This window comes from Streptomyces sp. NPDC057302, from assembly GCF_042667685.1.
In the GTDB taxonomy this organism is placed as follows: domain Bacteria; phylum Actinomycetota; class Actinomycetes; order Streptomycetales; family Streptomycetaceae; genus Streptomyces.
Genome location: NZ_JBHUZJ010000038.1, coordinates 1 through 85419 on the forward strand (window position 1 = coordinate 1; position 85419 = coordinate 85419).

General features: G+C 71.9%; 65 protein-coding genes. 27 read left to right on the plus strand and 38 right to left on the minus strand.

The genetic code is table 11. The features are described 5' to 3' along the window. Positions 1–31: 31 nt before the first annotated feature. Both ACFUPX_RS24875 and zapE read right to left on the minus strand, forming a co-directional pair. Positions 32–1396 (minus strand): alkaline phosphatase PhoX, encoded by a 1365-nt coding sequence (locus ACFUPX_RS24875; RefSeq protein WP_383326624.1) that lies wholly within the window; start codon positions 1394–1396, stop codon positions 32–34. Positions 1397–1490: 94 nt separating this feature from the next. After that, positions 1491–2582 (minus strand): cell division protein ZapE, encoded by a 1092-nt coding sequence (gene zapE / locus ACFUPX_RS24880; protein WP_383326627.1) that lies wholly within the window; start codon positions 2580–2582, stop codon positions 1491–1493. A 37-nt stretch (positions 2583–2619) separates the two neighbouring features. On the opposite strand from zapE, the gene ACFUPX_RS24885 reads away from it, so the two are divergent. The 4 genes from ACFUPX_RS24885 (at position 2620) to msrB (ending at position 5998) form a co-directional block, all read left to right on the plus strand. After that, on the plus strand, positions 2620–3384 hold the full coding sequence (locus tag ACFUPX_RS24885; protein ID WP_383326630.1) for a pyrimidine reductase family protein: 765 nt from the start codon (positions 2620–2622) through the stop codon (positions 3382–3384). Between the two features lie 145 nt (positions 3385–3529). Further along, positions 3530–4003, plus strand: coding sequence for an indole-3-glycerol phosphate synthase (locus tag ACFUPX_RS24890; protein WP_383326633.1), 474 nt, complete (start codon positions 3530–3532; stop codon positions 4001–4003). Between the two features lie 150 nt (positions 4004–4153). Then, positions 4154–5551 (plus strand): UDP-N-acetylmuramate--L-alanine ligase, encoded by a 1398-nt coding sequence (gene murC, locus ACFUPX_RS24895; RefSeq protein ID WP_383326636.1) that lies wholly within the window; start codon positions 4154–4156, stop codon positions 5549–5551. A gap of 39 nt (positions 5552–5590) precedes the next feature. Continuing rightward, the gene (gene msrB, locus ACFUPX_RS24900) at positions 5591–5998 is read left to right on the plus strand and encodes a peptide-methionine (R)-S-oxide reductase MsrB (RefSeq protein WP_383326639.1); all 408 of its coding nucleotides are present in this window, start codon (positions 5591–5593) and stop codon (positions 5996–5998) included. Between the two features lie 77 nt (positions 5999–6075). On the opposite strand, the gene ACFUPX_RS24905 is transcribed toward msrB, so the two are convergent. The 4 genes from ACFUPX_RS24905 to ACFUPX_RS24920 form a co-directional block, all read right to left on the minus strand. After that, complete coding sequence (locus ACFUPX_RS24905) at positions 6076–7389, minus strand: M28 family metallopeptidase (protein WP_383326797.1); 1314 nt, start codon at positions 7387–7389, stop codon at positions 6076–6078. 268 nt (positions 7390–7657) lie between these two features. Further along, on the minus strand, positions 7658–9142 hold the full coding sequence (locus tag ACFUPX_RS24910) for a hypothetical protein (RefSeq protein WP_383326642.1): 1485 nt from the start codon (positions 9140–9142) through the stop codon (positions 7658–7660). A 124-nt stretch (positions 9143–9266) separates the two neighbouring features. Then, positions 9267–9734, minus strand: a complete 468-nt coding sequence (locus tag ACFUPX_RS24915; protein ID WP_383326645.1) for a hypothetical protein — start codon at positions 9732–9734, stop codon at positions 9267–9269. 115 nt (positions 9735–9849) lie between these two features. Then, complete coding sequence (locus ACFUPX_RS24920; protein ID WP_361054176.1) at positions 9850–10260, minus strand: organic hydroperoxide resistance protein; 411 nt, start codon at positions 10258–10260, stop codon at positions 9850–9852. A 129-nt stretch (positions 10261–10389) separates the two neighbouring features. Between ACFUPX_RS24920 and ACFUPX_RS24925 the strand changes: the two genes are divergently transcribed. Then, complete coding sequence (locus ACFUPX_RS24925) at positions 10390–10881, plus strand: MarR family winged helix-turn-helix transcriptional regulator (protein WP_383326649.1); 492 nt, start codon at positions 10390–10392, stop codon at positions 10879–10881. A 21-nt stretch (positions 10882–10902) separates the two neighbouring features. Here ACFUPX_RS24925 and ACFUPX_RS24930 read toward each other — a convergent pair whose 3' ends face one another. The 6 genes from ACFUPX_RS24930 to ACFUPX_RS24955 form a co-directional block, all read right to left on the minus strand. Beyond that, positions 10903–11901, minus strand: a complete 999-nt coding sequence (locus tag ACFUPX_RS24930; RefSeq protein WP_383326652.1) for an ABC transporter substrate-binding protein — start codon at positions 11899–11901, stop codon at positions 10903–10905. A 16-nt stretch (positions 11902–11917) separates the two neighbouring features. Then, positions 11918–12697: an ABC transporter ATP-binding protein gene (locus ACFUPX_RS24935; protein ID WP_383326655.1), complete on the minus strand. Its 780-nt coding sequence runs from the start codon at positions 12695–12697 to the stop codon at positions 11918–11920. 1 nt (position 12698) lies between these two features. Then, a complete protein-coding gene (locus ACFUPX_RS24940; RefSeq protein WP_383326658.1) occupies positions 12699–13844 on the minus strand; it encodes a FecCD family ABC transporter permease in 1146 nt (381 codons plus the stop codon). 94 nt (positions 13845–13938) lie between these two features. Next, complete coding sequence (locus ACFUPX_RS24945) at positions 13939–15204, minus strand: MFS transporter (protein ID WP_383326661.1); 1266 nt, start codon at positions 15202–15204, stop codon at positions 13939–13941. Next, a complete protein-coding gene (locus ACFUPX_RS24950; protein WP_383326664.1) occupies positions 15201–16028 on the minus strand; it encodes a Rossmann-like domain-containing protein in 828 nt (275 codons plus the stop codon). Before ACFUPX_RS24950 ends, ACFUPX_RS24945 begins: the two co-directional genes overlap by 4 nt. A gap of 61 nt (positions 16029–16089) precedes the next feature. Continuing rightward, the gene (locus ACFUPX_RS24955) at positions 16090–17079 is read right to left on the minus strand and encodes a pyridoxal-phosphate dependent enzyme (protein ID WP_383326667.1); all 990 of its coding nucleotides are present in this window, start codon (positions 17077–17079) and stop codon (positions 16090–16092) included. A 228-nt stretch (positions 17080–17307) separates the two neighbouring features. Here ACFUPX_RS24955 and ACFUPX_RS24960 point away from each other — a divergent pair, with 228 nt between their 5' ends. Then, positions 17308–18228: a kinase gene (locus ACFUPX_RS24960; RefSeq protein ID WP_383326800.1), complete on the plus strand. Its 921-nt coding sequence runs from the start codon at positions 17308–17310 to the stop codon at positions 18226–18228. A gap of 350 nt (positions 18229–18578) precedes the next feature. Here the strand turns inward: ACFUPX_RS24960 and rbsD are convergent, their stop codons facing one another. From rbsD to ACFUPX_RS24995, 7 genes are all read right to left on the minus strand, one after another. Continuing rightward, positions 18579–18968, minus strand: a complete 390-nt coding sequence (gene rbsD / locus ACFUPX_RS24965) for a D-ribose pyranase (RefSeq protein WP_383326670.1) — start codon at positions 18966–18968, stop codon at positions 18579–18581. After that, positions 18965–19921: a ribokinase gene (locus tag ACFUPX_RS24970; protein ID WP_383326673.1), complete on the minus strand. Its 957-nt coding sequence runs from the start codon at positions 19919–19921 to the stop codon at positions 18965–18967. Before ACFUPX_RS24970 ends, rbsD begins: the two co-directional genes overlap by 4 nt. A gap of 73 nt (positions 19922–19994) precedes the next feature. Next, complete coding sequence (locus ACFUPX_RS24975) at positions 19995–21941, minus strand: substrate-binding domain-containing protein (protein ID WP_383326676.1); 1947 nt, start codon at positions 21939–21941, stop codon at positions 19995–19997. Beyond that, entirely contained in the window at positions 21931–23577 is a 1647-nt protein-coding gene (locus tag ACFUPX_RS24980; RefSeq protein ID WP_383326679.1) for a sugar ABC transporter ATP-binding protein, read from the minus strand. Before ACFUPX_RS24980 ends, ACFUPX_RS24975 begins: the two co-directional genes overlap by 11 nt. After that, positions 23574–24590 carry a LacI family DNA-binding transcriptional regulator gene (locus ACFUPX_RS24985; RefSeq protein WP_383326682.1) on the minus strand — a complete coding sequence of 339 codons (1017 nt, stop codon included), beginning with the start codon at positions 24588–24590 and terminating at the stop codon, positions 23574–23576. Before ACFUPX_RS24985 ends, ACFUPX_RS24980 begins: the two co-directional genes overlap by 4 nt. 187 nt (positions 24591–24777) lie before the next feature. After that, the gene (locus ACFUPX_RS24990) at positions 24778–26019 is read right to left on the minus strand and encodes a cytochrome P450 (protein ID WP_383326685.1); all 1242 of its coding nucleotides are present in this window, start codon (positions 26017–26019) and stop codon (positions 24778–24780) included. Positions 26020–26342: 323 nt separating this feature from the next. Further along, positions 26343–27113: an alpha/beta fold hydrolase gene (locus ACFUPX_RS24995; protein WP_383326803.1), complete on the minus strand. Its 771-nt coding sequence runs from the start codon at positions 27111–27113 to the stop codon at positions 26343–26345. A gap of 199 nt (positions 27114–27312) precedes the next feature. Between ACFUPX_RS24995 and ACFUPX_RS25000 the strand changes: the two genes are divergently transcribed. From ACFUPX_RS25000 to ACFUPX_RS25015, 4 genes are all read left to right on the plus strand, one after another. Beyond that, positions 27313–29616, plus strand: coding sequence for a GTPase-associated protein 1-related protein (locus ACFUPX_RS25000; protein ID WP_383326688.1), 2304 nt, complete (start codon positions 27313–27315; stop codon positions 29614–29616). Positions 29617–29726: 110 nt separating this feature from the next. Further along, positions 29727–30386 carry a tellurium resistance protein gene (locus ACFUPX_RS25005; RefSeq protein ID WP_383326806.1) on the plus strand — a complete coding sequence of 220 codons (660 nt, stop codon included), beginning with the start codon at positions 29727–29729 and terminating at the stop codon, positions 30384–30386. Next, positions 30383–31264: a PP2C family serine/threonine-protein phosphatase gene (locus tag ACFUPX_RS25010; protein WP_383326691.1), complete on the plus strand. Its 882-nt coding sequence runs from the start codon at positions 30383–30385 to the stop codon at positions 31262–31264. Before ACFUPX_RS25005 ends, ACFUPX_RS25010 begins: the two co-directional genes overlap by 4 nt. After that, positions 31258–32616 (plus strand): protein kinase, encoded by a 1359-nt coding sequence (locus ACFUPX_RS25015; protein WP_383326694.1) that lies wholly within the window; start codon positions 31258–31260, stop codon positions 32614–32616. Before ACFUPX_RS25010 ends, ACFUPX_RS25015 begins: the two co-directional genes overlap by 7 nt. Here the strand turns inward: ACFUPX_RS25015 and ACFUPX_RS25020 are convergent. The 11 genes from ACFUPX_RS25020 to ACFUPX_RS25070 all read right to left on the minus strand — a co-directional run bounded on the left by ACFUPX_RS25020 (position 32613) and on the right by ACFUPX_RS25070 (position 52116). Next, entirely contained in the window at positions 32613–34751 is a 2139-nt protein-coding gene (locus ACFUPX_RS25020) for a hypothetical protein (RefSeq protein ID WP_383326697.1), read from the minus strand. The genes ACFUPX_RS25015 and ACFUPX_RS25020 overlap by 4 nt on opposite strands. Positions 34752–34754: 3 nt before the next feature. Further along, entirely contained in the window at positions 34755–35240 is a 486-nt protein-coding gene (locus ACFUPX_RS25025) for a hypothetical protein (protein WP_383326700.1), read from the minus strand. Continuing rightward, positions 35237–37039, minus strand: coding sequence for a hypothetical protein (locus ACFUPX_RS25030; RefSeq protein ID WP_383326703.1), 1803 nt, complete (start codon positions 37037–37039; stop codon positions 35237–35239). The genes ACFUPX_RS25025 and ACFUPX_RS25030 overlap by 4 nt, the downstream gene beginning before the upstream one ends. After that, complete coding sequence (locus tag ACFUPX_RS25035; protein ID WP_383326706.1) at positions 37036–38889, minus strand: Hsp70 family protein; 1854 nt, start codon at positions 38887–38889, stop codon at positions 37036–37038. The genes ACFUPX_RS25030 and ACFUPX_RS25035 overlap by 4 nt, the downstream gene beginning before the upstream one ends. Continuing rightward, positions 38886–41027, minus strand: a complete 2142-nt coding sequence (locus ACFUPX_RS25040; RefSeq protein WP_383326709.1) for an Hsp70 family protein — start codon at positions 41025–41027, stop codon at positions 38886–38888. The genes ACFUPX_RS25035 and ACFUPX_RS25040 overlap by 4 nt, the downstream gene beginning before the upstream one ends. Beyond that, positions 41024–41500, minus strand: coding sequence for a nucleotide exchange factor GrpE (locus ACFUPX_RS25045; RefSeq protein WP_383326712.1), 477 nt, complete (start codon positions 41498–41500; stop codon positions 41024–41026). Before ACFUPX_RS25045 ends, ACFUPX_RS25040 begins: the two co-directional genes overlap by 4 nt. Positions 41501–41559: 59 nt before the next feature. After that, positions 41560–41928 (minus strand): hypothetical protein, encoded by a 369-nt coding sequence (locus tag ACFUPX_RS25050; RefSeq protein ID WP_383326714.1) that lies wholly within the window; start codon positions 41926–41928, stop codon positions 41560–41562. Continuing rightward, positions 41925–47849, minus strand: a complete 5925-nt coding sequence (locus tag ACFUPX_RS25055; protein ID WP_383326716.1) for a CHAT domain-containing protein — start codon at positions 47847–47849, stop codon at positions 41925–41927. The genes ACFUPX_RS25050 and ACFUPX_RS25055 overlap by 4 nt, the downstream gene beginning before the upstream one ends. A 9-nt stretch (positions 47850–47858) precedes the next feature. Further along, complete coding sequence (locus ACFUPX_RS25060) at positions 47859–50237, minus strand: tetratricopeptide repeat protein (protein ID WP_383326719.1); 2379 nt, start codon at positions 50235–50237, stop codon at positions 47859–47861. Between the two features lie 27 nt (positions 50238–50264). Beyond that, complete coding sequence (locus tag ACFUPX_RS25065) at positions 50265–50744, minus strand: hypothetical protein (protein ID WP_383326722.1); 480 nt, start codon at positions 50742–50744, stop codon at positions 50265–50267. Positions 50745–50895: 151 nt separating this feature from the next. Next, on the minus strand, positions 50896–52116 hold the full coding sequence (locus ACFUPX_RS25070) for a hypothetical protein (RefSeq protein WP_383326725.1): 1221 nt from the start codon (positions 52114–52116) through the stop codon (positions 50896–50898). Between the two features lie 288 nt (positions 52117–52404). Between ACFUPX_RS25070 and phsA the strand changes: the two genes are divergently transcribed. The 3 genes from phsA to ACFUPX_RS25085 all read left to right on the plus strand — a co-directional run bounded on the left by phsA (position 52405) and on the right by ACFUPX_RS25085 (position 56869). Then, positions 52405–54342, plus strand: a complete 1938-nt coding sequence (gene phsA / locus ACFUPX_RS25075) for an O-aminophenol oxidase PhsA (protein WP_383326727.1) — start codon at positions 52405–52407, stop codon at positions 54340–54342. Between the two features lie 124 nt (positions 54343–54466). Then, complete coding sequence (locus ACFUPX_RS25080; protein ID WP_383326730.1) at positions 54467–55312, plus strand: PDZ domain-containing protein; 846 nt, start codon at positions 54467–54469, stop codon at positions 55310–55312. A gap of 480 nt (positions 55313–55792) precedes the next feature. Continuing rightward, positions 55793–56869, plus strand: a complete 1077-nt coding sequence (locus ACFUPX_RS25085; RefSeq protein WP_383326809.1) for a M24 family metallopeptidase — start codon at positions 55793–55795, stop codon at positions 56867–56869. Between the two features lie 30 nt (positions 56870–56899). Here the strand turns inward: ACFUPX_RS25085 and treZ are convergent, their stop codons facing one another. Next, on the minus strand, positions 56900–58645 hold the full coding sequence (gene treZ / locus ACFUPX_RS25090; protein ID WP_383326812.1) for a malto-oligosyltrehalose trehalohydrolase: 1746 nt from the start codon (positions 58643–58645) through the stop codon (positions 56900–56902). A gap of 177 nt (positions 58646–58822) precedes the next feature. On the opposite strand from treZ, the gene ACFUPX_RS25095 reads away from it, so the two are divergent. Further along, entirely contained in the window at positions 58823–59374 is a 552-nt protein-coding gene (locus ACFUPX_RS25095; RefSeq protein WP_383326733.1) for an FHA domain-containing protein, read from the plus strand. Positions 59375–59423: 49 nt separating this feature from the next. Here the strand turns inward: ACFUPX_RS25095 and ACFUPX_RS25100 are convergent, their stop codons facing one another. Further along, positions 59424–60674, minus strand: coding sequence for a M14 family zinc carboxypeptidase (locus ACFUPX_RS25100; RefSeq protein ID WP_383326736.1), 1251 nt, complete (start codon positions 60672–60674; stop codon positions 59424–59426). Between the two features lie 335 nt (positions 60675–61009). Here ACFUPX_RS25100 and ACFUPX_RS25105 point away from each other — a divergent pair, with 335 nt between their 5' ends. Next, positions 61010–62056 (plus strand): cytochrome P450, encoded by a 1047-nt coding sequence (locus ACFUPX_RS25105; RefSeq protein ID WP_383326739.1) that lies wholly within the window; start codon positions 61010–61012, stop codon positions 62054–62056. Here the strand turns inward: ACFUPX_RS25105 and treY are convergent. Further along, positions 62036–64483 carry a malto-oligosyltrehalose synthase gene (treY, locus tag ACFUPX_RS25110; RefSeq protein WP_383326742.1) on the minus strand — a complete coding sequence of 816 codons (2448 nt, stop codon included), beginning with the start codon at positions 64481–64483 and terminating at the stop codon, positions 62036–62038. The genes ACFUPX_RS25105 and treY overlap by 21 nt on opposite strands. Before the next feature lie 81 nt (positions 64484–64564). On the opposite strand from treY, the gene ACFUPX_RS25115 reads away from it, so the two are divergent. Then, on the plus strand, positions 64565–65878 hold the full coding sequence (locus ACFUPX_RS25115; protein ID WP_383326745.1) for an MFS transporter: 1314 nt from the start codon (positions 64565–64567) through the stop codon (positions 65876–65878). Here ACFUPX_RS25115 and glgX read toward each other — a convergent pair. Then, positions 65853–67961 carry a glycogen debranching protein GlgX gene (gene glgX, locus ACFUPX_RS25120; RefSeq protein ID WP_383326748.1) on the minus strand — a complete coding sequence of 703 codons (2109 nt, stop codon included), beginning with the start codon at positions 67959–67961 and terminating at the stop codon, positions 65853–65855. The two genes, ACFUPX_RS25115 and glgX, sit on opposite strands and share 26 nt — an antisense overlap. A gap of 158 nt (positions 67962–68119) precedes the next feature. Between glgX and ACFUPX_RS25125 the strand changes: the two genes are divergently transcribed. From ACFUPX_RS25125 to ACFUPX_RS25140, 4 genes are all read left to right on the plus strand, one after another. Continuing rightward, positions 68120–68905, plus strand: coding sequence for a Tat pathway signal sequence domain protein (locus tag ACFUPX_RS25125; protein ID WP_383326751.1), 786 nt, complete (start codon positions 68120–68122; stop codon positions 68903–68905). Positions 68906–68970: 65 nt separating this feature from the next. Then, on the plus strand, positions 68971–70287 hold the full coding sequence (locus ACFUPX_RS25130) for a copper amine oxidase (RefSeq protein WP_383326755.1): 1317 nt from the start codon (positions 68971–68973) through the stop codon (positions 70285–70287). Between the two features lie 103 nt (positions 70288–70390). Then, a complete protein-coding gene (locus ACFUPX_RS25135; RefSeq protein ID WP_383326758.1) occupies positions 70391–71632 on the plus strand; it encodes an SAV2148 family HEPN domain-containing protein in 1242 nt (413 codons plus the stop codon). Between the two features lie 113 nt (positions 71633–71745). Beyond that, entirely contained in the window at positions 71746–72480 is a 735-nt protein-coding gene (locus ACFUPX_RS25140) for a 3'-5' exonuclease (protein WP_383326761.1), read from the plus strand. Between the two features lie 15 nt (positions 72481–72495). Here the strand turns inward: ACFUPX_RS25140 and ACFUPX_RS25145 are convergent, their stop codons facing one another. Next, positions 72496–73350, minus strand: a complete 855-nt coding sequence (locus ACFUPX_RS25145; protein ID WP_383326764.1) for a phosphotransferase enzyme family protein — start codon at positions 73348–73350, stop codon at positions 72496–72498. A 180-nt stretch (positions 73351–73530) separates the two neighbouring features. On the opposite strand from ACFUPX_RS25145, the gene ACFUPX_RS25150 reads away from it, so the two are divergent. The 3 genes from ACFUPX_RS25150 to ACFUPX_RS25160 are packed head-to-tail and all read left to right on the plus strand — an operon-like array spanning position 73531 to position 76606. Further along, on the plus strand, positions 73531–74454 hold the full coding sequence (locus ACFUPX_RS25150; protein WP_383326767.1) for a carbohydrate ABC transporter permease: 924 nt from the start codon (positions 73531–73533) through the stop codon (positions 74452–74454). Beyond that, positions 74451–75287, plus strand: a complete 837-nt coding sequence (locus ACFUPX_RS25155; RefSeq protein ID WP_383326770.1) for a carbohydrate ABC transporter permease — start codon at positions 74451–74453, stop codon at positions 75285–75287. Before ACFUPX_RS25150 ends, ACFUPX_RS25155 begins: the two co-directional genes overlap by 4 nt. Then, on the plus strand, positions 75287–76606 hold the full coding sequence (locus ACFUPX_RS25160) for an ABC transporter substrate-binding protein (RefSeq protein ID WP_383326773.1): 1320 nt from the start codon (positions 75287–75289) through the stop codon (positions 76604–76606). Before ACFUPX_RS25155 ends, ACFUPX_RS25160 begins: the two co-directional genes overlap by 1 nt. An 81-nt stretch (positions 76607–76687) precedes the next feature. On the opposite strand, the gene ACFUPX_RS25165 is transcribed toward ACFUPX_RS25160, so the two are convergent. Continuing rightward, entirely contained in the window at positions 76688–77413 is a 726-nt protein-coding gene (locus ACFUPX_RS25165; RefSeq protein ID WP_383326776.1) for a response regulator, read from the minus strand. Further along, positions 77410–78684, minus strand: a complete 1275-nt coding sequence (locus ACFUPX_RS25170) for a sensor histidine kinase (protein ID WP_383326779.1) — start codon at positions 78682–78684, stop codon at positions 77410–77412. Before ACFUPX_RS25170 ends, ACFUPX_RS25165 begins: the two co-directional genes overlap by 4 nt. A 238-nt stretch (positions 78685–78922) precedes the next feature. Between ACFUPX_RS25170 and ACFUPX_RS25175 the strand changes: the two genes are divergently transcribed. Then, positions 78923–81121, plus strand: a complete 2199-nt coding sequence (locus tag ACFUPX_RS25175) for an MMPL family transporter (RefSeq protein WP_383326782.1) — start codon at positions 78923–78925, stop codon at positions 81119–81121. 70 nt (positions 81122–81191) lie between these two features. Here the strand turns inward: ACFUPX_RS25175 and ACFUPX_RS25180 are convergent, their stop codons facing one another. After that, positions 81192–82331 carry a hypothetical protein gene (locus ACFUPX_RS25180; protein WP_383326785.1) on the minus strand — a complete coding sequence of 380 codons (1140 nt, stop codon included), beginning with the start codon at positions 82329–82331 and terminating at the stop codon, positions 81192–81194. A gap of 81 nt (positions 82332–82412) precedes the next feature. Here ACFUPX_RS25180 and ACFUPX_RS25185 point away from each other — a divergent pair, with 81 nt between their 5' ends. The 3 genes from ACFUPX_RS25185 to ACFUPX_RS25195 all read left to right on the plus strand — a co-directional run bounded on the left by ACFUPX_RS25185 (position 82413) and on the right by ACFUPX_RS25195 (position 85372). After that, complete coding sequence (locus ACFUPX_RS25185) at positions 82413–82859, plus strand: MarR family winged helix-turn-helix transcriptional regulator (RefSeq protein ID WP_383326788.1); 447 nt, start codon at positions 82413–82415, stop codon at positions 82857–82859. Positions 82860–82949: 90 nt separating this feature from the next. Then, positions 82950–84170 (plus strand): macrolide-inactivating glycosyltransferase, encoded by a 1221-nt coding sequence (mgt, locus tag ACFUPX_RS25190; protein ID WP_383326791.1) that lies wholly within the window; start codon positions 82950–82952, stop codon positions 84168–84170. Positions 84171–84403: 233 nt separating this feature from the next. Then, positions 84404–85372, plus strand: coding sequence for a CDP-alcohol phosphatidyltransferase family protein (locus ACFUPX_RS25195; RefSeq protein WP_383326794.1), 969 nt, complete (start codon positions 84404–84406; stop codon positions 85370–85372). Positions 85373–85419 lie beyond the last annotated feature (47 nt).

Consider the following 85419-nt stretch of genomic DNA (forward strand, 5'->3'; position numbering starts at 1 on the left):
GCCCCCGAGGAGCCGCCGCGCACCCGTCCCGTCAGGTCCTGTGCCAGGGCCCCGTCACGGCGAACGTCGTGCCGGGGGTGTAGCAGTTGACGTACATCGTGTCGTGGTCCGGCGAGAAGCAGACGCCCGCGAACTCGCCCCACTCGGGCTCCTGGGGCGTGCCGATGTTCTGCCGTCCGCGGGCCATCGCGTAGACCTCGCCGCGCCGCGTCAGGCCGTACACGTGCTGGGCGCCTCCGCCGTCCTCGGCCACCATCAGACCGCCGCTGGGCGCGAGGCAGATGTTGTCGGGGGACTCGCCCGGCAGCTGGATGTCGGTGCTCGGGCCGAAGACGATCACCAGGGTGAGGCGGCGCTCGGACGGGTCGTAGCGCCAGATCTGGCCGAAGTGGTCGGCCGCCGAGCCCTCCGCGCTGTGCGCGAACGACGACACGAAGTAGACGGACTTCCCGCCCCAGTAGCAGCCCTCCAGCTTCTGTGCGTGCGTGATGCCCTTGGGTCCGAAGTCCTGGTCCCTGATGGGCGTCTGGACGGCGAGCGGGTCCGGTACGTCGACCCACTCGATGCCCTCGAAGCACGCTCCCGTCTCCTGGACCGCGGACAGGTCGGGCACGCCCGGCACCCGCATGGCCTGGAGCTTGCCGCCCGCACGGAGCGAACCGCGGCCGCCCTCGGGCTTCTTGGGCAGGAAGCGGTAGAAGAGGCCGAAGGGCTTGAGGAACGCGTCCTCGGTCTCGTAGACGACACCGCGTCTGGGGTCGACGGCGATCGCCTCGTGCTGGAAGCGGCCCATCGCGGTGAGCGGCACGGCTCCGGTGCGGTGCGGGTCGACGGGGTCGACCTCGAAGATGAAGCCGTGGTCCTTGGTGTAGCCGTTCGTGCCGGCCTTGTCCTCGGTCTCCTCGCAGGTGAGCCAGGTGCCCCAAGGGGTTGGCCCGCCCGCGCAGTTGACCGCCGTGCCGGCGATCGCGACGCGCTCGCTCAGGACGTTGTTGTGCCGGTCGAGCGAGAGCGCCGTACAGCCGCCCTTGCCCATCGGGTCGTAGGTGAGGCCCTTGACCGTGGGCACCGGGACTTTGCCGGTGACGCGGTTCTCGTGGTTGCGGACGAGGTTGGTGCCGCCGTGCTTGCCGCGGAACGTGGCCATGCCGTCGAAGTTGCTCGGCACCTTGCCCTCACCGGACGGCAGATCGCTGCCCTCCCGTGAGAGAACCTTGTAGCGGAAACCTTTCGGCAGATCGAGCAGACCGGCGGGGTCGGGCACCAGCGGCCCGTACCCGGCCTTGCCCTGCGCGGCGGCGCTCCCGGCGAAAAGCTCCGAGAGCGCGCCGGTGAAGGCGATTCCCGCACCCACAGCTCCGGTACGGGCTAGCACCTGACGTCGTGTCGTGGACATAAAAGGTCGACCTCCTGCTGGCGGACAGGAACATGACCGGATGTGTGTACCACGCGCCTAGGCGTGCGGGAACCACGCGCGTAGCGGTGAGTCGCTACGGCTTCACGAGGCTCTGCGCGTCGCGTGCGAGTGCCGTGAGGCGTGAGATCGCCCGGAAGTACTTCTTCCGGTAGCCGCCGTTGAGCATGTCCTCGCTGAACAGCTGGTCGAAGGGGACCCCCGAGGCGAGCACGGGGACCTCGCGGTCGTACAGGCGGTCGGCGAGTACGACCAGACGCAGCGCGGTCGACTGATCAGGAACGGGCGTCACCTCGGTGAGGCAGACGGCCCGGACGTCGTCGGTCAGCGCGCCGTACCGGCTGGGGTGGACGCGGGCGAGGTGGTCGAGCAGATGCGGGAAGTCGTCCAGGCTCGCGCCGTCGGTCGCGTACGCGGTCCTGGTGACCTGCTCGTCCGAGTACGGAGCGGGCGCCTCCGGAAGGCCCCGGTGGCGGTAGTCGTCGCCGTCGATGCGCAGCGATTGGAAGTGGGTGGACAGGCCCTGGATCTCGCGCAGGAAGTCGGCGGACGCGAACCGGCCCTCACCGAGCTTGCCCGGCAGCGTGTTCGAGGTCGCGGCGAGTGCGACGCCCTCCTCGACGAGCCGTGCGAGCAGCGAGGACACGAGCACCGTGTCGCCCGGGTCGTCGAGCTCGAACTCGTCGATGCAGAGCAGCCGGTGCCCGCCGAGGGTGCGCACGGTCTGCTGGAAGCCGAGGGCGCCGACCAGGTTCGTGAGCTCGACGAAGGTGCCGAACGCCTTCTGCTCGGGCGCGGCGGGCGTCGCGTGCCAGAGCGACGCGAGGAGGTGGGTCTTGCCCACTCCGTAGCCACCGTCCAGGTAGACGCCGCGGGGTCCGGTGGGCGCCGCGGCCTTCTTCTGGAACCAGCGGCGCTTGCCCGCGCCGGACGCGTGCGCCCCGCCGAGCCCGGCCGCGAAGCCGCTCAGGACCCGCACGGCCTCGGTCTGGCTCGGCTGGTTCGGGTCCGGGATGTACGTATCGAAGCGGACGGAATCGAAGCGCGGCGGCGGCACCATCTCGGCGACCAGACGGTCGGCGGGGACATGGGGCTCGCGGGCGCACAGCGACAGGGGAGCCGCTTCGGCTATGGGGCTCTGCCCGGGGGCGGCGGTGGAGGACGACACGGTCCCTAACTCTAAGCGCCGTGCAAGACTGCTGGACATGCGACGCCTGTTCCCTGTGACCGACCAGACACACGAAACATCAGTACGAGAGTGGGGGCTGGGGGAGCTGGCCGACGCGTACGCCTACCCCCCGGACGAGGCCTCCTGGCTGCGCGCCAACATGGTGTCCACGCTCGACGGGGCGGCCCAGCACGACGGCAGGTCGCATCCCATCTCGAACGCCGCGGACATGCGGATCTTCGGCACCCTGCGCGCGGTAGCCGACGCCGTGGTCGTGGGTGCGGAAACGGTCCGCCAGGAGGGTTACCGTCCGGCACGCGCGCGTGAGGACTTCGCCGGGCGCAGGGAGGCGGCCGGGCAGTCGGTGGCCCCCGCGATCGCCGTGGTGAGCGCGAGCCTCGACCTGGATTTCACCCTTCCGCTTTTCACCTCGCCCCTGGTGCCCACGCTGGTGGTGACCGGGGCCGCGGCCCCGGCCGACCGGGTCGCCGCGGCCGAGAAGGCCGGCGCCGTGGTCGTCGTCGCGGGCGAGGGGACGGCGGTCGAGCCCGAGCGGGTGGCACCCGCCCTGGCCGAGCGCGGCCTGACCCGGCTGCTCACGGAGGGCGGGCCCCGGCTGCTGGGCCAGTTCGTGGCGGCGGGGGCCCTGGACGAGCTCTGTCTGACGGTCTCCCCGATGCTCACCGCGGGGGACGCGCAACGGATCGCCTGGGGGTCCGCGGTGGCGGTGCCGGAACGATTCGCTCTGGCTTCCGTACTGGAGGAGGCCGGGTTTCTCTTCACCCGATACCGTCGAACCTGACAATCAGCGGAATCAACCGTTCCGTTTTGCTTCCGCTGGGCACACTAAAAGTCGCAGACCCCGTGCGGCCACGGGGCAGGATGGTTTCCGCAGGGGCCTGTCGAGACAGACTCTCGGCAGCCCACGGATGAGAAGGGCGCCTGTCGTGTTCACAAGCGTATTGATGATCGAGAAGGCGCTGACCTCCGCCGACGTGGAGTTCGTCACCACCTTGCACGGCGATGAGACGGTCACCTTCCGGGTGCTGCTCCAGCCCCGCGGCGACCAGGCGGACCGCCTGCTGCGGGCCATCGACGACGTGGCTCTGGGGGAGCTCGACGAGGCGGCGAGGGAAGGCGACGTACCCGAGGGGCAGGACGCCACGGCCCCCGCGCAGAAGGCCCTGGAGGTCTCGCTGGCGGCGTTGCACGCGGCGGGCTGCGAGGCCGTGGGCAAGCTGATCGAGGACCACCCGCTCGACGCGCTCAGGCAGCTGGTCGACGAGGCGAACGCGGACGAGGTCATCGTCCTGACCGACCCGCACTACGTGGAGGAGTTCTTCCACCGGGACTGGGCGTCCCGTGCCCGGCACAAGGTGGGCGTGCCCGTCCTGAAGCTGTTCTCGCACACGGAGGACTAGCGTCCCGCTTGGCGTGGTGATCAGCCCCGCGCCCCTTACCGGGCGCGCGTGTGCCCGCCGTCCGCCCGAGGCAATAGTCTGGGCCCTGCTCGGCTGCTTCGGCGCAGCTGCTCATCTGCCGTAACTCTTGGATCTTGGGGAGACACACGTATGGCACCCGGCCTGCCCACCGCCATGGACCGACCGCACTTCATCGGCATCGGCGGCGCCGGAATGTCGGGCATCGCCAAGATCCTGGCCCAGCGCGGCGCCAAGGTCTCGGGCAGCGACGCGCGGGAGTCGGCCACGGCCGAGGCCCTGCGGACCCTGGGCGCCACGGTCCACATCGGCCACGACGCCGCGCACCTCGCGTCCGACGCGACCTGCGTGGTCGTCTCCTCCGCGATCCGCGCCGACAACCCCGAGCTGGCCCGCGCCACGGAGCTGGACATTCCGGTGGTCCACCGCTCGGACGCCCTGGCCTCCCTCATGGAGGGCCTGCGCCCCATCGCGGTGGCCGGCACGCACGGCAAGACCACGACGACGTCGATGCTCGCGGTCACCCTCTCCACCCTCGGCCTCGACCCCTCGTACGCGATCGGCGGCGACCTGGACGCCCCGGGTTCGAACGCGCTGCACGGCGACGGCGGCATCTTCGTGGCCGAGGCGGACGAGAGCGACCGCAGCTTCCACAAGTACGCGCCCGAGGTCGCCATCGTCCTGAACGTGGAGCTCGACCACCACGCCAACTACGCGTCGATGGACGAGATCTACGAGTCCTTCGAGACCTTCGCGGGCAAGATCGTCCCCGGCGGCACGCTGGTGATCGAGGCGGACCAGCCGGGAGCGGTCGAGCTGACGAAGCGCGTCCGCGGCCTCGGCGAGCTGAAGGTGGTGACCTACGGCGAGTCCGAGGACGCCGACCTGCGCATCCACAAGATCACCGCACGCGGCCTGACCAGCGAGGTCACGGTCGTCCTGAACGGCAAGTTCCTGACCTTCACGGTCTCGGTCCCCGGCCGTCACTACGCCCACAACGCGGTGGCGGCCCTGGCCGCGGGCATCGCGCTCGGCATCCCGGCGCACAACCTCGCCTCCGCCCTCGGCTCGTACACCGGCGTCAAGCGCCGCCTCCAGCTCAAGGGCGAGGCGGCGGGCGTCCAGGTCATCGACTCGTACGCGCACCACCCCACGGAGATGACCGCGGACCTGGAGGCGATGCGCTCCTCCGCGGGCGACTCGCGCCTCCTGGTCCTCTTCCAGCCGCACCTCTTCTCCCGCACGCAGGAGCTGGGCAAGGAGATGGGCCAGTCCCTGGCCCTCGCGGACGCCTCCGTGGTTCTGGACATCTACCCCGCCCGCGAGGACCCGATCCCAGGCATCACCAGCGCCCTGATCATCGACGCGGCCGTGGCGGCGGGCGCGGACGTACGGGCCGCGCACGACAAGGCCGAGGCGGTGTCGGCCATCGCGGGAATGACCCGACCCGGTGATCTCGTTCTCACCATGGGAGCGGGCGACGTCACGGACCTCGGCCCGCAGATCCTGGCAGAGCTTTCGAAGAGCTAAGACGAAGAGCTAAGACGAAGAGTTAAGGGGTTCAGTCTCATGTCGTACGACGTCGAGAAGCCGGACGAGCAGTGGCGCGCGGAGCTGAGCCCTTCGGAGTACGCGGTCCTGCGCCAGGCCGGCACGGAGCCCGCGTTCGTGGGCGAGTACACGGACACCAAGACCAAGGGCGTCTACTCCTGCCGCGCGTGCGGCGCGGAGCTGTTCACCTCGCAGGAGAAGTTCGAGTCGCACTGCGGCTGGCCGAGCTTCTTCGACCCCAAGGACACGGACGCGGTCGAACTGCTCCAGGACACCTCGCACGGGATGGCGCGCACAGAGGTGCGCTGCGCCCGCTGCGGCTCGCACCTCGGGCACGTGTTCGAGGGCGAGGGATATGCGACGCCGACGGACCAGCGGTACTGCATCAACTCGATCTCGTTGACGCTGGCGGCCGACGAGGGCTGAGCGGCCACCACCGATCACGACACGAGACATCAGCGCCCGGCGGCGGACAGTCGTCGCCGGGCGCTGACGCGTGTCGGCTAGAAGGTCAGCTTCCAGCTGTTGATGTAGCCCGTGTCCTGCGACGCCACATCCTGCACGCGCAGCTTCCAGGCGCCGTTCGCCGCTTCGCTCGACGCGTTGACCGTGTACGTCGCTATGACGTTGTCCGCCGAGTCGTTGCTGCTGGAGTTCTTCAGGCGGTACGCCGTGCCGTCGGGGGCCAGCAGGTCGACGACCACGTCGCCGCGCCAGGTGTGGCGGATGTCGACGTCGGCCTTGAGGGTCGCCGGGGCGTTGCCCGTGCGGCCGGTCACGTTGATCGTCGAGGTCACGGCCGCGCCGTTGTCCGGGATGGCGACGTCCGCGGTGTTCTCGTACGAGTCACCGGGCGGGGTCGTGGTGCCGGTGCCCAGGGTCCAGATGGCGTGGGCGATGGCGTCGCTGTTGCGGTCCAGGGCCGTGTCGTTGATGTTCGCCGTGGTGTCGCACGACGAGTGGTAGCAGCGGTCGAAGGCCGTGCCCGACGTGCCGCCCCACTTCTGGGCCTGGGCGGCGGACTTCCTGGTCTCCGCACCGGTGAAGAGGCCGCCGACCGGGATGCCCACGTTCTTGAAGCTGGCGTGGTCGGAGCGGCCGTCGCCCTCGGTCTCTATCTCCGTGGGTATGTTCAGGCCCGCGTAGTAGTCCTTGAAGGTCTTCTCGATCGTGGGGTCGTCGTCGTAGACGAAGTAGCCCGGGTTCGGGGAGCCGATCATGTCGAAGTTCAGATAGCCGGAGATCTTCGAACGCTCGGTGGAGGGGAGGTTGTTGACGTAGTACTTCGAGCCGACCATGCCCAGCTCCTCGGCGCCCCACCAGGCGAACCGCAGATGCTTCGTCGGCTGCAGCTGTGCGCGCGAGACGGCGAGCGCGGTCTCCAGGGTGCCGGCCGAGCCCGAGCCGTTGTCGTTGATGCCGGGTCCCGCGGAGACGCTGTCGAGGTGGGCGCCCGTCATCAGGACCTTGTTCGGGTCGCCGCCCGGCCAGTCCGCGACGAGGTTGTAGCCGGTGGCGCCGCTGGAGGTGAACTGCTGCACGGTGGTGGTGAATCCGGCCGCGTCCAGCTTGCCCTTCACGTAGTCGATCGAGGCCTTGTAGCCGGCGCGCCCGTGGGCGCGGTTGCCGCCGTTGGCCGTGGCGATGGACTGGAGCTGGGTGAGGTGCGCCTTGACGTTGGCGAGCGGGATGTCGGGGGCCGCGAGCGTCGGGGAGGGCGCGGGGGCCGCCAGGGCCGCGGGCGCGGTGGCCGCGATCAGGCCGGCGGAGGCGAGGACGGCGACGCCTGCGGTGGCCCGTCTCAGGGCGCGGGGCATGGCGGATCTGGAGATTCTCATGTGGGGCTCCGAATTCCGAACAGCAAGGGGGACGGAACGTACTGACGCCCTGCGACGCGGATGCCGCAGGGCGCTGGAGCTGCGCTGAGCTTGAAGTGAAGTGTGTGGCGCGAAGTGCGTTGCCTGATATTGAGGGTGCGTCGACTCGGCGTCAAGAGAGGAAACCGGTCAGAAGTCGGGGAAGCGGTTTCGGATAGCGGACGCCGACGCCGACGTTGATGCCGACGCGGCCGTGGCCCGTGTGGACTCAGCCGTCCAGTCCTGCCGCCCGTTTGCGCCTTTGCAGCACGTAGTCGCTGAAGAGGTGTCGGCACCGGTCGAACAGCGTGCCCACCTCCGCGTCCCCGGGGCGTACATCCGGCGACGCGTGCCAGCTCTGCGCGTACTGCCCTGCCCAGATGCGCAGCTTCACGTCCGGATCGTCGAGGAGCCCGGCCGCCGCTCGCAGGGCCACGACCCCGCCGTGTGCGGACAGCAGCCGGAACGCCGCCACGCGGGTGTGCCGGGGGCGCTCGGGGCCGGTCCGTTCCAGGAGCCGGTCGACGGGGAGCTGCCGGGCCGAGGGCAGCAAGGCAGCGGCTGTCTCGCGTACGACAGCGGGGGACGGGTCGTCGAGCAGGTGCGCCAGGCGTGCGGCGTCCGCGAGGTCCAGCGTCCGGAGCCCGGCCACCGCCCGCGCCCGCACTCCCGGTGCCGGGTGCGCGAGCAGCGACCACAGCCGCGCGCCGTCCGAGCGGTCTCCGCACTCGGCGAGGCCGATGACGGCGCCGGGTGCGAGGTCGGTGTCTTCCGTCGCGCACCGCTCCCGGTACCAGGCCGTCGGATCGCCGCCGACCTGCCGTACGACGTACCGGGCGCAGGCGCGCACCAGCGCGGACCGGTCGTCGAGGAACGTTTGCGCCTGCTCAGCACGGTCTGCCCGCCGCAGCGCGGTGACACCGGCCGACCGGACCCGCGGGGCGCGTGCGGTCAGGAGCGGTGTCAGTACGGCGTCGAGGGATCCCGCTTCATCCAGGGGCGCCAAAGACGCCGAGGACGGCAAAGCCGCCAAGGACGTGAGCGCTGCCGTGGCGCACAGATCCTGGACCACCGCGTCCTCGTCCCGGGCGGCGGTGCGGGCCAGTTCGGCGGGGCCGATGAGCCGGTGCTCGACCGCCAGCCGGCACGCGAACCGCCGCACGGCGCGGTCGGGTCCGGCGAGGAGTTCGGCGAGGAGCCCGGTGCGCTGCCCGGTGCGCTGTCCGGGAGGTGCGCCGACCAGGACTTCGCCGAGCAGCTCGATGCCGAAGGAGCCCCTGTCGCGACGGCCTACGCGCAGGATCAGCGGCGCCAGGTCGACGGCGCCCTCGGGGTCGGCGTGCAGTGCCGCACGCAGCAGTTCGCGGGCGCGTTCGCGTACGGGTCCGACCCAGTCCGTGCAGCGGATGACGATCAGCGGCAGCAGTTCGGGCCGGCGGGCCGCCCGCGCGATCGCCGCTTCGCGGACACGTCCGTCGCGGTGGCACAGGGCGAGCGTGAGCCGGGCCTCGTCAAGTCCCGCCAGGTCGGCGGGCAGAGGGGCGGCGTGCTCCCACGCGGGCAACTGCTTTGGCAGGTTCCATGCCACCTGCCGTACCCCCGCGTCCAGAGCGAGCCAGCCCTCGGTGTCCGCGACGACCAGAGCGCTCCGCAGGGGCACACCCCTCGCGAGCCGCTCGACGACCGCTTCTCCGTCTCTGAAGACCTCACGCATGTCCGCCCCCGGGATTCCCTTGGTCGTGGAGCGCGATCGTAGGGCGCGGGGCGGGTCCGGGGCGCGCGAAATATGGCTGGTCCGCCGCGGCGCGGCAGCGTCCAGCCTCCGGTCGGACGGGGTTCTAGTCCTCTTCGGACGTCCCGGGCTCGGGACGCAGCAGCGGGTGCTTGACGCCCGGGAACACGCGGGCCCGGATCACCGGCTCGGTGGCCGCACCCACGATGACCGCCTCGGCTATGCCCCACGGGCGGCCGGGCAGGACGACGGTGATGTTGTACGTGGACGCGCAGCCCATGCATTCGTAGCAGTCGACCCACGTTTCGACCTCGGTGCGGCTGCCGGGGTAGCGGGCCACGTGGCGGTGGCGGGCGTGGCAGTGGTCGCACTTCTCGCCGGGCTCGCAGGTGCCGCCGCAGGGGCACGGCACGTCCAGGGTCTCCGCAGGCTGCCAGCGCTGCGTGACGACCGCCTCGCGGGTGGCGCCCATGTCCTTCATGGCCTTCAGATTGCGGGCGGCGACGTTGTACGACTCGCCGGTCGACGTCATCCGGTTCCGGATCACGTCCTTGCGTCCGCGGTTCGTCGTCATTCTGGGCCTCCTGGGGTTCACGCAGCCCACCAGGAGGCCCATGAGATCGGTACCTCTACGGTACCCGCCACCGGCCCAGGCCCTCAATCGAGCGTCCCGGGCCGCCCGCCGGCGACTACTCGATGACGAGCTCGACCTCGATGTTGCCGCGCGTCGCCTTGGAGTACGGGCAGTACGCGTGCGTCGCCTCGACCAGCTGCTGCCCGGTCTCGCCCGCCAGGGAGTCCGGCAGCTCCACGCGCATCACGACCGCGAGGCCGAAGCCCGCGTCGTCCTTGCCGATGGAGACCTCGGCGGTCACCGAGACGTCCTTGGTGTCGACCTTCATCTCACGGGCGACCGCCCCCATCGCACTGGCGAAGCAGGCCGCGTACCCGGCGGCGAAGAGCTGCTCCGGGTTGGTGCCCTGGCCGTTGCCGCCGAGGGCGGGCGGCATGGCGAGCGCGAGGTCGATCTGGCCGTCGGAGCTGACGGCGCGGCCCTCGCGGCCGTTGGCGGTGGCGACGGCGGTGTACAGCGCGTTCATGGGGGTGTCCTCTTCCCTCGGTCGAAGAACGGAACGGGAGGAGCGAAGTTCTTCGCTCGCCCCGCAGTAATGGTTGCACACGATTAAGTTGCGCACAACTTAATCGTGTGTGCCAGGTACTCTGGAGGCATGACGTCATCGCCGACCGCCGCACTCCACGGAGGCGAGATGCCCGACGTGCCCGACGACGCCGAGCTCCTCCGCCTCGACCACCAGGTCTGCTTCTCGCTGCACGCCGCCTCGCGCGCCTTCGGCGGCGTCTACCGCGATGCCCTCAAGGACCTGGGCCTCACCTATCCCCAGTACCTGGTGATGCTGGTGCTCTGGGAGGACGGCCCGCAGCCCGTCAAGGCGATCGGCGAGCGGCTGCGCCTCGACTCCGGCACGCTCTCGCCGCTCCTCAAGCGCCTGGAGACCGCGGGGCTCGTGCGGCGTGAGCGCAGCGCCGCCGACGAGCGCTCCGTGACCGTCCAGCTGACCGATGACGGGGTGGCGCTGCGCGAGCGGGCCCTGCCCGTGCCGCGCCGGATCCTCGCCTCGACCGGGATGACCGTCGAGGAGATCCTCACCCTCCAGGGGCTCCTCGGCCGCCTGACGGGCGCCCTCGACGAGGCTCAGTGAGACGACCGGGACCCGGAGGGGTCACCGCTTCAGTTCCCGTACGTACTTTCCGAACTTCTCCAGGCCGTCGACGTTGCGCGGGCCGCTGATGCCCTCGTTGTAGTCGAGCACGAAGAAGTTGTTCTTCTTCACGGCGGGCAGTTCCCTGGTGTGCGGGGACTTCTTCAGGAAGTCGATCTTCTTCTTGGCGGGCATGTCGCCGTAGTCGAAGATGATGACGACCTCGGGCTCGGCCTTGGCCACGGCCTCCCAGTTCACCTGGGTCCACCGCTCGTCGAGGCCGTCGAAGATGTTTTTGCCGCCGGCGCTCTTGATGATGTCGTTGGGCGGGACCTGGCTGCCCGCCGTGAAGGGCTGGTCCGTGCCGGAGTCGTAGAGGAAGACGGGCACCCGGTCACCCTCGGGGGCCTTGGACTCGACGGCGGCCACCCGCTTCTTGAGGCCGCCCACGACCTCGTCCGCCTTCTTCTCGACGTGGAAGATCCTGCCGAGGCGGTCCAGGTCCGAGTACAGGGCCTTGAACGGCGTTACCTTCTGCGGGTACTTGGGGTAGTTGAAGCAGCTCTCCGTGTGCATGAAGCTCTGGATGCCGAGCTTGTCCAGGATCTGCGGAGTGATGCCGCGCTGGTCGCTGAAGCCGGAGTTCCAGCCCGCGACGACGAAGTCGGACTTGGCCTCCACGACGAGCTCCTTGTTGAGCAGGTCGTCGCTGAGCATCCTCACCTTGGCGTACTCCCTCGCCCAAGGGGACTCGCTCACCGGCGGGTTGGCCGGGGGCATCACGTAGCCCTTGACGTGGTCGGTCAGGCCGAGGCTGAACATCTTGTCCGCGCTGCCGCCCTCGTAGACCACCGCGCGCCGCGGGGTCGTGTACGTGACGGGCTCACCGCAGCGCTTCACGGTGACCTTCTTGGACGTGCCCTCGGCTTGGGGGTCCGCGTCGACCTCCGCGCCGCATCCGGCGAGCAGCAGGGCTCCCGCGAGCGCCGATCCGATGGTGGTGGTGCGTTTTCTGGACATGATGTCGTGGTGCCTTTCAGAGGGGAGCCGAGGGGCTCAGTGCGTAGAGGAGTTGGGGGTCGCCGGTCAGGGGGTGGCTGATCACGCTGGCCTTGACGCCGAACACCTCGTCCACGAGACCGGTGGTGAGGACTTCCTCCGGCGTCCCCGCGGCCACCAACTCGCCCTGGGACAGGACTCCGAGGCGGTCGCACGCCGCCGCCGCGAGGTTGAGGTCGTGCAGGACCACGAGGACGGTGAGGCCCGACCCCTTGAGGAGTGAGAGCAGCTCTATCTGGTGGCGTACGTCGAGGTGGTTGGTCGGTTCGTCGAGGACGAGGATCCGCGGCTCCTGGACCAACGCCCGTGCCAGAAGCACGCGTTGACGTTCACCACCGGAGAGGGTGAGTACGCCGCGGTCGGCGAGGCGGGTCAGGTCGAGACGGGCCATCGTCCGTGCGCACAAGTCCCGTTCGCGCGCCCCGAGTGCCTGGTTTCCGCGCAGATGGGGCGCGCGGCCCAGGGCGACGACCTCCTCCACGGTGAAGTCGAGGTCCACCGCGCCGTCCTGGGCCATCGCGGCCACGAGCTGCGCACCGCGACGCGGCGTCAGACGGGAGAGGTCGTCGTCGCCCACTCTGACCACGCCGGAGCTGGGGCGCAGCGCGCGGTAGACGCATTTGAGGGCGGTGGACTTGCCGCTGCCGTTCGGGCCGACGAGGCCCACGATGTGACCGCTGCCCACGGTGAGGGACAGGTCCCGGACGAGGAGCTTGCCGTCGATCGTCACGGACAGGCCGTCGAGTACGAGATCCATCTCAACGGCCCCCGAACATATAGCCCTTGCGCCGCATCAGCGCGATGAACACCGGCACTCCGACCAGTGCCGTGATGACCCCGAGCGGCAGCTCGCGCGGCGCGACGAGCGTCCGCGACACCAGGTCGACCCAGACCATGAACACCGCTCCGACCAGCGGTGCGACGGCCAGCACCCGCGCATGCGTGGCGCCGACGACCATGCGTACGAGATGGGGCATGACCAGGCCGACGAAGCTGATCGCCCCGCTCACGGCGACCATCACCCCGGTGATGAGGGAGGCGAGGAGCAGGAGGCCCTTGCGGTGCCGGTCGGGGCTGATGCCGAGGCTCGTCGCCGTCTCGTCGCCGAGGGCCAGGACGTCCAGGGCCCGGCTGTAGCGGTGGAGCAATGCGAGACCGAGCAGGACGCAGCCGGCCACGACGGGCAGGGCGCCCCAGCTCGCGGCGCCGAAGCTGCCCATCGTCCAGTACAGGACCATGCTGGTGGCCTCGCTGTCCGGCGCGAAGTAGATGATCACGCTCATCACGGCCTGGAAGCCGAGCGCCATGGCCACGCCCGTCAGGACGAGCCGCAGCGGCGCGAGCCCGCCACCGCGGCTCGCGGAGGCGACGTACACGAGAACGGAAGCGACCAGCGCGCCGATGAACGCTCCCGCCGACACCGCGTAGATGCCGAGTGCCGCGAGGCCGCCGGTGACCGTGACGGCGACCGCCCCGACCGAGGCTCCGGAGGAGACGCCCAGGACGAAGGGATCGGCGAGCGCGTTGCGCACCAGGGCCTGGATGGCGACGCCGACCGCGCTGAGCCCCGCCCCCACAAGTGCCGCAAGCAGCACCCGGGGTGTGCGGATCTGCCAGATGATCTGATACGTCGTCACCTCGTCGGCGTCGATGCTCCCGCCGCTCAGCGCGGCCCACAGCAGCCGGGCGGTGTCGCCCGGCGTGACGACGGCGGAGCCGAGGCCGATGGCCACGACGACGCTGACGAGAAGACCGGCGAACAGCACGGCACAGGCCGCCGCCAGGCCCCCGCGCGAGGCGAGCCGGCTCCGGACGCGGACGCCGTCGGCCGGGGGATCATCCGGCGGAGGTGCGTCGGACACCGGGGCAGGGGCTGCCGTGGGGGAGAGGGCGGGCGGGGGCATGGGGGTGGGCCTTTCGCGTCGGGGCGGAGTCGGGTGGCGCGGGGTCGTTCCGGCGCTGGGTGACGGTGCTGGGTTCCGGTGCGGGGTTGCGGCGCTAGGAGGCGGGCTCCTCCTCCACGGGCCCCGCCCGCAGCACGAACACCGCCGCCACGAGCGCCACGACCACCAGCGCCCCGAAAGCCGCGGCGATCCCCGGGTATCCGGCGAGACCCAGGCCGAGCCCTCCAAGGCCCGCGCCCGCGAAGACCCCGAGGCTCATTCCCGCCGCGTTCACGCTCAGGGCCGCGCCCCGCTGTGTTCCGCAGCGGCGGACGAGCAGGCTGATCACGCAGGCGGCCACGACGGCGTGGCCGGCCGCGTGCAGGGACGTCATCGCGAGGGCGAGCGGCAGCCAGTGGGTGAAGTAGAAGCCCACGACCGAGACGAGCGCGGCGACCAGGCCGATGGCCAGCAACCGCTCGGTGCCGATGCGGGGTTCGGCGGAGTTCGTGACCCGGCCCGTGAGGAGATTGCTCACGAAGAACGACGCGCCGCTGAGCGTCCACACGAACGCGAAGAGCCCGGGGTCGAGCGAGAAACGGTCGTCGTAGTAGGCCGCGAGATAGGAGAGATAGCCCATGAAAACCGCAGTCCGCAGCAGGGCGATGAGCAGCAGCGGCAGCACGCCGGGGATCGCCCCGAGCGCCTTGAACGAGGCCATGTAGCCCAGGCGTTGGGCGTCCTGCCGCACCTCGGCCGGTTTGTTCTTGCCGCGTACGAAGAAGACCGCCGCGAGCAGCAGCGACACGCCGGTCACCGCGAGCAGATCGCCCTGCCAGCCCCAGAACAGCGCGGGCAGTGCGATGACCGGCGCCGCCAGCATCGCCGTCATCGACTGGGTCGCCGTGACGAGCGTCGCCGCGCGCCCCGCGGCCTTCCCGGAACCGAAGCGGTCCGCGGCGGCGGCGGTCAGTGCGGGGTTCAGGACCGACGTACTGGCGCCGACCAGCAGGCAGAAGACGGCCAGCAGGATGAAGTCCCCGCTCGCGCCGAGGGCGGCGGACGCGCCGAGCGCGGCGAGACCACCCGCGGCGGCCCACTCCTTGCGCACCCGGTCGATCAGCGGGGCGAGCGCGGTGCCCACCAACAGGGCGGCGAGACCGCCGAGTCCGCGCAGGCCGCCCAGTGTGGCCACGCTGCTGTCGGCGTCCTCGGCCATCGGGACCAGGTACGTGCTGAAGACGGTGAACGGCAGCAGGCCGACCGCGGACGCGACCAGGACGGGCCACAGCGTTCGGGCCATCCGCAGGTCGCCCGGCAGGGCCTCGTCCGCGTCAGCGGTCCGGGAGGCCGGTTCGGCGCCCTTGGAGTCGACGCTCACGCCGCCTCCTTGTAGCGGTAGAGCGGCGTCTCGTCGGCGCTGAACTGCGAGAACGCGAACGGCTCCGCGGAGAGGCCGGTGACCCCGGCGGGCAGGAACGCGCGCGCCACGGCGCTGCCGCTCTGCGCGTACACCACCAGCGGCACCCCGTGCTCGCGGCAGTGCGCGAGGATCAGGTCGAAGGTGCCGTTGCTCAGCGTCATGCCGGTGGCGACCACGGCGTCGGCTTCCTTCAGGACCTCCGTCATGTCGTCGGTGATCCGGTCGCCCCACTGGGTCGTACGGAGATTGAGATCGCAGGGCAGACAGACACCGCCCCGCTCACGTATCGCCGCGACGAGAGGGTTGACCACGCCGATGAGCGCCACCTTCGCGCCCGGCTCGATGTCGAGCAGCCCCGCGATGGCGGCGTCCCGCGCCCGCGCCCGGACCTCCGGGGTGCCGGTGGGCAGCGTGACGCGCTCGGCTTCCGCGGCGTCCCGGTGCGGGCTCACCTGCGCGAGATAGGCGTCGAGCGCGGCGATGCGGACGGGCGTGGACTCGGCGCGCAGCAGCTTGTCGAGGGTGTGGCCCGACGCGTTCTCGCAGAAGTCCGGGGCCAGTTCACCGGCCTCGAACGAGCAGGCGCCGAAGGCCGTGCCGACCCGCAGCAGCAAGTAGTGGTTGTGGTACGTCACTTGGCTGCCCGCGAGGCGGGTGGTGTTGTACAGCCAGAACGCGCTGGTGACGGAGAGGTCCTCGGGGCCGGGGCCGTAGTCGCCCGCCAGGACGGCGTCGATGAGCTCCGCGACGTTGTGGGGCGTGCGCGGCTCGGGGTGTGACATGTGGAGTTCTCTCAAGGTGGTGGTGGAGGGGGAAAAGGTGGTCGAGGAGGTGGTGGCGCGGTCAGGGAAGGTCGGGCCAGGAAGTGGTCGACCAGGGGTGCCTCAGCTCGTCGAGCGAGGTGATCTCGTGCGGCTGCAAGGTGTCGATGTCCGGCGCGTCCGCGTGGTGCGCATAGGCGCTCTCGACATAGCGGTGACCCGTGTCCGCCGCGATGAAGACGTACGTACGGGAATCGTCGCGACGCCTTTCCCAGAGGGCCGTCAGATAGGCGGCCCCGGTGGAGAGACCGGCGAAGATTCCGCTGGTTCTGAGGAGGGAGACCGCGCCGGACACCGCGCAGCCGAAATTCACCCAGTGCACGCGGTCGTACGCCTTGTGCCGGACATTCTCGAATTCGATCGCGCTGCCGATACCGGCGATGATCATGTCCGGGTCGGCCACGCGCTCCGAACCGAAGGTGACGCTGCCGAAGGGCTGCACGCCGACCAGCGCCACATCGCGTCCCGCGTCCCGCAGATAGCCGGCGATGGCGCCGGTCGACGCCCCCGAGCCGACCCCGCCCACCAGGGCGAGCGGGCCCTCGGGGACTTCGGCGTCGATCGTGTCGGCCACGTCGCGGTAGCCGTAGTAGTGAATTCCGTCGTGGTACTGGCGCATCCAGTGGTACGACGGATTGGCCGCGAGTATCTCGGCGATGCGCCGCACTCTCAGCTCCTGGTCGAGCCGGAGATTCTTTGACGGCCGCACCTGTTCCAGCGTGGCGCCGAGGATGTCCAGCTGCACCCGCAGGGTGTGGTCCACGGTCGTGGAACCCACGATGTGGCATTTCATTCCGTAGCGGTGACAGGCGAGTGCCAGGGCCTGTGCGTAGATTCCGCTGGAACTGTCGATGAGGGTGTCGCCGGGTTTCACGGCGCCTGAATCCAGCAGGTGGCGGACCGCCCCCAGGGCCGAATAGATCTTCATCGTCTCGAACCGGAGGCAGACCAGGTCCGGCTCCAGGGATATGAGATCGGGTCTTTTCACCGCTTCGGCTATGTGGTCGTGCATGTCTGGCCTCTGCCCCCTGTGTTCGGTCGCCGAGCCGAGAGCATCACACTAGATGAAAATGATTGTCAAGACGGATAGAGCTGTGGCAGCCTGTGGTTCGCAGGGGGGCGCAGGGGGTGCAGGAGCGATGAGAGGAGATCCGTGAATCTGTCCCAGGAGGCCGGGCCGCGGCCCCGCACGGCGGGCGCGCGAGCGCCCGGAACCGCGGTGGGGGTCGGCGGAACGGGCGTGGGTGCCGCCTTCGGGACCTTCGGCGAGCTGCTTCAGGGCGTGCTGCCGGAGGAGGACGGGGACTTCCTGGTCACGCTGCCCGTCGCGCGCTGGACGATGGCCACGTTCCGGCAGGAACTCCACCCCGAGGCGGGTGTCGACGCCGGCTCCGGGGATGTGGTGGTCCGGCCCGCACGGAAGACCAAGGCGCTCCAACTGGCCCGTACGATCTGCGAGTTGGCGGAACGTCAGACCGGCGTGCGCTCCGGGGGAACCCTCCACGTCAACAGCGTCATCCCCGAGGGCAAGGGTCTGGCGAGCTCTTCCGCCGATCTGGTCGCGACGGCGCGGGCGGTCGGGCAGGCGCTGCGGGTCGAGATGCCGCCGGCCCGGATCGAGCGGCTGCTCGCGGACATCGAGCCCACGGACGGCGTGCTGTACCCGGCGATCGTCGCCTTTCACCACCGCACGGTGCGGCTGCGCGGCATCCTCGGATCGCTCCCGGTCATGGCCGTGGTGGGGATCGACGAGGGCGGTTCGGTCGACACGGTGGACTTCAACCGCATCCCCAAGCCGTTCACCCTGGCCGACCGCCATGAGTACGCCCGCCTGCTCGACCGGCTGGCGTGCGCCGTGCGCCGCCGCGACCTGGCGGAGGTCGGCAGGGTCGCGACCCGCAGCGCGCGGATGAACCAACTCCTGCGCCACAAATGGTCGTTGGAGCCGATGCGGGAGATCTGCCGGGAGGTCGGCGGCCTGGGCGTCGCCGTCGCGCACAGCGGCACGACGCTGGGGATCCTGCTGGACACCCGCGACCCCTCGTACACGCAGCGCGTCAGTGCGGCGGCGCGGGCGTGCGGGGAGCTCGCGGGTGGGGTGACGGTGTACCGGACGCTGAGTTTTCCCGGCGGGGCCGGAATCGCGCATCGTCCGGTTTGACGGACCGGACCGAGCTGGACCGAGCCGAGCCGAGCCGAGCCGGACCGAGCCGGGCCGAGCCGGACCGAGCCGAGCCGGGCCGAGCTGGACCGGGCCGAGCTGGACCGAGCTGGACCGGGCCGAGCTGGACCGAGCTGGACCGGACCGAGCTGGACCGAGCTGGACCGGACCGAGCCAAGCCCGACCGAGCCGGACCGGAACGAGCCGGACGGGACCGGGCCGGGATCGGACCGTGACCGGATCGGACCGGGACCGGGACCGAACCGGACCGGACGGGCCGAACCGGGACGGGGCCGAACCGGGACGGGACCGAACCGAACCGGACCGGACCGTACGGAACGCGGTTCCGCCTAGAAGAACACCCCGCACCGCAGCAGCACATTCGCGTAAGGAGTGGCCTCGCCGGTGCGTACCACCAGGCGGGCCGTCGCCGTGCGCAACTTGAGTTCCTCGTGCGGGATCAGGGTGAGGGGCGTGACGCGGGCGGCCAGGAGACCGGCCGTCGGCGGGTTCGCCTCCCTGACCTCCGCCGCCGCTGTGCCGCCCTCCGTCACGAGCTCGTCGAGCAGCCCGTCCAGCACCTCCGCGAAGGACGGCACCCCGGCCCGGAAGGCGAGGTCGACGACGCGCGGACCCGGCGGTATGGGCATGCCCGCATCGCAGATCAGGACCGTGTCCCCGTGGCCCAACTCGGCCAGGGCGCCGGAGAGATGGCGGTTGAGGATGCCGGTCTTCTTCATGCGGACAGCACCTCGATCTCGGCGGACGTGGGGTACGACTCCTGCGCGCCCCGCCGGGTGACGGAAGCCGCCCCGACGCGCGCCGCGTACGCGGCAGCCGTCGGCAGTTCGTCGCCCAGGCCCAGGCGCCAGGCCAGGGCCGCCGTGAACGCGTCGCCCGCGCCGGTCGTGTCCACCGCGTCCACCTTCGGGCTCGCCACCGTGACGGGGGAGCCTTCGCCGTCCGCCGTCAGGGCGCCCCGAGCGCCCAGGGTGATCACCACCGAGCGGGGGCCGAGGGCCAGCAGCGCCCGCGCCCAGTCCTCGGGGGAGTCCGCGGGGGCCGCGTCGTCGCCCGGGGTGTCCTCGCCCAGGATGTAGCGCGCCTCGTGCTCGTTCACCACCAACGGGTCGCAGGCGGCCAGGACTTCGGAGGGCACGGGAGCCGGTGGTGACGGGTTCAGTACGAAGCGGGTGGTCGTCGGCAGCGTGCGTACGACCTCCGTGACCGTCTCGACGGGGATCTCCAGCTGGGTCGAGACCACCCGGGACGCGGCGAGCAGGCTGCCCGCCGCGCGGATGTCCTCGGGGGTGAGCCGGGCGTTGGCACCCGGCGAGACCACGATGCTGTTGTCGCCCGACGGGTCGACGGTGATCAGCGCGACACCCGTGGGCGCCCCGCCGACCAGGACGCCGACCGTGTCCGCGCCCGCCGCCCGCTGCGAGTCGAGCAGCAGCCGCCCATGGGCGTCGTCGCCGACCCGCGCGAGCAGGGCGGTACGGGCGCCCAGGCGGGCCGCCGCGACCGACTGGTTGGCGCCCTTGCCACCGGGATGCGTGACGAGGTCGGAGCCGAGGACCGTCTCGCCGGGGGCGGGGCGGCGCTCGACGCCGATCACCAGGTCGGCGTTGGCCGACCCGACGACCAGGAGGTCGTACGTGGCGTCGTCGTGGTCGCGATCGCGGGCGTGCATCTGCTGACTCCAGTGTTCGGCCGGTGGGGTGCGGCGCGGTGGGCGGCGGGGGTGGGGCAGGGACACGGCAGGGTCAGGAGAAGTCGGCCACGTTCTTCTTCGTGACCACCTTCACCGGAACCTTGACCATCGTGGCGACGTCCTTGCCGCGCAGCGCCTTCACCGCGTTCCGCACGGCGATCCTGCCCAGCTCCTTCGGCTGCTGCGCCACCGAGGCGTACAGCGAGCCCGACTCGACGGCCTTGAGTCCGTCGGGAGTTCCGTCGAAGCCGACCACCGAGACGGACTTGCCCGCCTTGCCGCCGAGCGCCTTGGCGGCGCCGAGGGCCATCTCGTCGTTCTCGGCGAAGACGCCGTCGATGCCGGGGTTGGACTGCATCAGGTTCGTCATGACGTCCAGGCCCTTGGTGCGGTCGAAGTCCGCGGGCTGGGAGGCGACGACCTTGATGCCGGGGTATGCCTTGATGCCGTCGGCGAAGCCCTTGCCCCGCTCGCGGCTCGCCGACGTGCCCGCGACGCCCTGCAGCGTGACGATCTTGCCCTTGCCGCCCAGCTTCTCCGCGAGGGTCTTCGCGGCCAGCTTGCCGCCCGCCACGTTGTCGGAGGCGACGAGCGTCGCCGCCTTCGCCTTGTTCACACCGCGGTCGGCGGCGATCACCGGGATGTCCGACGTGTTGGCGCCGCGCACCGCCGGGCCCACCGCGTCCGAGTCGACCGGGTTGACGATGATCGACTTCATGCCTTCGCCGGTGAAGTTCTGCAGCTGGTTGGTCTGCTGCGACGCGTCGTTCTGCGCGTCCGTGACCGTGAGGTCGATGCCCGCCTTCTTGGCCTCCGCCTGCGCGCCCTCCTTCATCTGCACGAAGAAGGGGTTGTTGAGGGTGGAGAGCGACATGCCGACCTTCGTCGTCGTGCCGGAAGAGCCGTTGTTGAAGAAGGAGACGCCGCCGATCACGGCCGCCACCAGCACGGCGGCGATCCCGAACTTCAGGATTTGCGGCCCCTTCTTGCCGCCACCGGCCGCGGCCCCGGACGAGGCTCCGGGCGTCGCCCCCGCCTTCCTGCGCACCGTGTCGAGCAGCACGGCGAGCGCGATGACGACGCCGATGACGACCTGCTGCCAGAAGGCTGACACGGAAAGGAGGTTGAGGCCGTTGCGCAGGACCGCCAGGATCAGCGCGCCGATCAGGGTGCCGGACGCCTTGCCGACACCGCCCGCCAGGCTCGCGCCGCCGATGACGACCGCGGCGATCGCGTCCAGCTCGTAACCCTGCGCTGCCTGCGGCTGCGCGGAGACCAGACGGGACGCGAGGACGATGCCCGCGACGGCGGCGAAGAGGCCGGCGAGGCCGTAGATGACGAGCTTCTGCCGCTTGACGCGCAGCCCGGAGAGGCGGGCCGCCTCTTCGTTGCCGCCGATCGCGTACATGGAGCGGCCGATGTACGTACGGCCCAGGATGAGCGCCGTGATCAGACCCATCGCGACCATCACGATGACCGGGACCGGCAGCCAGCCGCCGATCGTGTCACCGAGGTTGGAGACCGAGTCCGGGAACGGGATCGGGCTGCCCTGCGAGATCACCAGGGAGAGGCCGCGGGCCACCGAGAGCATCGCCAACGTGGCGATGAACGGCGGGAGTTTGCCGTACGAGACGAGCAGTCCGTTGACGAATCCGCACGCTATGCCGGTGCCGACGGCCAGGACGACCGCGAGCCAGACCGGGAGCCCCTGCGAAGTCGCCGACCAGGCGAGGACGGTGGCCGAGAGCGCGGCCACCGAGCCGACGGAAAGGTCGATGCCCGCCGAGACGATGACGAAGGTGACGCCGAACGCGAGGATCGCGGTCACGGCGGCCTGTACGCCCACGTTGAGCAGGTTCTGGGTGGTGAGGAAGTCGCCGGACAGCAGCGACATCGCCACCAGGAGGACGACCAGGGCGCTCAGGGCGCCGTTGTCGAGCAGCACGCGGCGCAGACCGGTGGCGCCACCCGCGTTGCTCTTCAGCGTTTCAGTGGCCACGGGAGGCCTTCCTTTCGGTTGTGTCGTCCGTCTGAACTGCCGTGCTGCTGACGGCGAGTGCCATCACCGCGTCCTGCGTGGCGTCGTCCGCCGCGAGTTCGCCCGCGATGCGGCCCTGCGCCATGACGAGCACGCGGTCGCTCATGCCCAGGACCTCGGGCAGATCGCTGGAGATCATCAGGACCGCGTGCCCGGAGGCCGTCAGTTCGTTGATGAGCTGGTAGATCTCGACCTTCGCGCCCACGTCGATGCCGCGGGTCGGCTCGTCGAGGATCAGCACCTTGGTGTCCGCGAGCAGCCACTTGCCGATGACGACCTTCTGCTGGTTGCCGCCGGACAGCGTGCGCACGTGCTGGCCGAGCCCGGCCATCCGCACGCCGAGCTGCTCGGCGATCCGGGCCGCCGCGACGCGCTGCCCCTTGAGGTCCACGAGCCCGGAGCGCGTCGCCGAACGCAGCGTCACCAGGCCGAGGTTCTCCTGCACGGAGGCGTCAAGCAGGAGCCCCTGGCCCTTGCGGTCCTCCGGTACGAGGCCGATCCCTGCGCCCATCGCGGCGATCACGTCATGCCGGGGCAGCCGTTCACCGCGTACGTCGACGGAGCCCGCGTCGTACGGATCGGCGCCGAAGACGGCGCGCGCCACCTCGGTCCGCCCCGCCCCGACGAGCCCCGCGAGGCCGACGACCTCACCGGCCCGCACCTCGAAGCTGACGTCGTGGAAGACTCCGTCACGGGTGAGGCCCTGCACGGTGAGCAACGCGGCGCCGGTGTCCGGGCGTTCGCGCGGGTACTGCTGCTCGATGCTGCGGCCCACCATCAGCCGTACGAGCTCGTCCTCGGCGGTCGACGCGGGCACCTGGTCGACGCTGCGGCCGTCGCGCAGGACGGTGACGCGGTCGCCGAGTGCGGCGATCTCCTCGAGGTGGTGGGTGATGAAGACGACGCCGACGCCGTCCGCGCGCAACTGCCGCACGATCGCGAAGAGTTTGTCGACCTCCTCGCTGGTCAGGACGGCCGTCGGCTCGTCCATGATCAGGACGCGGGCCTCCAGGCTGAGCGCCTTGGCGATCTCCACCATCTGGAGCCGGGCGATGCCGAGTTCACGCACCTTGGCACGCGGCGACACCTGGACGCCGACCCGCTTCAGGAGCTTCTCGGCGGCCTCCTCCATCGCCTTGCGGTCGATCATCCCGAAGCGGCGCGGCTGGCGGCCCAGGAAGATGTTCTCGGCGACGGTGAGGTCGGGTACGAGATTGAACTCCTGGTAGATGGTGGCGATGCCGAGCCGCTCGGCGTCCTGCGCGCCGTGGATGCGGGTTTCCTTCCCGTCCACGAGGATGCGGCCGCTGTCGGGGCGGTAGGCGCCGGAGAGCATCTTGATGAGCGTGCTCTTGCCCGCGCCGTTCTCGCCGAGCAGGACGTGCACCTCGCCGCGGCGCAGGTCGAAGTCGACCGAGTCGAGGGCGACGACGCCGGGGAAGGTCTTGCGGATGCCTTCGATGCGCAGCAGTTCGGCACCCTGCGGCGTCTCGGCCGCGTCGCGCTCTGTGCCGGGCCCTGTACCGGGCTCTGCGTCGTGCTCTGCGCCGGGCGGCAACTCGTCAGGGCTGCTCACGTGGTGCTCCTCGCTGCTCACGCGGTGCTCCTCTGGTCGGTGGGGGACTCGCCGCAGGAGCGGCGTACGACGAGACGGGCGGGCAGGGTGACGGACTGCGGGCGCCTGCCCTCGATCAGGTCGACCAGGGCCTGCACGGCGGCCCGGCCCAGATCGCCGGTCGGCTGGGCGATGGCGGTGATCGGCGGATCGGTGTGCACGAACCACGGGATGTCGTCGAAGGCGGCGAGCGCGATGTCGTGCGGGACGCGCAGGCCGTGCGCGCGGATCGCGTCGAGCGCGCCGAGCGCCATCAGGTTGTCGGCGGCGAAGACGGCGTGCGGCGGCTCGGCCAGCGCGAGGAAGCGCTCGGTGGCGCGGCGCCCGCTGTCGGCCTGGAAGTCGCCCTGCCCGATGTAGTCGTCGGGCAGCGGCAGCCCGTACGCGCCGAGTGCGTCCCGGAAGGCCGCGACGCGCTCGCTGCCGGTGGTGGTGGCCGCGGGCCCCGCGATGATCGCGAGCCTGCGGTGGCCGATGGCGTGCAGGTGGGCGACCAGGTCACGGACGGCGTCACGGCCGTCGGCGCGGACGACGGGGACGTCCACGCCCGGGATCCAGCGGTCCACGAACACCATGGGGGTGCTGGAGCGCGCGGTGTCGAGCATCAGCGGGGAGCCGCCGTCGGTGGGGGAGACAAGCAGCCCGTCGATGCGGCGGTCCAGGAGCGTGCGGACGTGGTGGTCCTGGAGCTCGGGCCGCTCGTCGGCGTTGCCGATGATCACGCTGTAGCCGAGCGCGCGGGCCGCCTCCTCGACGGAGCGGGCCAGGGCCGTGAAGTACGGGTTCAGTACGTCGCTGATGACCAGGCCGAGCGTGCGGGTCTGGGCGGTGCGCAGGGAGCGTGCCACGGCGTTCGGGCGGTAGCCGAGGCTCTCTATCGCGGCGAGGACGCGGGCGCGGGCCCCCGGGCTGACCGAGGGGTGACTGTTCACGACGCGCGAGACCGTGGCGACGGATACGCCTGCCTCGGCCGCGACGTCCTTGATGCTCGCCATCGCCGGTCCACCTCCTTGTGGAATCGATTACACGGAGGATTGGAATCGATTACACGGGTGGGTGGCAAGACCCTGAGGGGGCAGCGAGACCAGATTGTGATGCGGGGTGCTCAGGTGAGCGGCCGGGGCGGAAGCGCCGCCCCGGCCGCTACCGGATCACTTGAAAGGCACCGAACTGCTCCTCGCCTCAGTCCGGCGGTGGGATCTGGACCGGCACCGACTTCAGACCGTTGATGAAGTTGGAGACCAGGCGCTTGGGCGGGCCGGCGAGTCGGGGCGGTGTGGGGTGTGCGGCGCGGAACTCCTCGTACAGAACCCGCAGTTGCAGCCGTGCGAAGTGGGCGCCCAGGCAGACGTGCGGGCCCTCGCCGAAGGAGACGTGGGGGTTGGGGGAGCGGGACAGGTTCAGGCGGTGGGGGTCGGTGAAGACGCGTTCGTCGTGGTTGGCGGAGGCGTGGAAGACCACCACCTTGTCCCCGGCGCGGACGGGCCGTCCGGCCGGCGCCGTGTCCCGGGTGGCCGTGCGGCGGAAGGTGAGCACGGGCGGGTGGTGGCGCAGGAGCTCGTCCACGGTCGTGGCGATCGGCGCCTCGCCCCGCTGGAAGCGGCGGTACTCGTCCGGGTGCTCGGCGAACGCGAGGAGGCCGCCGGGCGCGGCGCTGCGTACGGTGTCGTTGCCCGCGACGGTGAGCAGGAAGAAGAACATCTCCAGCTCGGGGCCGGTCAGTTCGGGGTCCGTCGCGAGGGTGGTCATGATGTCGTCGGCGGGTTCGCGGCGCTTGTGTGCCGCGAGGTCCTGCGCGTAGGCGAACATGTCGCGCAGCATCGCGGGTGAGCGCGGGTTGACGGGCTTGCCGTCCGGGCCGAGGCTCAACTCACCCGCTTCGTCCGGGTCTTGATAGCCGATCACGCGTTGCGTCCAGTGCAGGAGCAGGCCGCGGTCGCTCTCGGGGGCGCCCAGGAGATCGGCGAGATTGAGCAGCGCGTAGTCGTCGGTGACGGCCGTGACGAGATCGCAGGTGCCGTCGGAGTCGCGGGCCCGGTCCGCCGCCGTCGCGAGGAGGGTGCGGGCCCGCTCGCGGACCAGGTGCTCGAAGCGCTCCACACGCCTGGGCGTGAAGGCCCGGCTGACCAGCCGCCGCAGCCGGCCGTGGTGCGGGGGGTCCTGGTTGAGCATCATGCGGCGGATGAACGGAAGGTCGTCCGGGTCGGGATCGCGGATCTGGGTGGCGCCCAGGTGCGAGGAGTACGTGGTGGAGTCCCGCAGGACACGGACGACGTCCGCGTGGCGCGTGACCGCCCAGAAGCCGGGGCCCGCCGGCCAGTCGAGCACGCGCGGCTCCTCCTGCCAGGCGACGGGGTGCAGGTCCCGGAGCAGGCGATAGCGGTCGTGCGGGACCCCGGCCGCGTACTGCCGCGGGTCGAACACATCGGGGACCGTGGCGGTCTCATCGCCTCCGGGTGCGGTGATCTGCCTGCTCCTTCCGCTCGGCGTCCGATGCGCGGCGCGCGGCTGTCCTCGTGGGGTGTCGCTGTCCTTGTGGCGTGCGGCTGGACTCGTGACGTACGGCTGTCCTTGCGGCGTTCGGTCGGCCTCTTGGCGAGCTGCCGTCTCTGCGACGTGTCCCTGCCTCCTGACCGGCCGCTGCCCTCATGACGCCCCCTTGCTCGTGCGGCGTGCGGGTGGCGGCCTGGTGCGCCGCTGCCCTCGCGAGGCGCCGCTGGTCTCTCGACGTGCCCCTGCCTCTGCCCTTACCCATCCGCCCGCAGGAACTCCTCCACGGCGCTGACGAGTGCGAGCGGCGTCTCGTCCATCGCGTAGTGGCCCGATTCCGGGAGTTCGGTCAGTTCGCCGCGTGCGTACCAGTGCAGCCATGTCCGGCGCATCAGATCCGCCCCGAGTGCCGGATCCAACGCCCCGACCACCGCGAGCGCCGGGACGGTCGAGCCCTCGATGCGGTCGTGGAAGTCCTCGCGTGCCCAGGAGTCCAGCCAGGCGCGGAAGGCCTTGGTGTCGCTGACGGCGAGGGAGCGCGTCACCATGCGGTCCAGCCAGGCCGCCGGCCGTACCCCGCCGGTGGTGAAGTCGATGATCGCGCGGCGGTTCTCCGGCAGGTGGTCGGCTTCGGAGAACAACTGCCATTGGTCGGCAGGGAGGTCAAGGCCGGACGCCGGTACCGGGGAGACGCCGACCAGTCTGCGGACCCGGTGCGGGGCGATCGCGACGACCCGCTGGGCGACGCTCGCACCCATCGAGTGGCCGATCAGGGAGAACCGCTCCCAGCCGAGGTGATCGGCCAGGCGGACCACATCGGCCGCTCCCTCGGAGGTCGTGTACGCGCCCGAGGCGTCCTTCGCCTCCCCGTAGCCGCGCAGGTCGGCCACCGCGTACCGGAACGAGGTGCGGTCGAGATCCGCGAGCACCGGCGCGTACGCCGAGCGGTCGGCCAGCCAGCCGTGCAGGGCGATCACCCGGTGCGGCCCGTCGCCCAGCAGGGCATGGGGAAGCGTGAAGGAGGCCACGTCGACTCCGATCAGCGTCAGCGTCAGGAAGGGCCGCCCGTTGGGGCCCGCGCCCCACCGTGGCCCCAACGCACCCGCACCGCAAGGGCGCGCGGCGTCAACCGGCTGCGGGGCACGGGGGAGTCAGGTGAATCCCCGTGAATAGGGGAAACTTGGCGGACGGCCTGCGACGGGGGCACGCGGTTGGTCAGAATGTGGCATGGCCATCCGTCGCCTCAGCTACCGGCTCGACGAGGAGCCGGACACCGGAGCCGTCCGTCTGATCCCCGCATCGGCGGGCCCGCAGGAGCAGGAGAAGGAACAGACCCCTGAAGCAGGGGAACAGACTCCCGAATCAACGGAATTGGCCGCGCACGTACTGGCCGTCGGACACCGTCAAGGCCTCAGCCGCAGCAGACTCCCGGACGGCGGCGGCCTTCTGTGCAGCACGGACTGCAGCACGGGCCGCGGCACGGACCGCGGCACGGACCCCAGCGCAGACGCCGAGCTTCGCGTCGACGTCTCGTACGCGCAGAGCACCGAAGAACTGCCCCTGCCCTCAACCGATGTGCGGCCCGAAGACCTGACCGCCTTCGCCCGCGAACACGCCCCCCGCGTCGAACCCTTCCTCGCCGATGTGCGTCGTCTGTTCGACGAGCGGGCCGGACGGCAGATCGTCGTCGCCGAGCACGACCCGCGGACCGTGACCCGCTGGATCACGCTCGCCTGTGCCTCGCTGCCCGATACGTACGCCAAGTCCCTGACGTTCACCACCTGGACCGCCGAACCGCGCCGCGCGCCGCAGCAGATCCTCGGCATCGGCCCGGACGCGGACTTCGACCGGTTCGACGGGCCGACGCTCGACCACTTCTACCGCGTGCACGACGGGGTCGGCGGCCAGGGCAGCACGCCGACGCACGACACCTGGGCCGAGGTGACCGCCCGGCAGTGGATCGAGGGGCCACCGCCCCGGCCGGGCCCCGACGACGACCCGTTCGCGCTGACCCGCCCGACCCTCGACGTACGGCAGCTCGCCGCGATGTCCGACGGCGCCCGCCGTGACATCGCCCGCGCCCACGCCGCGTCATTGGCGCAGGAGAGCGCGGGCAGTGCGGTCGTCGACGAGCTGGCGCTCTGCCAGGCGCTCGGCGCCGAGGACCGCACGGCGGCCGAGCCCCTGGCCCTCGCCCTGGTCCGGCACTACGTATCCGTCGCCGAGGACCAGGAGACGCTGCCCGACCTGGCTGCCTGCGAACGGCTCCCGCTGAGCGCCGACGCCTGGCTGCGGCTGCGCGGCGAGTTCGGCGCGCGCGCCGACGACGCGCTGCGGCGCAGGCTGCGCTCGTCCGTCGGCACCTGGACCGAGCCGCTACGGCTCGCGCTCGCCATGGGCGCGGACGCGGGGCCGGGGCTCGAAGAGGCCATGGAGCGGCTCGCGGGGGCGCTGCTCAACCCCGGGCGGCGCGAGTGCGCCCAGGCCGTCGAGGTCCTGGAGGCGATCGGCCACACGGGACTGAACCGGCGGGTCCTGCGGCTGCTCGCCGGGAGGATGACCGACCAGCAGCTCTACAAGCTGCGCGACCTCGCCAACTCGACGCAGGGGGAGTGGCTGCGGCGGCACGTCGAGGCCGGTGAGGCGCCCCCGCCCCTGCGGCTCGTCGAGGCCGCCGCCCGCTGGCAGCGGCAGCCGCACTGCCTGCGCGGCGCCCGGCTCTTCGCCGCGCTCGCCGAACTGCTCCCGGGCGGCCGGGTGGAGGACGCGGCGACGGTGAAGCTGCTGTGGCGTCTGGTGTGGGGCGGCTCCCAGCCCGACAGCGCCGCCGTGGCGGAGCTCGTCCGCGTGTGCCCGACGCGGCTGATCGTCGAGGCGGGCTTCGGCATCCGTCTCGTGGTCCGGCTCAGGTCCCCGCAGCGGGTCGACTCCGAGCTGGTCGACTTCGCCCGGGACCTGCGGGCGGAGGACCAGCTCAACAAGGTGGAGCGGGCCACGATCAAACTCCTCGTCGCGGCCCAGGACTTCGCCGAGGGACGGCTGCCCCTGCGCCCGGCCGTCGAGCGCATCCGCGACCAGAGCGAGCGTGCCCTGCCGCTCAGCGACGCTCTGCGGGAAGGGACCGGCGCCTGGATAGGGCGGGGGTTCGCCGGGGCGCCGCCCGTCGAGCTGTGCCACCGTCCCGCCCTGGACTTCCTGATGAGGACGGGTGAGGACGTCCTGGCGCCCTATCGCGAGATGCTCCTCGACGAGGACGTACGGGAACGCCTGATCCGTGAACTGCCCCGCAGGCCCGCGGAGATCGCCGCCCTCTACCACATCTGGCGCCCCCGGCAGGGGCGGCAGATCACGACGGCCTGGCAGCGGGTCGCCGACGAACTGCTCACCCGCGTCCTCGCCCCCGTGGTGCCGCACCTGGACGACTGGACGCTGGGCGAGATCGCCACGGAGATCGCCCGGCAGCCGCACGGGCGGGGCCCGGGACGGGTCCAGGAATGGAACGCCTGGCGCAGCAGACAGGCGCCCCTGTAAGCCCCTGAGTACACCCACAGACGCGCGAGAGGACCAGCGTGAGGAAGACCAGCGACACCAGTGTGACCGTCGAGGCCGACAGCGCCGCCGACAACTTCCCCGGCGGAAGCATGGCCAACCGGCCCGTCCACTTCATCTGGATGCTCGACTGCTCGGGCTCCATGGGCGTGAACGGCAAGATCGGCGAACTGAACTTCGCCATCCGCGAGGCCATCCCCGAGATGCAGCAGGCCGCCGAGTCCAACCCGGCCGCCTCCCTGCTCGTACGCGCCATCTCCTTTGCCAGCGGCGCCAGTTGGCACGTGAGCGAGCCGACCCCGGTGGACCGCTTCGCCTGGGACGACGTGCACACGTACGGCGGCACCGACATGGGCGCGGCGTTCAAGCTCGCGGCGGGCGCGCTGCAGACCCCGCCGATGCCGCAGCGCGCACTGCCCCCGGTGCTCGCGCTCGCCTCCGACGGGCAGCCCACCGACGACTGGCGCGCGGGCCTGCGCGAGATCGACGCGACGCCGTGGGGCAAGCGTGCCGTGCGGGTCGCGGTGGCCATCGGGGACGACGCGGACAAGAGCATGCTCAAGGAGTTCCTCGGCAACCCCGAGCTCGAACCCCTGCAGGCCAAGAACCCCCGCCAGCTCGCCGCCGCCATCCGCTGGATGTCGACGGCCGTGGTGAAGGACGCGTCGACGCCGAAGGTCGAGGACGCCAGGCCCGCGTCGCCGCTCGGACCGGCGCCGCTGACCAAGGGCGACGAAGACGACATCTGGTGAGCGGGCCATCGACACCGGCGCGGACAGAGGCCGCGACCGGCGGCTGGGCCATCGTCGGCGCCACGGTCAAGGGCGTCGGCAAGAAGTACAGCCAGGACAGCTGCGACACCCTCTCCGTCGCCCAGGGGCGCGCGGCCGTGCTCACGGTGGCCGACGGGCACGGTTCTGCCGCGCACTTCCGCAGCGACCTCGGGTCCCGGTGGGCCGTCGAGGAGTTCACCGCGTGCGCGGAGGGCTTCGCGCGGGAAGTGGTGCGTGTCGGCGCCGACGCCACGGGCTGGACGGGGCTGCGCGCCGAGGCCCGCAGGCTGCCGCAGCAGGTGGCGCACCGCTGGCGTGAGCGCGCGCTGCTGCACGACTGCAACTCCCCGGCGAGCGGCGGGCCCCGGCTGCCGGGCGGCGCGGGTGGCGGCGGGCCCGACCTCGCCGTGTACGGCAGCACCCTCATCGGTGCCGTACTGACCGAACGCATGCTGTTCTGCTGGCAGTTGGGCGACGGTGACATCGTCCTCGTGGACGCGGACGGCGTCCCGCACACACCGCTCTCGACGGGGCCCGACATGGGGGACGAGACGGACTCGCTGTGCGAGCCGGAGCCGTGGCGCAAGATGCGCACGCACTGGCAGCCGTTCACCGCGGGCGCGCCGCCCGCCGTGCTCATCTCCACCGACGGGCTCTCCAAGAGCTTCGCCGACCACCAGGGGTTCCTGGACTTCGCCACCGGCGTCACCGAGCGCGCCGCGGACCAGGGCGTGCCCGCGGTGCAGGCGCAGCTCGCGGACTGGCTCGAGCGCGCCGCCAAGTACTCCGGTGACGACACGACGTTCGTGGGCGCCTTCGCGGCCACGGCGAAAGCTGAGAAAGGAAGCGCATGGTGAACGGCATGCTCGCCGCCGGAAAGACCCTGGTGGCCGAGTCGGGGGAGAAGGTCACGGTGGCCGAGCTCTTCGGCTCCGGCGGCCAGGGCGAGGTCTACCGCGTGACGACGCCGCAGGGCGATCGCGCGCTGAAGTGGTACTACCCGCAGCTGGCCGACGCCCGCCAGCGGCAGATCCTCGAAGGGCTCATCGCACGCGGCTGGAGCGACGACCGCTTCCTCTGGCCGACCGCCATAGTCCTCGACCCGGAGGGCCCCAGGAGCGGCGCGCCCGGCTTCGGCTATCTGATGGACGTACGCCCCTCGCGCTTCCAGGACCTGCCCGCGCTGTTCCGCCGCGACCCCTCGGTGTCCGCCGCGACGATGCGCACGCTGGTCACCGTCGCGCTGCACACCGTCGAGGCGTACCGGTCGCTGCACTCCAGGGGCATCGCCTACCGCGACATCAACTGGGGCAACATCTTCTTCGACCCGCGCACCGGGGACGTCCTGGTGTGCGACAACGACAACGCGGTGGTGGAGGGCGAGTCCGCCGCCGTCGCGGGGACCATGGACTTCATGGCGCCCGAGCTGGTCCGGCGCGACAAGGGGGCCCAGCCGGGCACCCAGACCGACCTGCACTCCCTCGCCGTCCTGCTCTTCCTGCTCCTCATGAACGACCACCCGTTCAACGGCGCGCAGGCCCTGCAGATCCGCTGCATGGACGAGGCCGCCAAACGCCGTCTCTACGGCACCGATCCGGTCTTCGTCTACGACCCCTCCGACACCCGCAACCGCCCTGTGCCCGGCGAGCAGCCGACCGTGGTCGCCACCTGGGGCGCGCTGCCGCCGATCCTGCGCGACCTGTTCGTCCGTACCTTCACGGAGGGGGTACGGACCCCGGTCAAGCGGGTGCGCGAGTCGCAGTGGTGCGACGCCCTGAGCCAGGTCCTGGACGCCATCACCCAGTGCGGCTCGTGCGGCAAGCAGAACCTCACGCAGCCGGACGGAGCGGCCCCCGACTGCTGGAAATGCGGCCGTACGCTGATTCTGCCGCCCCGGCTCGAACTGGTCACCGGTACGGGGACGTCGCGCACCCGGCGCGGCATCAGGCTGGCCCCGAGCGCCCGGGTCTTCGCCCATCACCTGGTCGAGTACCCCGACCGGCACGACTTCCGGGCGGTCGTGGGCGAGGTGACGGCGCATCCCCAGAACCCGGGGAGGTTCGGCCTCACCAACCACACCAAGGACGTGTGGACCGCGCGCAAGGACGACGGGACCGTGCGGGACGTGGAGCCGGGGCGCACGATCGCGCTGCGGGCCGGGCTGCTCCTCGAGTTCGGGGGCGGGGCGGAGGCGGAGGTGCGGGACTAGAAGGCAGGCGGAGGCGCGGGATTCGAGGGAGGCGCAGGCGCGGGACTTGAGGGAGCCGGAGGCTGCTTCGCGCGCCACCGCCGCCACCACGCCCGCCACCAGGGGTCGGCCACCGGGGGGAGTGCCGGCACCGGTGGCGGCGCGGCCGGCAGCAGGGCCTGCGCGGAGGGCGCCGCGATGGCCACCGCGTCCGGCCGGGGCAAGGCGGTCACGGTGAACCGGCACTCCGCCGGGGAGACCTGGAGCTCCACGGCCCGCCCCGAGACATGCTGGCTGCGGGCCACCCGCCGCTCCCCGCCCCGTACGCCGTCCTCCCAGGAGATCAGCGCGAGCACGGCGGGCTCGGGCCAGTCGAACTGCAGCTCGGCGCGGTCGGCGGCCACCCGCCGCACCTCCAGGTCCCGTACCTCCCCCTGGCGTTCGACGACCACGTTCGGCCCCGAGACGGCACGGTCGCCGAGCACGCTCACGGCCGTCATCCGCAGCCGCTCGCGGGGCGGCGGCAGAACGTCGGCGGAGGTCGGCGCGACACCGTCGGGCGGGGCCAGCCTGCCGACATGCTCGGACACGTCGGCGCCGGGCGGGACGGGGTGCGCGAACCACGGCACCAGGTGGCCCTCGCCGCGCGAAGGCGGCCGCCACGCGATGCGTACGCGGCCGTCGTCGAGGCGCCGGACGCTGAGCTCGTCCACCGGCGAGGGCCAGCGGTCGGCGCGGGCCGTGACGGTGCGCCCCGGCGACCAGACGAGGCGGCCGGTGGGGCCGGGGTAGCCGCAGCGGACCTCGTAGACGTACAGGCCGACGGGGAGCGGTGCGTCCAGGAGCTGGTCGTGCTCGCAGAACACCTGTTGTCCCGGGCCGCTTTCGCCGTCGGCCGTCCGCACGACGGCGACCTCCAGGGCCGAGGGGTCGGGCCGCCACCGCACCCGTACGCCGTCGGGTACGGCTTCGACGCGCAGCTCCGAGACGTCCGGAGTGAGCAGCACCTGCGTGGTGACGCGCGGCACCCCGGCGATGTGGCCCCGGCGCAGCGGGAACACGGCGTAGCGCAGGGGGCGTCCGGTGGGGGGATCGGGGTCGACCGCGGTGCGGGCACTGCCGGCCGAGGAGACCTCGACGGCGTGTTCGGGGGCGCCGTCGGGGTACCGGAGCACGCGGTACGACACCGTGTCCTGGCCGCGGCTCGGGGCGTGCCAGGACAGCCGTACGGTCCGGTCGTCGACGGCGGCCGTCACCTGCGCGTCGGCGGAGGCGAAGGGGTCGTCGGCCAGGAGCGCGGCGACGCGCAGGAGGCCCGCTTGCGCGTCCACGTCGTCGTGGGCCTGCCGCAGGGCCCCGAGCCAGGCTGCCGCCGCGCCACGGAGATCACCCCTGTCGGCCAACTGCGCTGCGGTGTCGGTGAGGTGGTGAACGGACTCGGAGCGGGCGTGGAGGGTGCCGAGCACGGCGGCCAGTACGTGGTCCGCGGGGGCCGGTGGGATCAGCCGCGCGAGCCGCTCGGCCTCGCGCAGCCGGGGGCCCGGCCAGATGTCGGCGAGGGTCTCGGCGGCGTGCCGGGCGGTACCGGCCGCGGGGAAGCGGACGGCGGCGACGGCGTCCACGAGCAGGCCGGCCTCGGCGCGGTGGACGCCGAGGGCCACGGCGTGCGCGGCGGAGGGCGGTGCCTGGTCCGCGGCCCCGTCGCTGAGGCGGCAGCACAGTTCCCACAGCACGAGGCGGCGCAGGCCCATCGGGTCTTCGAGCAGGACGGATTCCAGGACGGCCACGACGGCGGCCGCGTCCAGGGCGCGCGGATGGTCCGATGCGAGCCACCGGGCGCGGCAGTCCTGGACGTAGGCCCGGTCGACCCGCTGCCACAGGCCGCCGCGGGCAGGGAACCACAGGCCGTCCAGGACACGGAACCCGTCGTCGGCCGCCGCCTTCGGCAGGTTGCCGAACAGGGCCTGCGTCGACTGCGCGGGCGACTGTGCGGGTGCGGGAGCGCGGAGGGCGTCGGCCGCGTGCCGGAAGCTCAGTTTCCGCAGGGTCTCGCGCAGCGCCTGGTAGCCGCTCATCGCCGGGGTCGCGGGCAGCGCGGGCAGGGGCAGCCCCGCTCCGTCGTCCGGCGGGCGCTCGCCGGGGTGCCAGTCCGTCATGGCTCAGCCGCCCGGCGTCGTGTAGAAGTACACCCGGACCTTCGCGGTCGACGCGGGGTCGCCCAGGTTGTGGAAGTCGTCCGTCGCCGTCTTCTTGGTGAACATGCCCGGACGGCCCTTGCCGAGCAGCGAGTTGACGCGGTGGGCGTACGCCTCGCCGTTCCTGGAACCGCCGAACGTCAGCACGAGCGCTGCCTCCCGGCCCGCCCACTTGCCGGTGTTCTTGTGGATCTGCGTGACCAGTTCACTCTTCCCCGCACCCTCGACCCGGAACTCCTCGGGCCGCAACTCCACCGAGCGGGGGCCCGTCGGGCTGGGTGAGGCGGACGGCGAGGGCTTCGCGCCGTCCTTGGCCGCCTTGGGCCGGTCGGCCAGGGGGTCGGGTCGGTCGGCCATCGACACCAGGGCGAGTACGAGCAGCAGATCGGCGAAGAGCCACCCGGCAAGAACCACCACACTGACCCGCCCCCGGCCCCGCGGTCGGCTCACGCGTCACTCCCGCCGGGCGGCTGGTCGCGCGGCGGTGCGTCGACGGGACCAGCGGGGGAGGGGATGTGCCGCCCCCGGGCGGGCAGCACACGGGTCGCTTCACTGCGGAGGCTGTCGTCGGAGTGCTGGGCGCCATCGGAGCCATCGACAGCTTGCCCGACGGGTGCTTGCCGGGCGTCTACTTGTCCGGCACCGTCTTGCCCGGCACTCGTGTGTCCGGCCGCTACTGGTCCGGGGCCCGCGTGTCCGGCTCCCGCTTGCCCTGCGCCTTCTGGCCTCGTGCCCGCGTGTCCGGCGGCTGCTTGTCCGGCGCCTGCGTGTCCCGTGCTCGCATGTCCGGCGCCTGCTTGCCCCGTCCCCGCCTGCCCGGCACCTGCTTGCCCCGCGCCTGCATATGCGGTGCCGCCCGCCTGCCCGGCGCCCTCTGGTCCCGGACCCGCGCGTCCAGCTCCCGCTGGCCCAGCGCCCGCGTATCCGGCGCCCGCTTGCCCCGCGCTTGCGGGTCCCGGGCCCGTCTGCCCGGCACCTGCTTGCCCCGCGCCCGCATTCCCGTTAGCGGGGTACCCATAGCCGCCCGCAGGACCCCCGTTCGATCCGGCCCCCGCATGACCGTTCCCGCCGACCCCGAACCCGGCCGCCGCCGGTACCGTCCCCGGCAGCTCCGATGCCCCCACCAGCGCCCCGATCCGCGCGTCCAGCCGTGCCGCCGCGTCCTGCCAGTGTGCCGCCGCCGCGTCCCACCGTTCCGTCGCCTCGCGCATTCCCTCCACCGCGTCGCCCGTGCGACCGGTGCTGGCGACCAGTGCCTGTGAGGCCCGGTCGGTGGCCGCTGCCACCGATTCCGACTTGGTGACCAGGGACTGCTGGGCGGCGATCAGGGACTTCAGGGAGGCCTCGACCGTGTCGCCCGCCGCCTTGACGCGGTCGGCGATGCCGCGTGCGGCGTCCGTTCCGGCCACGCTCGCCTTGTCCGCCGCCGTCCGGCCGTCGCGCAGGGTCTGCTCGATGCGGGACGCCGCGACGCCCAGCTTCGGCACCTCGACGGTGAGCGCGTCCGCCGCGGCCTTCAGCGCGTCGATGGACGCGCTCACCGCGGTCGTCGTACCGGTGAGCGCCTTGTGGCTGGTCTCCGCCTTCGACGCGAGCTGCCGCATCTGGGTGGCCGCCTTGGTCAGCTCGGAGGTGAACTGCTGCGGCGAGGCGCTGCGGTGCGGGGCCAGCACCATCTGCGTACGCGTGAGGACGGATGCGAGTGCGGCCAGCAGCCGCTCCCGCTCGCCCTGCTGCTCCGTCTCCTCGCGGTCCGTACGCGCCCGCACCCTCGCGTGCCATACCGAGAGCAGGACGAGCAGCGCGATCAGGATCACCGCCATCAACGCGACGTTCTCGAAGCGGCCGAGGGCCGACAGGTGGCCGCCGAAGCCGGACTGCCACAGCTGGAGGAAGGGCCGCGTCGACTCCTTGGGGTCCTCCTTGCTCAGCTCGCCGTACGCCCGCACCGCCTCCCGCAGGCCGAACCACGTCACCAGGAGCGGGATGAAGACGAGGATCCCGAGCGCCGCTTCGAGGCGGACGTCGTGCCGCCCGGCCTGCCCGACGGGCGGGGTGACCACGCTCTCCGGGCGTACGTAGGCGTCCACGAGGTCCACCTCGGCCCACCGGTCCAGCTGGTGCGGTGGCTTCAAGTCCTGTGCGAGCACGGTGAGTTCGGCGGACCGTGGTGCGAGCGATGGATGGGCTGCCAGACGCCGCAACTCGTCGATGAGTTTCTGCTCGTCCAGCAGTTCTGCGGGCGTCAAACGCTTCCCCCTGCTCTCGGGCCCCGCCGGTTCCTCCCGTCGCGGTTCAACCGCCGCAACAGGGCCTCGGCATCGGCGTGTTCAGGATCCCATGTGAGGCACTTCCCCAGGGCCTCAATCGCCTCATCGCGTCCCCCGAGTCGCTCCACCTCGACCGCGTGCCGGTAGGTGCGCTCGGCCAGGAGCCCGCGCACCCGTTCGCTGGTCGGGTCATGGCCGTACGCGCACCGCAGCCACCGCTCGGCGTCGGGGAAGTGGCCGGGCGCGGTGTCGGCCATCGCCGCCGCGCAGTGCACGTCGATCATCGCGTCGAGCACGTCGGCCCCGGCCGCCTTGGTGGCCGCCCCGAGCCACGCCGTGTGCGAGGCGTGCACGGCATCCTCATAGCGACCGAGCTCCAACAGGCTCTGCGCGCGCGCGAGTTGGCGAAGGGCGATCCGGTCGGCGGGCGGCGGAGTCGCCGCCTCGACAGCATCCGGGGCCGCCATTTCCGCGGGCGTCATCTCCGGGGGCGCCACATCAACCCTCGCCCCCTCCCCGGGCGCCTTCGACGTGAGCGTCTCCAGCAGCGCCCCCGCCTCCGCCACGATCCCCCGCAGCAGCGTCACCGCCTCCTTGGTGCGCCCCTGCCCCGCCAGCACCCGCGCCCGCTCCACGTCCCGGCGCGGCGCCCCGCCCCGCCCCGATTCCCCGCCCCGCCCCGGCTCCCCGCCCCCCACCAGCGTGGCCGTCAGGGCGGGTGCGTCCGAGAGCGTGTCGTCGGCCGGGTCGGCGGGCTGCAGCGGACCCTCCTCCAGCGCGGCGGACCCGGCCGCGCCGCCCGCGAGCCGCACCGCGTGCTTCAGCGCGCCCAGGGCGAGCAGCTCGGGCGGCGCCTGCACCCGATGCCCGCCGAGCTCCGCGACCCCCGAACCGACCTGCTCCATCAGGGTGTTGCCGCCCGTCAGGAGCAGCGTGTCGACGTCCGCGGGCGTCATCCCCGACTGATCGAGGAGCGAGCGCGCGCGATCCACCGTGCGCCGCACGTGCAGGGCGAGGAAGGCGTCCAGATGGGGCCGGGTGATCCGCACCTCAAGGGGCGGCCCCGTCCCCACGTCCAGGGACAGCTCCGCGGCCCCCGCGCTCCCCGGCGTGCTCAGCGCCTCCCGCGCCTCCTGCGCCCCCGCCCGCAGCGCGAGCCACAGCTCCGGGGCCACCCCCGAAACCGATCCGGGCCCCCGGTGCCTGCGCAGCAGCCGTACCGCCGACGAAAGCACCTCACCGTCGAACGCGCGTCCGCCCGAGGTCGCCGCCCCCTCGTGGCCGAGCGCGCGGTAATGTCCCCGCACACCGCGGACCAGGCCGATCTCGAACCCCTCGTACCCCATCCCGTACACGAGGAAAGTGCCGCTCTCCCGCTCCGACGCATGCCCGACGACCGCGGCCATCGCGTCGCTGATGAGCCGCGCGGGCGCGAGCCCCGCCTCGCTCGCCGCGTCCAGCAGCGCGGCCCGCTGGGCCGACCGGTAGGCGGCGGGCACGCTGATCACTGTCTGTGCGACCGTCCCCGACGACTCCGCCTCGACCCGCTCCCGCAGCCGCCGCAGCATCCGCACCACCAGGCGCTCCGCCGGGACGGAAGACCCCAGCGCCAGGACCGGCCGCCCGCTGCCGAGGCGGCTCTTGAGGCCGGGGAAGGAGACGGGCAGCACGCCCGCCGGGGCGGGCTCGCACAGCGGCCAGGGCCAGTCGCCCGCCGCGCCGTCGAGCCGTCGCGCGGCCTCTCCCGGCAGCGCGAACAGCGCCCGCACGCCCGTGCTGCCGAAATCAAGACCGAGGCACACCGAAGGGCGCCCCACCCCCGCGGTCATCCGTCGACCGTGTCTTCCCCGACCTGGAGGATGCCGCCGTAGTCGGGCCGGTCGGGCAGCGACTGCACCCGGCGCTCCGACTGGGCCACCGCCACCAGACTGCGCAGGTTGCGGGCCTGCTGCGACGTCTGCACCCGATTGCCCTGCCGATGGGCCTGCTTGACGTAGTCGACCGCCTCGTTGATCTGCCGCACCGTGTCCGGCGGCGCGCCCTCCGACGCCAGCTCGGCCTGCCGGAACTGGCTCGCCAGACCGCACTGGTGGAACACGTCGTCCAGCAGCAGCTCCGTCAGCCGCTTGTACTCGCCGCTGTCACCCATCGCCGCCGCCCGCTGCGCCTGCTCGATGTCCCGGCGCACCTTCATCGCCTGCACCGGCTCGATGTAGGTGCCGTACCGCTTCAGGAAGTGGTCGGCCTCCCGCTCGGCATAGCCCAACTCCTCGCGCAGCACATGGCTGTCGACCTCCGTGCCCGTCTCCGGCGGCGGGGTCCTTGGCCGTTCGCGGTTCGGGGTCGCCTCCAGGGTCATGTCCGTGCCGCGCACGCTGATGCGTACGGTGATGATGCGGTCGGCGGAGTAGTTGAACGACACGTCCACGTGCCGGTTGACCTCGATCTCCTGCGGCAGGTCGAACTCGACGACGCCCTGCTCGTGGTTCTCGCTCGCCACCCGGCTGTCGCCCTCGTAGACCGGGACGCGGATGCGGCGGCTGTCGGTCGCGTGGAAGGTGCGCCGGCGCGGCTCGGGCAGCGGATAGGGCGAACCGGCCGGGATGATCTCGACGAACACATCGCGCTGGTCGCCCTTGACCGCGGCGATCCCCATGGCCATGGGCGTCGATTCGTAGAGACCCGTGGAGCCGACCGGGCGGGCGTTGACCAGGCTCTCGGCGCAGTCCTCGCAGGTCTGCGCGGCGTCGTCGTTGACCTTCGCGCACCGCGGGTCGGGGCACTCCACGCCGTCCAGGGTCTCGGCGAGCACCCCCGCCCCGAACGCGACGCACTCCATGGGGTTGATGTTCCTGCGGACCTTCTCCTTGCCGAAGTACGCCTCGACCGCCTCGTAGACGGGCCGCGTGAGCGTGCCGCCGCCGACCAGGAGGACGTCGGAGATGTCGGTGGGCGCCAGCTCGTAGCGGCCGAGTGTCTCCGTCACCAGGCCCATCGTGCGGGACACGAGGGGTGCGATCATCGCGTTGAACTCGCCCTGGGAGAGCTTCATCTCGACGTCGAGCACGCCCTTCTGGCTGTGGTAGGCCGCCGGGATCACGATGTACGTCTCGTCGAGGTCGTTCAGCTCCCGCTTGGCGCGTTCGGCCGCCTTCTTCGCCCGGAAGAGGAACTCTTTGTCTCCCGACGGATCGACCTGGTGCTCGTCCCGCATCCACTGGATGATCCGCTCGACGACGGCGAGGTCGAAGTCGTCGCCGCCGAGCCAGATGTCGCCCGCCGAACGCAGCACCTGGAACTGGCTGTTGCCCTCCTGGTCCTTGGCCGCGTTCAGGACCGAGATGTCGAAGGTGCCGCCGCCCAGGTCGTAGACCAGGACGCGGCTGCGCTCGCCGGCCGGCTTGTGCAGACCGAAGGCGACGGCGGCGGCCGTGGGCTCGTCCACGATCTTCTTCACCACCAGGCCCGCGCGCTCGGCCGCCTCACGGGTCGCGGCGCGCTGGGCGTCACGGAAGTACGCGGGCACGGTGATCACGGCGTGCGTGACCTGCTCGCCCAGGGTCCGCGTCGCGTCCTGGACGAGCTTCTCCAGGATGATCCGGGAGACCTCGGCGGGCGTCAGGGTCTTCTCGCCGAGCACCACGTGGGCGCGCGGGTCGTCGTCGGGCCCCGCGACGATCTCGTAACTCAGCCTGTCGCGCGCCTCGGCCACCGAGGTGTCCGCGAAGTCGCGGCCCATCAGGCGCTTCACGGACACCACGGTGTCCTTGGGTTGCTTGATCGCCCAGTTCAGCGCGTCCTCGCCGACGAGCGGCTGGTGCGGGCGGTCCTGCCGGGCCAGGCCCACCACGGACGGGGTGAGCCGCTCACCCTTGCTGTTGGTGAGCACCGCGATGTCCGCGCGGTGCGGGTCGTGCGCCGCGACCGCGCTGTTCGTGGTGCCGAGATCGATGCCGATCGCCTTCATGAACGCTCCGTTCCCTGCTCGGCGCCGCCGGTCACGGCGACAACTACCCGGGCGGCACGCAGGACGTGCCCCCGGTATCGGTATCCGCGCTGCAGAACCTCCAGGACCTCGTCGTCGGCCGCTCCCGGGGCGGTGCGGACCTCGGTGACGTGGTGGGTCGCGGGGTCGGCGAGCTCACCGATCCGGCCCACCGGCTCGACCCCCTGGCCCGTCATGGCCGTTTCGAGCTGCCTGGCGATCAGCTCCAGGCTTCTGCGGTACGACTCCGGGTCGGCCGCCGCCGCTTGTGGCCTGTCGGGGAGCAGCAGCCGGTCGAAGGAGTCCAGGGTGTCGGCGAGCACGAGGAGCAGCTGTTCGGTCAGCGCCCGGTGGGCGGCGTCCCGCGCGGCGAGGGCCATCGAGTTCTCGTGGGCGAGACGGGCGGCGGTGGCCGTCGTCGCGGGGGACGGCGGGTGCGGGTCCTGCGTGCTCATCGAAGGCGGGCTCCTCGGGTCACTCGGGTCTGTCGGATCACTCAGGTTTCTCGGCTCGCTCAGACGTCGAAGGCGATGAGGTCGTCCAAGAGGCGCGCGGTCTCCTCCGGGAGCGGGGACGGTGGCGGGCCCGTTGGCGCAAGGGGTTCGGCGGCGGCGAACGCGCGGTCGAGCGCGGCCTGAGCCGCCGGGATCTCCGCCTCCAGGTCCACGTCGTACAGCAGGAGTTCGGCCACCATCCGACGGCGTACGACGCGCAGCTCGTCCCATGCCTGCTGGGTGACCGGTGTCATCAGGCGCCGGGCCAGCAGCTCGAAGGAGGCGTCCTGGAGACCGGCGTGCGACGTCCCGGGGGTGACGCCCACCTCGGCGAGCGCGTCGTAGGGGAACGGGCCGCCGTCCCAGCTCGTCGACGGATCCTTGATCACGGCGCCTCGCCTTCTTCCCGGGTTTCGTCTTCTTGTACGCCGCCGTCCCTCGGGGCGTCGAGCCTGCGCCGGACGGCGTCGAGCAGGGCGCGCCGGATGCGGCTGTTCGTCGGGTCGGCGCGGGTGGCGCGGATCAGATGGTGCAGGGCCCGCTGGACGTCGCCACGCCCCAGGGCTTCCTCGCCCTCGGCCGTCAACAGAGCTGCCCAGGCGGCCAGTTCGGCCTCGTCGGGCGGCGTCTCCTCGCTGTCGCTGCGCATCAGGTCACGCAGTCCGTCCACCCCGAGATCCCGGGCGAGCAGCCGCTCCAGCTCGTCCAGGGCCTCGCCGAGCGTCTCGCGGTAGCCGTGCGTCAGGGCCTGCCCGAGGCCCACGTCGAGGAGGTCGAGCGCCTCGTGGAGGATCTTCAGGCGGCCCGGGATCGAGTACGTGTGCGCGTCGAGGGTGAAGACCAGGGCGCGCGCCAGGTTGTCGCGGGCGTGGCTGGAGGCCGGGTTCAGGGTGAGGGCGCGGCGCAGGTCGCTCTCGGCTCCGAAGGCGTCGGACCGCATGCCGTACTTGGTGCGGGTGTAGCCGCGCCACACGCCCCGCATGGACAGCAACGCCGAGAGCCTGGTGTTGAGTTGGTCCACCAGGTCGCGGTCGAGCGGATGCAGGACCGGCGGTACGGCCTCGACGAGCGTGACGGCTTCGTCCAGGCATTCGCCGCGCTGGGCGCCGCCCCGGTCGACCAGGGCCTCGACGCGGCCGAGCACGGCGGTGACCACCGCCTTCTTGCTGCGGGCCTGCATCCCGGCGCGCCGGGACACGCGGACCAGCTCGGCCCACTCGTCGAGGGCGCGGTCGAGGCCACCGGCGCCGTCGGTGAGGGCGGTGCGGGCCAGGGCGAGGCGTACGCGCACGGCCAGCTCGACGCCGTCCTGGAGCAACTTGGTGTGGCGCTCGGCAAGTTGGACGTACGCGGGATTGCGGCGCAGGAAATCCTGGCAGTGCGCGCAGGCCTCGATGTGGGCGACCGGCGTGGGCTCGGACGCGGGGCCCTCGCAGTCGGCGGGGAGCGTGGTGAGGGTGGCGAAGGGAGGCAGTGCGCGCAGGGCGGGCTCGAACTTGTGGACTTCGGAGAGGACGAAGCTCTGCGCCAACTCCGAGAAGGCCCAGCGCAGTTCCCGTACCGCGTAGACGCCCGGGTCCTTGCCCTGCTCGGCCGCCGCGTCCAGGGCCGCGGCGAGCGCGCCGAGCGGTGCCTCCAGGTGGAGCAGGCGCAGATAGCGGGGGCCGCAGGCGAGTGGTGCGGTGCCCGCGCCGGGGACGTCACGCAGGCCGCCCATGTCCTTCAGGACGCGGGCCGCGCCGAGCTCGGCCTCAAGGACGGCGGCCAACGCCTGGTAGGCGGCGGCCTGTTCGGGGCGGCCCTGCTCGGTGTGGCGCTGCTCGCAGGCGGAGAGCTGCCCGAAGAGGTGCTGGCTCAGCTCCAGGCGCAGTTGGGCCATGTCCTCGCCCGGCAGATCCCGTTCGTAGCAGTCGGCGCGCTCGGCGCGCCAGCCGTCCCAGTACTCGTCGTCGCTCAGCAGGGTCGCCCAGTAGGCGAGCGCCGACTCCCATGCGGTGACGGCGTGCTCCCAGGCGCCGCTCTGCTCCAGCTCCAGCGCCTGCCAGAACCGGGCGGCGGCGAGTCCGTGCACGACGGTCATGTCCCCCGGAGCCGCCGCGAGCCGCCGCTCCCACTCGGCGGCGGCCGCTTCCCGGTCCCGGGCGAGCAGCAGCAGGAGCGGCGCGTCCCGCGGGAACCGCTCGCACAGATCGCCGAGCAGTCCCGCCCCTTCGTCGGGCGAGAGCCCGGCCATCGCGTCACGCAGCGCTGCGGGGGAGTGCCACCGGTACAGGAGCGCGTCCAGCTGGAGCCGTCGGCCCGGCAGCCGGAGGCGGTCCCAGGCGACGCGCTCGGACCACGTCATGCCGCCGCGTTCGAGGAGCGTGTACGAGGCGTCGTTGACGACGTCCATGGTGGCCCCGGGGTCGACGCCCGCGTCCCGCAACGCGAAGTACGGATACGTGCGGTCGCTGGACGCGAAGGGGTCGGCCACCAGCGGGGCGCTGGTGAGGCCGTCGGCCCACGGCAGCAGTTCGAGCAGCCGCCGAAGCCTGCGGCGCCGGGCGTCGGCGCGGTCGAGCCCGCCACCGGCCCGCTCGTACGCGGCCACGGCGTCGCTCCACCGCCCGTCCGCCTCCAACAACCTCCCCCGGGCATAAGCGAGATGGGCCCCGGCGTCCCGATACCCCGCACACCGCGCGAAGGCGTCGGCGGCCTGCTGCCACTCCTGGTGGGCGTCGGCCAGGCGCCCGCGCGCGTAGGCCCCGAGCGCGGCGGAATCCCCGTACTCCCCGAGCGCGGCGGCCTCCTCCTGAACCCGCCCCCAGTCCCCCTCGGCCTCGGCGAGCCGCACCCGGGCGTACTTCCGCCGCACGACGGCGTCCTCGAACACCCCGGCCTCCACGGCACCAAAGGCGGCCACGACACCACGCCACTCCAGCGCACTCACGGCACCCCCTTCAGCGATCCGCGCCCGCGCGTACCCCCGCCGCGCGACGACATCGCTCCATCTGTCGGGCAGCGCCCCCGCGAGGTGGTGCGGCTGTTGGCGGGTGGCGCCGTAGTCTCCCGCCTGTTCCGCGCGGAGGTGGGGGGCGCCGTCGTCTCCTGGCTCGGCCGGCCCGGCGCGGAGCGCCCCCGCGTAGATCTCGCAGGCGCCCGCCCAATCGCCCGCCGCCTCCGCGAGGCGGCCCTCCGCCTTGCGGCGCAGGGTGCCGACCGCGCCGGAGCGGCCCGTGTCGGGTACGTCGGCGAGCAGGCTCAGGACCGCGCCCCAGTCACCGCGGAGTTCGGCGGCGACGCGGGCTCGCGCGTAGCGGCGGCGGTCGCGTACCTCGCCGTGGGCGTACGTGTCGGGCAGCCGCCCGAAGCCGTCGATCACTCCGGCCCACTCGGCGCGGGCGTCGGCGAGCCTGCCGCGTGCGTACAGGACGCGGTCGGGTACGTCGAGGAGGTCCGACGAAAGCCGGGCGAAGCAGGCCAGCGCTTCCTGCCAGCGCGACTCGTCCTGGCGGCGGCGGCCCTGCGCGTACGTCCGCAGCGCATCGGCGTCGTCGTATCCGCAGCCGGCGTCGGCCGGGCCCGCCGCGACACACTCCGCGAACGCGTCCGCCGCCTGCTGCCAGTCGCCGCCGGCGGCCGCCACCTGCCCCTGGGCGTAGCACCTGCGTGGCCGCACGTCCCGGTACTCGGCGGGCAACACGGCGAGGCCTGCCAGCGCATCGGCCCAGCCCCCGACGCCCGCCGCGTCCAGCGCCCCCTGGAACATCCGCTCCCGCAGCCCGCTCAGCCACGGCTCCGAGTCCCACCCCTGAGCCGCGGCAGCCTCCAACTCGACCAGCGCCTCCGGCCAGGCTCCCCGGTCCGCGGCACGTCGGCCCCGGGCATACAGGACCCGCACGCCCGCATCCAGGAATCCACCGGCGCCCACGAACCCCTCGACTGCGTCGCCCCAGGCACGCTCGGCCTCGGCGTGACGTCCGGCGGAGTAGGCGTGCCAGGAGGCTAGGTCGGTGAGGTCGGTGAGGTCGGTGAGGTCGGTGAGGTCGGTGAGGTCGGTGAGGTCGGTGAGGTCGGTGAGGTCGGTGAGGTCGGTTGGGCTAGCTAGGTCGGTCGGGTCGGTCGGGTCGGCAACCTCGGCCGCTCCGACCACCCCGGTCAGACCACGGTCGGCCCCTCCCCCCAGGCGCCCTTCGCCGAGGGCCCCGGCGAGCGACTCGCCGCCCCCACGCCCACCCCCAGCGATCCTCAGCCCCTCCGCCTCAGCCACCCCCTCCGCGAACGCCGCGTACGCCGCCCCCCAAGCCCCCGCCCCGGCAGCCGCCCGCCCACGGACATACGCCGCCCGAACCACGGAGTCCGCGAGCCTCCCGCACGCCGCGTACCCGGCGCTCGCCGCGCCCCACTCCCCGGCGGCCTGTGCGACCCGGCCGTTCACGTATGCCGCGCCCGCCATCGCCCCTCGATGGTCGCGGCGCCGGGTGAGGACATCGGCGTACGCGGCTGCGGCCGTCGCCCAGTCGGTGCGGTGGCGGGCCAGTTCGGCGGTGGTGAAGGCCTCGGCCACGTGGAGTTCGTCGCGGGCGGCGGTGAGGCGGGACGCCGCGTCCCTGATGCCCGCCGGGTGAGCGGTGAGCAGTTCCTCGTAGCGAGCGATCGCCTCGGCCCAGTTCCCGGCCTCCTCGGCGGCGCGCGCCTCCTCCGCGAGCCCCGTGAGATGCCGGAGCCGCTCCACCTCCGCCGCGACACAGGCCGGCGGCGGGCCCGGCAGCGCGTCGCGGAGGGACGTGAACTGCTCGACGACGGCGTCCGCGCCCCGCTCGGCCGCCAGCAGCGCGCAGAGCTTCTCCAGCTCACCCCAGGCGAGTTCGAACGCCGCCTCCGCCCGCAGCCGCCGCTGCTCGCCCTCGAACTGGCGCGTCTCGGCCCGCAGCGTCCGCTGCACCTGTGCCCACTGCCCCAGATCGCGCTGGAACCTTGCCGCGCCGATCAGAACCGTCGAGTCGACATGCCCCACCGGACTCTGAAAGGCCCGCAGCGCGTCCGCGCCCTCCCGCAGCGGATCGGCGACGGCGCCGCCGTCGTCCCGTACCTCCCGCGCCTTGAACAGCCAGCCCTGCCGACAGGACTCGTGCAGGAACAGCGCGGGCGTCGCCCACTCCACCGCCGTGTGCCCCGGCAGATGCGAGATGCGGCGGCGCGCGGCCCCCATGGCCTCGTCGATGGTGCGGTTCGCCGCGAGCCCCTTGAACAGCTCCGGGCTAAACTGCCCCGCCGACACATCACTCACCCGCCCCCGCATCGCCACCACGGCGGGCACACCTCCACCGATCAGCGCCTGGGCGAGCCCGGAGAAGGGCTCGGCGAGTGAACTGTCCGCCCCGGAACAGAGGTTGAGGGTCACGAGGCGCAGCCCCGGCGCCTTCAGGAGGATCCCGCTGAGCAGATCGGCGGGTACGCGGTCGACGCCGCCGTCCTCGGTCTCCAGGGCCACCACGCCCTTGCCGATCTCATGGTCGTACGTCCCGTGCGCGATGAGCAGCAAAGCGGTCGGCGGAGGGGAGTGGGCGCCGCCGACGGCCGCCTCCAGGCTCGTGCGCGTCGCCCGTTCGAGGACCGTGGTCTGCACGGCGACCTCCGGCAACTCATGCCGCAGGGCGGCCACTTCGGCGTCGGGGTTCAGGGGCGGCAGGCCCGCGCCCACCGGTGACGCGCAGGCCACCAGCAGCCGGATCAGGCTCGGCTCGTCCGCGGGTTCGGGAAGCCGCCGGCCCAGTGGGCCGCCGGGCAGTGAACGCGCCAGCGAGTACCCGTGGTTGAGGGCGAGCGACTGCTGCGGCTGCCCCGGCGGTGCGCACAGCGCCTCCAGGGGGAGGTCGCGCAGCTCCTCCGGCACGTCGAACCGGATCCGCAGCCCTCGCGCGGGCCGCATCCGCTGCGCCCGCTCCAACGCCAGCCCCACGCAGGCGCCGACACTGTCCGGATGCTGCTCGCCCCCACCCCTGCACCCGTCCCGGTCCGACCCGCCCCTCACGAAACCGGACCCGGACCCGGACCCGGAACTTGTCCCGAGCCCAGGATCCCGCTCCCCGAAAAGCAGGCGGAACACACCGCGGCCAAGGACCCGGAGCTGTGCCACCGTGTGCTGCTCGCCCATGGGGGAGAGGCCCAGCTCGGCCGAGATCAACTGGTCCCACTGGTCACGGAACGCGGCGGGTTCCCCGTTCACCGCGATCACTTCGGCCGCGGTCGCGGGACCGTTGGCGGTGACGAGATAACGGGACGCCCCGATGGGGCGGATACGGATGCGGAGTTCTTCATAGGCGAGCATCGGCTGCCGTCACCTCCCGCTCTCTTGCTGCTCTGCCGTGACGTGGTCCAGGTCGGCGAGGGCTGCGTCGCGCTGCTCGGTCAGTTCGGGGTCGTCGGGGAAGTGGAAGAGCGCCGCGGCGAGTTGATCCAGAGCCTCTTGCAGGGTCGCCCTGGCCCCGGAGACGCTTCCCGAGCGCCATCGCCGCGCCGCGAGCCCACGCAGTACGACGGCGAGGCTGACCTGTGCGCGCAGCAGATGCGGGTTGAAGGCGACGGAACGCCTCAGGTCCTGCGCGGGAGCGTCGAGCAGGGTGCCGTCCCTGTTGACCGCGGAGATGGCCCGGTCGGCGAGCAGCCGCGCCAACTGCCCTTCCAGGCGCCCCCGTTCATTGGCTCCGGTAATCGCACGCACCGCTTCGAGCGTGTCCACGGCCCGCGTCGCGTCCCCCGCCCGATGCGCCGCCCGCGCCGCGCCGAGCGCCAGGTCGACGACGGCCGCCTGGGTCTCGCGGTAGCGCGCCAGCTCCCTGCCGTGCACGAGCGCCCGCCGCCAGGAGTCCGCAGCCGCAGCGAAGTCGGGCCGTGTGGAGGTGAGTTCGCCACGCCCCAGATCCATCCGGGCCCGCAGCGCAAGGGTGCGGGCATCCCGCGCGAGCCGGTGGTGCTTGTCGGGGTGCCCCGCGTAGGAGGGATTCAGCTCGTCGAAGCGACCACAGTCCGGTTCACAGATGGCGGCGGCCACGGGGGACGGGGTGGTCGTCCCCGCCCCGGCTAGGGGGGCCGGGATGCGCGTCCCCGACGGGGCTACGGGAGCCATGCTGGCCGCCTCCGGTACGGCTGCGGGGGTAGAGGCGGTCGTCTCCGGCGCAGCTGCGGGAGCCGAGTCGCCCGCCCCCGGAACGGCCGCCGGGACCATGCCAGCCGCCCCCGCCCCGGCCGCAGAACCCACCCCGCCCGCCCCCGACACATCCAACCGCTCCCGGCACCGGCGGCAGCGCAACTCGCCCAGCGAGGCGAGGGCATCGGCGGGCTTCCCCTGGTTCAGCAGAAGTTGGGCCAAGCCGAGTTCGGAGAAGGCGTACGTCAATTGGGTCATCCCGTAGGCCTCGTCACCTGCCCTGCCTGCCCTGCCGTCGAGCCCTGCATCAGGGCCGCCGTCACCGCGACCCAATCCAGCCGCGGCAAAGGCGCCGAACTCCTCCACCAGGCCAAGCCCCGCCACACGCAACGGCCCGCACACCAGGGGGCTTTCCCCGCGCCCGGCAGCGAACCCGCCCACCCCGGCCAGGATCTTCGCGGCGTCCGCCTCCCGCTGGAGCAGCGCCCCCGGCGGCACCCGGCCCCCGACGTCTCCCTCCGGCATCCGCCGCTCCAGCAGCTCCCGCAGATCGGCCCGCAGCCCGGCATCGAGTTCCTCCTGTACGGGTACGCCGAACCTGGCCAGGGCCGAGGCGCGCCGGTGCTCCCAGAAGGCGTCGTCGTGCAGGAGGGCGCCCCAGGCGGCGATGCACCGCTCCCAGCGCCGCCCGGCATCGCCGTCCGTACGGCCCTGCCCGCTGGGCGAGTTGAGCAGTGCGAGGGCCAGCGTGTGAGTGATCCGGTGGTCGGCGGGGTCACTCCGGGCGGCGGCCTCCAGCAGCTCGACCGCGGCTTCTCGTCGTCCGCCGCGTACGAGGACGACCGCGTACAGCGGCACGAAGTCACGCTCCACCACCGGCCCGGACAGCCCTCGGGAGGCGTCGGCGAGGCGGGCGGCCCGAGCCTGCCGCGTACCGGACCCGCCGCGCTCACCGGCGCCCTCCGACAGCTCGGCGAGTGCGGCCTTGCGCAGCAGTAGAGGGAGGCCGCCCGCCGTGCCCCCGCCGGACAGCGCCCGCATCACCCACCGCGCATCGACGTCCAGCTCGCCCTTGCCGCTCGCCGCCGCACGCAGATCGTCCAGCGCGGCTGCGTAACTCCTCAACCGCACCCGTACATAAGCCCGTTGAACGAGCGACCGGCGGTGCGGGCTCTCGCACCCCAGCGCCGAAGTGAAGTACGCCTCCGCGGTCTCAAAAGCCCCCCGATGCGCCGCCGCACACCCCAGCCAGTGCAGGGGCTCGGCGTCGTCGGGCCGCACCTCGTGCGCACGCCCGAACTCCACGGCCCCCTGCTCGGCATCCCCCGCCGCCAGCCGGACCCGCCCCAGCCCGACATGGACGCGCACCCGAAGAGCCGTCGCGCCCGCTACGTCATCGCCCGCCCTGCCCCCGGCCTCGTCCCCGATCAGGGAGAGCGCCGCCACGAACTCCCGCTCGGCAGCCCCGCCGTCACCCAGCGCCAGGCCCGACTCGCCTCTGGCGCAGGCCTGTTCGGCCGTCGCCGCCCACACCTGTCCCGCGCCGCTCAGGTCGGCATGCGGCCCCACGTCACACCACCCCCGATCCCCGGCGGGTCAGCCGGCCGCTTCGTCGAGCTCGGAGCGCCAGCGGCCCTGCTCCCTGTCGTAGTGCAGCGGGCCTTCGCTGAACCGGGCCAGGTCCAGGACCAGAAGCGCCTCGTACGCTTCCCCGGGCAGGCCGGGCTCCAGGACCACGCGCAGTCCCGTACGCCGGTCCTGGAGCACCAGCGGCCGAGGAGCGGGACCGGCGGTGCCCGCGGGGCCGGCCGTGCGCGAGGACCGCCGTACGACATCCTTGAACGCCACGTACGAGTCCTTGACCGCCTCCGCGCCGAGCCCGCTCAGGAACGCCTGGAGGGGCAGCGACGCCAGCATGATCCAGGGGATGTCCGCCGCACCCCTGTGGCCGACCGCGCGGCGCACCCGTGCCGTGCGGACGCCGAGGCCTTCCAGTGCCGAGACCATCTCCCGCCGCAGGTCGTCGGAGGCGTCCCGGTCGAGGAGCAGCTCCGCGGGCAGCGGTGCGTCGGTCATGTGGGCGGTCCTTCCCGGAGGCGGTCTCGGCCCCCTGCCCGGAGTCGGTTTCGTACCCCTGGCCGTGATCCTGGATCCTGCGATCCTGGATCCTGCCGTGCTGATCTCCGTCCGCAGCCTAGAGGCGGCAACCGCACCGGTGCGGGAAAATCTACGATTCCGCCGCTGCCGCTTCCACGGCCCTGCGCTTCAGCTCGGCGAGGCGCGCGTCGGCAGCCTCGCGGCCCTCGGCGGTGTCCTGGAGGGAGCGGTGCAGACGCTGGGCCCGTATCGCCTGGGTGTAGTCGCCGAGCAGCGCCAACTCATCGCGCAGGACCGCCAGTTGGGCCGCGTCCGGGCCGGTGTCGTCCAGCTCGCGGATCAGGTAGGTGCGGGCGGCCTCCACCATCCCCTGTTCCCGGGCGAGCTCCAGCCAGGTGGATTCCGGCTCGTCGTCGGGATCCGTCCCATAGTTGGAATCGTCGAACGAGCGAGCCCATTCCTGGACTTGACCGACCTCCTGTGGGAGCCCGGCGAGGCCGCACCGGGTGTCGTACGTCGTCTCGTGCGCCTCCCGCAGCAGCGGCAGGTCCTCGGCCAGTCCATGGAGCCCCACCAGCACGACGGCGAGCCGCAGTTCGTCGGACATGGAGGCGTCCGCCTCGTGCTTGAGGAGGTGGCGCAACAGGGCGCGGTCCGTGTTCCGCCGGTCGTACTGCGCCGCCCGCAGCGCCGCCACTCTGCGCGGCCTGTCCCCTGCCACGCCGTCCCAGACCGTGCGGTCGCCCGTCCGCAGCAGGGCCAGATCGGTGCGGCCCCTGGCGAGCACCTGCTCCCACAGGGGCGGGCGCGGATGCGGATCGAGGCGCTTGTAGGCCAGGTGCTCCACGGCGTTGAGGAGGAGGTGCTCCGGTTCGGTGCGCAGGAGCGCGGTGTGCAGGCGCGCGACAAGCTGTACGGGAGGGCGTTCCGCGAACCCGAGCGCGGACCGCAGCTCCGCGCGGTGCGCGTCGAGATCGGGCACGCAGTCCTCGCGGAAGTCGCCCTCGGTGTCGGCGATCTCGGACAGTATCCGCGCCTCGCCGTCGGTCGGGGACAGGCGTACGTAGTCGTGCCAGCCGGGCAGGCCGACGAGGATCTCCAGGGCTTCGTCCACGCTCTCCCCGATGGTCCCGGCGGACCCCTCGGAGTCGGCGTACAGCACGGAGCCGTCCCCGCAGACGAAATACGTGCCCCCGGAGTCGTCCCCCGCGATCGGTTCGAGCGGGCCGCCCGACGCGAGGCGCACCTCTTCGACGTGGTCCGCGCGGGACAGGTCGAATGCGAAAGGGAACGCGGCCAGCTCGGCCAGACGTGGGTCCTGTCGCAGCAGCCGGAGTGCACGTTCGGTCATGCTCCGAAAGTAACAGCGGTCACTGACGGCAGACCCACAACAGGACTACCTGATTCCATATGCGGTTTCCGATACTTTTCTTGCGGAATGGGGGATTCGTGGAACTTGGCTGAGGTGCCGGGAGTCTCTTGATGTAAGGGGGCGGCCACTGACCGGGCCGTTCAACCGGCCTCATGGCAAGGGCCCTTCGGCCGTACGGCGTGAGGCCGTCGTGCCAGATGGCATGGCATGGCATCGCATCGCTTTGCAAGGCATCGCTTTGCATTGATCAACACGGGGGTGTTCATCTTGACCGACATCATCGAGCGCGTCACGGACCGCCTGACGGGCACGCCGGCCGACACGGAGGCGGACGCGACGGCGGCCCCGGGGGAGCTGACGCCGTACGTCACGCCGCTGCCCGTGCCGCCGGTCCTGCGGCCGGACTCCGTAGACATGCGCGACGAGACCGACGTGCCCGCAGAGACCGAGGTCGCGCTGCGCCAGACCTGGGTCCGGCTGCACCCGCAGCTGCCGCCGACCCTGATGTGGGGGTACGAAGGCTGCGTACCGGGCCCGACGATCGAGGTGCGGCGCGGCCGGCGCATCCGGATCGCGTGGACGAACCGCATCCCGAAGGGCAGTGAGTACCCCGTCACCGCCGTCGAGGTGCCGCGGGCCGTCCCGAGCCCCGGCACCCTGCCGGGCCGCGCGGGTGTCGAGCCGAACAAGGACGTGGCCGCGCTGCCGGCCTGGTCGGTCACGCATCTGCACGGCGCGCAGACCGGCGGGGGCAACGACGGATGGGCGGACAACGCGGTGGGCTCCGGCGACGCGCAGCTCTCCGAGTACGCGAACGACCACCAGGCGGTCCAGTGGTGGTATCACGACCACGCCATGAACATCACGCGCTGGAACGTCCAGGCGGGTCTCTACGGCACGTATCTGGTGCGGGACGACGAGGAGGACGCGCTGCACCTGCCCTCCGGGGAGCGGGAGATCCCGCTGCTGCTCGCCGACCGGAACCTGGACACGGACGAGGACGGACGTCTCAACGGCCGCCTGCTGCACAAGACCGTGATCGTCCAGGCCCAGAACCCGGAGACGGGCAAGCCGGTCTCGCTGCCCTTCACCGGCCCGTACAGCACGGTCAACGGCCGCATCTGGCCGTACGCGGACGTCGACGCGGCCTGGCACCGCTTCCGCCTGGTGAACGCGTCGAACGCCCGTATCTACGATCTGGTCCTGGTCGACGAGGACAACAACCCGGTGCCGGGCGTCCTGCACCAGATCGGCAGCGACGGCGGCCTGCTGCCGCGTCCCGTGCCCGTCGACTTCGACGAGGCGCTGCCCACGCTCACCGTAGCCCCGGCCGAGCGGATGGACCTGCTGATCGACTTCCGCGCGGTCGCGGGCAGGCGGCTGCGGCTGGTGAACAAGGGCAGGGGGCAGGCCCCCGGGGTGCCGGACCCGGCGAACGACGTGCGCTATCCGCAGGTCATGGAGTTCCGTGTACGGGACGCAGAGTGCGAGGACCCCTTCTCGCTTCCGGAGATCCTCTCGGGCTCGTTCCGGCCGCTGAGTCACGACGTCGAGCACGGCCACCGCCTGGTCGTCCTGACGCCGCCCGCCACGAAGGGCGGCGGTGGCCACCCGGAGATCTGGGAGATGACCGAGGTCAAGGACGCGGGCGACGTCCGCGTCCCGACCGAGGGGGTCATCCAGGTGCGGGGCGCGGACGGGAAGACCAAGACCTACCGCCGTACCGCCCGTACGTTCAACGACGGCCTCGGCTTCACCATCGCCGAGGGCAGCCACGAACAGTGGAGCTTCCTGAACCTCGCGGTGAACCCGCCGGTGACCCACCCGATGCACATCCACCTGGCCGACTTCCAGCTCCTGGGCCGCGACGCGTACGACACGTCGGGTTTCGACGTCACCGTGGGCGGCACCCTGGCCCCGGTCGCCTTCGACCCGAAGACGGAGATCCCCCTCGCCCCGAACGAGCGGGGCTGGAAGGACGTCTTCCTGGTGCCGGGCGGTCAACTGCTGCGGGTGATGGGCAAGTTCGACGGAGCCTACGGACGCTTCATGTACCACTGCCATCTCCTGGAGCACGAGGACATGGGCATGATGCGCCCCTTCGTGGTCATGCCGAAGGAGGCCCTGAAGTTCGACCACGGGGCGGGGCACGGGGGTCATGAGGGCGGCCATGGCGGGGCCCGTGAAGGGGAGGGCGCTTCGTGAGGGGCGTGTCCTGGGGCGTGTGAGGGGCGTGAGGGCGGTCGCGTAGGCCGCACACGTGGACGTCACTCTTTCGTGAATCGTCGCGCCGGGGCACGCCGGGTAGGGCTGTGGCCGGAGGCGAGCCATGGAACAGACTGCGTTGCGTCCCAAGCCGATGCCCGGACAGGAGCCCGGCACCGGCGGCAAGTTCGGCATCGGCCGGAAGTTCGGCAGAGGCGGAAGGGGTGGCAGGGGTGACAGAAGCGGCGGAGGTGGCGCGGGCGGAGTAGGCGGAGTAGGCGGTGGGCTCGGGATAGGCCGAAGGCTCGGCATCGGGCGGAAGGCCGACTCCCGGCGGCCGTCCGGCACGGGCCACCGGTCCGGTGGCCCCGGCCGCCGACCGCACGCGGCGCGACGGCGCGGGCGGCGGCTGACCACCCTGCTCATGGGGCTGCTCTTCTCGGCCGTGCTCGTGCTGTCGGGGGTGGGGCTCGGCACCCTCGGCGCCACCGTCATCGGCATGAGCAAGCTCGCCGACATGCAGAAGGAGGCGCAGGCGCAGGGCGCGGCCAAGGGGCAGGGCGTGCAGGCGGGACCAGGGAAACCGGCGGGGCCGGGCGGTCCGGGGGCTCCGGGCGTCGCGTCCAAGCCTGCCGCCCCGCCGAAGTCGTCGAAGCCGCCGCAGAAGGAGGCCGGCGGGGCGGCCGGGGTGCGGGCCGCCGCGCGCCCCGCCCTCGGCGTGGAGGCCATCGATGCCCCCAGGGGCGCCGGGGCCCTGCTCGTGGGCGTGCACAGCCCGGGGCCCGGCTATACCGCGGGTCTCGTACGCGGCGACGTGGTGCTGGCCTTCGGCGGGACCCGCATCGCTTCGGCCAAGGCCCTGGCGGCGGCGGTCGCCACCGCGGACCCGGGAAGGAACGTCACGGTGAGCGTCCGCCACGAGGGCGGAGGGCGGCAGACCCTGACGGTGACGCCGGGCTTCGTGACGTGACGTGAGGATTGGGGTGCGGGGTCCCGGGGCGCGGGCGCGGGGCAGCGTGGTGCGGGCCGCTGCCTCGCAGTGCAGTGACGCGATGTTTCGTGGCGTGGCGTGATGTGGCGGGGGCGCCGTGACTCGGTGGCGCCCGCGCGGCGGTGCGGGGGGCGGGCGCGCCGCAGCGTGGTGCGGGCTGCCGCCCCGCAGTGAAGTGACGCGATGCTTCGTGCCGTGCCGTGGCGTGACGTGACGTGACGGGGGCGCCGTAACCCGGTCGCGCCCGCGCGGCGGTGCGGGCAGGATCGGCGGCATCGGCAGCGCGCGTACGCGCAGCAGCGAGCAGCCCTGGAGGCCCCCATGACCGGCACCCCCGCGACCGGCGTCCCTGCCACCGGCACCCCCGCGACCGGCGCCCCCGTCACCGGCATCCCCGCGACCGGCGCCCCCGCCATCGGCGCCCCCACGCCCTTCACCGCCGACGACTACAAGGCCCGCATGGACCGTGCCGCGTCCGCCGCGGCGGACGCTGGACTCGCCGGGCTGCTCGTCGCGCCGGGGCCGGACATGGTCTGGCTCACCGGCTATCGGCCCACCGCCGCCACCGAGCGCCTCACCGCCCTCGTGCTCGCCGCGGGCCAGGAGCCGGTGCTCGTGGTGCCCACCCTGGAGGCCCCGGACGCGGAACGTGCGGCGGGCGCGAGCGTGCTCTCCGTGCGTGACTGGACCGACGGGAAGGACCCGTACGCGGCGACCGCGCCGCTCCTGGACGTCGACGGCCGCTTCGGGATCAGTGACAACTCCTGGGCCATGCATCTCCTCGGCTTCCAGAAGGAGCTGCCGAACACCTCCTACGTGTCCCTCACCGAAGCGCTCCCCATGCTGCGGGCAGTCAAAGACGCCGCGGAGCTGGAGCGGGTCGCTGCGGCCGGCGCCGCCGCGGACGCGGCATACGAAGAGATAAAGAAGGTTCCCTTCGCGGGCCGCAAGGAGACCGACGTCGCGGCCGATCTCGCCGGCCTGCTGCGCCGGTTCGGGCACTCCCAGGTCGATTTCACCGTCGTCGGCTCCGGTCCGAACGGCGCCAACCCGCACCACGAGGCGGGCGAACGCCTCATCGAGCACGGTGACATGGTCGTCCTGGACTTCGGCGGCCTCCTGCACGGCTACGGCTCGGACACCTCGCGCACGGTCCACGTGGGCGAGCCCGACGCCGAGGAGCAGCGGGTCCACGACATAGTGCGCGAGGCGCAGGAGGCGGGCTGCCGCGCGGTGCGGCCCGGCGCCGCCTGCCAGGACGTCGACAGAGCGGCGCGGGCGGTGATCGCCGACGCGGGGTACGGCGAGCACTTCATCCACCGCACCGGGCACGGCATCGGCGTCACCACCCATGAGCCGCCCTACATGATCGAGGGCGAGGAGCTGCCGCTCGTGCCCGGGATGTGCTTCTCCGTGGAGCCCGGCATCTATCTGCCGGGCCGCTTCGGAGTGCGCATCGAAGACATCGTGACGGTCACCGACGACGGCGTACGGCGCCTCAACTCCACGCCGCGCGAGCTGGCGATCGTCAAGTGACCCCCGGGGCGGCGAAATCCGCGGTGGGCCTCACGGCGTCACGAGCACCGCGCACGACTCGGCGGGCAGCCGCAGCAGCCCGTCCGCGCCGGGCGCGGTGACCGGCTCCCACGCCGCGAGCACCCGCGAGCCCCGGCCGCCCAGCGGGATGTCGACCGCCTCCTTGCCGAGGTTCAGCGCGACCCGCAGATCACCGCGCCGGACCGCGAACCAGCGCGCCCCCTCGTCGTACGCGACCCGCAGCGCCGCCAGATCGGGGTCCAGGAGGTCGCCGCGGGCGCGGCGCAGGGCGATCAGCTCGCGGTACCAGGCCAGCACGCGCGCGTGCGGGTCGGTCAGGGGCTCGGCCCAGTCGAGGCAGGAGCGGCTCCTGGTGGCCGGGTCCTGCGGATCCGGGATGTCCTCCTCGGCCCAGCCGTGTGCCGCGAACTCCCGCCGCCTGCCCCGGCGCACGGCGTCCGCGAGCTCGGGATCGGTGTGGTCGGTGAAGAACTGCCAGGGGGTGGCTGCCCCCCACTCCTCGCCCATGAACAGCATCGGCGTGAACGGCCCCGTGAGGGTGAGGGCGGCGGCGCAGGCGAGCAGCCCGGGGGAGAGGGTGGCGGAGAGCCGGTCTCCTTGTGCGCGATTGCCGATCTGGTCGTGGGTCTGCGTATAGCCGAGGAAGCGGTACGCGGGCGCCTTGGCGCGGTCCAGGGGACGGCCGTGCCCGCGTCCCCGGAAGGTCGAGTACGTACCGTCGTGGAAGAAGCCGCCCGTCAGCGTCTTGGCGAGCGCGGCGAAGGGCGCACGGGCGAAGTCTTCGTAGTAGCCGTGCGATTCGCCGGTGAGCGCGGTGTGCAGCGCGTGGTGGAAGTCGTCGTTCCACTGCGCGTGCAGGCCAAGACCCCCCTCCGCGCGCGGAGTGACGACCCGCGGATCGTTCTGGTCGGACTCGGCGATCAGCGAGAGCGGCCTGCCCAGTTCATCGGCGAGCTCGTCCACGGCCGCCGAGAGCTCCTCAAGGAAGTGGCACGCGCGCGTGTCCCGCAGCGCGTGCACCGCGTCCAGGCGCAGACCGTCCAGGCGGTAGTCGCGCAGCCAGGCGAGCGCGCTCCCGATCAGATACGCGCGCACCTCGTCCGAGCCGGGGGCGTCCAGGTTGACCGCGGCGCCCCACGGGGTCTGGTGGGTCTCCGTGAAGTAGGGCCCGAACGCGGGCAGGTAATTGCCGGACGGGCCGAGGTGGTTGTGGACCACGTCGAGCACGACGCCCATGCCGTGCGCGTGCGCCGCGTCGACGAATCGCTTCAGGGCGTCGGGGCCGCCGTACGGCTCGTGCACGGCCCACAGGGATACGCCCTCGTACCCCCAGCCGTGGACCCCCGGGAACGGGCAGAGCGGCATCAGCTCCACATGCGTGACGCCCAGTTCGGCGAGGTGGCCGAGCCGCCCCGCGGCCGAGTCGAGCGTGCCGTCCGGTGTGTACGTCCCCACGTGCAGCTCGTACAGGACCGCGTCCCGCACCCCGCGCCCCGCCCAGGGCGCGCGCCACGCGTACCGGTCGTGGTCGACGACGGCGCTGAGCCCGTCGGGGCCGTCCGGCTGGCGGCGCGAGCGGGGATCGGGCAGCACGGGGCCGCCGTCGAGCGAGAAGCCGTACCGCGCCCCTTCGGAGGCTTCCGCCGCCACGCTCCACCACCCGGCACGGCCGTCGGCGCGCTCCAACGCGTGCGTGGCGCCCTCGCACAGCAGCGCGACGCGCTCGGCCCCCGGTGCCCACACCTCGAACTCCACCGACAGTTCCCCCTCGTCCGTCATCCGCCGACGCCCATCCGCCCGCATCCGTGTTCATCCGCCTTCGTCCGTACGTCATCAGTGGTGACGCCCGACCATCGTGCTGCACATGTGATCGGTCCGGGGTCGTTCCGCGTTTTCTGGACACCCCGGCCGAGCTGACCGACAATCAGCAGGGTGACGTCGTCCTTCGAGATCCATCCGTACCCCGCGCGGCTGACCGACGCCGAGCGCGACAGGGCGCTGGAGGTGCTCAGGGAGGGCGCTGCCCTCGGCAAGCTGTCGCACGAGACGTTCGTGCGGCGCATGGAGCTCGCGCTCGCCGCCCGCCAGCTCGACGAACTGGCCGCGCTCACCGCCGATCTGCGGACCGAGGGACGCTTCTCGCGGCTGGTGTTCGGCACCGTCGGCGCGGTCTCCGGATTCACGGTCCGGCTGCGCAGGGCCTGGCAGGCCGAGCGGCTGCCGAAGCTGCTCCTTCCGGTGGCGGCGGACCCGCGTCCGCTGCGGATCGGCCGCGACCCGGCGAACGGACTCAGGCTCAGCCACGAAACGGTCTCCCGGGTGCATGCGGAGCTGAGCAGGCAGGGCGGCATGTGGGTGCTGCGCGACCTCGGGTCGACCAACGGTACGTCGGTGAACGGCCGCAGGGTGATCGGCGCGGCCGTCGTCCAGGACGGCGATCAGGTCAACTTCGGGACGATGGGCTTCCGGCTCTCCGCTTCGTGAAGCCTCCGGGCCATGGCTGACGGGGACGTGCGGCCCTGCCGGGGTGTGCTCAGCGGCCCAGCAGGCGTGCCTGGCGCGCGGCGGCGACCGTCGTGCGTGACTGGTGCTCGACCTGGTCCTCCAGCGGCACCCAGCGCGCCCTGAACCGCTCGGCGAACGCCTCGCTCCAGTGCAGGACGAGCTGTTCGAGGCGGGGCGCGGCCCGGTCGTCCGCGGCGTCGAGGACGCGCAGCAGCATCGCGGCGGCCCGCAGCGGAAGACGCCGTCCGAAGGCGTCGACGCTGCCTATGTACGCCATCGACGTCCCCGCGGGCGGCAGCCCGGCCCAGTCGTCGGCGAGGCCCGGCACCAGGTCGAGAGCCCAGCGCGCCGCGCGCAGCAGAGGCCCCTGCGCTTCGGGGAGCCGCGGAAGTGCCTCGCCGAGGATGTCCTCGACCAGCCGCGCGTCATGGCGCAGCCGCTCCGAGAAGCCGCGCAGCGCGCGCTCCGGGGCGGGATGGAGGGTCAGGTCGTCCACGAGGTCGCTCGCCCACATCGGGACCTCGACGATGGCGGTCAGGCCGCCGTACCGGTGGGCGTGGTGCCAGGTGGTGTGCCGGGCGTCCTCGGGGAGGCTCGGATAGGCGGCGGCCGAACCAGGCCCCGGCAGCACATGGACCCCCGGCCCCGACACCGGCCAGCCCGCGGCGTCCGAAGCCCCCGTCTCCACCGGAATGTGCAACTCCGCGGCGGACTTGGCGAACGGCTCGGCGAGCCCCGGTATGTCCCGCGTCAACTGCACCCAGCTGCCGCCGAGATCGGTTCCGTGCAGGGACACCTGGAGGTAGGGCCGCAGTTCGTCGATGACGCCGGTCAGGGTGCGGGTCTCGGGCGGCAGCCTGTCGGGCGGCAACACCGAGGGGGACCACTCGGGCTGCTCGGGGCCCGCGGGCCGGAAGAAGTGCCGGTGGTAGTCGAACAGGGTGCGCGGGGCGGGCGTGCGGTGCAGGTTCGCGCCGTCCGGGTCCGCGCACAGGAGGAAGTGCCAGGAGGTGTCGGCCCGCAGGTCCTCGTCCCGCAGGGTCCACTCCGCGAGGTGGAGCAGGGTCGAGCCGCCGGTCGGTTCGTTCGCGTGGGCGCCGGCGACGATGAGGACGGCGCGGGGGGAGTGGCCGACGGACAACAGGTGCAAGGGCCTTCCGGCACGCGAGGAGCCCACCTGGCGCAGGGTGCTCAACTCGGGGCGGTGAGCGGCCAACTCCCTTGCTGACAGCACGAGTTCGGCCACATTGGGATATCTCCGCTCCGCCAGTTGACTCACCCCCGTCTTGTCCGCTGACGCAATCCGCAGTACGCCACGCGGTCGGGCAGGTGTCAAGCGTGCGACCCAAGGGATGTCATCCCACGTCGGCCTTGTCGGGAAGCGTCACCCGAATGGGTGTATGGGGACTGCGTGCGGGGCTGCGCGGTGGTGCTCTGATCTGGCGGGGGCGCCCAGCGGGCAGCCCATGGGACTCCAGAGGGAAGGGGAAGGTTGCCGTGCCTGCTGTGCCTGCGAGCTCGGCCCCTCTTGGGCGCCGTCTGTCACCGGCTTCGCCGAGTTCGTCCTCAAACGTCGGACAGGCTGAGACGGGACGGGCTGAGACCGGAGCGGCCGTGAAGATCACCCTCCTCGACCCCGGCGTGGAGCGTGACCCCTACCCGCTCTATCGCACCCTCCGCGAGGGCTTTCCCCTCGTCCACGACGAGATGCTTGGGGCCTGGCTGCTCAGCCGGTACGCGGATGTGCGGGCCGCGCTCGGCGACGTTCGGCTCGGGTCGGCGGCGGTCGGGCCGAGCCCCGCCTACCGGCGGCTCCTGGAGCCCGCGCTGCGGACCGCAGCCGAGCGCACCGCCCATGTCCTGGCCCGGCGCATGGCCGGGCGGCGCGAGGTCGACCTCGTCGCCGAGTTCAGTGACTGGCTGCCCGCGGCGGCCGCCGTCGCTGCCCTGGGGCTGCCCTGGGAGGAGGCCGTCCAGGTGCGGGAGTGGTGCCGTACGGGATCCGCGCGGTCCGGCGGCTGCCACCCGGAGCTCGGCGGCCTTCTGCGCCCCCACGTCACGCGGCGCCGCGCGCATCCCGGCACGGACCTGCTCTCCGTGCTGTGCGCCGCCCGGGTGGACGGACAGCCGCTCTCCGACGAGACCGTCACCGCCCTCGCCGGGACGCTCCTGACCGGCGGCGGCGAGGCCACCGCCCGCGCGCTTGCCTCCTTTCTCGCCAACCTCCTCGACCACCCGGCCCAGTTGGACCTCGTGCGCGCCCGCCCCGGGCTGATACCCGGCGCCTGGGCGGAGTCCCTGCGCCGCGATCCGCCCACGCCCGTCGTCCTGCGCCGCGCGAGCGCGCCGGTCGCCCTGGGCGGCGCCACGCTGCCCGCGGGAGCCGTCGTGGCCTGCCTCATAGGCTCCGCGGGGCGCGACCCGTTCCGCTTCGCCGACCCCGACCGCTACGACATCTTCCGCGCGGACCCGGCCCACCTCGCCTTCGGCGCCGGACGCCACTTCTGCCCGGCCACCACCCTGGCGGGGCTCGCCGCCGAGTGCGGCCTGCGGGCCCTGCTCGACGCGATGCCGGGCCTGCGCTGGGCGCCCGGCTTCCGGCCCGCGCCTCGCGGACTCATGGCGCGGGCGCCGCGCCTGCTACTCGTCCGCCCGCGCTGAGGCGTCCTCGCCCTCGGCCGTGACCCGCTCCAGGAGCACCACAGGCAGCTCGCCGAAAAGCTCCTCCACGCGCGCGTGCCCGGTGAACTCCCGCCCCGGAGCGAGCAGGTCCGCCCACCGCCCCTCCGGAAGCGCCAGTTCCGTCGAGCGCCAGCCGCCCTCGTCGGACAGCCGCAAGGAGAGCCGGGTCGCCGCCGCGATCACCTCTCCGGAGCGCGTGAAGGCCACGCAGTGCGCCGCGCCGGGGCCCCGCACCGCCAGCGGCTCGTACGTCGCCGCGCCGCCGAACAGCTCCGGGCGCCGCTTGCGCAGCCGCAGCGCCGTCGCCGTGAGGGCCAGTTTCTCCTCGGAGAGGTCCCAGCGGTCACGGTGCTGCTCCAGGTACTCCAGGACGTGCGCCTGGAACCGCACGGGCCGCCGGTTGTCCGGGTCCACCAGGGCGCGGTACTCGCCCTCCGTGCCCTGGTAGAGGTCGGGCACCCCGGGCATCGTCAGCTGGAGCAGCGTGGCCCCCAGGACGTTCGCCCGCACATGGGGGCGAAGGCCGCTGGCGAACTCCGCGACCGTGTAGAGCGGCGGCCCGCAGGGACCGGCCTCCACGAACGCCGTCACGGCCTTCTCGTACGCCTCGTTCGGCTCGGTCCAGCTCGTGTGCAGGCCCGCCTCGCGCACGTGCTTGAGCAGGGCCTTCTGCAGCCGTTCGTCGTAGGGGAAGCCGAAGCCGACGGCCGTCTGCCAGGCCGCCCAGGCCAGTTGGGGATCGGGCGCGCTCGCGCCGCCCACGCGCGCGGTCTGCTCGGTCACGTCGACCAGGAGGTCAGCCCACCGCTCCGGGCACTGCGTGAGCACGGCGATGCCCGCCCGTACGTCGGCGCTGCGCTTCGTGTCGTGCGTGGTGAGCACCGTTCCCGCGTAGGGCCAGTCGCGCTGCACGCGCGCGCAGTAGGCGTGAAAGGCCTCCGGAGCCACCGCGGGACGCTCGGGGGAGCCGCCCACCTCCGCCGCCGAGAGGAGCGGCGCGTGCCGGTAGAACGCCGTGTCCTCGACCGCCTTGGCCCGCAGCGCCGACGAGATCTGCGCGAACCGCGCGCGGAAGCCGTCGAGCGCGGGCCCGGACCCCAGGCGCCCGAGCACCAGGTCCCGTACGACGTCGACCGCCTCGGCCTCCTCCCGCACCGCGAAGGCCGTCTTGGCCTCGTGGGCGGCCCGCACCGTGAGCACCGAAGCCGGTTCGACGCCCCCGGAGACGTAGGGCCGGTAGACGGGAAGCCGCACGAGCAGCTCCAGGAGCGCGGTGCGCAGCGCCCACGGCGCGTGGTCGCGCAGCGTGGGGTCCGGGGCGCAGAGCGCGGTCGCCTCGCGCGTGAGGCGGTCGGTCTCGGCGGCCAGCTCATGGGTGAGCACCTTGTACGCGGCGCGCCGCACCGTCGCGTCCCAGTCGCCGCCCCGGTCCACCACCGGCGCCGTGAACCTCCGGTACTGGCCCAGGAGTTCACCCGCACCCGCCGGGTCCGTGAAGAGGCCGTCGAGGTGGCGCAGCGCGTCGTATCCGGTGGTGCCCGCGACGGGCCAGGCCGCGGGGAGCTGTTCCCCGTCGGCGAGGATCTTCTCGACGACCGTCCAGCGCCCGTGCGTGGCCTCGTGGAGCCGGTGGAGGTAGGCCCCCGGATCCGCGAGCCCGTCGGGGTGGTCGATCCGCAGCCCCTCCACGACCCCCTCCCGGAGCAGTGCGAGGATCTTGGCGTGGGTGGCGTCGAACACCTCCGGGTCCTCGACGCGTACGCCGATGAGGTCCGAGATGGTGAAGAAACGCCGGTAGTTGAGCTCCGTGCGGGCCAGGCGCCACCACGCGAGCCGGTACCACTGGGCGTCCAGGAGCTGCGGCAGCGGCAGATCCCCGGTGCCTTCGCGCAGGGGGAAGGCGTGCTCGTGGTAGCGCAGCTCGTTCCCGTCGACCCGCAGGCGCTCCAGCTCGTCCCCGATCCCGCGGCCGAGCACGGGAAGCAGCACCTGTCCGCCGCCCGCCTCCCAGTCGATGTCGAACCAGCGCGCGTAGGGCGATCCGGGGCCCTCCCGCAGGACCTCCCACAGGGCGTGGTTGTGGCGCGGCACCGCCGCCATGTGGTTCGGCACGATGTCCACGACGAGGCCGAGACCGTGCGCCCGCGCGGTGCGCGAAAGGGCCCGCAGCCCGTCCTCGCCGCCCAGCTCGTCGCGCACGCGCGCGTGGTCCACGACGTCATAGCCGTGCGTGGAGCCCGGAACGGCCTCGAGCACCGGCGACAGATGCAGGTGGGAGACTCCCAGCGATGCCAGATACGGGACGGCCGCCTCGGCGGCCTCGAACGGGAACTCCGGCTGGAGCTGGAGTCGGTACGTGGCGGTGGGCGGCGGGGGCACCGCGGGTTCTGAGCGCTCAGGCGTCATGCGAACGTACGTACCCGCCTGGCGGGCTTTCGTGCCATCGACTCATGCTTCCGGGTGCCACGGTGTCGCTAGCTTCGGACGATGGCGACAAAGACACGGGCCGGACGGGCCGGACGGGCCGGGCAGGGCGAGTCCGGCGCACCCGGACTTCTGGACACCTACCGGGAAGTGATCGGACACACCGGAGCGCTCCTTCCGGTGATCTCGTTCCTCGGCAGGCTCCCCGTGGCCATGATCCAGTTCGGCAGCGTCCTGCTGGTCACCGAGACCAGCGGATCGCTCGCCACGGGCGGCGTGGTCGCCTGCGCGCTTGCGCTCGGCCAGGTGACCATGGGCCCGGTCGTCGGCCGGCTCGCCGACCGGCGCGGCCAGCGCTCCGTCGTCCTCGCCTTCTCGCTGCTCAACGCCGTGGCGATTGCGGTGTACACGCTCGGCGCCCTCCTCGGGCTGCCCACGCCCGCGCTGATCGTCCTCGCCGTGCTCGCCGGTGCGAGCATCCCGGGGATCGGCCCGCTGGCCCGCGCACGCGCCGTCCCGCTGGTCCGCACGGCGGGCGGCGACGACCGTCTGGTCAACACCGTGCTGTCCCTGGAGAGCACCATGGACGAGGTGTCCTTCGTGCTCGGACCCGCCTTCGTGGGCCTGGCGGCCGTGGCGGGCCATCCGGCGTACGCCTTCGGGGCGGCGGCGCTCCTTGTCGCCCTCTGCGGCTCCGGCTTCGCGCTGCACCCCACGGGCCGCACGGCGCGATCGGCCCCCACGACGGGGCGAGCGGCACGCGCGCGTGGCGGCCGGGATCGGCTGCCGCGCGAGGTCGTCGTCGTACGCGTCGGGCTCGTCTTCGTGGGCGTCCTGCTCGGGGCCTGTGGAGCGGGCATCACGGCTCTCACCGAGGAGTTGGGCCGGCCGGGCCAGGCGGGCCTCGTCTATGCCGCCATGGGCGTCATGAGCGCCGTCGTGGGCCTCTCCATGGCCGCGCTGCCCGAGCGCTTCGGCCTGTACGCGCGCTGGCGCGTGGCGACGGCGGCCGCCGCGCTGCTCTCGCTGCCGCTGGTGTGGACGGACAGCATGACGGGCCTGTACCTCGTGGTGACCGTGTTCGGCGCCATCTTCGCCCCGAACCTGATCACCGGCTTCGCGCTCACCGAGCGCTCCTGCCCGCCGCGGCGCCTCGCCGAGGGGATGACGTTCGCGGCGAGCGCCTTCGTCGGCGGCCAGGCGATCACGCTCGCCGTGGCGGGACGCCTGGCCGAGACCTACGGCCCCGGAGCGGCGTTCGCGCTCGGCAGCGCGGCCGCCGCCGTCGCGTTCCTCGTCGCGCTCGCCGCCCGACCCGCGGCGGGCGACGGCGCGCGCACCCCCTCCTTGGTCACGCGGGGCGGCGCAGGACGGTGAGACTCCGGTCGGTGAGCGTCAGGCGCTCGCCGGCCCCCGCCTTCAGGCCCGTGTCCCGCGGCACGCCCTCCGGCAGCGCGGTGTCCACGACCACCTGCCACTGGCGGCCGTGATTGACCGGAACGACGAACTCCAGGGGTTCGGCGGACGCGTTGAACATCATCAGGAACGAGTCGTCCGCGATCCGCTCGCCGCGCGTGCCCGGCTCGGAGATCGCGTTGCCGTTCAGGAACACCGTCAGCGCCCGTGCCTGCGAGGCGTCCCAGTCCTCCTGCGCCATCTCCTCGCCCTCCGGTGTGAACCAGGCGATGTCGGAGAGCTCGTCGTGGGTGCCCTCGACCGGACGGCCGTGGAAGAAGCGCCTGCGGCGGAAGACGGGGTGATCGCGCCGCAGCCACGCCATCGCGCGCGTGAACTCCAGCTGCGTGCTCTCGCCCTCGGGCCAGCGCACCCAGGCGATCTCGTTGTCCTGGCAGTAGGCGTTGTTGTTGCCCCCTTGCGTGCGGGCGAACTCGTCGCCGTGGCTGAGCATCGGGACGCCCTGGGAGAGCATCAGCGTCGCGATGAAGTTGCGCATCTGCCGCTCGCGCAGCGCAAGGACGTCCGGGTCGTCGGTCTCGCCCTCGGCCCCGCAGTTCCAGGAGCGGTTGTGGCTCTCGCCGTCCTGGTTGTCCTCGCCGTTGGCGTCGTTGCGCTTGTCGTTGTACGAGACGAGGTCGTGCAGCGTGAAGCCGTCGTGGCAGGTCGTGAAGTTGATCGACGCCAGGGGGCGCCGCCCGTCGTCCTGGTAGAGGTCGGACGAACCGGTCAGGCGTGAGGCGAACTCGGCGAGCGTGCGCGGCTCGCCCCGCCACATGTCGCGCACCGTGTCGCGGTACATGCCGTTCCACTCGGTCCACAGCGGCGGGAAGTTGCCGACCTGATAGCCGCCCTCGCCGACGTCCCACGGCTCGGCGATCAGCTTCACCTGGCTCACCACGGGGTCCTGCTGCACGAGGTCGAAGAACGACGAGAGCCGGTCCACCTCGTGGAACTGCCGGGCCAGCGTCGCCGCGAGATCGAAGCGGAAGCCGTCCACGTGCATGTCCGTGACCCAGTGCCGCAGCGAATCCATGATCATCTGGAGTACGTGCGGCGACCGCATCAGGAGCGAGTTGCCGGTCCCCGTGGTGTCCATGTAGTAGCGGGGATCGTCCGTCAGGCGGTAGTACGAGGCGTTGTCCAGGCCCTTGTAGGAGAGCGTCGGGCCCAGGTGGTTGCCCTCGGCCGTGTGGTTGTAGACGACGTCCAGGATCACCTCGATGTCCGCCTCGTGCAGCGCCTTGACCGCCTGCTTGAACTCCAGGACCTGCTCGCCCCGGTCGCCCCAGGAGGCGTACGCGTTGTGGGGCGCGAAGAAGCCGATCGTGTTGTAGCCCCAGTAGTTGTTCAGGCCCATGTCGACCAGGCGGTGGTCGTTCACGAACTGGTGCACCGGCATCAGTTCGAGCGCCGTCACCCCCAGCTGCGAGAGGTGATCGATGACCGCGGGGTGCGCGAGCGCCGCGTACGTACCGCGCAGCTCCTGGGGAAGATCCGGGTGCCGCATGGTCAGGCCCTTCACATGGGCCTCGTAGAGCACGGTCTCGTTGTACGGGGTGCGCGGCGGGCGGTCGTCGCCCCAGTCGAAGTACGGATTGACCACCACGGAGGTCATCATGTGCGGCGCCGAATCCATGTCGTTGCGCTTGTCCGGGGCGCCGAAGCGGTAGCTGTACACCTCCTCGCCCCAGTCGATCTTGCCGCTGACCGCGCGGGCGTACGGATCGAGGAGCAGCTTCGCCGAGTTGCAGCGGTGCCCCTGCGCGGGGTCGTACGGACCGTGCACACGGAAGCCGTACCGCTGGCCCGGCATCACGCCGGGCAGGTACGCGTGCAGCACGAACGCGTCGGACTCACGCAGCTCGACGGCTGTCTCCGAGCCGTCGTCATGCAACAAACAGAGCTCTATGCGGTCGGCGGCCTCGGAGAAGACCGCGAAGTTCGTGCCGGCGCCGTCGTACGTGGCACCGAGTGGATACGCCTGCCCTGGCCACACCTGCATGCATACGACTCTTCCACTACCGCCCCCTCGGCCCGGGGTCACATTGGTCAGAGTCTCCCCGAAAGTGGGGCAACCACGCGGGAGTTGAAGCCGTCTAACCGACCGACCACATACTCGGTATGCCCCTTCTTGGGGCTCGTGGGGGAAAAGGGGAGTAAGTGCGAGAGCTAGTCAGACGCAACCTGGGCAAGGTGATGGCGGGCGCGGCAGTCGCGGTGGCCGCCACCGCGGTGCTGGTGGGCGTCACACTGCCGGGGGCGGGCGAGTCGGGGGGCCGCCAGGCCAACGCCGCGGACGCGCAGCAGAACGCGATCGCGAAGGACGGCGTCGTCGAGGCCGCGCCGGACGAGGGCGAGAAGGGCATAGGCAGCGACCCGCTGACCGACGCCGAGATCGAGCGTGCGGAGAAGGCCTCGGTGTCGGGCGCCCTGCGCTCCAGCGCCAGGGACGTCGAGGGCGACCGCGGCCCGCAGCTCCTGTCGACCAACCTCAGTGAGCCGGAGCCGACCGACGCGGGCGCCGCGGCTCCGCGCCGCGCGGAGGTCGTGTACTACGACTACAAGAAGGACGCGGTCATCACCAAGACGGTCAACGTGGAGACCGGCAAGGTGGAGAACACGAACACCACGCAGAACGTCCAGCCGCCGCCCAGCCAGGAAGAGCTCGCCGAGGGCGCGCAGCTGCTGATCGCCGACCCGCTCGGCAAGGGCCTGAAGCAGGACTTCAAGCACGCCACGGGCAAGGCGCTGACCGGCCCGGGACAGCTCCAGCTCAGCGGCATGGTCTTCCGCAAGGAGACCGTCGAGCGCGTGCCGGCCGGCCTGACCGAGTGCGGCAAGCACCGGTGCCTCCAGGTCGTCACCAAGGTCAAGAGCGGCCCGTGGATCGACACCCGGTCCCTCGTCGTCGACCTGAGCACCCGTTCCGTGGGCCGCCTCGGCTGATTCGAGCCCGCGCGCGCACGACACCACACTTCTGCTTCTCCTCGTACGAGGGAGTTCACACCGCAATGCACGTCAACAGACTTTCGCGCGCCCGCAAGAAGGCCACCCTGGCCTTCGCGGTCGCGGCAATGATCGGTGGCGCCGCCACCGTCGCCTCACCCGCATCGGCCGCACCCCAGGCGCCCAGCGCCCCGGCGGCGGCCGCCGACTGCAGTGACGCCTACAAGATCGAGCAGACCGTCGACGGCGGCACGACCTGGCGCATGTGCTGGCACTACAACACGCTCTCCGGCCTGATCCTCGACAAGATCAGCTACCAGCCCAAGGGGGAGGAGAAGCCGATACCCGTCCTGACCAGCGCCCGGCTCGCGCAGGTCCACGTCCCCTACGACGACGGCGAGGCCGAGTACGACGACGTCACCGGCACCGACTTCGGCCAGGCCCTGCAGAACCTGAACCCTGGCGAGTGTCCCGGCGGCACCATCAAGACCGTGAAGGTCCCGCAGCGGGGCGACGTGAAGGGCCTGTGCGCCACCACGCGCGCGCGTGGCCACGCGTACCGCCTCAACGACGACGAGAGCACCGGCGGCACCGGCAAGGTCTACACCGGCCAGGGCAAGGACCTGCTCGTCTACACGGTGAACAAGGCCTCCTGGTACGAGTACATCACCGAGTGGCGCTTCTCCTCGGACGGCACCATCACCTCCCAGGTCGGCGCGACCGGCAGCCTCTCGCCGTACGACTACGACGGCGGCGACAGCCGTGGCTGGCCGATCGGCAAGGGCGACCAGGCCAAGGCCGAGAGCCACGCCCACAACGTCTTCTGGCGGCTCAACTTCGGCCTGGACGGCTCCCCGAAGGCCAAGGTCGAGCAGTACGACTCCAAGGTCACCCCGCCCACCGGCCAGGGCAGCCCCACCACGAAGACCACCCGCACCAAGGTCACCAAGGAGCTCGCCGGTGACCGCAAGGACATGCGCTGGTGGCGCGTGGTCAGCGGGGCCGGCAAGAACAAGGACGGCCACCCCCGTTCGTACGAGATCGTGCCCGGGGCCAGCACCAAGCACGCCGGACGCCCCTTCACCAAGCACGACGTGTACTTCACCGAGTACAAGAAGTGCGAGCAGTACGCGAGCAACAACCCGGGGTGCGCCAACGGCGTGCCGACCAGCGTCGACAAGTGGGTGAACGGCCAGTCCCTCACGCACCCGGTCACCTGGGTCCACGTCGGCTTCCACCACATCGCCCGTGACGAGGACCAGCAGCCGATGCCGGTCCACTGGCAGGGCTTCTCGCTGGCCGCGCGCGACGTGACCGCTATGAGTCCGCTCACTCCGGAGGAGCTCGCCGGCCAGAACGGCCAGCCGCCGCTTGGTCGTTGAGAATCCACCCTTGCCATCCGGCTGCACCGCCCGCCGCTCCCGGAGTACCCTTCCTTGATCGTTGAACGGGGGAGTGCTCGGGGGAGCGGAAGGGGTGCGCTGGGTGAGCTCGGGAGGGCGGGAACTGCCCCCTGGTGACGAGGGTCACGAGGGGAGTTCCGCGGACGGCCCGCCCGGAGCGGTGTCCTTGGCGCGGCCGATGGAGATGGGATCTCAGATCGGACCCGAACTGGACTGGGGCGCCGACGCCTGGCGCGAGGTGCGTACGCGCGCACAGCGCGCCGGGCGGGCCTACATCTGGCTGAATCTCGTGGAGCAGCGGCTGCGCGCGGTCGTGGCCGCTGTTCTGCGTCCCATCTACGAACCCGTGCACGCCGACGACTGGGTGGTCGCCGCCGCGGGACCCGCGGGGCAGGAGTGGGTCCAGCGGGCCGTCGCCGTACGCGAAGTGAGCCGCCGCAAGGGCTATTTGCTCGACCCGGCGGACGACAACGTCCTCAGCTTCCTCACGCTGCCCCAGTTGCGTGAGCTGATGGTGCAGCACTGGCCGTGCTTCGAGCCGTACTTCGACGACCGCAGGGACGTCGAGCTCGCGCTCGACGAGCTGGAAGTGACCCGGAACGTCGTCTCCCGCAACCGCGCCCTGTCCACCGCCGTGCTCGCCCAGGCGGAGCGCGCCTCCGCCAAGCTCCTGGACATACTCGGCACGGGCACCGACACGCCGTCCGTGCGCCGGCTGCCCGTCGACGCCGTCGAGTCCCTGGTCGGCGACCGGTACGCCGACGTGGTGGGCGTCCACTCGGACCGCGTGCGGCTCCTGCGGCAGTTCCCGGCCGAGGACATCTTCGGCGGTGCCCGCCGTCTCGACGCGATCGGGATAGGCATGAACCTCCTGGTCCAGAACTTCTCCGGGCGCCGACTCGTCCGTCTCGCGGAGTCCGGCTGCCGGGCGCGGCTGCTCTTCCTCAACCCGGCGAGCAGCGCGGTCAAGCGCAGGGAGCGCGAACTGGGCCTGAAGCGGGGCGAGCTGAGCCGCAGCGTCGAGATGAACATCCTGCACATGCGCCGGGTGCGGGCCCGCCTGCGCGATCCGGGCGCCTTCGAGATCCACGTCTTTGACGAGACCCCGCGCTTCACCGCGTATCTGGTCGACGGGGACGGCCCCGACGGCATCGCGGTCGTCCAGTCGTATCTGCGCAGGACGCGGGGGATGGAGGCGCCGGTGCTCGTGCTGCGGGGCGGGCGCCGGGTGGTCAAGGCGGACGAGCCGGACGAGAACGGACTCTTCGAGACGTACCGGGAGGAGTTCGAGCTGGCCTGGGCGGACTCGCGGCCGGTCTCCTGAGCGGCCCCGGGCGGTGGTCCGGGGCGGCAGGCGGAACGCGCTCCTCGGATTGTCAGTGGCGCGTGGGATCGTGGTGGTCAATGGGGGAAAGCACCACAGAGAAGGGGGCGGCCATGGGCTGGCACCGGGAGCTGCTGATCGGTTTCGACCTGGAGACCACCGGGACGGATCCGCGCGAGGCGCGCATCGTCACGGGCGCGGTGATCGAGGTCAGGGCCGGCGAGACGCTGGGCCGCAAGGAGTGGCTCGCCGACCCCGGGGTCGAGATCCCGGCGGAGGCGGTGGCGGTGCACGGCATCTCGAACGAACGGGCCGCGGCGGACGGCAGACCGGCCGCCGAGGTCGCCGACGCGATAGCGGCGGTCCTCGTGTCGTACTGGCAGTCGGGCGTCCCGGTCGTGGCCTACAACGCGGCCTTCGACCTGACCCTGCTCGCCGCCGAGTTGCACCGGCACGGCCTGCCGTCCCTGACCGAGCGCCTGGGCGGCGCGGAACCGGCCCCGGTCATCGATCCGTACACGATCGACCGCTCCGTCGAGCGCTACCGCAAGGGCAAGCGCAACCTCGAAGCGGTCTGCACCGAGTACGGCGTGCTCCTGGAGTCGGCCCATGACGCCACGTCGGACGCCCTGGCCGCGGCCCGCCTGGCCACCGCCATAGCCGACCGCCACCCCAAGCTGGCCGCCTTCGGCCCCGCGGAGCTGCACCGCCGCCAGATCGACTGGTATGCGCAATGGGCCGCGGACTTCCAGAAGTTCCTGCGCAAGAAGGGCGAGACGGACGCGGTGATCGACGGCACGTGGCCCCTGCGGGGTGAGGTCAGCAGGTCGAGCCCGACCGGCGTCTGAGGGCGACGGTCGCGCTCAGAAGGGGTACCACCGCACGGCCGCGTCCCCGTCCCGGAGCGAGGCCACCCGGCGGCGGAACTCGGCCAGGGCCTTGGGATTGCTGGGGGCATGCTGCGCGACCCACGCACAGCTCGCCGTCTCCCGGGCCCCCCGAAGCACCGCGCACCCCTCCCACTCCCGCACGTCCCAGCCGTACCGCGCGACGAACCCGTCGTACGCCTCGGCGGGCAGTCCGTAGCGATCCCGCGAGAGCGCCATCACCACGAGATCGTGCTCCCGCAGATCGGCGGAGAAGGTCTCCAGGTCCACCAGGACCGGACCGTCCGCGCCCACGAGGACGTTCCGGGGGAGCGCGTCGCCATGGATGGGTCCTGGAGCAAGGCGGGGGGTGAGCGCCGCTGCCGCCGCCTCGAACCCGTCCCTGCGCTCCCGCAGATAGTCCGCGTCCTCGACGTCGATCGCGTCACCGGCGAGCCGCAGCCACCGCTCGACCCCGCCGAGGAGCTCACGCCGGGGCAGCTCGAACCCGGGCGCGGGCAGCGCGTGCACGAGCCGGAGCAGTGCGGCGAGGTCACGCGGCTCGGCGGGCCGCACGGCCTCTGGCAGCCGGTGCCACACCGTCACCGGATGCCCGTCCACAAGACGGGGTTCGTCCTCGGCCGCCCGCACCGCGGGCACGCCCGAATCCTCCAGCCAGCGCGCGACCCTCAACTCCCGCCGTGCGCGGTCCAGGAGCTCCGGCGCCGCACGCCCGACCTTGACCACGGAGCCGTCACTGCCGAACACCGCGTTCTCGCCGAGCGCGAGCAGTGCCGCGTCCCGCTCCAGACCCGCGGCGCTCAGTACGTCCCGTGCCCGCGCCTCGTCCATCCATTGCCTCCCGAACCGCTCGCCGCGTTCGTCGCGTGCGCCGACACAGTGTCCCATTCGCACAGGCCAAGCGGCTGCGAGGCCTGCGTAGCTGCTTGACGTATCAAGATCCCATCAGCACGATGACGGGGGCCGCCTGGGCGGCCAAACCCCGATGAGCCGCCCAAAGGAGCCGATTCCGTGACATTGGCGACCGCAACGAAGCGGTCAGCGAGAGGCGCGTCCGCCCGCAGAGGCGCGGACCACGGCGCCTGGTTCCTGGTCCTTCCCGCGCTGATCCCGATCCTGGTCCTCAGCGTGGGCCCGCTCCTCTACGGCATCGCGCTCGCGTTCACCGACTCCCAGTCGGGCCGCACCGAGCCGACCCAGTGGGTCGGCGCCCTCAACTTCCAGGACCTGCTGCACGACACGCTGTTCTGGGACTCGTTCCGCATCGGTCTGATCTGGGCGTTCGGCGTCACCGTGCCGCAGTTCTTCCTCGCGCTCGGCCTCGCCCTCCTGCTCAACCAGCCGTTGCGGATGCGCTGGCTCGCACGGGCGCTCGCGATCATCCCCTGGGCCATGCCCGAGGTGGTCGTCGGCATCATGTGGCGGCTCGTCTACCACCCGGACGCGGGCGTGCTGAACGAGACGCTCTCCAACCTCGGCCTGGGGGAGGGCAAGGACTGGCTGACCGGGACGGCCACCGCACTCTTCGCCGTCATCGTCGTCGGCATCTGGGCCGGCATGCCGCAGACCACCGTCGCGCTCCTCGCCGGGCTCCAGAACACCCCGCGCGAGCTGCACGAAGCCGCGGCGATGGACGGCGCGGGCGCCTGGCGCCGCTTCCGCACCGTCACCTGGCCCGCAATCAAGCCGATCGCCCTGGCCATCACGGCGCTCAACTTCATCTGGAACTTCAATTCCTTCGCCCTGGTCTACGTCCTCACCCAGGGCGGCCCCGGCGGCCGCACCCGCCTTCCCATGCTCTTCGCTTACGAAGAGGCCTTCCGCTACGGGCAGTTCGGCTATGCCGCGGCCATGGGCTGTGTGATGGTCGCGGTGATCTCCGTGATCCTCGCCTTCTACCTCGTCGGCCGCCTGAAGGGAGGCGAAGAGTCATGACGCGCACGAAGAAGTCGACGCGCGCCGCGCAGTACGCGGCCCTCGCCGCCTATCTCGTCTTCCTCGCCTTCCCGTTCCTCTGGCTGATCTCCACGGCCTTCAAGCCCGCACGGGAACTGGGCAGTCTGCACCCCACCTGGATCCCAAAAAACCCGACCCTGGAGAACTTCCGGCAGGCCTTCGACGAGCAGCCGCTGCTCCAGGCCGCGGGCAACTCCCTGATCGCGGCGCTCAGCGCGTCCCTGATCGCGGTCGTCATCGCGACCCCCATGGCGTACGTCATGGCGCGGCACCAGAACCGCGTCTCGAAGGCGGCGACGGGCTGGGTGGTGATCAGCCAGGCGTTCCCCTTCGTCCTGATCATCATCCCGCTGTTCCTGATCCTGAAGAACCTGCACCTGATCAACTCGCTGCTCGGCCTGATCATGGTCTACGTGGTGTGGTCGCTGCCCTTCGCGCTGTGGATGCTCGTCGGTTACGTCCGCGCGGTGCCCACCGAACTGGAGGAGGCGGCGGCGGTCGACGGCGCGAGCAAGGTGCGTACGTTCGTCTCGGTCGTCGCGCCGCTGCTCGCCCCCGGCATCGTCGCCACGGCGATGTTCGCCTTCATCACCGCATGGAACGAGTTCTTCTTCGCGCTCGTCCTGCTCAAGACCCCGGAGAAGCAGACCTTGCCGGTCATCCTCAACCGCTTCATCGGCAGCGAGGGCGTCGCGGACCTCGGGCCGCTGGCCGCGGCGGCGTTCCTCGCCACCATCCCCTCGCTCGTCATCTTCGCGATCATCCAGAAGCGGATCACGGGCGGCATGCTGGCAGGGGCGGTGAAGGCCTGATGCGCGCAGCACCACGTCGAAGGACCGCCGTCACCGCCACCACTGCCACCGCCGTCACCGCGGCGCTCGCGCTGCTGCTCGGCGGCTGCAGCGGCGACTCGGGTGACGACGACGGGAAGATCACCCTTCAGTTCCAGTCCCTGGCCTGGCAGAAGGAGTCCGTCGACGCCAACAAGGCGCTCGTCAAGGAGTGGAACGCCACCCATCCCGACGTCAAGGTCGAGTACGTACAGGGCAGTTGGGACAGTGTCCACGACCAGCTGCTCACCTCCTTCGAGGGCGGCGAGGCGCCGGACATCATCCACGACGCATCGGACGACCTCGCCGACTTCGCGTACGGCGGCTATCTCGCGGACATCGGCGACCTGCTCCCCGAGCGCCTCAAGTCCGACATCCCCGAGCGCAGTTGGGAGACGACGACCTTCGACGGCAAGGTCTTCGGAGTGCCCTTCCTCCAGGAGCCGCGCGTCCTGATCGCCAACGCGAAGTGGCTGAAGAAGTCGGGGGTGCGGATCCCCACCCCCGAGAAGCCGTGGAGCTGGGAGGAGTTCCGCTCGGTCAGCAAGGAACTGGGCGACGGCAAGGACGGGAAGTACGGGGTGGCCTGGCCGCTCAAGGAGCCGGTGTCCGCGACGCTCAACCTCTCCCTGTCGACCGGCGGGAAGATGTTCCACCGGGGCGATGACGGCAAGGTCGACGTCCGCTTCGACACTGCCGACGCGATCATGCCGCGCACGGTCCACGACCAGGTCAACACCGACAAGAGCGCGTCCGGTTCGACCCTGGGCATGGGCGGCTCCGACACCCTGCCGGGCTTCTTCGGCGGCAAGTACGCGATGGTCCCGCTCGGCTTCTCCTACCGCCAGCAGATCGTCCAGCAGGCGCCCAAGGGCTTCGACTGGCAGGTGCTTCCGGCCCCGGCCGGAGCGGAGGGGCTCGCGCAGGGCGTCAGCCCGCAGACCCTGTCCGTCTCCGAGGACAGCCCGCACAAGAAGGAGGCGGCCGAGTTCATCGACTTCTTCCTCCAGCCGGACAACATGGTGAAACTCGCCCGCGGCGACTGGATGCTGCCTACCGGTGCGCAGGCCCTGAAGGATCCCGCCCTGCGCACGAAGAAGGACGACTGGGCGGCTGGCACGGCGCTCGCCGCAGACCTGCGCCCCGCGCCCGCGCAGTCGGTGCGGGGGTATCCGGAGTGGAAGGACAAGGTGGCGACCCCGGCGCTCCAGGAGTACTACAGCGGGGCGATCGGCCTTGATGAGCTGAGGAAGCGCCTGGTGAAGGACGGGAATCTGGTGCTTGCGCGGTATCAGCGGTGAGCGCTCCACCGAGGTGCGGGGATGGTCCTGCGGGCCGGTGGGGGCTGTTCGCGCAGCTCCCCGCGCGGCTCTCCGCGCCCCTTACGGGACGCGATGCCCGTTGCCCTGCCCCGCCCGCACGAGCCCCGATTCGTACGCGGCGATGACCGCCTGAGCCCGGTCACGGACGCCCAGCTTCGCGAAGATGCCGGTGGCGTGGTTCTTCACGGTCTGGAGGCCGATCTCCATCCGCTGGGCGATCTCGGCGTTGTCGAGGCCCGCGGCGATCAGGCGGAGCACGTCGATCTCACGCGGGGTGAGTCCGGCGAGGTCCGCGGTCGGCGGGTGCGAGGCCGGCGCCGGGGTCACGAAGGTGGCGAGCAGCCGGGTCAGCAGCCGCGGGGCGACGACGGACTCGCCGCGGTGGACGGTGCGCAGCGCGGCCACCAGCTCCTCGGGCGAGACGTCCTTGGGCAGGAACCCCGAGGCTCCGGCCCGCAGGGCGCCGACCACGTGCTCGTCCATGTCGAAGGTGCTGAGCGCGAGGACCCGGCAGCGGGGCAGCTCGGCCGCAAGGCGCCCGGTGGCCTTGACGCCGTCGAGCACGGGCATGCGGATGTCCATCAGGACGACGTCGGGGCGGAGTTCGAGGGCCGCCGCGACGGCCTGCTCGCCGTCGCCCACTTCGCCGACGACCTGGATGGCGGGGTCCGAGAGCAGGATCAGCGACAGGCCCCGGCGCACCAGCGGCTGGTCGTCCGCGATGAGCACCGTGATCCGCTCGGGCCCGCCGCCGCGCTCGGGCTCGGGCTCGCTGCAAGGGGTCATCTGGTCCCGTCCTTCTCGTGTGTGCCGACCTCTTTACCGACCTCTTTACCGACCTCCGCGTCGGCCTTCGCGTCGGCCTCGTACGTACCGGCGGGCAGCGGCACGCTCGCGACCACCTCGAACCCGCCCTCCGCACGGCTGCCGACGTGCAGAGAACCGTCGTGCAGAGCGACACGTTCCCGCATGCCCAGCAGACCGTATCCGCCGCCCCCGTTCCCGCCGACCCCGCCGTGCGCGCTGCCGCCACCGGCGCCGTCGTCGGCCACTTCGATGGTGACCCGGTCCGGGAGATACGCGAGCCGTACCGTGGCGCGGGCCGGGCCCGCGTGCTTGCGGGCGTTGGTCAACGCCTCCTGCACGATGCGGTAGAGGGTCAGGCCCACGGTCATCGGCAGCGGACGGGGCCGCCCGGTGACGTGGAGTTCGGCGGGCAGGCCCGCAGCGGTCGAATCGGCGACGAGCCGCTCGATGCCGTCCACGCCGGGCTGGGGCTCCGACGGCGTCTCCTCCGGGGTGTCGGTGCTGCGCAGGACCCCGAGGAGCTGCCGCATCTCGTGCAGCGCGGTGCGGCCGGACTCCTCCAGGGTCACCAGAGCCTCGCGCGCCGTCTCGGGATCGCGGTCCAGGGTCGACCTGGCCCCGCCGGACATCAAGTACATGGTGGTGATGTGGTGCGCCACGATGTCGTGGAGCTCCCGCGCGATACGGCGCCGCTCCTCGGTCACCGCGCGGTCGGCGAGGAGGTTGCGGTTGATGTCCAGCTGGCGTTGCCACTGCCGCACGGACAGGCCGATGGCGACGATGAGGCAGGGCGTGACCAGCACGTCGGTGAGGCCGATCCCCAGGAACGGCACGTCGTTGTGGAGGTACCGCGCGAGCTGCACGGGCGCGGTGGCCACGACGCCGAGCGCCACGGCACGCCGCCCGCTGTACCTGGCCACGGTGTACAGCGCCACCGCGACGGCGCCGCCGTAGCTGTTCGACATCGGTGAGCCCGGGTCGACGGCAAGACCCAGATTGACGGCCATCTGTACGGCGAGGACCGCCCCGAACACCGGCACGGGATGATGGCGCCTGAAGAGCAACGGGAACACGGAGACCGCGACCAGCAGGACACCGAGCACGGTGACGGGCGCCCCCGGGCCCTCCTCGCCCGGAGCGAGGTAGGCCAGTACGTCGAGCCCCACGGCGGCGACGGCGACCACCACATCACCCGGCGTCGGCCGCACACCGCGTGTGGGCGGCACCGGTGGGAAGAAGTCGCGGCCCATCAGGGCGCCTCCAAAGATCGAGCAGATCGAGCCATCCCATTACATCCCGGCCCGCGGGGCGGTGAATCGCCGCAGGGGCGGTTGTTCCGCCCAGTACTGGAGTACTGCCCCCGACCACGTACCGGACCGGGGTCCCGGGCGCGTCCCCTCCCGGCGGCCGACGTCTTCAACGGGCCCCGCGTGATGACCTATTGGCATGATCCGCAAGCTGACCTCTTTCTCCACTCGACACCGATGGATGACGATCGTCATCTGGACGATCCTCGGAGCGGCACTGTCGTTCGTGGGGAAAGCGATGATGTACGACGTCACCGACTCCCAGGCCGGGGATTTCCTGCCCAAGAAATACGACTCGGCGGTGGCGCTGCGCATCGCGGAGGACGAATTCGGGACCGAGCCCGACCCCAACGCGCTGACCGTGCTGGTCGCCAGGGAGGACGGCGGCAAGCTCACGGCAGGCGACCAGGGCCGGATCACCGCGACCTCGGCCGACCTCGGCCGGGAGCGGATCGTCGCGACGAAGCCCGAAGAACTCATGAAGGACCATTCCCAGATCCCCCGGGTGTCGCCGGGCGCCATGGCCCCGGACAAGAGTTTTCGGCTCCTGTCGGTGACGCTCGACGGAAATGCCAATGACCCCGGACTCCAGGACGTCTACAAGAAATTCCGTGACGGCGCGGAGCATGAATTCGCCGCCGCGGACCTCCGGGTGGGATTCACCGGCGGAATAGCCTCCACGGTGGACAACGCGGAGGCGGAGGAGACCACGGGGAAAGTCGTCGGCATTCTGACGATGGGCCTCATCGTTTTGCTGAACGTGCTGGTGTTCCGCAGCCTGGCGGCCGCGTTCGTGCCGCTGATCGCGGTGGCACTGATCGGCGGTGTCGCATCGGGAGCGGTGGTCGGCGCGGCGAAGCTGTTCGACATCGCCCTCGACCCGTCCACGCCCTCGCTGATCGGTGTCGTACTCCTGGGAATCGGCATCGACTACTTCCTCTTCCTGATGTTCCGGTTCAGGGAGCAGCTGCGCAATCATCCCGGGCAGAACGCCCGGACGGCCGCGGCCGAGACGACCGGGCGGGTGGGCAGTGCGATCACGTCCGCGGCCCTGACGATCGTGGCGGCCTTCGCGACCCTCGGCCTCGCGAGCTTCGGGCAGTTCCGGGTCCTCGGCCCCGCGATCGCCCTCTCCGTACTCGTGATGCTCCTCGCCAGCCTCACGCTGATGCCCGCGCTCCTCGCCGTGCTCGGGCGCGGCATGTTCTGGCCCGCCCGCGCCTGGAAGAAGGAGCGCACCGGCGGGATCAGCGCACGCCTCGGCCACGCCGTGAGCGCCCGGCCGGTGCGGTACGCGCTCGGCAGCCTGGTGCTGCTCGGCGCGCTGGGCGCGGGCGCGCTCGGCATGAAGATGAGCTACGACCAGCAGGGCCTGCCCGAGACGGCCGCGGTCAGGACAGCGGAGCAGATCTCCCGCAGCCTGCCCGCGGGTGTCTCCGACCCGCACACCGTGTACGTACGGAGCACCGACGGCGGTGACATCAAGGAGCGTTCCCTGACCGGGATGACCCGGGCCCTCGGCAAGACGGAGGGCATCGGCGAGGTGGGCGAGCCGGTGCTCAGCAAGGACCGCACGGCCGCGCGGGTCGATCTGTTCCTGAGCGCCGAGTCCGATACGCAGAAGGCGCGCGACCTGGTCTCCGGACCCATCAGGGACACGGCGGCGCGGACCGCCCCGGAGGGCACCAAGGCGTACGTCACGGGAACGGCCGCCGTCTTCGCCGACATCTCGACGGCCGTGGAGAAGGACCTGCGCCTGGTGTTCCCGGTCGCGGCGCTGCTGATCGCGGTGATCCTCTTCCTGCTGCTGCGCTCCCTGCTCGCGCCGGTCGTGCTGCTGATCGCCGTCGGGCTCGGGTTCGTGGCCACCCTCGGGGCGAGCACGCTGGTCTTCCAGCACGGCCTCGACCGGCCGGGCGTCTCGTTCACGCTGCCCCTGGTGCTCTTCCTCTTCGTCGTCGCCCTCGGCACCGACTACAACATCCTGATCACCGACCGGATCAGGGAGGAGATGGACAAGCCCGTCTCCGCCAGGCACGCGGTGGCCGAAGCGGTCCGGCACACCGCGCCCGCCGTCGCCACGGCCGGGATCGTGCTCGCCGGTTCCTTCGCCAGCCTGGCCGCGAGCCCCTCCACCCAGGAGATCGGCTTCGCCACCGGCCTCGGGATCATCCTGTCCTCGCTCGTGCTCTCCCTCGTCCTCGTGCCCGCCCTCGCCGCGATCCTCGGCCGCGGGCTGTGGTGGCCGCGCAGGTCCAACCGGGCGCGGGGCCACCACCACACCCCGGACGAGCCGCCCGCCGCCGAGCGGTATGAGCAGCACGCGCAGTACGAGCCGCTGCACGCGGGCGCTCCGGAGCACCACCACTCGGCGCGGTGACGACCGTGGCCCCCGTGTACGGATCCGTACACTGGGGCCACGACCGTCAGGTGAAGGAAAGCCGTCGCTTTCAGACCGCCACCGACTCCTCCATCTCTTCTTCCTGCTCCCGCTCCTGCTGCTGCTCCTGCTTCTGGTCCCGCTCCTGTTCCCGCCCCGCCTCGTGCTGCCCGTCCGCGCCCCCGGCGCGGGAGGGGCCCGCCGCCCGCTGACGCCTCTCCCACAGCGCCGCGATCCCCGTGATCACCAGGCCGAGCACCAGCCAGCCGGCCAGCGTCCAGACGTGCCCGCCGAGTGCGTGGCCGCCGAAGTACAGGTGGCTGCGGATGCCCTCGACGAATCCCGCGCCGTTCCAGAAGGCGTGCAGCGAGCCGAAGAAGCCGTTCTGGAGTTCCGGCCGGAAGAGACCGCCGGACGACGTGAAGTTGAGCATCACGAACAGGACCATCATCGCCAGCGTCGTCCAGCGCTTCAGGAACGTGTGCAGTCCGATGCCGATGAAGAGGATCCCGGCCGCGTACAGCCACGCCATGGCCCACACGCCCCACAGGCCCTGGTGCACGAGGTGGAAGACCGGGCCGGCGAGCGCCGCGCCGATCAGGCTCACGGCGAACGAGACACCGACGACGAGCCCCGCCCGTGCCCGCATCCGCATCCCGGCCCCCGCGGCGCCGAGCGCCGCCACCGACGCGTACGAGCCGATGCTCACCGCGACGAGCAGGAAGAAGAGGCCCTGCCCCGTGGGGTCGTCGTCGACGGTCGGCGCCACATCGCTGACCTTGAGCGGGACGCCCTGCTCCGCCGCGACCGGCGTGAAGACCTTCTCGACCGCCATGGCGCTCATGTCGGAGCCCGCGGTGGCCACGATCAGCTCGGGGGTCTTGGCGTCGGGGATGAAGGCCCCCGATATGTCCATCGACTTGAGCTCGTCGACCGCCTGGGCGCGGGAACCGACGGTCCGCACGTCGAGCGCGTCGCCCGCCTTGTCCTTGATCGTCTGCGCGAGGGCCTGCGTCTGCTCGCCCGATCCGACGACGGCGATCGGCATGTCGTGCGGCTCCGGCGTGACGAACGCGCCCATGTAGGCGAGACCCATGCCGAGGCACATCAGCAGGGGCGTCAGCAGGTGGAGCAGGACATGGCGGAGTGGTCCGGAGGCGGGTGCCGGGCCGGCAGATGCCTTGTGGGCGGGCGCCGAGGTGGCGGTCATCGGAAGACCTCTCGCGATAGTTGGCTTATACACTCAATCTCAGTGTTGTACTGTACAACCATTCGTGGAGAGGGAGAAATCGTGGCCGACAGGGACGGGTCCATCGAGATCATTCAGCGGGAGATGACGGCGTTCGCCCGGCGGGCCCGCGCCACCGCCGCGCGGATGCACCCCGAGCTCTCGCTCGTGTCGTACACGCTCCTCAGTCACCTGGAGTACCAGGGCGGCTGCCGGGCCACGGATCTCGCGGCGCACTACACGCTGGACAAGTCGACGATCAGCCGGCAGGTGGGCGCGCTGGAGAAGAGCGGGCTCGTGGAGCGGCGGCTCGATCCGACCGATCACCGGGTGCACGTGCTGCATCTGACCGACCGGGGTGACGAGGTGCTCGCGCAGGTCACCGATGCGCGCCGGGTCGCGTTCCAGGAGCGGCTCACCGGGTGGAGCGGCCCCGACCTGGAGAAGTTCGCCGAGTGCCTGCTGCGCTACAACGACGCGGCGTCGAGCAGTGACCTGGACGTCGAGTAGGCGGAGTGGATCGGATCGAGTACGTCGATTAGGCCAAGTCGGGCGGTAATGGGGTTGCACGAGACGTCTCGTCTCGCTTAAGGTCGGCGCATGACCACACGCCAGCGTGCCCACATCGCCATGTTCTCGATCGCCGCGCACGGGCACGTCAACCCGAGCCTCGAAGTGATCCGGGAGCTCGTCGCCCGCGGCCACCGCGTCACGTACGCGATTCCGCACCTCTTCGCCGAGAAGGTCGCCGAGACCGGCGCCGAGCCCGTCCTCTTCGAGACGACGCTGCCGGGTCCCGACGACGACCCCGAGGCGTGGGGGACCGAGCTGATCGACAACATCGAGCCGTTCCTCACCGAGGCGATCGAGACGCTGCCCCAGCTGGCGGCGGCGTACGAAGGCGACGAGCCGGATCTCGTCCTGCACGACATCACCTCCTATCCCGCGCGCGTCCTCGCCCGCCGCTGGGGCGTGCCCGAGGTCTCGCTCTCGCCGAACCTGGTGGCCTGGGACGGGTACGAGGAGGAGGTCGCGGAGCCGATGTACGCCGAGCTGAAGAAGACCGGGCGCGGGCAGGCCTACTACGCGCGCTTCCACGCCTGGCTGGAGGAGAACGGCGTCACGCAGCACCCGGACCCCTTCGTCGGGCGTCCGCCCCGCTCGCTCGTCCTGATCCCCAAGGCGTTCCAGCCCAACGCCGACCGGGTCGACGAGAGGGTGCACACCTTCGTCGGCGCCTGTCAGGGTGACCGCTCGGCGCAGGGCGGCTGGGAGCGTCCGGCCGGTGCCGAGAAGTTGCTGCTCGTCTCGCTGGGCTCGTCCTTCACCAAGCAGCCCGCCTTCTACCGCGAGTGCGTCAAGGCGTTCGGTGACCTGCCCGGGTGGCATGTGGTGCTCCAGGTCGGCAAGCACGTCGAGGCGAGCGAGCTGGGGGAGATCCCCGGGAACGTGGAGGTCCGGCAGTGGGTGCCGCAGCTCGCGGTCCTCAAGCAGGCCGACGCCTTCATCACGCACGCCGGCGCCGGCGGCAGTCAGGAGGGGCTCGCCACCGCCACGCCGATGGTCGCGGTGCCGCAGGCCGTCGACCAGTTCGGCAACGCGGACATGCTCCAGGGCCTCGGGGTGGCCCGGCACGTACCGATGGAGGAGGCCACCGCGGGGACCCTGCGGGAGGCCGTGCTCGGCCTGGTCGGCGACCCGGAGGTGGCGCGCCGCCTCGCCGAGGTGCGGGCCGGGATGGCGGGGGAGGGCGGCACGAAGAGGGCGGCGGACCTGATCGAGGAGGAGCTCGCGAAGGCGGCGGGAGGGGGCCGGGCGTGACGCCCCGTCACGCACCGTGAGCGGTTTCTGTTACGCCCCGGTCATTTCTGTTACGCAGCTGTGGCTCGATAACGCTCTGGTAACGCAGGGTGGTTCTGGCATGGGTATTGACTCGTCCTGAAAGGTTGACCGTTACCCCCGGCCAAAGGTTGCACGGCCGGGTTCTTGTTACTTGAACCAAAACCTTCTTAGCGTGAGGTGAACGTTCCGCGAACGCCAGGAAGTTGACCCCCATGCGACGAGACATACCGCCCCTCGACGAGGTGCGCCGTATTACCCAGAAGAAGCGAGACGCCTGGTGGACCGTGATCCTGGTGGACCCCGTCGCCACGCCGCTCGTGCGGTGGACGGCGATGCGGACCCGGATCACGCCCAACCAGATCACCTGGGGCGCGTTCTTGTTGGGGCTCGTTTCCGCGGCGTTCTTCGCGCTGGGTGACTGGCAGTGGCTCGTCGCCGGTGCCGTCGTCTACCACTTCAGCTTCATCCTCGACTGCATGGACGGAAAGGTCGCCCGCCTCACCGGCACCGGTTCGGTCTTCGGCGCGTGGCTCGACTTCGTCTTCGACCGGATTCGCGTGATGGCGTGTGCGGTGGCCCTGATGGGCGGGCAGTTCCACCGCACCGGGGACGCCTTCTACATCTGGGCCGCGGTCGCCGTGGTCGCCCTCGACACCCTGCGTTACATCAACGGGCTCGAGATCTTCAAGATCCGCCACACCATGCGCAAGCAGATCAAGGTCCGCATGAGGGCGGCCCGCCGGGCCGAGAACCAGGCCGAGCTGGCCTTCATGGAGGACCTGCTGCGGGACAACCCCGAGGCGGACATCGAGCAGGACCTGCAGAAGACGCAGTCGGAGCAGGGGGTCCCCGAGACTCCCGACGCCCCGGAGCTCGCACCCAAGCGACAGGTCATCGACCTGCACCAGGAGTTCCGCCACAAGTTCCCCGCGTACCTGCGGGCGCGCTCCTTCCTGCTGCGCCACCGCATCCGTACGCACCTGGTGAGCGGCATCGAGTTCCAGATGGGCGTCTTCATGATCGGCCCGCTGTTCGACGTGGTGCTTCCGGCGACGATCGTCTCCGGCGCGCTGCTCCTCGTCTTCGAGCTGGCCATCATCTACAAGCTGCTGCTCTCGACGCGGGACTTCACGCGGACGATCGATTCCTTCGAGGAGCGCAAGCTGATCGCCGCCGCGTAAGCGGACCGTCGGCCGAAACCCCCCGGCCGGGCTGGATACCTCCAGCC

Excerpts from the sequence above, each read along its gene's own strand:
- ACFUPX_RS24905 (WP_383326797.1), bottom strand. The coding sequence starts at position 7,389 with ATGCCCCGCGCCCTGAGACGGGCCACCGCAGGCGTCGCCGTCCTCGCC.
- ACFUPX_RS24930 (WP_383326652.1), bottom strand. The coding sequence starts at position 11,901 with ATGTCCAGAAAACGCACCACCACCATCGGATCGGCGCTCGCGGGAGCC.
- ACFUPX_RS24950 (WP_383326664.1), bottom strand. The coding sequence starts at position 16,028 with ATGTCACACCCCGAGCCGCGCACGCCCCACAACGTCGCGGAGCTCATC.
- ACFUPX_RS24920 (WP_361054176.1), bottom strand. The coding sequence starts at position 10,260 with ATGAACGCGCTGTACACCGCCGTCGCCACCGCCAACGGCCGCGAGGGC.
- ACFUPX_RS25195 (WP_383326794.1), top strand. The coding sequence starts at position 84,404 with ATGCGACGAGACATACCGCCCCTCGACGAGGTGCGCCGTATTACCCAG.
- ACFUPX_RS24915 (WP_383326645.1), bottom strand. The coding sequence starts at position 9,734 with ATGACGACGAACCGCGGACGCAAGGACGTGATCCGGAACCGGATGACG.
- ACFUPX_RS24910 (WP_383326642.1), bottom strand. The coding sequence starts at position 9,142 with ATGCGTGAGGTCTTCAGAGACGGAGAAGCGGTCGTCGAGCGGCTCGCG.
- murC (WP_383326636.1), top strand. The coding sequence starts at position 4,154 with ATGGCACCCGGCCTGCCCACCGCCATGGACCGACCGCACTTCATCGGC.
- ACFUPX_RS25140 (WP_383326761.1), top strand. The coding sequence starts at position 71,746 with ATGGGCTGGCACCGGGAGCTGCTGATCGGTTTCGACCTGGAGACCACC.
- ACFUPX_RS24955 (WP_383326667.1), bottom strand. The coding sequence starts at position 17,079 with ATGCACGACCACATAGCCGAAGCGGTGAAAAGACCCGATCTCATATCC.
- ACFUPX_RS25000 (WP_383326688.1), top strand. The coding sequence starts at position 27,313 with ATGGCCATCCGTCGCCTCAGCTACCGGCTCGACGAGGAGCCGGACACC.
- mgt (WP_383326791.1), top strand. The coding sequence starts at position 82,950 with ATGACCACACGCCAGCGTGCCCACATCGCCATGTTCTCGATCGCCGCG.
- ACFUPX_RS25160 (WP_383326773.1), top strand. The coding sequence starts at position 75,287 with ATGCGCGCAGCACCACGTCGAAGGACCGCCGTCACCGCCACCACTGCC.
- ACFUPX_RS25005 (WP_383326806.1), top strand. The coding sequence starts at position 29,727 with ATGGCCAACCGGCCCGTCCACTTCATCTGGATGCTCGACTGCTCGGGC.
- ACFUPX_RS25180 (WP_383326785.1), bottom strand. The coding sequence starts at position 82,331 with ATGACCGCCACCTCGGCGCCCGCCCACAAGGCATCTGCCGGCCCGGCA.
- ACFUPX_RS25015 (WP_383326694.1), top strand. The coding sequence starts at position 31,258 with ATGGTGAACGGCATGCTCGCCGCCGGAAAGACCCTGGTGGCCGAGTCG.
- ACFUPX_RS24885 (WP_383326630.1), top strand. The coding sequence starts at position 2,620 with ATGCGACGCCTGTTCCCTGTGACCGACCAGACACACGAAACATCAGTA.
- ACFUPX_RS25170 (WP_383326779.1), bottom strand. The coding sequence starts at position 78,684 with ATGGGCCGCGACTTCTTCCCACCGGTGCCGCCCACACGCGGTGTGCGG.
- ACFUPX_RS25045 (WP_383326712.1), bottom strand. The coding sequence starts at position 41,500 with ATGAGCACGCAGGACCCGCACCCGCCGTCCCCCGCGACGACGGCCACC.
- ACFUPX_RS24940 (WP_383326658.1), bottom strand. The coding sequence starts at position 13,844 with ATGCCCCCGCCCGCCCTCTCCCCCACGGCAGCCCCTGCCCCGGTGTCC.
- ACFUPX_RS25035 (WP_383326706.1), bottom strand. The coding sequence starts at position 38,889 with ATGACCGCGGGGGTGGGGCGCCCTTCGGTGTGCCTCGGTCTTGATTTC.
- ACFUPX_RS24875 (WP_383326624.1), bottom strand. The coding sequence starts at position 1,396 with ATGTCCACGACACGACGTCAGGTGCTAGCCCGTACCGGAGCTGTGGGT.
- ACFUPX_RS25085 (WP_383326809.1), top strand. The coding sequence starts at position 55,793 with ATGGACCGTGCCGCGTCCGCCGCGGCGGACGCTGGACTCGCCGGGCTG.
- ACFUPX_RS25080 (WP_383326730.1), top strand. The coding sequence starts at position 54,467 with ATGGAACAGACTGCGTTGCGTCCCAAGCCGATGCCCGGACAGGAGCCC.
- ACFUPX_RS25145 (WP_383326764.1), bottom strand. The coding sequence starts at position 73,350 with ATGGACGAGGCGCGGGCACGGGACGTACTGAGCGCCGCGGGTCTGGAG.
- ACFUPX_RS24935 (WP_383326655.1), bottom strand. The coding sequence starts at position 12,697 with ATGGATCTCGTACTCGACGGCCTGTCCGTGACGATCGACGGCAAGCTC.
- glgX (WP_383326748.1), bottom strand. The coding sequence starts at position 67,961 with ATGCAGGTGTGGCCAGGGCAGGCGTATCCACTCGGTGCCACGTACGAC.
- ACFUPX_RS25065 (WP_383326722.1), bottom strand. The coding sequence starts at position 50,744 with ATGACCGACGCACCGCTGCCCGCGGAGCTGCTCCTCGACCGGGACGCC.
- ACFUPX_RS25055 (WP_383326716.1), bottom strand. The coding sequence starts at position 47,849 with ATGCTCGCCTATGAAGAACTCCGCATCCGTATCCGCCCCATCGGGGCG.
- ACFUPX_RS25175 (WP_383326782.1), top strand. The coding sequence starts at position 78,923 with ATGACGATCGTCATCTGGACGATCCTCGGAGCGGCACTGTCGTTCGTG.
- msrB (WP_383326639.1), top strand. The coding sequence starts at position 5,591 with ATGTCGTACGACGTCGAGAAGCCGGACGAGCAGTGGCGCGCGGAGCTG.
- ACFUPX_RS24985 (WP_383326682.1), bottom strand. The coding sequence starts at position 24,590 with ATGGCGAGCATCAAGGACGTCGCGGCCGAGGCAGGCGTATCCGTCGCC.
- ACFUPX_RS25130 (WP_383326755.1), top strand. The coding sequence starts at position 68,971 with ATGCACGTCAACAGACTTTCGCGCGCCCGCAAGAAGGCCACCCTGGCC.
- ACFUPX_RS25070 (WP_383326725.1), bottom strand. The coding sequence starts at position 52,116 with ATGACCGAACGTGCACTCCGGCTGCTGCGACAGGACCCACGTCTGGCC.
- ACFUPX_RS24970 (WP_383326673.1), bottom strand. The coding sequence starts at position 19,921 with ATGCACGCCCGCGATCGCGACCACGACGACGCCACGTACGACCTCCTG.
- rbsD (WP_383326670.1), bottom strand. The coding sequence starts at position 18,968 with ATGAAGAAGACCGGCATCCTCAACCGCCATCTCTCCGGCGCCCTGGCC.
- ACFUPX_RS25165 (WP_383326776.1), bottom strand. The coding sequence starts at position 77,413 with ATGACCCCTTGCAGCGAGCCCGAGCCCGAGCGCGGCGGCGGGCCCGAG.
- ACFUPX_RS25020 (WP_383326697.1), bottom strand. The coding sequence starts at position 34,751 with ATGACGGACTGGCACCCCGGCGAGCGCCCGCCGGACGACGGAGCGGGG.
- treY (WP_383326742.1), bottom strand. The coding sequence starts at position 64,483 with ATGACGCCTGAGCGCTCAGAACCCGCGGTGCCCCCGCCGCCCACCGCC.
- ACFUPX_RS25040 (WP_383326709.1), bottom strand. The coding sequence starts at position 41,027 with ATGAAGGCGATCGGCATCGATCTCGGCACCACGAACAGCGCGGTCGCG.
- ACFUPX_RS25155 (WP_383326770.1), top strand. The coding sequence starts at position 74,451 with ATGACGCGCACGAAGAAGTCGACGCGCGCCGCGCAGTACGCGGCCCTC.
- ACFUPX_RS24925 (WP_383326649.1), top strand. The coding sequence starts at position 10,390 with ATGACGTCATCGCCGACCGCCGCACTCCACGGAGGCGAGATGCCCGAC.
- ACFUPX_RS25115 (WP_383326745.1), top strand. The coding sequence starts at position 64,565 with ATGGCGACAAAGACACGGGCCGGACGGGCCGGACGGGCCGGGCAGGGC.